The 114,181-nt window shown below is 69.1% G+C and carries 110 protein-coding genes and 2 pseudogenes (1 of these 112 cut by a window edge); 52 read left to right on the forward strand and 60 right to left on the reverse strand.

Annotated features, from left to right (window positions below; translation table 11 throughout):
* Positions 1-80 precede the first annotated feature (80 nt).
* The 6 genes and pseudogenes from ABFT43_RS15585 to ABFT43_RS15610 form a co-directional block, all read right to left on the reverse strand.
* A pseudogene (locus ABFT43_RS15585) lies at positions 81-749 on the reverse strand (ABC transporter permease); the annotation flags it as partial.
* The gene (locus ABFT43_RS15590) at positions 746-1,921 is read right to left on the reverse strand and encodes an ABC transporter ATP-binding protein (protein WP_347961259.1); all 1,176 of its coding nucleotides are present in this window, start codon (positions 1,919-1,921) and stop codon (positions 746-748) included. The pseudogene ABFT43_RS15585 and the gene ABFT43_RS15590, both read right to left, overlap by 4 nt.
* A gap of 1 nt (position 1,922) precedes the next feature.
* The gene (locus ABFT43_RS15595) at positions 1,923-2,729 is read right to left on the reverse strand and encodes an SDR family NAD(P)-dependent oxidoreductase (protein ID WP_006901064.1); all 807 of its coding nucleotides are present in this window, start codon (positions 2,727-2,729) and stop codon (positions 1,923-1,925) included.
* Complete coding sequence (locus tag ABFT43_RS15600) at positions 2,726-3,757, reverse strand: ABC transporter substrate-binding protein (RefSeq protein ID WP_347961486.1); 1,032 nt, start codon at positions 3,755-3,757, stop codon at positions 2,726-2,728. The genes ABFT43_RS15595 and ABFT43_RS15600 overlap by 4 nt, the downstream gene beginning before the upstream one ends.
* Before the next feature lie 319 nt (positions 3,758-4,076).
* Complete coding sequence (locus tag ABFT43_RS15605) at positions 4,077-4,448, reverse strand: hypothetical protein (protein ID WP_006901062.1); 372 nt, start codon at positions 4,446-4,448, stop codon at positions 4,077-4,079.
* A complete protein-coding gene (locus ABFT43_RS15610; RefSeq protein WP_131734659.1) occupies positions 4,445-4,810 on the reverse strand; it encodes a nuclear transport factor 2 family protein in 366 nt (121 codons plus the stop codon). The genes ABFT43_RS15605 and ABFT43_RS15610 overlap by 4 nt, the downstream gene beginning before the upstream one ends.
* A 112-nt stretch (positions 4,811-4,922) precedes the next feature.
* Between ABFT43_RS15610 and ABFT43_RS15615 the strand changes: the two genes are divergently transcribed.
* The 14 genes and pseudogenes from ABFT43_RS15615 (at position 4,923) to ABFT43_RS15680 (ending at position 17,090) form a co-directional block, all read left to right on the forward strand.
* Entirely contained in the window at positions 4,923-5,711 is a 789-nt protein-coding gene (locus ABFT43_RS15615) for an enoyl-CoA hydratase/isomerase family protein (RefSeq protein WP_006901060.1), read from the forward strand.
* 56 nt (positions 5,712-5,767) lie between these two features.
* Positions 5,768-6,178 carry a Zn-ribbon domain-containing OB-fold protein gene (locus ABFT43_RS15620; RefSeq protein ID WP_006901059.1) on the forward strand — a complete coding sequence of 137 codons (411 nt, stop codon included), beginning with the start codon at positions 5,768-5,770 and terminating at the stop codon, positions 6,176-6,178.
* Positions 6,175-7,326, forward strand: a complete 1,152-nt coding sequence (locus tag ABFT43_RS15625; protein WP_131734658.1) for a thiolase family protein — start codon at positions 6,175-6,177, stop codon at positions 7,324-7,326. The genes ABFT43_RS15620 and ABFT43_RS15625 overlap by 4 nt, the downstream gene beginning before the upstream one ends.
* Before the next feature lie 28 nt (positions 7,327-7,354).
* Positions 7,355-8,560 carry an acyl-CoA dehydrogenase family protein gene (locus ABFT43_RS15630; RefSeq protein WP_006901057.1) on the forward strand — a complete coding sequence of 402 codons (1,206 nt, stop codon included), beginning with the start codon at positions 7,355-7,357 and terminating at the stop codon, positions 8,558-8,560.
* Entirely contained in the window at positions 8,557-9,546 is a 990-nt protein-coding gene (locus ABFT43_RS15635; protein WP_347961260.1) for a phosphotransferase family protein, read from the forward strand. The genes ABFT43_RS15630 and ABFT43_RS15635 overlap by 4 nt, the downstream gene beginning before the upstream one ends.
* Positions 9,547-9,587: 41 nt before the next feature.
* Positions 9,588-10,790: an acyl-CoA dehydrogenase family protein gene (locus ABFT43_RS15640; RefSeq protein ID WP_131734657.1), complete on the forward strand. Its 1,203-nt coding sequence runs from the start codon at positions 9,588-9,590 to the stop codon at positions 10,788-10,790.
* Positions 10,787-11,542, forward strand: coding sequence for an SDR family NAD(P)-dependent oxidoreductase (locus ABFT43_RS15645; protein ID WP_131734656.1), 756 nt, complete (start codon positions 10,787-10,789; stop codon positions 11,540-11,542). The genes ABFT43_RS15640 and ABFT43_RS15645 overlap by 4 nt, the downstream gene beginning before the upstream one ends.
* An 11-nt stretch (positions 11,543-11,553) precedes the next feature.
* Entirely contained in the window at positions 11,554-12,363 is an 810-nt protein-coding gene (locus ABFT43_RS15650; protein WP_347961261.1) for an SDR family NAD(P)-dependent oxidoreductase, read from the forward strand.
* A 49-nt stretch (positions 12,364-12,412) separates the two neighbouring features.
* Positions 12,413-13,912 carry a class I adenylate-forming enzyme family protein gene (locus ABFT43_RS15655; protein ID WP_006901052.1) on the forward strand — a complete coding sequence of 500 codons (1,500 nt, stop codon included), beginning with the start codon at positions 12,413-12,415 and terminating at the stop codon, positions 13,910-13,912.
* Positions 13,913-13,936: 24 nt separating this feature from the next.
* Entirely contained in the window at positions 13,937-14,272 is a 336-nt protein-coding gene (locus ABFT43_RS15660) for an EthD domain-containing protein (RefSeq protein WP_006901051.1), read from the forward strand.
* A gap of 11 nt (positions 14,273-14,283) precedes the next feature.
* Positions 14,284-15,336 (forward strand): MBL fold metallo-hydrolase, encoded by a 1,053-nt coding sequence (locus ABFT43_RS15665; protein ID WP_347961262.1) that lies wholly within the window; start codon positions 14,284-14,286, stop codon positions 15,334-15,336.
* Positions 15,333-15,590 (forward strand): annotated as a pseudogene (locus ABFT43_RS15670) (NADP-dependent oxidoreductase); the annotation flags it as partial. The gene ABFT43_RS15665 and the pseudogene ABFT43_RS15670, both read left to right, overlap by 4 nt.
* 268 nt (positions 15,591-15,858) lie before the next feature.
* Positions 15,859-16,038, forward strand: a complete 180-nt coding sequence (locus ABFT43_RS15675) for a hypothetical protein (RefSeq protein ID WP_347961507.1) — start codon at positions 15,859-15,861, stop codon at positions 16,036-16,038.
* Between the two features lie 2 nt (positions 16,039-16,040).
* Entirely contained in the window at positions 16,041-17,090 is a 1,050-nt protein-coding gene (locus tag ABFT43_RS15680) for an NAD(P)-dependent alcohol dehydrogenase (RefSeq protein WP_347961487.1), read from the forward strand.
* Between the two features lie 135 nt (positions 17,091-17,225).
* On the opposite strand, the gene ABFT43_RS15685 is transcribed toward ABFT43_RS15680, so the two are convergent.
* A complete protein-coding gene (locus ABFT43_RS15685) occupies positions 17,226-18,572 on the reverse strand; it encodes an FAD-dependent oxidoreductase (RefSeq protein ID WP_347961263.1) in 1,347 nt (448 codons plus the stop codon).
* Positions 18,573-18,757: 185 nt separating this feature from the next.
* On the opposite strand from ABFT43_RS15685, the gene ABFT43_RS15690 reads away from it, so the two are divergent.
* Positions 18,758-19,714, forward strand: coding sequence for an adenylate/guanylate cyclase domain-containing protein (locus ABFT43_RS15690; protein WP_347961264.1), 957 nt, complete (start codon positions 18,758-18,760; stop codon positions 19,712-19,714).
* Between the two features lie 64 nt (positions 19,715-19,778).
* On the opposite strand, the gene ABFT43_RS15695 is transcribed toward ABFT43_RS15690, so the two are convergent.
* From ABFT43_RS15695 to ABFT43_RS15710, 4 genes are read right to left on the reverse strand one after another with little or no spacing between them, the layout of a single operon-like run.
* Positions 19,779-20,873 carry a sulfate/molybdate ABC transporter ATP-binding protein gene (locus tag ABFT43_RS15695; RefSeq protein WP_347961265.1) on the reverse strand — a complete coding sequence of 365 codons (1,095 nt, stop codon included), beginning with the start codon at positions 20,871-20,873 and terminating at the stop codon, positions 19,779-19,781.
* Complete coding sequence (locus ABFT43_RS15700; protein WP_347961266.1) at positions 20,870-21,688, reverse strand: ABC transporter permease; 819 nt, start codon at positions 21,686-21,688, stop codon at positions 20,870-20,872. Before ABFT43_RS15700 ends, ABFT43_RS15695 begins: the two co-directional genes overlap by 4 nt.
* The gene (modA, locus tag ABFT43_RS15705; protein ID WP_347961267.1) at positions 21,685-22,425 is read right to left on the reverse strand and encodes a molybdate ABC transporter substrate-binding protein; all 741 of its coding nucleotides are present in this window, start codon (positions 22,423-22,425) and stop codon (positions 21,685-21,687) included. The genes ABFT43_RS15700 and modA overlap by 4 nt, the downstream gene beginning before the upstream one ends.
* Positions 22,422-22,823, reverse strand: a complete 402-nt coding sequence (locus tag ABFT43_RS15710; RefSeq protein WP_347961268.1) for a TOBE domain-containing protein — start codon at positions 22,821-22,823, stop codon at positions 22,422-22,424. Before ABFT43_RS15710 ends, modA begins: the two co-directional genes overlap by 4 nt.
* Before the next feature lie 382 nt (positions 22,824-23,205).
* On the opposite strand from ABFT43_RS15710, the gene ABFT43_RS15715 reads away from it, so the two are divergent.
* Together ABFT43_RS15715 and ABFT43_RS15720 are read left to right on the forward strand one after the other, a co-directional pair.
* Complete coding sequence (locus tag ABFT43_RS15715) at positions 23,206-24,234, forward strand: ATP-binding cassette domain-containing protein (RefSeq protein ID WP_347961269.1); 1,029 nt, start codon at positions 23,206-23,208, stop codon at positions 24,232-24,234.
* Positions 24,231-25,076: an ABC transporter permease gene (locus tag ABFT43_RS15720; protein ID WP_347961270.1), complete on the forward strand. Its 846-nt coding sequence runs from the start codon at positions 24,231-24,233 to the stop codon at positions 25,074-25,076. Before ABFT43_RS15715 ends, ABFT43_RS15720 begins: the two co-directional genes overlap by 4 nt.
* Before the next feature lie 48 nt (positions 25,077-25,124).
* Here ABFT43_RS15720 and ABFT43_RS15725 read toward each other — a convergent pair whose 3' ends face one another.
* On the reverse strand, positions 25,125-26,288 hold the full coding sequence (locus tag ABFT43_RS15725) for an ROK family transcriptional regulator (protein WP_347961488.1): 1,164 nt from the start codon (positions 26,286-26,288) through the stop codon (positions 25,125-25,127).
* A 672-nt stretch (positions 26,289-26,960) separates the two neighbouring features.
* Between ABFT43_RS15725 and ABFT43_RS15730 the strand changes: the two genes are divergently transcribed.
* Positions 26,961-28,022: a sigma-70 family RNA polymerase sigma factor gene (locus ABFT43_RS15730; protein ID WP_347961271.1), complete on the forward strand. Its 1,062-nt coding sequence runs from the start codon at positions 26,961-26,963 to the stop codon at positions 28,020-28,022.
* A 67-nt stretch (positions 28,023-28,089) separates the two neighbouring features.
* Here the strand turns inward: ABFT43_RS15730 and ABFT43_RS15735 are convergent, their stop codons facing one another.
* Positions 28,090-28,506 carry a VOC family protein gene (locus tag ABFT43_RS15735; RefSeq protein WP_347961489.1) on the reverse strand — a complete coding sequence of 139 codons (417 nt, stop codon included), beginning with the start codon at positions 28,504-28,506 and terminating at the stop codon, positions 28,090-28,092.
* A gap of 134 nt (positions 28,507-28,640) precedes the next feature.
* On the opposite strand from ABFT43_RS15735, the gene ABFT43_RS15740 reads away from it, so the two are divergent.
* Positions 28,641-29,348, forward strand: a complete 708-nt coding sequence (locus tag ABFT43_RS15740; protein WP_347961272.1) for a histidine phosphatase family protein — start codon at positions 28,641-28,643, stop codon at positions 29,346-29,348.
* A 144-nt stretch (positions 29,349-29,492) separates the two neighbouring features.
* Here the strand turns inward: ABFT43_RS15740 and ABFT43_RS15745 are convergent, their stop codons facing one another.
* The 5 genes from ABFT43_RS15745 to ABFT43_RS15765 all read right to left on the reverse strand — a co-directional run bounded on the left by ABFT43_RS15745 (position 29,493) and on the right by ABFT43_RS15765 (position 34,135).
* Positions 29,493-30,236: an SDR family NAD(P)-dependent oxidoreductase gene (locus ABFT43_RS15745; RefSeq protein WP_347961273.1), complete on the reverse strand. Its 744-nt coding sequence runs from the start codon at positions 30,234-30,236 to the stop codon at positions 29,493-29,495.
* Between the two features lie 59 nt (positions 30,237-30,295).
* A complete protein-coding gene (locus ABFT43_RS15750; RefSeq protein WP_347961274.1) occupies positions 30,296-31,312 on the reverse strand; it encodes a phosphotransferase family protein in 1,017 nt (338 codons plus the stop codon).
* Positions 31,309-32,523 (reverse strand): acyl-CoA dehydrogenase family protein, encoded by a 1,215-nt coding sequence (locus tag ABFT43_RS15755; protein ID WP_347961275.1) that lies wholly within the window; start codon positions 32,521-32,523, stop codon positions 31,309-31,311. Before ABFT43_RS15755 ends, ABFT43_RS15750 begins: the two co-directional genes overlap by 4 nt.
* Positions 32,524-32,756: 233 nt before the next feature.
* Positions 32,757-33,404, reverse strand: a complete 648-nt coding sequence (locus ABFT43_RS15760; protein WP_347961276.1) for a TetR/AcrR family transcriptional regulator — start codon at positions 33,402-33,404, stop codon at positions 32,757-32,759.
* A 29-nt stretch (positions 33,405-33,433) separates the two neighbouring features.
* The gene (locus tag ABFT43_RS15765) at positions 33,434-34,135 is read right to left on the reverse strand and encodes a TetR family transcriptional regulator (RefSeq protein ID WP_347961277.1); all 702 of its coding nucleotides are present in this window, start codon (positions 34,133-34,135) and stop codon (positions 33,434-33,436) included.
* Positions 34,136-34,221: 86 nt separating this feature from the next.
* Between ABFT43_RS15765 and ABFT43_RS15770 the strand changes: the two genes are divergently transcribed.
* Positions 34,222-35,175, forward strand: a complete 954-nt coding sequence (locus tag ABFT43_RS15770) for an oxygenase MpaB family protein (RefSeq protein ID WP_347961278.1) — start codon at positions 34,222-34,224, stop codon at positions 35,173-35,175.
* A 216-nt stretch (positions 35,176-35,391) separates the two neighbouring features.
* Here the strand turns inward: ABFT43_RS15770 and ABFT43_RS15775 are convergent, their stop codons facing one another.
* On the reverse strand, positions 35,392-36,684 hold the full coding sequence (locus ABFT43_RS15775; protein ID WP_347961279.1) for an alpha-hydroxy-acid oxidizing protein: 1,293 nt from the start codon (positions 36,682-36,684) through the stop codon (positions 35,392-35,394).
* A 52-nt stretch (positions 36,685-36,736) separates the two neighbouring features.
* A complete protein-coding gene (locus ABFT43_RS15780) occupies positions 36,737-37,030 on the reverse strand; it encodes a hypothetical protein (protein ID WP_347961280.1) in 294 nt (97 codons plus the stop codon).
* Between the two features lie 131 nt (positions 37,031-37,161).
* On the opposite strand from ABFT43_RS15780, the gene ABFT43_RS15785 reads away from it, so the two are divergent.
* Genes ABFT43_RS15785 through ABFT43_RS15805 form a run of 5 tightly spaced genes read left to right on the forward strand, consistent with a single transcriptional unit; the run spans position 37,162 to position 42,547 of the window.
* Positions 37,162-38,307: a polyprenyl synthetase family protein gene (locus ABFT43_RS15785; RefSeq protein WP_347961281.1), complete on the forward strand. Its 1,146-nt coding sequence runs from the start codon at positions 37,162-37,164 to the stop codon at positions 38,305-38,307.
* Entirely contained in the window at positions 38,304-39,002 is a 699-nt protein-coding gene (locus tag ABFT43_RS15790; protein ID WP_347961282.1) for a monooxygenase, read from the forward strand. The genes ABFT43_RS15785 and ABFT43_RS15790 overlap by 4 nt, the downstream gene beginning before the upstream one ends.
* Positions 38,999-39,943, forward strand: a complete 945-nt coding sequence (locus tag ABFT43_RS15795) for a carotenoid biosynthesis protein (RefSeq protein ID WP_347961283.1) — start codon at positions 38,999-39,001, stop codon at positions 39,941-39,943. Before ABFT43_RS15790 ends, ABFT43_RS15795 begins: the two co-directional genes overlap by 4 nt.
* Positions 39,930-41,063 carry a glycosyltransferase gene (locus ABFT43_RS15800; RefSeq protein ID WP_457590164.1) on the forward strand — a complete coding sequence of 378 codons (1,134 nt, stop codon included), beginning with the start codon at positions 39,930-39,932 and terminating at the stop codon, positions 41,061-41,063. Before ABFT43_RS15795 ends, ABFT43_RS15800 begins: the two co-directional genes overlap by 14 nt.
* Positions 41,060-42,547, forward strand: coding sequence for a phytoene desaturase family protein (locus tag ABFT43_RS15805; protein WP_347961284.1), 1,488 nt, complete (start codon positions 41,060-41,062; stop codon positions 42,545-42,547). Before ABFT43_RS15800 ends, ABFT43_RS15805 begins: the two co-directional genes overlap by 4 nt.
* A gap of 16 nt (positions 42,548-42,563) precedes the next feature.
* On the opposite strand, the gene crtI is transcribed toward ABFT43_RS15805, so the two are convergent.
* From crtI to ABFT43_RS15825, 4 genes are all read right to left on the reverse strand, one after another.
* Positions 42,564-44,159, reverse strand: a complete 1,596-nt coding sequence (gene crtI, locus ABFT43_RS15810) for a phytoene desaturase family protein (RefSeq protein WP_347961285.1) — start codon at positions 44,157-44,159, stop codon at positions 42,564-42,566.
* Entirely contained in the window at positions 44,156-45,067 is a 912-nt protein-coding gene (locus ABFT43_RS15815; protein ID WP_347961286.1) for a phytoene/squalene synthase family protein, read from the reverse strand. The genes crtI and ABFT43_RS15815 overlap by 4 nt, the downstream gene beginning before the upstream one ends.
* A gap of 76 nt (positions 45,068-45,143) precedes the next feature.
* Positions 45,144-45,719: an isopentenyl-diphosphate Delta-isomerase gene (gene idi, locus ABFT43_RS15820; protein WP_347961287.1), complete on the reverse strand. Its 576-nt coding sequence runs from the start codon at positions 45,717-45,719 to the stop codon at positions 45,144-45,146.
* Positions 45,720-45,877: 158 nt separating this feature from the next.
* Positions 45,878-46,492, reverse strand: coding sequence for a TetR/AcrR family transcriptional regulator (locus ABFT43_RS15825; protein ID WP_347961288.1), 615 nt, complete (start codon positions 46,490-46,492; stop codon positions 45,878-45,880).
* Between the two features lie 94 nt (positions 46,493-46,586).
* Between ABFT43_RS15825 and ABFT43_RS15830 the strand changes: the two genes are divergently transcribed.
* A complete protein-coding gene (locus ABFT43_RS15830; RefSeq protein ID WP_347961289.1) occupies positions 46,587-47,615 on the forward strand; it encodes an ABC transporter permease in 1,029 nt (342 codons plus the stop codon).
* Position 47,616: 1 nt separating this feature from the next.
* Here the strand turns inward: ABFT43_RS15830 and ABFT43_RS15835 are convergent, their stop codons facing one another.
* From ABFT43_RS15835 to ABFT43_RS15845, 3 genes are read right to left on the reverse strand one after another with little or no spacing between them, the layout of a single operon-like run.
* Positions 47,617-48,297, reverse strand: coding sequence for a CDP-alcohol phosphatidyltransferase family protein (locus ABFT43_RS15835; protein ID WP_347961290.1), 681 nt, complete (start codon positions 48,295-48,297; stop codon positions 47,617-47,619).
* The gene (locus ABFT43_RS15840; protein WP_347961291.1) at positions 48,287-49,168 is read right to left on the reverse strand and encodes a YhjD/YihY/BrkB family envelope integrity protein; all 882 of its coding nucleotides are present in this window, start codon (positions 49,166-49,168) and stop codon (positions 48,287-48,289) included. Before ABFT43_RS15840 ends, ABFT43_RS15835 begins: the two co-directional genes overlap by 11 nt.
* A 57-nt stretch (positions 49,169-49,225) precedes the next feature.
* On the reverse strand, positions 49,226-49,846 hold the full coding sequence (locus ABFT43_RS15845) for a LysE/ArgO family amino acid transporter (RefSeq protein ID WP_347961292.1): 621 nt from the start codon (positions 49,844-49,846) through the stop codon (positions 49,226-49,228).
* Between the two features lie 85 nt (positions 49,847-49,931).
* Between ABFT43_RS15845 and ABFT43_RS15850 the strand changes: the two genes are divergently transcribed.
* On the forward strand, positions 49,932-50,840 hold the full coding sequence (locus ABFT43_RS15850) for a LysR family transcriptional regulator ArgP (RefSeq protein WP_347961293.1): 909 nt from the start codon (positions 49,932-49,934) through the stop codon (positions 50,838-50,840).
* A gap of 91 nt (positions 50,841-50,931) precedes the next feature.
* Here the strand turns inward: ABFT43_RS15850 and ABFT43_RS15855 are convergent, their stop codons facing one another.
* Positions 50,932-52,266: an MFS transporter gene (locus tag ABFT43_RS15855; RefSeq protein ID WP_347961294.1), complete on the reverse strand. Its 1,335-nt coding sequence runs from the start codon at positions 52,264-52,266 to the stop codon at positions 50,932-50,934.
* A gap of 70 nt (positions 52,267-52,336) precedes the next feature.
* The gene (gene ku / locus ABFT43_RS15860; RefSeq protein WP_457590165.1) at positions 52,337-53,329 is read right to left on the reverse strand and encodes a non-homologous end joining protein Ku; all 993 of its coding nucleotides are present in this window, start codon (positions 53,327-53,329) and stop codon (positions 52,337-52,339) included.
* Positions 53,330-53,426: 97 nt separating this feature from the next.
* On the opposite strand from ku, the gene ABFT43_RS15865 reads away from it, so the two are divergent.
* The 4 genes from ABFT43_RS15865 to ABFT43_RS15880 all read left to right on the forward strand — a co-directional run bounded on the left by ABFT43_RS15865 (position 53,427) and on the right by ABFT43_RS15880 (position 59,485).
* Positions 53,427-55,886, forward strand: a complete 2,460-nt coding sequence (locus ABFT43_RS15865) for an ATP-dependent DNA ligase (RefSeq protein WP_347961296.1) — start codon at positions 53,427-53,429, stop codon at positions 55,884-55,886.
* Positions 55,887-56,029: 143 nt separating this feature from the next.
* The gene (locus ABFT43_RS15870; RefSeq protein WP_347961297.1) at positions 56,030-57,550 is read left to right on the forward strand and encodes a DHA2 family efflux MFS transporter permease subunit; all 1,521 of its coding nucleotides are present in this window, start codon (positions 56,030-56,032) and stop codon (positions 57,548-57,550) included.
* 251 nt (positions 57,551-57,801) lie between these two features.
* On the forward strand, positions 57,802-58,581 hold the full coding sequence (locus ABFT43_RS15875) for a dienelactone hydrolase family protein (protein ID WP_347961298.1): 780 nt from the start codon (positions 57,802-57,804) through the stop codon (positions 58,579-58,581).
* Between the two features lie 166 nt (positions 58,582-58,747).
* Complete coding sequence (locus tag ABFT43_RS15880) at positions 58,748-59,485, forward strand: metallophosphoesterase (protein WP_347961299.1); 738 nt, start codon at positions 58,748-58,750, stop codon at positions 59,483-59,485.
* Between the two features lie 14 nt (positions 59,486-59,499).
* On the opposite strand, the gene ABFT43_RS15885 is transcribed toward ABFT43_RS15880, so the two are convergent.
* From ABFT43_RS15885 to ABFT43_RS15915, 7 genes are all read right to left on the reverse strand, one after another.
* Positions 59,500-60,555 carry a YdcF family protein gene (locus ABFT43_RS15885; protein ID WP_347961300.1) on the reverse strand — a complete coding sequence of 352 codons (1,056 nt, stop codon included), beginning with the start codon at positions 60,553-60,555 and terminating at the stop codon, positions 59,500-59,502.
* A 76-nt stretch (positions 60,556-60,631) separates the two neighbouring features.
* A complete protein-coding gene (locus ABFT43_RS15890) occupies positions 60,632-61,096 on the reverse strand; it encodes a DoxX family protein (RefSeq protein ID WP_347961301.1) in 465 nt (154 codons plus the stop codon).
* Between the two features lie 115 nt (positions 61,097-61,211).
* A complete protein-coding gene (locus tag ABFT43_RS15895; RefSeq protein ID WP_347961302.1) occupies positions 61,212-61,628 on the reverse strand; it encodes a nitroreductase family deazaflavin-dependent oxidoreductase in 417 nt (138 codons plus the stop codon).
* Positions 61,629-61,793: 165 nt separating this feature from the next.
* The gene (locus ABFT43_RS15900; RefSeq protein ID WP_347961303.1) at positions 61,794-63,326 is read right to left on the reverse strand and encodes an NAD(P)(+) transhydrogenase (Re/Si-specific) subunit beta; all 1,533 of its coding nucleotides are present in this window, start codon (positions 63,324-63,326) and stop codon (positions 61,794-61,796) included.
* Positions 63,323-63,628, reverse strand: a complete 306-nt coding sequence (locus ABFT43_RS15905) for an NAD(P) transhydrogenase subunit alpha (protein WP_006358004.1) — start codon at positions 63,626-63,628, stop codon at positions 63,323-63,325. The genes ABFT43_RS15900 and ABFT43_RS15905 overlap by 4 nt, the downstream gene beginning before the upstream one ends.
* Entirely contained in the window at positions 63,628-64,707 is a 1,080-nt protein-coding gene (locus tag ABFT43_RS15910) for a Re/Si-specific NAD(P)(+) transhydrogenase subunit alpha (protein ID WP_347961304.1), read from the reverse strand. Before ABFT43_RS15910 ends, ABFT43_RS15905 begins: the two co-directional genes overlap by 1 nt.
* 349 nt (positions 64,708-65,056) lie before the next feature.
* Positions 65,057-66,610, reverse strand: a complete 1,554-nt coding sequence (locus ABFT43_RS15915; RefSeq protein WP_347961305.1) for a molybdopterin-dependent oxidoreductase — start codon at positions 66,608-66,610, stop codon at positions 65,057-65,059.
* A gap of 170 nt (positions 66,611-66,780) precedes the next feature.
* On the opposite strand from ABFT43_RS15915, the gene ABFT43_RS15920 reads away from it, so the two are divergent.
* Positions 66,781-68,253, forward strand: a complete 1,473-nt coding sequence (locus ABFT43_RS15920; RefSeq protein WP_347961306.1) for an FAD-binding protein — start codon at positions 66,781-66,783, stop codon at positions 68,251-68,253.
* 123 nt (positions 68,254-68,376) lie between these two features.
* Here ABFT43_RS15920 and ABFT43_RS15925 read toward each other — a convergent pair whose 3' ends face one another.
* The 7 genes from ABFT43_RS15925 to nadB form a co-directional block, all read right to left on the reverse strand.
* Positions 68,377-70,698, reverse strand: coding sequence for a heavy metal translocating P-type ATPase (locus ABFT43_RS15925; RefSeq protein WP_347961307.1), 2,322 nt, complete (start codon positions 70,696-70,698; stop codon positions 68,377-68,379).
* Positions 70,698-70,937, reverse strand: a complete 240-nt coding sequence (locus ABFT43_RS15930) for a hypothetical protein (protein ID WP_347961308.1) — start codon at positions 70,935-70,937, stop codon at positions 70,698-70,700. The genes ABFT43_RS15925 and ABFT43_RS15930 overlap by 1 nt, the downstream gene beginning before the upstream one ends.
* A 1-nt stretch (position 70,938) precedes the next feature.
* Positions 70,939-71,145, reverse strand: coding sequence for a heavy-metal-associated domain-containing protein (locus tag ABFT43_RS15935; RefSeq protein ID WP_347961309.1), 207 nt, complete (start codon positions 71,143-71,145; stop codon positions 70,939-70,941).
* Positions 71,146-71,257: 112 nt separating this feature from the next.
* Positions 71,258-71,551 carry a metal-sensitive transcriptional regulator gene (locus ABFT43_RS15940; protein WP_347961310.1) on the reverse strand — a complete coding sequence of 98 codons (294 nt, stop codon included), beginning with the start codon at positions 71,549-71,551 and terminating at the stop codon, positions 71,258-71,260.
* A gap of 141 nt (positions 71,552-71,692) precedes the next feature.
* Positions 71,693-72,736, reverse strand: a complete 1,044-nt coding sequence (locus ABFT43_RS15945) for a hypothetical protein (RefSeq protein ID WP_347961311.1) — start codon at positions 72,734-72,736, stop codon at positions 71,693-71,695.
* A gap of 164 nt (positions 72,737-72,900) precedes the next feature.
* Positions 72,901-73,902 carry an alpha/beta fold hydrolase gene (locus ABFT43_RS15950; RefSeq protein ID WP_347961312.1) on the reverse strand — a complete coding sequence of 334 codons (1,002 nt, stop codon included), beginning with the start codon at positions 73,900-73,902 and terminating at the stop codon, positions 72,901-72,903.
* Positions 73,886-75,652, reverse strand: coding sequence for an L-aspartate oxidase (gene nadB, locus ABFT43_RS15955; RefSeq protein ID WP_347961491.1), 1,767 nt, complete (start codon positions 75,650-75,652; stop codon positions 73,886-73,888). Before nadB ends, ABFT43_RS15950 begins: the two co-directional genes overlap by 17 nt.
* 170 nt (positions 75,653-75,822) lie before the next feature.
* Here nadB and ABFT43_RS15960 point away from each other — a divergent pair, with 170 nt between their 5' ends.
* Positions 75,823-77,340: an FAD-dependent oxidoreductase gene (locus ABFT43_RS15960; RefSeq protein ID WP_347961313.1), complete on the forward strand. Its 1,518-nt coding sequence runs from the start codon at positions 75,823-75,825 to the stop codon at positions 77,338-77,340.
* An 8-nt stretch (positions 77,341-77,348) separates the two neighbouring features.
* On the opposite strand, the gene ABFT43_RS15965 is transcribed toward ABFT43_RS15960, so the two are convergent.
* Entirely contained in the window at positions 77,349-78,242 is an 894-nt protein-coding gene (locus tag ABFT43_RS15965) for an SDR family NAD(P)-dependent oxidoreductase (protein ID WP_347961492.1), read from the reverse strand.
* A 146-nt stretch (positions 78,243-78,388) separates the two neighbouring features.
* Here ABFT43_RS15965 and ABFT43_RS15970 point away from each other — a divergent pair, with 146 nt between their 5' ends.
* Positions 78,389-79,981: a phytoene desaturase family protein gene (locus ABFT43_RS15970; RefSeq protein WP_347961314.1), complete on the forward strand. Its 1,593-nt coding sequence runs from the start codon at positions 78,389-78,391 to the stop codon at positions 79,979-79,981.
* 13 nt (positions 79,982-79,994) lie between these two features.
* On the forward strand, positions 79,995-80,429 hold the full coding sequence (locus tag ABFT43_RS15975; protein WP_347961315.1) for an SRPBCC family protein: 435 nt from the start codon (positions 79,995-79,997) through the stop codon (positions 80,427-80,429).
* Positions 80,430-80,513: 84 nt separating this feature from the next.
* Here ABFT43_RS15975 and ABFT43_RS15980 read toward each other — a convergent pair whose 3' ends face one another.
* Entirely contained in the window at positions 80,514-81,671 is a 1,158-nt protein-coding gene (locus ABFT43_RS15980; RefSeq protein WP_347961316.1) for a hypothetical protein, read from the reverse strand.
* Positions 81,671-81,907, reverse strand: coding sequence for a hypothetical protein (locus ABFT43_RS15985; protein ID WP_347961317.1), 237 nt, complete (start codon positions 81,905-81,907; stop codon positions 81,671-81,673). Before ABFT43_RS15985 ends, ABFT43_RS15980 begins: the two co-directional genes overlap by 1 nt.
* 154 nt (positions 81,908-82,061) lie before the next feature.
* On the opposite strand from ABFT43_RS15985, the gene ABFT43_RS15990 reads away from it, so the two are divergent.
* Entirely contained in the window at positions 82,062-82,307 is a 246-nt protein-coding gene (locus ABFT43_RS15990; protein WP_347961318.1) for a DUF6480 family protein, read from the forward strand.
* A 120-nt stretch (positions 82,308-82,427) separates the two neighbouring features.
* On the opposite strand, the gene ABFT43_RS15995 is transcribed toward ABFT43_RS15990, so the two are convergent.
* A complete protein-coding gene (locus ABFT43_RS15995; protein WP_347961319.1) occupies positions 82,428-83,471 on the reverse strand; it encodes an NAD(P)-dependent alcohol dehydrogenase in 1,044 nt (347 codons plus the stop codon).
* A gap of 176 nt (positions 83,472-83,647) precedes the next feature.
* Between ABFT43_RS15995 and ABFT43_RS16000 the strand changes: the two genes are divergently transcribed.
* Together ABFT43_RS16000 and ABFT43_RS16005 are read left to right on the forward strand one after the other, a co-directional pair.
* Positions 83,648-85,024, forward strand: coding sequence for an ABC1 kinase family protein (locus ABFT43_RS16000; protein WP_347961320.1), 1,377 nt, complete (start codon positions 83,648-83,650; stop codon positions 85,022-85,024).
* Between the two features lie 103 nt (positions 85,025-85,127).
* Positions 85,128-86,504 carry a DUF3068 domain-containing protein gene (locus ABFT43_RS16005; RefSeq protein ID WP_347961321.1) on the forward strand — a complete coding sequence of 459 codons (1,377 nt, stop codon included), beginning with the start codon at positions 85,128-85,130 and terminating at the stop codon, positions 86,502-86,504.
* A gap of 403 nt (positions 86,505-86,907) precedes the next feature.
* On the opposite strand, the gene ABFT43_RS16010 is transcribed toward ABFT43_RS16005, so the two are convergent.
* Positions 86,908-87,873, reverse strand: coding sequence for an alpha/beta hydrolase (locus ABFT43_RS16010; RefSeq protein ID WP_347961322.1), 966 nt, complete (start codon positions 87,871-87,873; stop codon positions 86,908-86,910).
* A gap of 448 nt (positions 87,874-88,321) precedes the next feature.
* Here ABFT43_RS16010 and ABFT43_RS16015 point away from each other — a divergent pair, with 448 nt between their 5' ends.
* The 6 genes from ABFT43_RS16015 (at position 88,322) to ABFT43_RS16040 (ending at position 97,240) form a co-directional block, all read left to right on the forward strand.
* Positions 88,322-89,800 (forward strand): amidase, encoded by a 1,479-nt coding sequence (locus ABFT43_RS16015; protein ID WP_347961493.1) that lies wholly within the window; start codon positions 88,322-88,324, stop codon positions 89,798-89,800.
* Between the two features lie 76 nt (positions 89,801-89,876).
* A complete protein-coding gene (locus tag ABFT43_RS16020) occupies positions 89,877-91,538 on the forward strand; it encodes an FAD-binding dehydrogenase (protein ID WP_347961323.1) in 1,662 nt (553 codons plus the stop codon).
* Between the two features lie 121 nt (positions 91,539-91,659).
* The gene (locus ABFT43_RS16025; protein WP_347961324.1) at positions 91,660-92,718 is read left to right on the forward strand and encodes a Dyp-type peroxidase; all 1,059 of its coding nucleotides are present in this window, start codon (positions 91,660-91,662) and stop codon (positions 92,716-92,718) included.
* On the forward strand, positions 92,715-93,515 hold the full coding sequence (locus tag ABFT43_RS16030) for a family 1 encapsulin nanocompartment shell protein (protein ID WP_347961325.1): 801 nt from the start codon (positions 92,715-92,717) through the stop codon (positions 93,513-93,515). Before ABFT43_RS16025 ends, ABFT43_RS16030 begins: the two co-directional genes overlap by 4 nt.
* Positions 93,516-93,596: 81 nt before the next feature.
* Positions 93,597-95,330 carry an ABC transporter ATP-binding protein gene (locus tag ABFT43_RS16035; RefSeq protein WP_347961326.1) on the forward strand — a complete coding sequence of 578 codons (1,734 nt, stop codon included), beginning with the start codon at positions 93,597-93,599 and terminating at the stop codon, positions 95,328-95,330.
* Positions 95,327-97,240 (forward strand): ABC transporter ATP-binding protein, encoded by a 1,914-nt coding sequence (locus ABFT43_RS16040; protein WP_347961327.1) that lies wholly within the window; start codon positions 95,327-95,329, stop codon positions 97,238-97,240. Before ABFT43_RS16035 ends, ABFT43_RS16040 begins: the two co-directional genes overlap by 4 nt.
* Positions 97,241-97,425: 185 nt before the next feature.
* Here the strand turns inward: ABFT43_RS16040 and ABFT43_RS16045 are convergent, their stop codons facing one another.
* Positions 97,426-98,121 (reverse strand): hypothetical protein, encoded by a 696-nt coding sequence (locus ABFT43_RS16045; RefSeq protein WP_347961328.1) that lies wholly within the window; start codon positions 98,119-98,121, stop codon positions 97,426-97,428.
* Positions 98,122-98,215: 94 nt separating this feature from the next.
* Between ABFT43_RS16045 and ABFT43_RS16050 the strand changes: the two genes are divergently transcribed.
* The gene (locus ABFT43_RS16050) at positions 98,216-98,350 is read left to right on the forward strand and encodes a hypothetical protein (RefSeq protein WP_347961329.1); all 135 of its coding nucleotides are present in this window, start codon (positions 98,216-98,218) and stop codon (positions 98,348-98,350) included.
* Positions 98,351-98,359: 9 nt separating this feature from the next.
* Here the strand turns inward: ABFT43_RS16050 and ABFT43_RS16055 are convergent, their stop codons facing one another.
* The 3 genes from ABFT43_RS16055 to rnhA are packed head-to-tail and all read right to left on the reverse strand — an operon-like array spanning position 98,360 to position 100,601.
* Positions 98,360-99,151, reverse strand: a complete 792-nt coding sequence (locus ABFT43_RS16055) for an SDR family oxidoreductase (protein ID WP_347961330.1) — start codon at positions 99,149-99,151, stop codon at positions 98,360-98,362.
* Positions 99,152-99,210: 59 nt separating this feature from the next.
* Positions 99,211-100,122, reverse strand: coding sequence for a D-isomer specific 2-hydroxyacid dehydrogenase family protein (locus ABFT43_RS16060; protein WP_347961331.1), 912 nt, complete (start codon positions 100,120-100,122; stop codon positions 99,211-99,213).
* The gene (rnhA, locus tag ABFT43_RS16065) at positions 100,119-100,601 is read right to left on the reverse strand and encodes a ribonuclease HI (protein WP_347961332.1); all 483 of its coding nucleotides are present in this window, start codon (positions 100,599-100,601) and stop codon (positions 100,119-100,121) included. The genes ABFT43_RS16060 and rnhA overlap by 4 nt, the downstream gene beginning before the upstream one ends.
* A 132-nt stretch (positions 100,602-100,733) precedes the next feature.
* Here rnhA and ABFT43_RS16070 point away from each other — a divergent pair, with 132 nt between their 5' ends.
* The 4 genes from ABFT43_RS16070 to ABFT43_RS16085 all read left to right on the forward strand — a co-directional run bounded on the left by ABFT43_RS16070 (position 100,734) and on the right by ABFT43_RS16085 (position 103,882).
* Complete coding sequence (locus tag ABFT43_RS16070) at positions 100,734-101,501, forward strand: methyltransferase domain-containing protein (protein ID WP_347961333.1); 768 nt, start codon at positions 100,734-100,736, stop codon at positions 101,499-101,501.
* A gap of 165 nt (positions 101,502-101,666) precedes the next feature.
* Positions 101,667-102,971 (forward strand): DUF4185 domain-containing protein, encoded by a 1,305-nt coding sequence (locus ABFT43_RS16075; protein WP_347961334.1) that lies wholly within the window; start codon positions 101,667-101,669, stop codon positions 102,969-102,971.
* Between the two features lie 30 nt (positions 102,972-103,001).
* Positions 103,002-103,589, forward strand: a complete 588-nt coding sequence (locus ABFT43_RS16080) for a DUF1697 domain-containing protein (protein ID WP_347961335.1) — start codon at positions 103,002-103,004, stop codon at positions 103,587-103,589.
* A 104-nt stretch (positions 103,590-103,693) separates the two neighbouring features.
* Positions 103,694-103,882, forward strand: coding sequence for a hypothetical protein (locus ABFT43_RS16085; protein ID WP_347961336.1), 189 nt, complete (start codon positions 103,694-103,696; stop codon positions 103,880-103,882).
* Positions 103,883-103,884: 2 nt separating this feature from the next.
* On the opposite strand, the gene ABFT43_RS16090 is transcribed toward ABFT43_RS16085, so the two are convergent.
* From ABFT43_RS16090 to ABFT43_RS16105, 4 genes are all read right to left on the reverse strand, one after another.
* Entirely contained in the window at positions 103,885-104,361 is a 477-nt protein-coding gene (locus tag ABFT43_RS16090) for a hypothetical protein (RefSeq protein WP_347961337.1), read from the reverse strand.
* Positions 104,362-104,419: 58 nt separating this feature from the next.
* Positions 104,420-105,691, reverse strand: coding sequence for an acyl-CoA dehydrogenase family protein (locus ABFT43_RS16095; protein WP_347961338.1), 1,272 nt, complete (start codon positions 105,689-105,691; stop codon positions 104,420-104,422).
* Between the two features lie 100 nt (positions 105,692-105,791).
* Complete coding sequence (locus ABFT43_RS16100; protein WP_347961339.1) at positions 105,792-107,249, reverse strand: phosphotransferase family protein; 1,458 nt, start codon at positions 107,247-107,249, stop codon at positions 105,792-105,794.
* Between the two features lie 122 nt (positions 107,250-107,371).
* The gene (locus tag ABFT43_RS16105) at positions 107,372-107,740 is read right to left on the reverse strand and encodes a YybH family protein (RefSeq protein ID WP_347961340.1); all 369 of its coding nucleotides are present in this window, start codon (positions 107,738-107,740) and stop codon (positions 107,372-107,374) included.
* A 100-nt stretch (positions 107,741-107,840) separates the two neighbouring features.
* Here ABFT43_RS16105 and ABFT43_RS16110 point away from each other — a divergent pair, with 100 nt between their 5' ends.
* A complete protein-coding gene (locus ABFT43_RS16110; protein ID WP_347961341.1) occupies positions 107,841-108,758 on the forward strand; it encodes a LysR substrate-binding domain-containing protein in 918 nt (305 codons plus the stop codon).
* A gap of 5 nt (positions 108,759-108,763) precedes the next feature.
* Here the strand turns inward: ABFT43_RS16110 and ABFT43_RS16115 are convergent, their stop codons facing one another.
* The 3 genes from ABFT43_RS16115 to ABFT43_RS16125 are packed head-to-tail and all read right to left on the reverse strand — an operon-like array spanning position 108,764 to position 110,605.
* The gene (locus tag ABFT43_RS16115; RefSeq protein WP_347961342.1) at positions 108,764-109,537 is read right to left on the reverse strand and encodes a hypothetical protein; all 774 of its coding nucleotides are present in this window, start codon (positions 109,535-109,537) and stop codon (positions 108,764-108,766) included.
* Positions 109,538-109,553: 16 nt separating this feature from the next.
* Complete coding sequence (locus ABFT43_RS16120) at positions 109,554-109,985, reverse strand: CoA-binding protein (protein ID WP_347961343.1); 432 nt, start codon at positions 109,983-109,985, stop codon at positions 109,554-109,556.
* 53 nt (positions 109,986-110,038) lie between these two features.
* Positions 110,039-110,605, reverse strand: a complete 567-nt coding sequence (locus ABFT43_RS16125) for a TetR/AcrR family transcriptional regulator (protein ID WP_347961494.1) — start codon at positions 110,603-110,605, stop codon at positions 110,039-110,041.
* 282 nt (positions 110,606-110,887) lie between these two features.
* Between ABFT43_RS16125 and ABFT43_RS16130 the strand changes: the two genes are divergently transcribed.
* Both ABFT43_RS16130 and ABFT43_RS16135 read left to right on the forward strand, forming a co-directional pair.
* Positions 110,888-112,021, forward strand: a complete 1,134-nt coding sequence (locus ABFT43_RS16130; protein ID WP_347961344.1) for a phosphotransferase family protein — start codon at positions 110,888-110,890, stop codon at positions 112,019-112,021.
* A 1-nt stretch (position 112,022) separates the two neighbouring features.
* Positions 112,023-113,165 carry a hypothetical protein gene (locus ABFT43_RS16135; protein WP_347961345.1) on the forward strand — a complete coding sequence of 381 codons (1,143 nt, stop codon included), beginning with the start codon at positions 112,023-112,025 and terminating at the stop codon, positions 113,163-113,165.
* A gap of 174 nt (positions 113,166-113,339) precedes the next feature.
* Here ABFT43_RS16135 and ABFT43_RS16140 read toward each other — a convergent pair whose 3' ends face one another.
* Positions 113,340-114,181: the 3' portion of an alpha/beta hydrolase gene (locus ABFT43_RS16140; RefSeq protein ID WP_347961346.1), read on the reverse strand. 226 nt of this gene lie beyond the right edge of the window; 842 of the gene's 1,068 nt are visible here — the last part of the coding sequence; its start codon lies off the right edge, out of view; the stop codon is at positions 113,340-113,342.

The raw sequence follows: 114,181 nt of genomic DNA on the forward strand, positions 1-114,181 counted from the left end.
AACAGGCCGCCGCTGAACCCGTGGCCAAACAACATCAAATCGCCTAGCATTCACCATGACTCGTTGATCACCACGCGTGAACCCACGCCGACCCAAAGTCCACCACCCCACGGGACACTGTCCAGCACGATCCGGAAGAAGACGCCGACGGTCGAGGAGCCGCTGGTCTGCGCCGCCTCGAGGTGCTCGGAGCTGATGTTCTCCATGCCCGCACTCACGAACAGGTAGACGAAGGACGTCAGGCCGAACCCGGTCAGGATGATGATCCACGGCACGGTGTAGACGTCGATCGGGCCGCTGTCGCTGCCACTCCACCACGGGAGCTTGCGGAGCAGCACATTGAGGTATCCGGGCCCCGGGGAGAGCAGGAACGCCCAGCCCACGATGTTGGCGACGGCCGGCATCACGATCGGCAGGATCGGGATCATCCGCAGGAAGCCCATGCCCGCGGGGAGCCGGCTGGCGGCGAACGCCAGGAGCGTGCCCAGCACCATGGCGATGACCAGTGAACCGACGGCGAGAGCGACCGTGGTCCAGATCGTCTCCGCGATGTCGAAGCGCCCGTACTCGCTTCGGTAGCCCTGGGCACCGTCCTCGAAGGCCAGTGCCTGGAGTCGCACCATCGGCAGCACGACCAGGTAGGCCAGGATCGCGAGGAGCGCGGTGTAACCGATTCGGGTACGCCATTGGGCAGGGATCGACAGCGACCTGGGGGCGGCGATCCCGGTGGCGGGAACCGTGGCCGTCATGATGCCAGCTGCGCCGGGGCGGGCGCGGTCTTGGCGACCTGCGAAACGGTGTCGATCGCCGCGTCGGGACGGTCGGGGTACACGCGAAGCGCCGACGGGTCGAAGCTCACCGTTACCTGGTCGCCGGGCGTGCTCTTCTTCAGCGTGTGCGCGTGCTCGGAGGCCGGGGCTCGGAGCAGGAGGGTGTCCTCACCGGTGCGCACGGTCACGTCGTAGTAGCGTCCGCCGTACTCGTAGTCGACCAGCTCGGCGTGGAGCACGACGTTGCCGGCCGGCGCATCTGCGGGAGAGGCGTGCAGCAGCAGGTCGTCGGGGCGCAGGCGGGCCGCCGCCTCGGTCCCGTCGTCGGGGACGCCGCGGACCACCGCGCGCGACAGATCGACCGCATCCCCCTTGGTGGTCTCCCAACCGCCGAACACGCGACGCAGTTCGATCCGGTTCGACATGCCGATGAACGCGGCGACGTACTCCGAGACCGGGTTCTCGAAGACATGTTCCGGCTCGTCGTACTGCTCGATCTTGCCGGCCTTCATGATGGCGATCCGGTCGCCGAGGGCGAACGCCTCCGACTGATCGTGCGTGACGAAGACGGCCGTGAACCCGAGCTGCTGATGCAGCTGGTGGATCTGGGAGCGAACCTGATCACGCAGGCGCGCATCGAGATTCGACAACGGCTCGTCGAAGAGAACCAGATCCGGACGTGACACGAGGCCGCGCGCGACCGCGACGCGCTGCTGCTGGCCGCCGGACAACTGGGACGGGTAGCGATCCAGCAGTCCCTCGCAGTCGACCATCCGTGCGGCCTCCTCGATGGACCCGTCCTTGAGTGCGGCCTTCATCTTGCGGACCTTGAGCGGGTACGCGATGTTCTTGCGGACGGTCATGTGCGGCCACAGCGCGTAGGACTGGAACACCATGCCGATGTTGCGCCGGTGCGAGGGCACATTGACGCCGGTGTCGGCATCGAAGACCAACTCGTCCTTGAACGAGATCGACCCTCCCTGAGGGGTTTCCAGGCCGGCCAGACAACGCAGGGTGGTCGTCTTGCCGCAACCGCTGGGGCCGAGCAGGACGAGGAATTCGCCCTCTTCGATGGGCAGGTCCAGATCGTCGACGACGACATTGTCACCGTACTTCTTGACCAATCCGGACACTGAGAATCGAGATGTCACGTCAGTTCTCCGTGTTCTCTTCGGGGTTGTTCTTGGTGGGGGTGGTCACGCCCGCCCCGGTGCCGCCGTCGACCAGGAGGTCGACGCCGGTGATGTAGCTGCTGCGCGGTTCCGCGAGGAACACGATCACTTCGGCAACTTCTTCCGGGGCGCCCCGGCGCTGCATCGGGATGGTGCGGACGTACTTGGCGACATCGACGTGGTCGAAGTCCGGGACGGCGGTGATCTCGGTGTCGATGCTTCCGGGACACACATCGTTGACCCGAATACCCCTGTGCGCCAACTCTATCGCGGCCACTCTCGTCAGTGCGCGCACCCCGAACTTGGACGCTCCGTAGGCGCCGAGCTCGGCTGTCGCCACGACTCCGCGCAGCGACGAGATGTTGACCACCGCACCGCCGTCGACCATGCGCCGCGCGGCCGTGCGGACACCGAGGAAGGTTCCCACGAGGTTGAGGTCGACCATCCGCCGGAACCCCTCGAGCGAGGTGTCGGCGAGCGGGGCGCGGATGGCTGCGCCGGCCGAGTTGACCATCACCTGCAGCGGGTGGCCCTCGGCCTCCATCTCGTCGACGACCTTCTCCCAGGCCTGTTCGTCCCGGACGTCGAGGACCTTGAATCGTTCGGCGGCACCGTATTCCGCAGCGGCGGCCCGACCCCGCTCGACGTCGACATCGGTGGGGTACACGACGGCGCCCCGTGCGGCGAACGCGGCAGCGGTGGCGGCGCCGATGCCCTTGGCCGCGCCGGTGATCAGAACCGCGGCGCCCTCGAGATCGAGAATCCGGTTGTCCTGCGTCCCGCTCACTGGAAGTCCTCCGCCCAGCTCTGGGAGAACTCCCGCACCTTGTCCGGCGTGAGATCCGTGGTGTCCGGCGTCGCAACCTCCTGCGCACGGGCCACCGCGCCCGGGATGTCGGGGAGCACTGCGGCGTATCCGGGGTTGAGTGCGGTCTGGCCCGCGCGGGTGACCATGAAGTTCACCAGCACCTGTGCCGCATTCGGGTTCGGAGCGGCCGAGAGGGCACTGGTGTACCAGGGCGTGCCCCACGGCGACCTCGGCAGGGCCCATCCCACGGGAGCACCGGCGGCCTCCTCGGTCACAAGGGGCTGGACCGTGGGCGTCACCCAGATCTCCCCGGAGGTCAACGCCTGCGCCACACCGAGGGAGCTCGGGTACACACGCGGCGACAACGCCGCGATCTTCTTCCAGTAGTCCTCGCCGTAGGTCTTCGCGTAGTACCGGTACATGTCCACATACGACGCGATGCCGGTGGGATTGACGATGCCGATCTTGCCGCGATACGCGGGGTCGACGACGTCCTCCGGAGTCGAGAGTCCGGCCGGCACGGCATCGGTGTTCCATCCGAGGCTGTAGACCGCGGCGCTGGTGAGCGCGAACTCGTCGTCGATGACGCTCTTCTGGGGCTCGTACTCCGGGGCGTCGAGCGCGGGGCCCATGAGCGCGGTCGTGTAGGCGCCGGATTCCTCGGCCGCCTTCATCCACGCGGCGTCGGTCTGCATGAGGACGTCGGCGACACCCTTGCCGGTCCGGCTCTCGGCCTCGACCTTCGGGTTGATGTCGGCGTCGGTCCCACGGACGAATTCGAGTGTGATCTCCGGGTATTCGAACTCGAAAGCCTTCTTGAGCGCCTCGAGATTCGCCGGCTTCTGGCTGGAGTAGAGGGTCACCTTGCCCTCGCTCTTGGCAGCCGCGACCACGTCATCCCACGTACCTGCGACCGGGCCACCGGATGAGCCGGTGTCACCGCCGCACGCGGCGAGCATGGTCACGGAGGCAACCGCGGCCGAGATTGCGGCCAGCGCACGGGTCATACCTCTCATACGACATCTACCTTCCGTCTGGGGGTCCGGCGCGCCGATCGCGCGGGGTGTCCGCGGCCGCTCCGGAGAGCTCAGCGGTGGCCGGGGGAACGACCGAACTGAACTGATCTCAGTTCTGGAATTTAGCCGGGGTTCCTAGTGATGTCAATCACGAAATCGAGGCGACTTCGGTTTAGATTCCGGCGTCGATACCGGCAGGTACAGGGCCGGACGACCCGCTGAACGCGCATCGCCGTCACCCGCATATCCGCAGGTGACGGCGATGATTTCACAGATCAGGACCGTCGCGCGCCGACGACCGGGGAGACGATCAGTCGAAGGAGACCTCGGGCGTGCGGGCGATCAGCAAGCGACGCACGAGACCCTTCTCGTCGATCTGGGCGGTGGCGGTGAACGACGCCTCGAAGGCCCCGTCCCTCGTGGTGCGCCCGAGCACCATCTCGCAGCCGCCGGCGGTCACGCCGATGTCGATGTGGTGGACCAGGACGCTCTTCTCCCGCTGTTCGAGATAACCGACCAGCCCCGCGCGGTCACCGATGAACTCGGCCGACTGCCCGGCGCCCTTGGAGAACTGCACCGACATCACGAAGTCGTCGGAGATCATCCCGAGGACGCGATCCGGATCCTCGGAGTCCATGTACTCGAACCACTGGGCGAGGACGGGCGTGGCGGTGGTCGTCATCGATTGTCTCCTTCTACGAGTAGGGCGAAGTCCGGGCTGAAGCTGACCTGGTAGCGATCGACGAGGCCGTCGGCGCCGATGTGCATCGCCCCGACGAAGAAGCCCGTGGTGCGGACGTCCTCCTCGGTCACCGAGCCCTGCGCGAACTCGAGATCACGATCGGAAGCGAGTCGGGTGACGACGTGTTTCCGATTGACCGGCGGGCGATTTCGCAGATACTCGAGCATCTTGTCACGTCCGGATCCGCGGTTCTCCCCGGTCGGGAGGATCATCGCGAACTCGACGTCCGGCGCCAGCATCGCCACCGCCTCGTCGAGCTTCCCGGCGTCGATCGTCGCGTAGTACTTGTCGATCACAGTCATGATTTGAACCTAGTTCAGGATTCATGGCCCGTCGAGTATTGACTTCAGTTCAGGTGGCGGTTAGAACTGAAGTGAATCCAGTTCAACTCGAACACCTCGAAGGAGATTTCCCATGATCGACACCGACCACATCATCCTGGAGAAGGACGGCCCCGTCGCCCGCGTCTGGCTGAACCGCCCGCACAAGAAGAACGCGGTCACCCCGGAGCTGCTGCACCGTCTGGACGAGATCATCGTCGAGGTCGACAACGACCCCGATCTGCTCGTTCTGGTCCTGCGCGGCAAGGGAAATCAGTTCTGCTCGGGCTTCGACCTCGACATCCTGCTGAACGACTTCGTCGGCAGCACCACCGCCATGGACGTCGCCGTCCTGTCGGCCAAGGTCTGTGACCGCCTGTACTCGATGAACACCCCCTCGGTCGCCGTCCTCGAGGACTACGTCACCGCCGGCGGCTTCGAGCTGATGATCTCGTGCGACTTCGCGATCGCCGCCGACGACGCCAAGATCGGCGACTTCCACATCCGTCGCGCCCTCTTCGGCGGCGCCGGCCCGATCTACCGCCTGCCCCGCATGATCGGCATCCGCAAGACCAAGGAGCTCATGCTGACCGGCAAGCTGCTGTCCGGCAAGGAAGCCGCCGAGTGGGATCTGATCAACGCCTCGGCGCCGGCCGACCAGCTCGACCAGCTCGAGGCCGACTTCATCGCCCCGCTCATCGACAAGAGCCCGTTCACCATGAAGCTCACCAAGATGACGATCGACCGCGGCCTCGACGCCGACATCCAGTCGCTGATGGTCATGGAGCACCTGGCCGTGGGCAACGCCCTGCAGTCCGAGGACGCCAAGGAGGGTGTGAACGCCTTCCTGCAGAAGCGCGAGCCGAAGTGGGTCGGCCGCTGATCCACGGCCCACACATCCGCTGAGTGACCCTCGAGAAGAACTGAAAGGGGAGGAACATGACGGTCGACGACAGTCCCGTCCGTGACGACGTCGCGGAGGCCGCAGTGCTCCACGGATCGGAGTGCACGGTGTGTGGCACGATCGGCTTTCCCGCCGGCACGTACTGCACCCGCTGCGCAACTGCGACGGCCCGCCCGCGCGAGCTGAGCACGCACGGCGTCGTCTGGGCGTACACGGTGCAGCGCTTCGCACCCAAGTCGCCGCCGTATGTTCCTCCCCCCGAGGGTTTCTCACCATTCGCGATGGGTTACGTGGAGCTCCCCGAGGGCATCCGCATCGCAGGCATCCTCGAGGCCGACACCCTCGAGGGCCTGCAGGGTGCGCCGGCCACCCTCGTCGCGACGCAACCCGTCCCCCGATTCGTCGTGTTGCCCGAACCCACCTCCGATCAGGGAGACCGAGGATGAGCGAAGACGTATTCATCATCGGCGCCGGACTGTCGAAGTTCGGGCGCCAGAACGGGATCAGCGGACGGCAGATGGCGGTCACCGCCATCCACGCCGCGCTCGCCGACGCCGGAGTCACCTGGCCCGACGTCCAGGTGGCCTTCGGCGGCAGCGACGGCTCCGGACTCGCCGACACCCTCGTGGCCGAACTCGGTTTCACCGGAATCCCGTTCACCAACGTCAAGAACGGCTGCGCCACGGGCGGCAGCGCCCTCGTGTCCGCCGTCAACGCGGTCCGCGCGGGCGCTGCCGACATCGCGCTGGCCGTCGGCTTCGACAAGCACCCCCGCGGCGCCTTCGACCCGCTCCCCGCGGAATGGGGCCTGCCCGAGGGGTACGGCGAGGCCGGCCTCATGGTCACCACCCAGTTCTTCGGGTCCAAGATCTCGCGCTACATGAACATGTACGGGATCTCCCGCGACACGCTGGCCCAGGTCGCCGCCAAGGCCTACCGCAACGGGTCGCTCAACCCCAACGCCTGGCGGCGGGAGCCGATGCCGGCAGAGGTGATCCGCGACGCCGACATGGTCAACGACCCGCTGACCCGGTACATGTTCTGCTCTCCCGGCGAGGGCGGGGCCGCGATCGTGGTGGCGAGCGAGTCGGCCGTACGGCGACTCGGCGGCCGTCCGGTCTCCATCAAGGCGATCAGTCATCGCACCCGGCAGTTCGGCTCGTTCGAGGTCTTCGCCCCCGCGGTCCAGGGGACCGGGGAACCGGTGAGCGTCAGCACCGACGCCGCCCGCGCCGCCTTCGAGCAGGCCGGGATCGAACCGGCCGACGTCGACGTCGCACAGCTCCAGGACACCGAGAGCGGTGCGGAGATCATGCACATGGCCGAGTGCGGATTCTGCGAGCACGGCGAGCAGGAGCAGTGGATCGCCGAGGGGCGCACCGAGATCGACGGCACTCTCCCGGTCAACACCGACGGCGGATGCATCGCCAACGGCGAACCCATCGGCGCCTCCGGCCTGCGCCAGGTCCACGAGATCGTCACCCAGCTGCGCGGCGAGGCCGGCGATCGACAGGTCGACGGGTCGCCGAAGGTCGGATTCACCCATGTGTACGGTGCGCCCGGCATCAGCGCCTGCACCGTTCTCGCCGTCTGAACCCACCACTTCCACCGATCGGATCGAGATGACGACCACACTGCCGGATCTGGCGACCTTCACCGACGACGCGCACAACTGGCTCGCGAGCATGGCACCGCGGCGTACCGATGCCGTGTGGGGCGAGGGCAGCGACTCCGTCGCGGTCTTCGAGAACTGGACTCCCGAACAGGAGCGGGCCCACACCGACGCCATCTCCGCCTACGAGAAGACCAAGTTCGACGCGGGCTGGGGAGCACTCACCTGGCCGGAGGAATACGGCGGGCGCGATCTGCCGATGTCCTACGAACTCGCCTTCCGTGCCGCCGAGGAGTTCTACGAGGTCCCCAAGCGGACCGAGATGTTCTCGGTCACACAGCAACTCGTCGCCCCCACCATCGCCCAGTGGGGGACCCCGGAGCAGAAGGACCGCTTCGTCCGCGCGATGCTGCGCACCGACCTCATCGCCTGCCAGCTCTTCTCCGAGACCGAGGCCGGCTCCGACCTCGCCGCCGTGCGGACGCGGGCGGTGCGCACCGATGACGGCACCTGGCGCATCGACGGCCACAAGGTGTGGACCTCGGGCGCCCTCGTCGCCGACTTCGGCGTGGCCGTCTGCCGCACCGATCCCCAGGCCCCGAAACACAAGGGCCTCACCGTCTTCCTGGTCCCCATGGACGCCGAGGGGGTGACGGTCCGGCCGATCCGGCAGATGACCGGCGGCAGCTCCTTCAACGAGGTCTACCTCGAGGGCGTCGTCCTCGACGACTCGCTCCGGCTCGGGCCGGTCGGCCAGGGCTGGCCGGTGGCGCTGACCGTCCTGGCCGCGGAACGGCTCGACGGTGCCGGCCTGGGCCTGGCCAACGCCGACCAGGCACTGGAACTCGCACGTCACCTGGACCGTGAGCTGACCGATCTGGAGCGGGACAAGGTCGCCGACCTCGCCGCCCGCGCGGCGGTCCAGCGCATCGCGGGCATGCGGGTGGCCCAGGCCATGATCGGCGGGGTGGAACCGGGACCCGAGGCATCGATGGGCAAGCTGCTGGCCGTCGACACCATGGCGCGGACCAGCGAGCTCGTGCGCCTCCTGCTCGGTCGAGACCTCGTGGCGGACAACGGGAGCTGGGGAACCTACGCCTGGACCGAACACGTGCTGGGCGCCCCGGGCTACCGGATCGCCGGCGGCACCGACGAGATCCAGCACAACATCATCGCCGAGCGCGTCCTCGGCCTCCCAAAGGAGCCACGACTGTGACCCCCACCCTGCAGCAGCGCGTCACCGACCGTCTGCGGTCCTCACACGGCCTGACCGTCGACTCGTTCGACGTGCTTCCCGGCGGACACTCCGGCCTGACCTACCGGGTCGGCGCGCACGACGACTCCGGCTCCCGCAGCGAATGGGTCGTGAAAGCGGTTCCGGAGGGCCAGAAGTCGATCGGCCGGCACGACATGCTGCGTCAGGCGACGATCCTCACCGCACTGGCCGACACCGATGTCCCGGTCCCCCGGGTGCTCGAGGTCGACCGCGAGGAGCCCGGCTGGTTCGCCATGGAACTCGTCGCCGGCGAGTCCCTCGAACCGGTCCTCGACGACCCGGCGGTGGCCCCCGACCTCGCCGCCGCCCGTATGCTGCGGGCCGCCGAGATCCTCCCCCGCCTCCACGCGGTCGACCCGCACGCACTCCCCGGGGTCACCGGCGACGTCGCCGGACCGGTCCTGTCCCCCGCCGACGAACTCGCACGATGGGCCAGGACGCTGGGCGCGGTTCCGCCCGAACTCGTCGTCGGCGGGGCCGAACTCCTCGAGGCCCTCTCCGCCTCGTTGCCCGAGCCCATCGAGCCCTGTCTGGTCCACGGCGACTACCGACTGGGCAACATCATCTCCGACGGCGTCGAGCCGGTCGCCCTGATCGACTGGGAGATCTGGAGCATCGGCGACCCCCGCGTCGAACTCGGCTGGTTCCTGGTCTTCGCCGACGGCACCAACTTCCCGGGGGTCGGCCGCGAGGTCCCTTCCCTGCCGACCCCCGAACAGCTCGTCGACGCCTACACCGGCGGCGGTGTCGCCCTGCCTGATCTCACCTGGTTCGACGCGCTCGGCCGGCTGAAGATGGCCGCGATCATGGGCCACAACCTGCGGCGGCACCGCGAGGGACGGCATCACGATCCCGACCAGGAGAAGCTGCCCGCGACCATCGCCCGGCTGATCGAGACCGGCACCGACCTCATGGCGCGCATCTAGGCGCCGAGACACACCCACCATCCGACTCCAGGAGACACCCCGTGGACTTCGCATACTCCGACCGGACGCGCGAGCTCGCCGCCAAGCTCGAGGCGTTCATGGCCGATCACGTCCTTCCCGCCGAGAAGATCTACGACGAGCAGATCGCCGCCAACGAGAACCCTCACGAGCAGCCGCAGGTCATGCGCGACCTGCAGAAGAAGGCCCGCGAGCTCGGGCTGTGGAACCTCTTCATGACCCACGGCGACCTCGGCGCCGGACTCACCAACCTCGAGTACGCCCCGCTCGCCGAGATCGTCGGGCGCTCGATCATCGGCAACGAGGCCATCAACTGCTCGGCCCCCGACACCGGCAACATGGAGATCCTCGCCCTCTACGGCACCGAGAAGCAGAAGGAACAGTGGCTCAAGCCGCTGCTGGACTGCTCGATCCGCTCGGCGTTCGCCATGACCGAGCCCGCGGTCGCGTCGTCGGACGCCACCAACATCACCTCGACCATCCGCCGCGACGGTGACCACTATGTGCTCAACGGCCGCAAGTGGTACACCTCCGGCATCCTCGACCCGGACTGCAAGCTCATCATCTTCATGGGCAAGTCCGATCCGGATGGCCCGACCTACCGCCAGCAGAGCATGATCCTGGTGCCGCGCGACACCCCCGGCATCGAGGTCATCCGCGATCTGCCGATGTTCGGCTTCACCGACCGCCTCGGACACGGCGAGGTCCAGTTCACCGACGTCCGCGTCCCGGTGGAGAACATGCTCGGCGAGGAGGGCGACGGCTTCGCCATCGCGCAGGGCCGCCTCGGGCCGGGCCGCATGCACTACGCGATGCGCGCGGTGGGCATGGCCGAGCGAGCCCTGGACCTCATGTGCCGGCGCGCCCAGGAGCGCGTCGCCTTCGGCGGCCCGCTGGCGAGCCGCGGTGTGGTCCGGGAATGGATCGCACGCAGCCGGATCGAGATCGACCAGATCCGCCTGCTGGTCCTCTACGCGTCCTGGCTGATGGACACCCAGGGCAACGCGGCGGCGCGCTCCGAGGTCGCGGCGATCAAGGTCTCGGCCATGGAGGTCGCGCACAAGGTCGTCGACCGGGCGGTGCAGACCTTCGGCGCCGCCGGTGTCAGCAACGACACCGTCCTGGCCCGGCTCCACGCGTTGACCCGCGCCCTGCAGATCGCCGACGGACCGAACGAGGTCCACCTCCGCACCATCGCCCGACTGGAAGTGAAGAAGCACGCATGAGCACCGAACTGAACGGAAAGGTCGCCCTCGTCACCGGCGCGAGCCGAGGACTGGGCCTGGCCATCGCCCGCGGCCTCAAGGAGGCCGGTGCGACGGTGATCGTGGCCAGTCGCAAGCTCGACGCCTGCGAGAAGGCCGTCGCGTCGCTGGCCGATGTCCCGGCCGGCCAGGCCCATCCGCTGGCGCTGCACGTCGGCCGCTGGGACGATCTGGAACCGGCCGTCGACGGCATCATCGAGCGCCACGGAAGCCTCGACATCCTGGTGAACAACGCCGGGATCGCGCCTCTGGAGAAGAACCTGGTGTCGGTCTCGGAGGCGCTGTGGGACAAGACCATCGAGGTCAACGTCAAGGGGCCGTTCCGGCTCATGGCGGTCGCCGGCGACCGGATGCGCGCAGCCGGCGGCGGCTCGATCATCAACATCTCCAGCATCGGCGCGCTGCGTCCGAGTCCCGCCGAGGCCATGTACGCCGCGGCCAAGAGCGGACTCAACGCCCTCACCCAGGCCTTCGCCCAGGAGTACGCCCCGACCGTTCGCGTCAACTGCGTGATGCCCGGCAGCTTCGCGACCGACATGGCGGAGAATTGGGACGAGGAGTTCATCGGGCTGGTCACCAACCGCCTGCCCGCCGGACGACTCGGCCGGCCCGAGGAGATCGCCGGGATCGTCACCCATCTGGCGAGCGACGCCGCCGGTTACACGACCGGTGCCCTGATCCCCGTCGACGGCGGCCGGACCGCGGTCTACTGAGGAGACACACCATGACAGTCGACACCTTCGAGCAGCCGGCCGGTTCCCCGGCCGCCCTCTTCGGACTCTCCGGCAAGACCGCGATCGTGACCGGCGCATCGTCCGGTCTCGGACTGGGCTTCGCGGCGACCCTCGCGAGTGCGGGGGCCACGGTGTACGCGGCCGCCCGCCGACTCGATCGCCTGCAGGAACTCGCGGACAAGTACCCCGGTGTGGTCCCGTTCCGCTGCGACGTGACCGACGACGCCGATCGTCGGGCTCTCGTCGACGACGCCTTCGAGAAGACGGGCCGCGTCGACGTCCTGGTGAACAACGCCGGGATGGCGGGCCCGCCGCACGCCGAGCAGGAGACCCACGAGGGTTTCACCCGCATCCTCGACCTGAACCTGCTGGCCGGATTCCACCTGTCCACCTACGTCGTCACCCGCCTGACCGAGAGCGCCGACGAGACCGACCCGGTCAACGCGTCGATCATCAACATCGCGTCGGTCATCGGCCTGGTCTCGACCGCCCCGATCGGCGGCGCCTCCTACGCCGCCTCGAAGGCCGGGACCCTCGGGATGACCCGCGAACTCGCCGGCCAGTGGGGCCGGCGCGGCATCCGCGTGAACGCCGTGGTCCCCGGTTGGTTCGACACCGAGATGACCGACGGACTCTTCACCAACGAGAAGTCGGCCGGATGGGTCCGGCGCAACACCATGCTCGGACGAGGCGGTCGCGAGGGCGAGGTCGACGGCGCCGTGCTGTTCCTCGCCTCCGACGCGTCGTCCTATGTCACCGGTCAGGCGCTCGTCGTCGACGGGGGCTGGACCGCGCGATGAGCGGAGCACGTCACCCCCACCAAGTCGTAACGTCCCGGAGTGATGCGAAATGAGAAAACTGGCAACCGAGTTGCTCGATCGCGCGGCGCGCACGCCCGACGCGATCGCCGTCGTCGATCAGTACGGTGAGCACGACCTCGACACCGTCGTGTCGACGGCCCGTCGTCTCGCCGACGCCATCGCCGCCCACAGCGATGCCGCGCCCACGGTGATCGTCCAGGCCGACAACACCTGGCTGACACTGGCCGGCGCGCTCGCCACCGGCCTGCGGGGCGGCGTCGTCGCGGTGCTGAGCCCGCATGCGACCGCATCCGAGTTCGACCTCGCCATCGAGGACATCGCACCCGACGTGGTCATCGCCTCCGACGAGGTCCTCGACCACTGGGGCGCCACCGACGGCCGGTTCGGCCACCGCCTGCTCGACGGGGAGCGCACCGTCCTCGCCGCGGACTCCTTCCGCCCGATCGACCGCTGGGCCGGCGGCGCGGCGATCGCCATGACCTCCGGCTCCACCGGTCGCCCCAAGTGCGTCGTGCAGTCCGAGGAGTCGATCCGCTACGCGGCCCAGTCGACCATCGACATCGTCGGACTCCGGCAGGGTGAGGCGGTGGGCGCGTTCGTCCCGCTGTCCTCGGTGGCCGCCTTCTGCTTCGGCCTCTACCTGCCCGCCTACCTCGGCGGCCGCATGGTCTGCATCGAACGGTGGTCGCCGCCGGCCGCCCTGGCGGCGATGCGCGACCACGAGGTCGCGTGGACCATGCTCGTCCCCACCATGGCGCTCCAGCTCTCCATCGCCGACGGCGCGGAGAAGAAGCTGCCGTCGCTGCGCGCCATGACGGTCGGCGGCGGTCCGATGAACGCCCGCGCCCTCGGCGAGGCCGAAGAGACCCTCGGCACCACGTTCCTGCGCGTCTTCGGGATGTCGGAGTGCCTCGGCCACACCAGCCCCGCGCTGACCGACCCGCCGGAACTGCGACTCGGCCGTGACGGAAAGCCGTTCCCCGGCACCGTCGTCCGCGCCGTCGACGCCGCCGGGGCCCCGCTCCCGCCCGGGGAGATCGGCGACGCCCAGGTGCGAGGCCCGTCGCTGTTCGTGGGCTATGCCCGCGGCGGCGTCCCCCAGCCCCCGGAGCTGACCGAGGACGGGTTCCTGCCGACCGGCGACCTCGTCGAGGTCGGCGAGGACGGATTCATCCAGGTCATGGGCCGCCAGAAGCAGATCATCATCCGCGGCGGACGCAACATCGACATCAACGAGGTCGAGAGCGCGATCGCCGGGCTGCCCGGAGTGGTCCAGGTGTGCGTCGTGCCCGTCCCCGACGACCTGCTCGGCGAGCGCGCCGCGGCCCTCGTCGTCGCGGGCGACGCAGAGGTCACGCTCGAGTCGATCACGTCCCAGCTCGACCAGGCGGGATTCCCCAAGTTCAAATGGCCGGAATACGTCTTCTCGGTCGAGGACCTGCCCCAGAACCGCGTCGGCAAGCTGTCCCGGCCGGATGCCATCTCGCTGGCCAGCCGCCTCGCCGGCCGTGTACGCGAAAACGCCTGAGAACCAACGACACGAGGAAACGACATGTTCAATCTGATGGTGCTCGCCTCCCGACCGAGCGACTGGACCCACGAGCAGTTCATCGAGTGGTGGCGTGGCCCGCACGCCGAGGTCACCTACCCGCTTCCCGGCCTCCTGCGCTGGCAGCACACCGAGATCGTGGACAGCTTCGACGAGAAGTCGGCAGGCTGGGACGGATTGTCCGTCCTGAGTTTCGAGTCGCGTGAGGCGCTCGAGGCCGCGCTGCGGAGCCCGGAGTGGCAGAAGGCGGTCGAACACGTCGGCTCGATGCGCGGGCGCCGGATGATCTGGTACGGCGACGAGAAGACGATGGTGCCGCTGACCGTGCCCACGCCGTGAAACCCCCTGCGGTGAACGACTCGACCGTGGACCCCGCGCCCGCGAACCGTTCGGCCTGGCTCGAGCCGGGATGCCACCCCGTCGCCGACGAGGTGTTCCGCATCCCGCTCGAGCTGCCCCAGGACGGTTTGCGGGCGGTGAACGTCTATGTCCTCGAAACGGATTCGGGCATCGCACTGATCGACGGCGGATGGCACCGTCCGGACACGCACGCGGCGATGGCCACCGCCCTCTCGTCGATCGGAAGGCGTCCGGAGGAGATCACCGACGTCTTCGTCACGCACATCCACCGCGATCACTACACCTTCGCCGTGGAGCTGCGGCGCCGGTACGGATGCGCGATCCACCTGGGTGCCGGCGAGGCCCACGGACTGTCCGAGATCCGCCGCATCAACTGCAACGTGCCGGAGGAGTCCCTCATCCAGGCCCGCCGCTCCGGCGCCCACGAACTCGCCGACGAGGTCTACCGCGCCACCGTCGACGAACCCTTCGACGCCAGCGACTGGGAGGACCCCGACACCTGGCTCCACGCCGGTCCGCTCCCCCTTGCCGGGCGGCATGTCGAGGCGGTGGACACTCCGGGGCACACCAAGGGCCACATCGTGTTCCATGATCACGACACCGGCCTGTCGTTCACCGGCGACCACATCCTGCCCACCATCACGCCGTCGATCGGCTTCGAGCTCGGCACCTGGGATCTGCCTCTCGCCAAGTTCCTGGCCTCGCTCGAGCTCGTGGCCGACGACCCCACCCCGCGCACGATCGCGCCGGCACACGGCAACGTCGGCGGTTCGGTCCGGGAGCGGGCGCGGGCGCTCCTGGACCACCACGACCGGAGGTTCGCGCAGGTCCTCACGGTGATCGCCGAGGCACGCGAGCCGCTGTCGGGGCACCAGGTCGCCGAGCGACTCCTCTGGACCCGCCACGACCGGCCGTTCGCCACTCTCGACACCTTCAATCAGCTGATCGCCGTCTGCGAGACGATGGCGCATCTCGATGTGCTCGTCGCCGACGGCCGCCTCGCCGCCCGCACCGTCGACGGGGTGGACCTCTTCTCCGGATGACCTCCACCACGCGCGTCCTGACACTCGCGCGCAGGCCCGAACGCGCACTGCGAGCGGATGATCTGACCATCACCGAGGTCGCGATCCCGTCGTTGCGCCCCGGGGAGGTCCTGGTGCGCAACACCTGGCTGGCGGTGGACCCCTCGGTCCGAATCCGGCTCGGCGAGACCACCCCGGCCGGCCATCTCCCGCCGTTCGCAGTCGGTGAACCCCTCGCCGGCCTGGTGCTCGGGGTGGTCGCCGGTTCTCGCGCACCGGGATTCGAGCCCGAACGGTGTGTCTCCCACATGCACGGCTTCCGCGAGCACGCCGTCGATGGCCCGCCCCTGGGCGGATACGGCGGTCTCGCGGTCGTGGACACCGACGGCCACCCACCGCAGTGGTTTCTCGGCCCGCTGGGCAGCTCCGGGTTGACCGCGTACGCGGGCGTCCGCGCGATCCTCGATGTCAACCCCTCCGACACGGATGGGTCTCGGCGGCCGCGGGGGCGGTCGGCGGGCTCGTACAACGACCGTCCCCGACATGTTGCGCGAGATCGGCGATCACCTCGCACATGGCCGAATCAGGCACGTGGAGACCGTGTTCGACGGACTCGACGCTGCCCCGGAGGCACTGGTCGCTGCCCCGGAGGCACTCGTCGCCACGCTCGGCGGATGGACGACGGGAAAGACACTGGTACGTCTCGAAGAGAACAGGAGTTGACCATGTTGGCCGTACAACTCGTCGAGTGGGGCCGCCCACCGGTGGTCCGCGAGATCCCCGACCCGGAACCGACCGGTGGTGAACTCGTCATCGACGTGGACGCCGCCGGGCTGTGCCTGTCCGACCTGCACGTCATGGACACCCCGTCCGGGGTGTTCGATTATCCGCTGCCGCTGACCCTCGGGCACGAGGTGGCCGGCACGGTGAGCGCGGCCGGCCCGGGCGCTGATGCCTCATGGATCGGGAAAACCGTGGTGGTGCACGGGATCTGGTCGTGCGGAACGTGCCGCAACTGTGCCCGCGGGCGGCAGAACCACTGCCTGGCGCTGGCGCGCGAGCCGGGCGGTCTGCACCCGCGGATCGGAAACGGACTCGGTCACCCCGGCGGTCTCGCCGAGCGCCTGCTGGTCCCGTCGGCGGACGTCCTGGTCGCGACCGACGGCCTCGACCCGACGGTCGCGGCGCCTCTTGCGGACGCGGGATTGACCGCTTACCACGCGATCTCGTCGAACTCCGATCTGATCGACCCCGCGACGGTCGCGGTGGTCATCGGGGTCGGCGGCCTCGGACACATGGCCATCCAGATCCTGCGCGCGAAGGGCGTGGGGACCGTGTTCGCGGTCGACAACCGCGAACAGGCGCGCTCTTTGGCGATCTCCCTGTCCGCCGACGCCGCGTACGCATCGGTCGACGAGGCGGCGGCCGACATCCGCGCCCGCGGCGGCGCCGACATCGTCCTCGACTTCGCCGGCGCCCAGTCGACGGTCGAGCCCGCCTCGACCGTCCTCGGCCCGGGAGGCCGATTGGTGATCGTGGGCACGGCCGGCGGGCGCGTGACCGTTGGCAAGGATCTCGGGCTCGCGTCGGGGTGGCAGGTCAGCGCCCCGTTCTGGGGCACCCGTGCCGATCTCGCCGAGGTGGTGGCGCTGGCCGCCACCGGCGCACTCACCGCCGAGACCGTGGCATTCGACCTGAACGAGGCGCCCACCGCCTACGAACGGCTGCGGCGAGGCGAGCTGCCCGGCCGTGCGGTGGTCCTGCCCCGTCGCTGACCGGGCGCGAGCGCCGTTTCCCTCGCCCCGGACCGCAACGGGTCACCGCACCCGCCGACAACAGAACGTACGCGCCTGAGGGCCCCGACCGATCGGTCGGGGCCCTCTGGCGCGTCGGTCAGACCGTCGGGTTCGTCATCGCACCGACAGCGCCGCGGACGCGGTGTCGGCGGCGGTGAGCCCGAAGGTCAGCGCGGTGGCCAGGCCACCGCCGTAGGCGCGGTACCAGAGTCCGCCGGTGTCCGACCCCGCCGCGAGCAGGCCCGGAATCCGCCGGCCGGCCTCGTCCAGGACACGTGCCCGGTTGTCGATGAGGATGCCGTAGAACGGGAAGGTGACGGCCGGGACGGTCTCGATGATGTAGTAGGGCGGCTCGTCGAGCGGCAGCGGATCGAGGGTGTGCCCGGGCGTGGCCCTGTTCTCGCGGATCGCCTCGTTGTACTCGGCGATCCCGGCGGCGATGGCCTTGCCGTCGTAGCCCCATTCTTCCGGCAGGTACTCGAACTCCTCCAGGGACTCGGCCATGCCGACGCGCCCGCCGCGCTTGGCGGTGATCCCGAACTTGTCCGGTGCGATGGCCCCTTCGACATACGGCGCGGTCATCCAGTCGCGGTACACGCGGGCGTCGGCCACCAGCAGGCCGCGTGCCTCGGGCTGCTCGAGGAGCTCGATGGTGTTCAGGTGATCGCCGAGCGTCTCGTCGACGAAGCGCTTGTTCTCCAGGTTGAACAGCAGGCAGTGCTCGCTGTAGTACAGCGCCAGCTCGACGAAGTCGTCCTCGCCCAGCTTGATGCCGCTGGGGATGAGGTGCCCGTAGAAGCCCGCGTTCTCCTTGCCGAAGGCCGCGCCCACCTCGCGCGCGAGCCGATGACCGCCGCCCGCGCTGTGCGGATTGGAGCGCAGTTCGATGTCACGGGCCGCCGGATGCAGGTGACGGGCGCGCAGTTCCGGGTCGGCCTGGAAACCACCGGTTGCGATGACGGTGAAGGCGGCGCGGATCTCATGCGTGGCACCGTCCGCCGAGGCGACCACGGCACCGACGACCTCCCCGTCCTCGACGATGAGCCGCTGGGTCTCGGTGTTCAGGAGGAGCTCGTTCCCGTTCTCGGTCAGCTTCTTCCGGCACAGCTCGAGGTAGTGGTTGGTGTCGAAGCGGTACCCAGCGCCGTAGGGCAGGATCGGTTGGCGCTCACCCACGTCCGCACCGAATTCACGCAGCCATTCGACGGCCCCGGGGAAGTTGTCCACGAGGTGCCGGCGCAGCTCGTCGTCACCGCCGGGATTGTGCTCGTCCATGGCCTCGTGACTCGGCATCGACCACACGTATCCGGCGTGACGCGCCGAACCGCCGATGTCACCGGACAGCTCGACGGTGCAGACCCGGAGACCGGCCTGGGCCGCGCGAACACCGACCGTGCAACCTGCCATGCCGGCTCCGATGACGAGCAGGTCGTATCGATTGTCGGGCACGCCAACCTCCATCCAATTTCCTGAACTGATCTCAGTTTATGTTTAGGCCGTCCCGCTTGTGATGTCAACAACAGCAGACGCGCGGACGTGACCAGCCATCGTGGTCGGCCCGCCGGTCACCGCGTGTCGCCCCGCAGGAGCAGGCACCCCACCCCGAACCCGCACACCCGCCACCAAGGTGCGGGACACTGGACCACATGTCGGAAGACCCAGCGTCGCGTACCGAGGACCGTCCACGGACGGTCGGGGACGCGAACCAACCCCGCTACACCCGCGACGAACTGATCGCACAACTCGGAATCGACCCGAAGTTCGCCGAGAAGGCCTGGAACGCCTTCGGATTCGTGCGCCGATCGACGGACGACAAAGTCGCCTCCGAGAACGACCTCAACGCACTCCGGATGTTCGCCGCCTCGTCGGAGTCGATGCCCGAGTCCACGCAGATCGCGATGGCACACGCGATCGGCCAGACCATGTCCCGGCTCGCGGACTGGGAGGCCGATCAACTCCGCGACATCGCCGACGATCCGGACGTCCCATGGACGGCCGAGCAGATGAGCGCCGCACTCGGCCAGGTCCAGCAGTTGATCTGGCGTCGTCACATGGCGATGGCCCTCGAACGCCACCGGGAGCACGCGACCGACGAGGAGGTCGACCTGGTGGTCGGGTTCGCCGACATCGTCGGTTACACGAGCCTGTCGCGGCGCATCGACCTGCACGACCTCGAAGAATTGCTCGGATCGTTCGAGGACGACACCTTCGACGTCGTCGTGGACCATGGCGGTCGGGTGATCAAGACCCTCGGCGACGCGGTGATGTTCACCTTCGAGAATGCGCACGACGCCGCAGAGGCCGCGATCCGCATCCACGAGCTGTCCGAAAACGACCATCTGCCCCCGCTACGGGTCGGCCTCGCCCGCGGCCCGGTCCTGCAGCGCCTCGGCGACGTCTTCGGCGAGCCGGTCAACATCGCGTCGCGACTCGCCGGCTCCGCGCGACCGGGGACCACCCTCGTCGACGACACGATCGCCGACGAGATCGGCGCGGACGACCGCTTCTACCTGAAATCGATGCCGACGCTGCGGGTTCGGGGCTACAAGTACCTCAAGGCGCGCGTCCTGGAGCCGCACAGGAGGGGGCCGTTGGCCGACTGACCGGCAGAGGTCGCGTTCCGGGCAGGCGTGCAGGCCGGCATCCAGAGCAGGGGCGGTGAACACGTCACCGCTGCACCACCCGACTCACCCGCACCTCGCTCGCCTTGACCACGAGCACCACTTCGAGCCCGGCGACCAGTCCCAGATCCGCGACCGCCGCCCAGGTCACCTCGGCGGCAACGGTTTGTCCGCCGACCTCGGTGTGCACCAGCGCATGATCGCCGCGCAGGACCACGTCACGCACCGTCGCCCGCAGGACGGTGCGCGGACTTCCATGTGGCGCTTGGAGATACACCGCAACCGCCCGCGGAGAGAACGTGGCCGCGGCCGGCGCCCCGCGCGCCGGACCGCCTGCGGGTTCGCCCTCCCCCGCCGTCCCGACAACCTGATTCCCCGCATCGTCGACGACGGTGTTCGGCTCCCCGATCGTCCCCACGAACAGGTTGAGCCCCGACAACGACGCCGTGAACCTCGACCCCGGATTGGTCAACACCGCTTGTGTGGGACCGGATTCGACGATCCGCCCCTGATCCAGGACGACGATGTCCTCGGCGAGCCCGAGCGCGTCCACCGGGTCGTGGGTGACCATGATCGTCGTTCGGACGTGGTCTGCGAGCAGTCCCCGCAGCAAAGCCCGCAGCCTGCTGGCCACGTCGACATCCAGCGCGCGGAACGGCTCGTCCAGCAACAGGATTCGCGGTTCGGCGGCCAGGGCCCGTGCGATCGCCACCCGCTGTGCCTGGCCGCCGGACAATTGATCGGGCTTCCGGTCCGCCAGATCCGCGACCTCGGTCGCCTCCAGCCACCTCGACACCCGCGCACGGACCTGCGACCTCGAGAGGCCCTGTGCCGCCGGCGCGAACGCCACGTTGTCCGCGACGCTCAGATGCGGGAACAGTCGCGCGTCCTGAAGCAACAGTGCGACGCCGCGGCGATGCGGCGGCACGAAGACACCATGATCACGGAGCACCTCGGCCCCGAGCAGGATGCGGCTCGGATCGTCGCCTCTGATCAGGCCCGCGATCACCCGCAACAGCGTCGACTTGCCGGCACCGTTCGGCCCGACGACCGCAGTGGTCCGCCCCGCTTCGAACCGATGCTCGACCTGCAGCGACGGCACCGCCTGCTCGATGAGGACATCCAGGGCCGCGCTGCTCACAGCGCTCCCGGGCCGCTGCGGCGCCGACGGCTGTGCACGCCCACCACGACGACGAGCGAGATGACGACGAGTATGAGCGACAACGGAACCGCGGCCTGCGGATCGTCGATCGCCGCCACATAGATCGCCAGGGGCGCGGTCTGGGTGACCCCGGGCGCGTTGCCCGCGAAGGTGATCGTCGCACCGAACTCCCCGAGCGCGCGGGCGAAGGCAAGCACCAGCCCGGCGAGCAGCGACGGAAAGACAAGGGGCAGCGTCACCTTCCACAGCGTCCGACTCGGCCCCGCGCCGAGCGTGGCCGCGACCTCCTCGTAGCGGGTGCCGATCACGCGCACCGCACCCTCGACGCTGATGACCAGGAACGGCAACGCCACGAAGGTCTGTGCGAGGACGACGGCCGTCGTGGTGAAGGCGATGTCGACACCCGCGTCGTGCAGGCGCTCACCGATGATGCCGAGCCGGCCGAAGGTGTAGAGCAGTGCGAGGCCGCCGACGACCGGCGGCAACACCAACGGAAGCAACACGAGCGCCCGCAACACCCTGACGAGCGGCCCGTCGTGCCGGGCGAAGATCACCGCCATCGGGACACCGAGCACCAGGCACAACGCCGTGCTCGAGGCCGCGGTCAGCAGCGAGAGCCGCAATGCATCAAGCGACGACGGGGACGTGACCTGCTCGACGAAGGTCTCCCACGGTGTCCGGACGACGAGCGCCAGCGGTGGGAGCACGATCAATCCGACACCGAAAACCGCGATGGCGTACGTCCAGGCAGGCAATGCCGCCGAATCGCGACGCCCGATCCCCAGGGAGGTCACGGCGCCCCGAATCCGGCTTCGCGCAGGATCTTCTGGCCGTCCAGGCCGAGGACCATCGCGACGAACTCCTCGCCGAGCGCCGCCTCGGCGGAGGCTTCCAGTGTCGCGATGGGGTAGGAGTTGACCACCGCGGCGAAAGCGGGATCGGTCACCGTCGAGACCTCGTCCCCGGCGGCCTTCGCGTCGGTGACGTACACGACCCCGGCATCGGCCTGTCCGGTGGCGACCTTGGTCAACACGGCGCTCACCGACTGCTCCTCCGACGCCGCGTCGATCGTGATCCCGGTGTTCTGCTCGACGACCTCCGTCGCCGCGCCGCACGGTTGCGCGGACTGGCAGAAGACGGTCGTGACATCCGGCTTGTTCAGATCGGCGAAAGAGTTGACGTTCTTCGGGTTTCCGGGGGCCGTCACGATCACGAGCGTGTTGGTGGCGAAGGTCTTCGGATCGATGGCCAGCTCACCGAGTTTCGTCATGCTCTGCTCGTCGGCGCCGGCGAAGACGTCGGCGGGAGCACCCTGCAGGATCCGGTTGGCCAGGGTCGACGATCCGTCGAACGAGAGCCGCACCGTGACCCCCTCGTGCTGTCTGGCGAACTCGTCGGCGATGGCGGTGAAGCCCTTCTTCAGCGACGCCGCGGCCGACACATCCAGCGTCACGGAGTCGGGTGCTCCCGGAGATGCACATCCCGCGGTGAGCAACACCCCGGCGACCGCGAGCGCCGCGAGCCCCCTCATCGCCTCTCCGTGTTCGTCTCGACGATCACGTTCGTCGACTTCACGATCGCCGTCGCCACCGAGCCCGGTTCGAGCTGCAGCTCCCGCGCCGACCGCGCGCTCATCAGCGACGTGACCTCGAACGGCCCGCACTGCAGCGTCACCTGGGCCATCACGCCGTCGACCAGCACCTCGGTGACCAGTCCGGTGAATCGATTGCGCGCCGACCTCGCGACAGGCGCGCCGTCATCCGGGGCGGCCGCCCGTTCCCGAGCCAGTTCGGCGAGCCGTGCGCCGTCGACCGTCGCCACCGGGCCGTCGTCGGACTGTTCGAGGATTCCCGAGGCGACCCATCGCCGGATGGTGTCGTCACTGACGCCGAGAAGCGTCGCGGCGTCCTTGATGCGTATCGCGGTCATTCACCGATCTTATCCGCGTCTGCGGACTCTGGGCTGCCCTGCACCCGCATCTGCGTGATTCTGCACCCTTGACCTCGACTCGGGTTTGAATTGTGGCGTGGGTCGGCACCCCGACCGTCGCAGTTCGGGGCGTCGCAGTCGGGGCGTCGCAGTTCGGGGCGTCGCAGTTCGGGGCGTCGCAGTTCGGGGCGTCGGAGTTCGGGGCGTCGGAGTTCGGGGCGTCGGAACGATGAATTCCCGGGACGGGCACGGTCTGCCCTCTCGCGATCGGTACGACCGCGACCACCACGCGCGGGTCGGCCCGAGACATCTCGCGGGACCATCCGCCGATCGCCGCAAAATCGTTCGACCCTGTCAGAACCCGCCGATACCGTGGAGAGTTATGAGCTCAGTCACAGCCCCCGCCACCGCACCCGGTGATGTCGCGACGCAGGACGTCGCGATCGAGGCCATCGACCTGGTGAAGCGCTTCGGCGACTTCACCGCGGTCGACGGAGTCAGCTTCACGGTGCCGAGGGGCACCGTGCTGGGCCTCCTCGGCCCGAACGGCGCCGGCAAGACCACCACCGTCCGCATGATGACCACGCTGTCACCGCCCACCAGCGGTACCGCGCGGATCGCCGGATACGACGTGCGGGAACAGCCCGGGATGGTCCGCCAGAACATGGGCCTGACCGGCCAGGCCGCCACGGTCGACGAGATCCTCACCGGTCGTGAGAATCTGCGGATGATCGGCGGTCTGTACGGCATCGGCCGCAAGACGCTCACCAAGCGTTCGGAACAACTGCTCGAACAGTTCTCGCTGAGCGAGGCCGGCGACAAACAGGTCAAGTCCTACTCGGGTGGCATGCGGCGTCGTCTCGACCTCGCGGTCAGCCTGATCGCGGCACCACCCGTGCTGTTCCTCGACGAGCCGACCACCGGGCTCGACCCGCGCAGCCGCACCGAGCTGTGGGATGTGTTGCGCGATCTGGTCGCGGGCGGCACCACGCTGCTGCTGACGACTCAGTACCTGGAGGAGGCCGACCAGCTCGCAGACGACATCGTCGTCATCGACAAGGGGAAGATCATCGCCCATGGCACGCCGCTGCAGCTCAAGGAACAGGCCGGCGCGGCCAGCCTGGTGCTGACCGTCTCGCGTGCCGAGGACCTGCCCGCCGCGGAGGCGCTGTTGCGCAAGAACGGCACCGAGGTGTTCGTCGACGCCCCCGCCCGGCGCCTGACCGCGGCGACCGGCGGCCTGGGCGATCTCCCCCGTGTCGCCGCATGGTTCGAGGAGAGCGGGATCGACGTGGACGACTTCGGACTGGCCCGGCCCAGCCTCGACGACGTGTTCCTCTCGCTCACCGGGCACCGCGCCACCGACGAAGACACCGCCACCGACACCACCGACGAGGAGATCTCCCGATGACCGCCACTGCCCACACCGATGCGGTGGTCGCCCAGGCCCCGCTCACCCATCCGACGACGCTATGGCAGCAGTCGTGGATCATGGTGAAGCGCAACATGATCCACACCAAGCGGATGCCGGAGATGCTCTCCGACGTCACGATCCAGCCGATCATGTTCGTGGTGTTGTTCGCGTACGTCTTCGGTGCGTCGATCCAGACCGACAGCGCGTCCTACAAAGAGTTCCTGCTACCCGGCATCATGGGCCAGACCATCGTCTTCACCGCGTTCATCGTCGCGTCGGGTATCACCGCCGATCTGGAGAAGGGCATCATCGACCGGTTCCGGTCCCTGCCCATCCAGCGGTCGTCGGTGCTCATCGGCCGCAGCATCGCGAGCCTTCTGCACAGCTCGATCGGCATCGTGGTGATGGCCGTCACCGGTTTGGCAATCGGTTGGCGCATCCGCGGATCGTTCCTCGAGGCGGTACTGGCCTTTGCGCTGTTGCTGCTCTTCGGATTCGCGATGATCTGGTTCGGCATCCTGATCGGATCGTGGCTGCGCACGGTCGAGGCCGTCAACGGGTTCATGTTCTCGACGCTGTTCCCGATCACGTTCCTGTCGAACGCCTTCGTGCCGACCGAGCCGATGCCCGCATGGCTGCGCACGATCGCCGAGTGGAACCCGATGTCATCGCTCGTCCAGTCACTGCGTGTGCTGTGGGGAAACGGCCCGGCGTTCGGCCCGGATGCCGCACTGCCGCTTCAGCATCCGGTGATCTCGACCCTCATCTGGGCGATCGCGCTGACCCTGGCCTTCGCCCCGTTCGCCCTCCGTGCCTACAACAAGCGCACGGCGGACTGAACGTCTCCCGGTCCCCCGGCGCGGAACACTCGGAGGGGTGCGACCCGCTCAGGCGGTCAGCGTGATCGCCTGCAGCGGGTCGCTGTAGATCGCGTCGAGCGACACCGCACCGGCGGCCTGCTGCTGGACGGTCGCACCCGAATGAGACACGCGCACATCGCGCTTCGGCGCGATCGAGGTCTCGCGGACCGCACGCGCCACGGTCGGCAGGGTCGCAGGGTAGTCGGTGAAGGCCTGCCCGCCCAGGATGATGTGATCCGGGTTAAAGATGTCGGCGATCAGTCCGACCGTGCGGCCGAGGACCCGGGCGCGCTCCTCGAGCAGCGCCCGTGCGGTCGCGTCACCGGACCGGGCGAGGGCGTGGATGCCCTCCACATCGGTGACCGAGAGCCCCAGTGCGCGAGCGGCTTCCACCACTCCGGTATCGCTCACCGCGGGCTCCAGCCGGCCGGTGCCGTGGGGATCCAGCAGCGTGGTCTGACCGGTCGGGAAGTGCCCGATGACCGGCGGACCGGCAGTCGGGGTGTGCACGGTGCCGCCGACGCTGAAGGCGATGCCCAGCATCTCGCGCGCATAGAAGTAGAGGAAACTCGACTGCTCGTCGTCGGGGTTGAGCACGAGTTCGGCGGCGGCCATCGCCTCCACATGCGACGCCACCGACACCGGCAGTCCCACGGACTCGGCGATGACGCGCCCGACCGGCGCGTTCTCCCAACCCAGACGCGGATGGTCGACGAAGCCCCCCTCGGCGACGCGGCCACCGAGGGCAACACCGGCCCAGAGCACGCGCTTGCCCGTCCACCGCTCGGCGAAGCGCCGGGCGCTCACGCCGATGGCGGTCAGGGTCTGCTCGGGCGACTCGGCAACCGGCGTCGGGATCTGGATCGCGCCGACGACGCGGTGCAGCAGGTCATGGGTGGTGATCGAGGTGACCTTGTAACCGATGTGGATACCCAGCGTCAGGAAGTCGGCGAGGTTGACCTCGAACGGCAGACGCGGACGGCCGATCGCGCCCGACGGGGCGAGGTCGGCGCGCTCACGGATGAGGCCGGCCTTCAGCAGCGCGCTGACCTGACGGTTCACGGTCGAGATCGACAGGCCGGTGCGCTCGGCGGCGTCATCGCGGAACAGCGGACCGGCCAGGCGCGCGGCCCGGAGGACCAGCGCGGCCGGCTTGGTCGACAGCTCCAGGTGCGGCGTCGCGACGTGCACCCTCGCGTCCCCCTTTCCGAGTCCGCGCCGGCCGACGGCCGCGCCGGGGGTCCGGCTCGGCGCCACCGGTGCGGGTACGGCTGACAACGGTAGGTTCTGGCGGTTCACCTGCGGTCCACGACGCACCGGGCGGGTCGTCGGCCGACGTGTGAGCGGGGTCGGAGCGGTACGCGGGCTACGGGCAGAGATGTCGGAAAGCGTTGCGGTCATGATCGTCCTCGTCGAGATGCCCCGCACTCAGATGGCGGGAAGGGGGTGGAATTGCTCGGAATCCGAAGATGAGCGACACCCCGTTCAGACGAGGCGTCGACTCAGCGCATTCGACGACAACAACAGAGAACGCGTGCGAGCGGCAGACGGCAACCCAGCGCGGTGGTCACGTAGGTGACCTCCGGCAGCTTGCGGTCGGCGCTCGTCATGCGGATCAAGTTAGCAACGGCGACCGCTCACGGCAAGCCCGTTCCCCCAGGTCACTGCGGTTCGGCCGCTGAGGGGTAGACGCGTGCACCGACGAAATTACCCCCATGTGGCCCGATGAGCACGGGTTGGACTCAGGCTGATTTCAACAGCCCGTACTGGGCGGACGCGACCTGCGGCGAAGCGAAATGCGGACCAAGGGCGCATTGTTCGTCGAGGGTCGAGTGTGTCACCGGTCGCCGGTAAATTGTGAGCATGACCACAACAGCGGGTGACGCTATTTCCGACGCCGAGTTCCTCCGGGCGGCCGAACCGTACCGGCGCGAGATCGTGGCGCACTGCTACCGGATGATGGGCTCACACCACGACGCCGAGGACCTGGCCCAGGAGACGTTCCTGCGCGCGTGGAAGGCCTACGACAAGTTCGACCACCGCTCCTCGGTCCGCACCTGGTTGCACAAGATCGCAACCAACACCTGCCTGACCGCGCTCCAGAGTTCCCAGCGCAGGCCGCTCCCGTCCGGCCTCGGCGGGGACGCCTTCGATCCCACCGACGACCTGCTGCAGAACCACGAGGTCCCCTGGCTCGAGCCGTATGCCGGGACGGTCGACGAGATCGCCCCGGGGGACGACGCCGATCCCGCCTACGTGGTCGGGGCGCGCGAGTCGATCCGCCTGGCGTTCATCGCCGCGCTGCAGCACCTGCCCGAGCGCCAGCGCGCGGTCCTGATCTTGCGCGACGTGCTGCAATGGCGTGCGGCCGAGGTCGCCGAGACCATCGGCGTCACCACCGCGACCGTCAACAGCCTTCTCCAACGGGCGCGCGAACAGCTCAAGAACGCGCGGCCCAGGGAAGAGGACGCCCGCGCGGACGCCTCCGTCCTCGACGACGCCGCCAAGCGCGAACTCCTGGCCCGGTATGTGTCCGCGTTCGAGCGTTACGACGTCGACGAGATCGCCGCCATGTTCACCGACAAGGCGATCTGGGAGATGCCGCCGTTCACCGGTTGGTACCAGGGACCCGAGGCCATCCGCACCCTCATCTCCCTCAACTGTCCGGCCGAGAAGGCCGGCGACCAGATCCTGCTGCCGACCGTCGCGAACGGCCAGCCCGCCTTCGGGCTCTACATGCGCGAGCCGGACGGCGTCCACCGACCGTTCCAGCTCCAGGTCCTCGACATCGATCCGGTCGCCGGCAAGGTCCGGCACACGGTCGCATTCTTCAGTCAGACCATGGAGGAGGACTTCGCACGGTTCGGACTGCCACCGACGCCCTACGACGCCCCGCAGCGCACCGCCCCGAGTCCCTGGCACTGAGTATCCCCGGCACCGAATATCCCGGCACCGGGTTTCCCCGGCACCGAGAGGTCCGGCAGTCGGGAATTCAGCCGTCCGGGGTCCGTGGGATCTGCGTCGGGTCCATCCACACCGCCTCCCAGGCGTGGCCGTCCGGGTCGCAGAAGCTGCGGCAGTACATGAAGCCGAGGTCTTCGGCCCGGCGCAGCGGCGCCCCGCCCGAGTCGAGCGCCGCGTCGACGAGCCGGTCGACGTGTGACCTGCTGTCCGCCGCAACCGACACGACCGCCTCCCGCGACACCGTCGACGCCGGAACCTCCGACGCCGCGAACCCGGCGAAACGGTGCCGTTCCATCAGGATCACCATCGCGCCGTCGTTGATCACCATGCAGACGGTCGCGTCGTCGCAGAACATGTCGTCGAAGTCGAAGCCGAGCCGCCCGAAGAAGCGGCGCGATCGCCGTACATCGGCCACCGGGAGATTGACGAACAGCATCGGCGCCACGGACGGCCTCCATCCGGTCGAGAACTCACCCCGGCCCGTGGTGGGGTCGCCGACGGTGCATCGGCGGCAGGGGGTCTTGCTCATACTGACCATCCCGTGTGGGCGAACTCATCGCCGTCGAATACTGTTCACGTATGGGCGTCATCTATCTGGTGCGGCACGGTCAGGCAAATGCGTTGGCGTACGGCGTTTCCGACGCCACCGACGACCTCCGGAACGGGCCCGGCGGACTCACCGCGACGGGTGACACGCAGGCCGCTCTGTCCGGGGCTTTCCTGGCCGGCCAGATCGAGGGTTTCACCGACGCCGTGAGTGGCGACCTGGCCCGTCAGAGCCAGACCCTCCACGGTGTTCTCGGCGCCTTCGACGCAAAGCCCGCGCCCCGCATCGATCCGGGCTGGAACGAATACTCGCTGCCGGCCCTGGTCGGCCATGCGTCTCCCGAGATGTTCCGCGACGGCCGCAACTACCAGCAGCAACTCGACAAGGGCCTGGCCGCCTGGATCGCGGCCGGAGACCACGAACCGGAGCCCGGGCCCGACGGCGGTCCCGCGGAGTCCTACCCGCAGTTCCAGGCGCGCGTGCACGACGCCGCGAAACGCGCGGTCGAGCGCGCCGGATCGGGCCAGACCGTGCTGATCGTCTCGTCGGCGGGCACCATCACCCAGTGGGTCGCCCAGCTGTGGGGCATTCCCGACGAGCAGTGGCCGGCCATGGCCCGCACGATGGTCAACGCGTCGATCACCAAGCTCATCGTCGGCCGGCAGGGCGTGTCGGTGGTGTCGTTCAACGAGCACGGACACCTCTCGGACCGATCCGGGGGCGTCGCGACGTTCCGCTGAGCCGGTTCCGAACGCGGGCCCGTCCGTCCTGAGGGCGACGTCGACCGGGCGAAGCGGGCACGCGTCGCAAATCGGGCCCCTCGACGCAGAAAGCGCCGGACCGCGACCCGTGATGGTTCTCGGCCCGGCGCTCTCGGGGATCGGTTACGCCCGATGCAGATTCGTCCCCGGACGGGTCAGCACCACGTTGGGCAGCACCGCGTACCGCGACAGCTGTGTGACCGAGTGCGCCACGACGGCGACGTCGGCCGCGGTGATCATCTCGTTCTTGGGGATCCGGTCCTTGAGCCAGTCCGTCATGTCGGTGGCCACGTAGCCGGGCGCGATGGTCGTCGCGCTGACGCCGTTCTCCGACTCCTCGAGGTTGAACGTCTCGCAGAGGGAGATCAGTGCGGCCTTGGTGGCACCGTAGGCAGACAGTTCCGGCTCCGGATAGACACCCGTGATCGACGCGACCGCAATGACTTTCGCGGTGCCATGCTGGTCGGCTGTCGCGCGCAGCGTCGGCAGCACCGACTGCAGCAGGATGTACGGCGCCCGCACGTTGACCTGGTAGAGCCGATCGAACCGTTTGACCGGCATCTCGGCGACGGTGCCCTTGGAGCCCATGCCCGCGTTGATGATCAGCGCATCGCATCGACCGAAGGCCTCGGTGTGCGCGGTACCGAGGGCCGTGACCGCATCGGTGTCGGTCATGTCCGCCGGCACCACCTCGACCCGGCCCGCGCCGCGCTCGCGCAGCTCTGCGGCCTTCTTCTCCAACGCTTCCCGACCGCGCGCACTGATGGTCAGGTCCCAGCCGTCGGCGGCGAAGCGTTCGGCGATCGCGGCGCCGATGCCGCGGGACGCCCCGGTCACCAGCGCGGACCGGTTGTTCTGGTCGGTCATGAGCTCTCTTTCCCCGTGGTGGTTGACGAATCCGTGGAACTGTCGGCGCTTTCCGAGGTTCAGCCGACGAGCCGGAGGCCCTCGGCGATGAAGACCGCGGTCGCCTCGGCCGCCCGCTCGGCGCCGTCTCCCGACGACGCACCCGACAGCGCGCGGTAGGTGATGCCCTCGGCGATCACGCCCAGCTTCAGGTTCGCCAGCCCCAGGTAGAAGTCCCAGTCTCCCAGATCCGAACCCGTTGCCGTGGAGTACTTCTGGGCGATCTCGTCGACCGAGGGGTACCGGTCGCTGGTCCACGCCGCAGAGAACCCGAGAACCCGGTCGAAGGCGCCGGTCCGGTACACACACATCAGCGCGATGTCGGTGAGCGGATCACCGAGCGTCGACATCTCCCAGTCGACGACGGCGGCGATACGGCCCGGGTCGTTCGCGTCGACGATGGTGTTGTCGACCCGGAAGTCGCCGTGCACCACAGACTCCCGCGCCTGTTCGGGAACTCGTTCGGACAGTTTCTCGACGAGCCGCTCGACGTCGGGCAGCTCGCGGGTCTTCACGTGACCCCACTGGCGAGCCCAGAGCTTCACCTGCCGCGCCGCGAATCCGGCGGGACGGCCGAACTCACCCAGCCCCACGGCCCGGTAGTCGACGGCGTGCAGATCCGCGAGCGTCTGCACGAGCCCGTCGATATTGGCCGCCACGTCGGCGTCGGAATACGAGGCGAGGTCCTCGGCGGTCCGCACCACCCGGCCGTCGACGAATTCGACGACGGTGCAAGGTGCTCCGATGATCGAGCCATCGGAGTCGAAGGCGACGGTCTTGGCGACCGGCACCGACGTCGATTGCAGGGCACTGGTCACCGCCCACTCGCGACCCATGTCATGGGCGGAGGGGGTGAGGCCACCGGTCGGGGGCCGGCGCGCGACCCACTTGGTGACGCCGTCGGTGACGGTGTAGGTGAGATTGGACTTGCCGCCGCTGATGAGTTCGATGGACAGCTCACCGGCCGGTTCGACGCCGTTGGCACGCAGCAGTTCGATGAGACGCCCGGTATCGAGGGCGGATTCGATGGAGGTCACTTCGCCTCCGCCGCAGCTCGGGCCTTCTTGGCGCGACCGACGGCACGGCGTGCGATCGCCCAGCGGTGGACCTCGGACGGACCGTCGTAGACGCGGAACGGACGCAACTCCTGGGCCAGACGCGCGATCGGCAGGTCAGCGGACATGCCGAGGCCGCCGCACATCTGCATGCTGCGGTCGGCGATCCGCGAGTACGCCTCGGCCGCAAAGGTCTTCGCAATGGAGGTCTCGTTGGAGGCGTGGTTGCCGAGGTCGAGTTCGTGACATGCCTTCAGCAGCAGCTGCCGCGAGGCGGCGAGATCGATCTCGTTGTCGGCGATCATCTGCTGGATCATGCCCAGGTCACCGAGCTTGCCGCCGAATCCCTCACGGCGCGAGACATAGTCGACCGCGACGTCGTGACAGCGCCTGGCCGCGCCGAGCCACCGCATGACATGGGTCATGCGGGCCGGGCCGAGGCGGACCTGTGCGTATCGGTAACCCTGGTCGACCTCGCCGAGGATGTCCTCGTCGGGAACGAAGACGTCTTCGAAGGTCACCTCGCAGTGACCGCCGATCATCGCCTTGTCGATGGTGTTGATGTGGCGGCCGACGGTGATACCCGGGGTGTCGGCGTTCGCCAGGAACATCGTGGCGCCGCCACGGTCACCGGGCGATCCGGAGGTGCGGGCCATGATGATGAAGAAGGCGGCGCCCTCCGCACCGGTGATGAAGTGCTTCTTGCCATTGATCTTCCAGCCGCCGTCGACGCGGACCGCCTGGGTGTTGAGCGCATCGGGGTCCGCGCCCGCGCCGGGGGCGGGCTCGGTCATCGCGAACGCCGAGCGCACCTCGCCGGAGGCGAGCGGGGCGAGGAACTTCTGCCGCTGCTCCTCGCTCGCGATGTGGTCGAGCATGTGCACGTTGCCCTCGTCCGGGGCACCGATGTGCAACGCGACCGGCCCGAAGGTCGAGTAGCCCGCGGCCTCGAAAACCGCTGCGCGGTCGGTCATGTTGAGCCCGAGTCCGCCGAACTCGACCGGAGCGTGCGGTGCGAAGATGCCCTCCGCCTTGGCCTTTGCGTTCATCTCCCGACGGATCTCGTCGCCGCCGGCCGCGGTGATGTCACCGTTGTGCGCCTCTTCGATGGGCAGCACGTGGTCGCGGATGAAGCGTTCGGTCTTCTCGACCAGCTCGACCACCTCGGGGTCGTGGCGCAGGTCTATGGGCATCGTGACTCCTTTGGCTGAACCGACGGGGATCCCCCCGACGCCGACCGAGCGATCGTTCGGCCGTCCATACATTGCCAGGCGAGACCATCCCCGGTCAAGGCCGGTCAGGTGAAAAACGTGCCCACCGCTCCTCCGGGGTCGGTACCCGACCAGTGCCAACGGGGTCGGTACCCGACCAGTGCCAACGGGGTCGGTACCCGACCAGTGCCAACGGGGTCGGTACCCGACCAGTGCTAACGGGGTCGGTACCCGACCAGCGCCCGGGCGAGCTGGAGATTCCGGTGGATCAGCTCGTCGGGGCCGAGCAGGCCGTCGAGCTTGAACCAGGTCGACACCCCGACGCACATCGTGGCGACGGCCCGCGCCGCATCCTTCGGGTACGGCGTGGTGAAGTCCCCGGCCTCGACGCCGGCGAAGACGATCTCGTCGACCATCCGCTGCTGCCGGTCGCGGTGACCGATGTACTTCGGCCGGTAGTCGTCGTCGAGGCTGCGGATCTCGGTCGACCCGACGAACGCCTGCTCGCGCCGGTACATGTGGAACCGCAGAAGGGATTCCACGACGGCGTCGAACTGCTTGACCGGTTCGGGACCGGCCTCGCGGATCGCCGCCTCCGATCGCGCCAGCAGATCGGTCATCGTGCGCTCCAGCAACCCCTGGAGCAGGGACTGCTTGGAGGGGTAGTGGTGATAGAGACCGGGGACCGAGAGGTTGGCACGCGCGGCGATCTCTCGAACGGACGTGCCGTGATAACCCTGTTCGGCGAAGGCCTCGAGGGCCGCGGCGAGCGGGACCGGGAGCTCGGGCTCGCCGTAGTCACGCCAGGATCCAAGAGGCTGCTTCGCCGGTCGGACGTCTGTTTCGCCGGTTCCGCTGCTCATGGGATCAAACATATCCTCTCGCCGCAGACCTACCCGGCATCGGCGCTGCCATCGGCCGGCGCCGCCTCCAGAATGTCCGCCGGCGACACGAGAAGCGCGACACTGAGATCGACCACCTCGGACCTGCCGAGTGGGACGTCGCCCTCGAGCCACGCCGCGAGCAGCCGGCTCAGACCACCCACCTGGTAGTGCGCCACGGCGGTCGCCTGACCGGCACCGACGTGCACGTCCACCAGGGTCGACGCGGACTGCAGCGTGAGGCCGGCGAACAACGCCGTCGACTCCATGCGCTTGGCCGCGATGACCGGGCTGAGCAATGCCTGGGAGAAGAGGAGCCGCCCCTTGCGCCGGTCCGCGTCGATGAGGTCGACGATCGCGGCGACCGCACCGGCGACCTTGGCGCGCATGCTCACGCCCTCCGCGAAGGCGGCCAGACCCGACGCCGCGATCTCCTCGATCACCTGGTCGTAGACGGTTTCGACCAACTGGTCGACGGACTCGAAGCTCTCGTAGAAGTAGCGGGCCGTCAGACCGGCGCGCCTGCAGACACCGCGCACGGTGACCGCCTCGGCCTCGTCGGCTCCGAGCAGGTCGAGCGCAGCATCGAGCAAGGCCGCACGCCGCCGTGCGACCCGGGTGTCCCCGCCCTCGCCCCCGTACGCACGGAGTGAGGCCGACGCATCGGGCGCGGCGGCGGGTTCGCCCTGTGGGGTCGACGATCCTCGTCCCATGGTTCCTATCTTGACACCCCGGTAAGTTGGGTGTCTCATAAAACGGGAAACAGACGTTTCCCGAATTCGAGCAGGAGGGGTGTTCGATGGCAACGGAGCCTATCACCAGCGGAAGTTCGGCCCTGTCACCACAAGAGCCCGACGTGACACCGGAGGTCGAGGAGTTTCTCGCAGCAGAGAAGCCCGACACCGAGTTCCTGCCGTCGACGGCCCGGATGTCCCGTGCCGAACTCGACGCGCTCCCCTCCGCCGAGGACCTGGATCCGCTCGGCATCGGCGTCCTCGCCGGCGCCGCGAACGTGATCATGCAACTCAGCCATCCGGCCGTCGGCTACGGCGTCTACGAGAGCAAGGTCGACTCCGGCAACCTGTTCAAGCACCCGCTCAAGCGCACCCGCACCACCCTCAGCTACCTCGCCGTCGCCGGGCTCGGCAGTGCCAAGGACCGCAAGGCCTACCGCAAGGCCGTCGGCAAGGCCCACGCCCGGGTCCGGTCGACCGCCGACAGCCCGGTCCGATACAACGCCTTCGACCCGAAGCTGCAGCTGTGGGTCGCCGCCTGCCTGTACAAGGGCACCGAGGACGTCCACCGCATCTTCGGCGGCATGACCGAGGTGACCGACGAGTTCTACCAGGCCGGTGCGGTGCTCGGCACCACCCTGCAGGTGCCGCGCGAGGCCTGGCCCGCGAACCGCGAGGCATTCGAGGAGTACTGGAACTCGACGGTCGAGACCCTCGAGATCGACCCGACCATCCGCGGGTACCTGATGAAGATCGCACGGGCGGAGTTCCTCGGCCCGGTCGTGACCGCCCTGTTCGGCTGGTACTTCTACATCCTGTCCGTCGGCTTCTTGCCGGAGGAGTTCCGCCGCAAGATGGATGTCCGGCTGTCGCCGTGGCAGGAGCTGTTCTTCGCCAAGCACAACGCCATCCTGGGCGCGATCATCCGGCGCGCGCCGCGATGGATTCAGCAGTTCCCGTTCAACGTGCTGCTCGCCGATGTCCGGTGGCGGATGAGGACGGGACGCCCGCTGGTCTGAACCGGCGCCGGAGTTCTTCCACGGCCCGCCCGCACCAGATTTCGCGGCCCGCCGCCGCACCAGATTTCGCGGCCCGCCGCCGCACCAGATTTCGCGGCCCGCCGCCGCACCAGATTTCGCGGCCCGCCGCAGAGCACTCACCTATTCGGGGTCTGGGGGACCCCGCGGGGGCAGGTGATGTGCCGCGGCGGGCCGCGATTCCATCCCCGCGCCCCGTCAGACCCGGCGCAGCGCGTCCCGGTCGAGGTCCGCGACGTCGCTGTGCCCGGCGAGGCCGAGGGTGAGGTCGAGCTCGGCGATGATGTCGGCGACCACGTCCCGGGCGCCGTCGGCGCCGGCGATGGCCAGGCCGTACATGTGCGGACGCCCGATGCAGGCGGCATCGGCGCCGAGCGCGAGCGCCTTGAAGACGTCCGACCCGGTGTAGATGCCGGAGTCGATCAGGACCTTGATTCGGCCGTCGACCACCGGGGCGATGTCGGCGAGCGCGTCGATCGTGCTGATCGCGCCGTCGACCTGGCGGCCCCCGTGATTGGACACCACGATGCCGTCGACACCGGCGTCCACGGCCCGACGCGCATCGTCGGGATGGAGCACGCCCTTCAGCACGATCGGCAGCTTCGTCCGATCACGAAGTCCCGCAAGGTCTTCCCAGCTCAGCGACGGCCGGGAATAGATGTCGAGGAAGGTCTGCACCGCGGCTCGCGGCTGCGGTGACAGCAGGTTCTTCAGGAACTTCCCGGGCGCATTCCTGGTGATGGACACGAGGGTGGCGATGGCGCCGAGAGAGATCTCCGGCCGTTCCTCGGCGGCGGCGCGGAGGCGTTCGGCCACGATGTCGACGAACCTGCCGTCGGAGGTGTACTGCGCGATGCCCTCGCCGCGCGCGAACGGCAGCGATCCGAGGTTGAGGTCCTGCGGCCGCCAACCGAGCATCGTCGTGTCGAGGGTGACGACCACGGCGTCGGCACCGACCCCCTCGGCGCGGGCGAGAAGGCTGTCGACGAGCTCGTCGTCGGTGGACCAGTAGAGCTGGAACCAGCGCGGCGCACCCGGGCGGACCTCGTCCATCGCGGCCGCCACGGTCTCCATCGGGACGCTGGCCTGATTCGAGAAGATGTACGGCACACCGAGTTCCGCCGCAGCATGCCCGATCAGCCGATCGGCGTCGGGCGCGGCGAGCGAGCCCGCTCCGACCGGCGCGAAGAGCACCGGTGCCGGGATGCGACGACCGAACAGCTCGATCTCGAGGTTGCGCTGCGAGACGTCCCGCAGGACGCGGGGCACGATCGCCCACCGGTCGAGGGCCGCACGGTTCGCGGCCATGGTGCGTCCCTCACCCGCGCCGCCCGCGATGTACGCCCAGGCCCGGTCGGACATCGTCTTTCGCGCGCGATGCTCGAGCTCCGCGAAATCGGTTGGCACACGTGGCTTCCGGCGATGCACACCGGCGGTGTAGATGTCGTTCTGCCGTGCGCGCCCGTATCCTCCGGTCCCCTGTTCCGTCATGGGTGCCGATCGTACGTGGCAACGATGCCCGACCGAACCGATTGCCGGACGGCTAGCGGGTCGCGATCGCGGTGACGCCCACCGACACCGCCGTCACCGCGGCCACCGACGGCCACGCGCCGATCTTCTTGGCCAGCGGGTGCGACCCGCCGAACGCCGCGAGATAGGTCGCGAGGAGCCCACCGGCGACGGCCGGGCCCTTCTTCCTGACCCACTGCCGGGCGCTCCAGGCACCTGCCGCCGCGAGCACCGCACCACCGAGTTCACGCCGTCCGCTGTATCGCGCCGCGGCGAATCCTCCCACCAGACCGATGGCCACCACGGGCACCGTTGCATCCACTGCCATGCCGTCCAACCTACCGCCGTGTCGGCGGCCACCGCGCTCACCGGCACCCATCCGGCACGTGTCAGGACTCCGAACACCGGGTACCCGCTTCCAGGCCACAACTCGGCCGCCCCCGCACGAAGGGCCTCGACATGACCCAGATCGCCGCGATCACCGACTCGTCCGTGCCGCACCGACCCGTCTCCGACGTCGGACTGCGCGCCGTCACCGACACCGCCGATCCGATCGCCGAGCTGCGCCGCGTCGACGACGTCCTCTCGGCACACCTCCGCCGGCATGCGGCCACGCTGCTCGAGGTCGGATCCGAACTGGTGCCCGCCGCCGAGGCCGTCGCCGAACGCATCACCGGTGGCAAACGGCTGCGTGCGGCGTTCTGTCTATGGGGCGCGCACGGTGCAGCTCACGGACGCCGGGTACCCGGCGCCGTCGAGTTGGCGTCGGCGATCGAACTCTTCCATCTCGCGGCCCTGGTCCACGACGACGTCATGGACGACTCCGACACACGGCGCGGCCTGCCCACCGTGCACCGGCTCTTCGCGCGCACGCATCTGGACGCGGCACGACGCGGCGACCCCGACACCTGGGGGACCGCGGTCGCGATCCTCGTCGGCGACATGTGCCTGTCCTGGTCGGACGATCTCGTCGCGGCCGCGGTCGACGACGCGGGGCGAGACGTCCGTCGCGCGGTACGCGACACCTGGACCGAGATGCGCGACGAGGCGTACGCCGGTCAGTACCTCGACATGCTGAGCCAGACCGAGGACCGCACCGATGCCGACCGGACCGAACGCATCCTCCGGTACAAGAGCGCGCGCTACAGCATCGGGCAGCCGCTCCGCCTGGGCGGGACCCTCGCCGGCGCGGACCCCACCCTGCTCGCCGACTACGACCGGATCGGACTCAGTGCCGGCGAGGCGTTCCAGCTGCGCGACGACGTCCTCGGGGTCTTCGGCGACGAGGCGGTGACCGGCAAGCCCGCGATCGACGACATCCGCGAGGGTAAGCGCACCATGCTCGTCGCGCTGGCCCAGGAGTCCGCGACGCACCGGGAGCAGAGGGTGATCGACGAATGCCTCGGCAATCCCGACCTCGATCCCGCCGGACTGTCGCGGATGCGCGACGTCCTGGAATCGACGGGAGCGCTCGAGCGGGTCGAGCAGCGCATCGTCGACCTCGCCGAGGACGCCTTCGGGCTCATCGCCACCGCGGCCGTCGACGAGCAGACCCGGCAGGCACTCTCGCGGTTGGTCGAACGCTGCGTGTGGCGGCGTTCATGACCATGCGTACGGCCCCGGTCGTCGAGCTCCGGGTCTGGGGCGTCGACCGGGCCCTGCCGGCGTTGCGTCGGATGGCGTCCGGCCGCCGGTCACTGCGCTCGACGCCGGGCCTGCGGTTCGCGAAGCTGCTCGGCACCGGAACGGCGCGGACATTCACCCTGTCCAGCGCCGATCTGCACCACTGGGCTGCGCTGACGGTCTGGGATGACGACGAATCCGCCTGTGCCGGAGCCCATTCACCCGTCGTGCGCCGATGGCGGGACGCGGCGACCGAGGAACTCCGTGTCATCCTCCGGCCGATGCGGGCGAGGGGTTCGTGGTCGAGGGCGGAGCCGTTCGGGCCGCCGCGTGAACCCGCGGCAGCGTGGTCCGGCCCGGTGGCCGCGCTGACCCGGGCACGGCTGCGTCCGGCCACGATGGCGTCGTTCTGGCGCGCGGTGCCCGCCGTCGCCACGGAACTCGCCGGCGCGCAGGGGAATCGGCTCGCACTCGGTGTGGGAGAGCTCCCGATCGGGGTGCAGGGCACGTTCTCGGTCTGGGATTCCACAAAGGACCTGACCGATTTCGCCTACCGCTCACCCGCGCACCTGTCGGCGGTGCAGCGCACCGAGCCCGCCCGCTGGTACGCCGAGGAACTGTTCGCCCGGTTCGCGGTCACCGACATCGGCGGAACGTATCAGGGGAGGACCGTATGAGTACTCACCATCTCCTGCCCGGGAGGACCGGAGCGCACGCGACGCTCGCCCCGACGTCCGAGGGGCGAAAGGTGACGGCTCACGGCGGCCCGGCGACCCCGGGCTCCCACCGCAACCCCCTCCGGCTCCTCCCCTGGCTGCTCGTGTCCGCCACCATCGCCGTGCAGATCGCCTTCCCCTTCACCGACGGTGGAACGCTCGCGCTCACCGTCGTCAGCGTCACCCTGCTCGCGTCGGCGTCGATCATCCACCTCGCCACGACCCACGGAGCCGGTTCCGCGGCATCTCTCGTCGTCATCGCAGGCGGCGGCGGACTCGTCGCCGAGGCGATCGGCGTGCGTACCGGATTCCCGTTCGGCACCTACCTCTACACCGATTCGCTGGGATGGAAGTTGCTCGACGTCCCGGTCCTCGTCCCGCTGGCCTGGATCATGATGGCGTGGCCCGCGCTCGCCGTGACCCGGCGTCTCATCCGCGCCGCGGGCCTCACCGGCGCCCGTGCACGCGCCGCCACACCGTTGGTCGGCGCGTACGCCCTCACCGCGTGGGACGTCTTCCTCGACCCACAGATGGTCGACCAGGGTCACTGGGCGTGGCGATACCCCACACCGTCCCTGCCCGGCGTCGCCGACATCCCGCTCACGAACTTCGCCGGCTGGCTCCTGGTCTCGTTCCTGATGCTCGCCGTCCTCGACCGCCTCGTCGCGCCGGCTTCGGCCCCCGACCAGACGCGACCGCTGGACGACGGAGTCCCGGTCACCGCCTACCTCTGGACGTATTTCTCCTCGGTGATGGCGCAGGCCGTGTTCTTCGGCCGCCCGACGGTCGCGGTCGTGGGCGGCCTCCTCATGGGCGCCATCGCCCTCCCCCTGCTCATGACGATCGTGCGCGCGCCGGCGTCCGTGATCGCCGAAACGGGGAGACACCGTGCGATTCCGTGACATCCGACGCCATGCGACCGTCGCGGCGACCACCATGTCGCTCGCCTCGCTCGCACTCACCGTCGACAACGCCCTCCGCGTCCGGCGCCCCGACCGTGGCGTTGTGGCAACACCCGAACCGCTGTCGGTGCTGATCCCGATGCGCAACGAGGCGGCCACCGCGACCCGGTGCCTCTCCGCCGTCCTCGAGGCCGCCGACCGCTGGCCCGGGCCGGTGCGCATCCTGGTTCTCGACGACGAGTCCGACGACGGCACAGGGGCTCTGGTGGCGGGGATGTCGGCGCTCGATCCGCGGATAGAACTGGTCGCGGGGGCACCCACGCCTCCCGGCTGGCTGGGCAAGACGTGGGCCTGTCAGCAGCTTGCCGACCGGGCGTCTCCCTACGGCGTCCTCGTCTTCGTCGACGCGGACGTCGTCGTCGAGCCGCACGCGTTCACCGCGTCGGTGGCGCTCCTGCGCGGCGCCGGTCTCGATCTGGTCAGCCCCTATCCCCGCCAGGTCGCACAGGGGTGGGCCGAACGCCTGGTCCAGCCACTGCTGCAGTGGTCGTGGTTGAGCACTCTCCCACTCGGACTCGCCGAGACCTCGCCGCGCAAGTCCCTGTCCGCCGCGAACGGCCAGTTCCTACTCGTCGATGCAGTGACCTACCAGCAGGCCGGTGGACACGGGGCGGTCCGCGACGTCGTCCTGGAGGACCTGGCGCTGTTGCGTGCGATCAAGGCGGCCGGCGGACGCGGAGTCGTCGCCGAGGGCAGCGCGGTGGCGACGTGCCGCATGTACGAGGGTTGGCGCGAAGTGCGTGCGGGATACCGGAAATCGCTGTGGTCGGCGTTCGGATCGCCCGCCGGGACCGCCGCGGTCACCGCCCTGCTGTGCCTGATGTACGTGGTACCCGCACTCGCAGCGCTCACCGGCTCTCGGGTGGGGACCGCCGGATACCTCGCCGGAGTGGCCTCGCGCGCGATGGCGGCCCGCTGCACCGGCGGCCGGACCTGGCCGGACGCCTTTGCACAGCCGCTCTCGATCCTGCTCTTCGCCGGTCTCGCAGCCGATTCCACGCTCGCCCATCGCAGCGGCGACCTCCGGTGGAAGGGACGCGTCCTGGAGGGCGTCCGGTGAGTGTCATCGTCGTCATCGGCGCCGGGGTGGGCGGACTCGCCGCCGCGATGCGGCTACAGCACGACGGACACCAGGTCACCGTGCTCGAGCAATCCGATCACGTCGGAGGCAAACTCGGCGTCATCGAGCGCGACGGTTTCGTCTTCGACACCGGGCCGTCGCTGGTCACGATGCCACAGGTCCTCATCGACCTGTTCGACGACACCGGGGCGACGATCCACGACCGGCTGCACCTCGAACGCCTGCCGGTCGCCGCCCGCTACCGGTTTCCCGACGGCACGGTCCTCGACCTGCCCGACACCATCGAGCAGATCCCGGACGCCCTCGACGTCACACTCGGTTCCGGCACCGGGCGGCAGTGGTCGTCCTTCCTGCAGCGCGCGGAGTCGATCTGGGACATCACCCACGGACCGTTCCTCGAATCCCCGATGAGTCTGCGGACGATGCTCGGCGGGATCGCGACCGCACGACAGGTGCGGACCGTCGCACCCTGGCGCTCGCTGCGGGGCCTGGGCTCCGACCACCTCCACGACTCGCGTCTGGCGATGCTGCTCGACCGATACGCCACCTACACCGGATCCGACCCGCGCCGGGCTCCGGCGGCCCTCGCGTCGGTGCCGTGGGCCGAGCAGAAGTGGGGATCTTGGTACGTCCGAGGGGGTCTCGGCCGGATCGCCTCCGCGATGCGTGACCGGTTCCGCGAGCTGGGCGGAACTCTCGAGCTCGGTGTCGAGGTCGCACAGGTGTCGACCGACCGCCACGGCCGGGTCGACGGCGTCGTGCTCGGCGACGGCAGCATCCGCACCGCCGATCTGGTCGTCGCGAATGCCGATGCGCGACAGGTGTACGTCCGGCTGCTCCCGCGCGCGCCACGTCTCCCCCGTGCCCTGCTGAGACGTTCGACGCCGTCGCTGTCGGGGTTCGTCCTCCTGCTCGCGCTCGACGACCCGCCCGCCGGCCGGCCCCACCACAACGTCTTGTTCGCCGAGGACTACGACGAGGAGTTCGATGCGGTCTTCGGGCTCAACGGCCCGCCGCGGCCGGTGGCACGTCCGACCGTGTACATCTCCGCGCCGGACGATCCCGAGATCGTGCCACGCCCGGGGACCGGCGCCTGGTTCGTGCTGGTGAACGCTCCGCGCCACGATCCGGGCCGCGGCGTGGACTGGGATGCAGAGGGCTTGGCGGAGCGGTACGCCGACCAGATCATGGCCGTGATGTCCGATCGCGGGCTCGACGTCCGCGACCGGGTGCGTCATCGGATCGTGGTCAGCCCCGCGGACCTCGAACGTCGCACGATGACACCGGGCGGGTCGATCTACGGGTCGTCGTCCAACGGTCCGCGCGCCGCGTTCCTGCGGCCGAGGAACACCTCACCGGTGCCGGGGCTGTACCTGGTCGGCGGGTCGTCGCATCCGGGTGGCGGGCTACCGCTGGTGATGCTGTCGGCGAAGATCGTGGCGGGGTTGATCGCGGCGCGGTGAGGACGCTCCCGACCACTCAGCCGGCAGTCGTCGGGGTCGGCCCCACCGAACGGTCGCCCCTGAGCCGCTTGCGGATCAACTCGGCGCTGATCAGGCACATCGGCAGGCCGATTCCGGGCCTGGTGCTCGAACCCGCGTAGTAGAGTCCCTCGACCTTCCGCGACCGGTTGGTCGCACGGAAGAAGGCGCTCTGCCGCAAGGTGTGTGCGGGTCCCAGTGCGCCGCCGCACCATGAGTTGACGGTGTCGACGAAGTCCGCGGGACCGACGGTGCGCCGTACGACGATCCGTTCGGCGAGGTCGGGAACGCCCGCCCACCGGGAGATCATCGCGATCGCGCGGTCGGCGATCTTCTCGACGTCGGGGTCGCCGGAACCGCCGATGCCGCCGTGGCCGAGGCCCGGATCGGCCGGCACGGGCACCAGCACGAAGACGTTCTCGTGTCCGTCGGGCGCCACCGAGTCGTCGGTGGCCGACGGTCTGCACACGTACAACGAGGCGGGATCGGGTACGCGCGTGGGGCTTTCGAAGATGGCGTCGAAGTTGGTCTTCCAGTCCTCGGTGAAGAACAGCGAGTGATGCGCGAGTTCCGGCAGCTCACCGCGCACACCGAGGTAGGCCAGCACCGCGCCGGGCCCCGAGGTCGCACGGTCCCAATACCGTTGCGGGAAGGTCTGCAAACCGTCGGGCAGCAGTTCGGTCTCGAGGTGATGCAGGTCGGCGGCGCCGACGACGATGTCGGCAGACAGGTCGCGGGTCACGCCATCGGTGTTCTGCACGCGCACCCCGATCACCTCGGCGCGGCGTCGGCGCAGCCTGCCGACCACCGGACGGGTGAGCACCGCCGTCGCGGCCGTCGACGTGTGGATGCGCACACCGCGCCGACGGGCGACACGTTCGAGGGCGTCGACCAGGGTCGTGAAGCCGCCGTTGGGGTATCGAACGCCGTCGGCCAGGTCCATCCAGCTCATCAGGTGATACATCGCGGGGGTGCGTTCCGGTGACGATCCCAGGAACACGGCCGGGTACCCGAGGACCTGACGGAGGCGGCGATCGGCGAACCGCTCGTCGATGAACGACTTCAGCGTTCGCAACAGCAGCGACACCAGGGTTCCCGCGTTGCGCAGGACCGTCGGACTGAGAAACGCGCGCGGCGTCTCGAAGCTGGTGTACAAGAACCGTTGCACCGCAAGGTCATACGCATGCTTACCGGTCGCCAGGTACTCGTCGAGCGCGGCCCCGGCACCTGGTTCGATGCTCTCGAACAGCTCCCGGTTGCGCTGCGGATCACTGTGGATGTCGATGGGCGCCTCGTCGGTCCCCTGCTCCCCGAAGAACACCCGGTAACCGGGGTCGAGGCGGACCAGGTCGAGTTGCTCGTCGGTCGATGTGCCGAGCATCTCGAAATAGTGGTCGAACACCTCGGGCATCAACCACCATGACGGACCGGTGTCGAAGCGGAAGCCGCCGTCGGTCCACAGGCCGGCACGACCGCCGAGTTGATCGTTCTTCTCGACGATCTCGACGTCGTGGCCGTCCTCGGCCAGCAGTGCGGCGGTGGCGAGTCCGGCGACGCCACCCCCGATGACGACGACGTGTTTGCCGGCGGTCATGCGTTCGCTCCTCGCGGCGCTCGGGGAATGCCTCGTCGGGCGACGGCGGCCGCGGCGATTCTCGCCTTCTGCGCATGGGGGACCCGCACCCTGCGACGCCGTGCCTCGGCGGCCGACGACCGGCGCAGGCGCGCGGTCAGCTCGGCGAACAGGTCGTGCGCGGTGCACACCCCGACGCGGCAGCCCATCGGCAGCTCGGGAATGACGTATGCGGCGGCGGTCAGGTCCAGGTCGATGTCGTCGAGCCACAGCGACCAGGCGGCCTCATCCGGGTCGTCTGGGTCGAGGCCGACGAGGTAACGCCTACCCAGTCCGTCGCTGTCGTCGCCGAAGTCCCGCAGGAAGTTGATCTTCTGGAATGCCGCGCCGAGGCGTCGGGCACCGGGTGCGAGATGCTCATACCGGGCGTCGGCCTTCGGTTCCCCGGCGAGGAAGGCACGCAGGCACATCAGCCCGACGACCTCCGCGGAGCCGTAGATGTAGGTGGCCAGCGACTCGAAGTCGTGGTGGACCCCGGTGAGGTCCGAGCGCATCGACGCGAAGAACGGGGTCACCAGGTCGAGGTCGATGCCGACACGGCCCGCGGTGCGGGCGAAGGCGTGCACCACGAGGTTGCTGCTCGATCCGGTGACCAGCGCAGCCGAGGTCTGCTCCTCGAGCTGGTCGAGTTCCCTGTGCCGGGCATCGAGGCCCTGGTCGGGACGCGGGGCGTCGACGATCTCGTCGGCGACGCGGACCAGCGCGTAGATGTTGCGAACATGGGGCCGGATCGACGGCGCGAGCAACCGTGAGGCGAGACCGAAGGAGCTCGAGTAGGAGCGGATGACCAGGGCCGCACTCGCCTCGGCGACCTCGTCATAGCGGCGGTGCGGCGGGACCACTTCGGCATGACCGGGCAGATGCATCATCCGAACGCTCCTGAACTGGGTGACGGTGGGGATGTCGGCGTCGGGTCCTCGTCGGTGACCGGCGACCGCCGCGACATCATGTGTTCGACGCCCGGGCCGCCTCCGGATGGGTCCCCCCGGCTGCGAGTCCGTGCGGGTCGGGTCCGGGCAGCTGCCGGACCTGGTCGGCGAACCACGGGCTGACCGCCCACGGTGTGCGCTCGACGAGAGTCCACACATCGGAGACCGGCGCCCAGGCGTACTCGGCGACCTCGTCCGGGTTCGGCTCTAGTTCCCCCACGGGACGGGCGACGAAGACCGGGCAGATCTCGTTCTCGACGATCCCGCTCGCATCGACCGCGCGGTATCGGAAGTCGGGCAGCACGCACCGCACGTCGTCGACGTCGATGCCCAGTTCACGCCGTGCGTATCGGTGCACGGCGTCGACGACCGACTCGCCGGGACGAGGGTGCCCGCAGAACGAGTTGGTCCACACCCCGGGCCAGCTGCGCTTGGACAGCGCGCGTCGCGTCATCAGGATTCGGTCGTCGGCGACCAGATGGCAGGAGAACGCGAAGTGCAACGGGGTGTCGACGCCGTGCACGCCCTCGCGGTCGGCGGTGCCACAGGGCCGGCCGTCGGCGTCGGCGAGAACCACCGAGTCGTTGGTCATGCGTTCCTCATCAAGGTCGGGATTCGAGGTCGGGCAGGTGCCTCCGCTGCCCGCCACCCGTTGTTCGGCACCGGGGCGCGGTCGGATGGTCCGGGCGGACGGGGTCGGAGATCCTGATTCGACAGGTCTCGCCTCGATGGTAGGCGGGATGGGGCGGATCAGTCCTCGTCGCCCATTCCGGCGGCCCGCAGCATCGCGCACCAGGAGTCCACGTAGGCGTCGACGTCGACGTCGCCGACCAGGGATTGCTGCACCACGATGCCCTGCATCACCGACACCATGACCGGGGCGAGCGCCCCCGGTTCGTCGGGCAGTTCGTGCCCGGCGTCGCGCCAGCGGACCAGGACGCCCTCGAACACGCCGCGCAGGCCCCGGATGATCTCGCCGGAGATCGCTTTCAGGTCCGGGTTGTTCGCGGCCTCGCCCCAGATGGTGAGCACCATGCGGAAGTCGTCGGTGAGCGGCGCGATCTCCGCCACCGCACGCTGGGCCAGGAACCGAATCGCCTGCTCCGGGGAAGCAGGCCCGCTTCGCCCGTCGGCAAGCGAGGCGAAGCCCTCTTGATACGTCAGGAACACCGACTTCGCCACCTCGGCGACGAGCTCCTCTTTGGAGGCGTAGTAGGAGTACACCGCTCCAGCGCTCAACCCGGACTCCCGGATGACGTCGGACATCGACGCCCGGTGGAAACCCTTCTCGGTGAAACAGCGGCGCGCGGCATCGAGGATCTGCCTACTCCGCTCGAGCCTGCGTTCCTCGCTGATCTTGGGCACCCGCCGAGTATAAAACGAAGATTCGTTCTTGATTTCTGCATCCACCGCGCGCACACTCAGGAAAACGAGAGTTCGTTCTTTTTGAGAGGTCGTCATGAGCCCCCACACCGAACCGGCCGAACTCCGGGCCGGCCCCGGGCGTCCCACCGGGCAACCCACCGACACCCACCGTCCGCCGTCGTGGCGCAACGCCATCACGATGATCGTGGCGGTCCCGCTCGTGGTGACCGCGATCGCCGCGATGTTCGTCTCCCTCGCGGTGGACCCACAGCCGCACGCGGTGCCGCTCGGTCTCGTCGCGCCGCCCACGGCCGCGCAGGACGTCGAGTCCGCCCTCGCCGAGCGGGCCGGGGACGACGCCTTCGACATCCGCACCCAGCCCGACGCCGCGGCCGCACGTTCGGCGATCGAGCAGCGGGAGGTGCTCGGCGCACTCGAGATCGGCCCGGCCGGGGTCAGGGTGCTGACCGCAGAGGCCGGTTCACCCGCGTTGGCGCAGGTCATCGCGGCCATCGGCGACGGGATCGGTACGGCCCAGAACGTGCCGGTGACCACCGAGTCCGTCGTCGTACCACCGTCGACCGACGCGCGCGGAACGGGATTCGCGGCGGGACTGTTGCCGCTGCTCATCGCCGGCATGGCGCTGGGTGCGGCGGCCGCGCTCTCCCTGGCCGGCCGGATCGGCATGCAGGCGGCCGTCGTGTTGCTGGGCCCGATCGTCGCGGGCCTCGGTTTCGCCTGGGTGTGGTCGGGCCTCGGCGTGATCGACGGGCGCGTCGTCCCCGTGGCCCTCGCCCTGTCGCTGATGATCGGGGCGATCGCCTGGTTCGTCGCCGGTGCGGGAGCGTTGCTCGGGGCCCAGGGAGTGGGGCTCGGCGCGATCATCATGGTCCTGGTCTCCAACCCGCTGTCGGGCCTGGCATCGTCGCCGTACCTGCTGCCGCCGCCATGGGGTGCGATCGGCCAGTGGCTGCCGCCGGGCGCGGGCGGCACCCTCACCAGGACCGTCGCCTTCTTCCCCGAGGCGTCGATCGCCGGACCGGTGTGGATTCTCCTCGCCTGGGTCGCCCTCGGAGCGACCATGCTCGGACTCGCCGGCCTCCGGCAACGCCGGACCGCGTGAGTCAGACCGGCCGGCCGTACGTCCGACGGCCAACCGCGACCAGCAACTGGATCAGCCCGATCATCGCCAGGACCACCCCGATCCCGGCGATGATCGACGTCAGGGAGCCGGCCGACGCACCCGCCCACCACGAGACCGCAGCGCCGATGGTCGCGATCACCGCGAGGATGACCCGAGACGGCCGCTCCCACACGGTCACCGTTCCGGGACCGGCCATCCCCGCGGCCTGCGCGGTGGAGCGGGTGCCCTCGAGGAGCAGTGTGAGCACGGCCAGGCAGACGCCGAGCCAGGTGGGCGCGCCGGCCATCACGACGATCCCGGCGAGAAAGAGATCCGAGCAGCGGTCGGCGAGGGTGTCGAGTACGCGGCCCCACTGGGTGGCCGACCCCGTCTGGGCGGCGACCGCGCCGTCGACGCCGTCGAGCAGCGCCGCGAGCAGGACGATCAGGGCCGCGACCAAGAACCATCCGCGTCCGGCAAACGTCACCGCGAACGCCAGGGCCGTGACGACGGCCCCGCATACGGTGATCGTGTTGGGCCCCACCCCGAGCCGGACGAGGGGTCGCGCACAGGCGTTGCTGGCGAGGATCCAGTTGCGGATCCAGATCGAGCCTCGGGGATCGATCCCGCCGTGGAGTTCCGACCAGCCGTCGAGGACGGCGTCGCGGCGCTCAGCCGACATCGTCACCTCCGACCGTCGGCCGAAGTGCCTGTCCCACGGCCCACCCCACGATCACCAACACGTGCATCACGTACAACCACAGCCCGACCGCGACCACCCCACCGACGACGCGGAGTCCGCCGTACGGGATGCCGACGTCGATCGGCAACGACAGGAACAGCAGGAACCCCTGCGCGAAACCGGCGATGAACGACGCGGTGCCGAGCGCGGTCATCGCGGCGATCGGCAGCGACGGACCGGCGGGGGTCACCTTCCAGTAGACCCAGGTCAGTGCGACCGTGCCGGCGAGCCAGACCGTGACGAACCCGATCACCACACGGGCGACGTGATCGCCGAGGCCGCCGGAGCCGCCGCCGTCGGGCGCGAGTGTGGTCACCCACGAGGCGACCGTGAGCACGATCGCGGCCAGCGGCGGCACGAGCACGAGCAGCGCCAGGATCGATAGCCGGGACCGCCAGCCGGTGAAGCGGTCCTTCTCCGGGTGCATGGGCAGACAGGCCCGACGGAGTCCCTCCCCGTAGAACGACGCCGGGAAGAGCAGGACCAGCGCACTGACGACGGTCAGGCCCGCTCCGACGGTCACCGCCTCGTCGAAGACATCGCGGCCACCCATGTCCGGTGGGATGAGGACTGCGTGATCGCGCCACATGGATTCGGCCGCGGACCGGCCGTGCAGCCACGTCGTCGACCAGATCGCGAGGAGCACCCACGGCACGACGGCGATTGCCGCGTAGTAGGTCAGGGTCGCCGCGGCCGCGGCGAGGTCACCTCGCGCAAGGATCGTCCGGGTATCGGACACGACGCGGCGCAGGGCCGACAGCGCCGTTCCGGGCGCGGACTGCGCCGGCGGGGCGGCGGATCCGATGCTCACGCGAGCCGGTGTACCCGAAACGGCGCCGGATCAGTCATCTTTCACCGGACAGGCCCCTCACACCGAGGCGAACAGCGCGATCGCCATCCCGATCATGATCGCCGCGACCGCCGCGTCGAGCACCTTCCACGCGCGCGGGCTGGCGAAGAACGGCGACAGCTTCCGCGCCCCGCCGCCGAGGGCTCCGAACCAGAGAATGCTGGCCGTGCACGCCCCGATCGCGAACGCCCACTTGCCGTTTCCGTGTCCGTTGGCGATCGCGCCCAGCGTGAGGACGGTGTCGAGGTAGACGTGCGGGTTCAGCCAGGTCAGCGCCAGCGCGGTGCCGACGGCGACCCAGCGCCCAACGGACGACGCCTCGCCGGCGTTGGCGGCGATGGCCTCGTTGCTGCGCAGGCAACGCCTGGCGGCCATCAGCCCGAGGGTCAGGACATAGAGGCCGCCGACGATCTTGGCGACGGTGATCACCTGCGGGTGCGCGGAGACGACCGCACCGAGGCCGGCCACGCCCGCGACGATCAGGACGACATCGGAGATGGCGCACACGGCCACGATCGTCCCGGTGTGCCGACGCGCCACACCCTGCCTGAGGACGAACACGTTCTGGGGGCCGATGGCGACGATGAGGCCGGCACCGGTGAGAAGCCCGGCGATCGCGGGGGCGAGGAAGCTGGTCACCTGAGCGAGGCTAGGGAGCGTCCGAGCGTCAGTACAGCGAATGTTTCTGATGAATCATCAGCTGAACTTCATCTAGCCTGGTCGGGTGGACATCACCCAGGAAGGTTTGCGCACCCTCGCGGCCGTGGTCCGAGAGGGGACGTTCGATGCCGCGGCCGCGTCGCTGCACATCACGCCGTCGGCGGTGAGCCAGCGGATCAAGGCGCTCGAGGCCGCAGTGGGGCGGGTGGTGCTGCGGCGGACGAAGCCGGTGACCGCGACTCCGGACGGCGAGATCCTGGTCCGACTGGCCCGACAGTGGGAGCTTCTGCTCGCCGAGACGCGGGTGGCGTTCGTCGGCGAACCCGCAGCCGACGACGTCCCGGTGACCGCGCAGCCGCGGATGCACCTGCCGATCGCGACGAATGCGGATTCGCTGGCGACCTGGCTGCTGCCGGCGTTGGCACGGTTCCACCGGGAACATCCGGTCGCGGTCGAGGTGTTCCGCGACGACGAGACGCGCAGCAGCGCGCTGCTCCGCTCGGGTGACGCACTCGCCGCCGTCACGTCCGAACCCCTCGCCGTGCGCGGGTGCGCGCTGCACTCCCTCGGCAGCATGCGCTACCTGCCGGTCGCGACGCCGGAGTTCATCGACACCTGGTTGCCCGACGGCCTCGATGCCGAGTCCCTGGCGCGGGCGCCGATGGTCCAGTTCGACCGCAACGACCACATCCAGCGGAACATCGCCGCCGCTCTGGCCGGCCGCCCGATCGACCCGCCCGCCACCTACATCCCCGCGTCGACGGAGTACCACCGGGCGGTGGAACTCGGAATCGGTTGGGGCGCAGTGCCGGACGTGCAGATCGAGGATGCACTCGACGACGGCCGGGTACGGCCCATCGCCGACCACCACATGGACGTTCCCCTCTACTGGCAGTACTGGAAGCTGAGTTCCCCACTGCTGCACCACCTCACCGACCTCGTCATCGACGGAGCCCGCGCGGTCCTGCGGTGACCCGAGCCCCGGCAAGATCGCGGATACGTCGAAAAATAATCGCATGTCAGAGAGTGCGATTCCGGGCCGGAACCGCGATTCTGCGCGGGGCTCAGTCGCCCACGGAGACGAGCGTCGGCGGGGTCTCGTCCACGAGCGGATGCTCGATCTCGTCCCGCCACATGCGGGCGGCGAAGTAGAACGCCCACGCGATCGGCACCGGCAGGAGGCCGGCCAGGACGAAGGTCGCGGTCAGTCCGATCGCCGACGAGATCGGTGCGGCGATCGCCATCGACACCGGCATCAGCGCGATCGAGACGAAGAAGTCGAGGCTCGCGATCCGGCCCAGCAGCGCCGGCGGCACCCGCCGCTGCAGGAGCGTCCCCCACAGGACCATCGGGCCGTCGAACAGCACGCCCATGCCGAACCCCGCCGCGACGAACATCCACGTCGAGTCGGCGACGCCCATCAGCACCAGCGGCACGCTGGAGAACGCCCACACCCCGAACATGACCGTGAGGTATCGGCGCGGCATCGGCAACGAGGCGAAGACCAGCGACGCGGTGGCCGCGCCGGCACCGAAGCCGGCGAGCACCCACGCATGCTGGGAGGCGCCGCCGTCGACGCGTTCCCGCAGGGCGAACGGCACGAGGACCTCGATGGGCCCCATCGTCGCCAGGACCAGGACACACGCGAAGAACAGCGTTCCCCACAACCACGGCGTGCGCATCATGTAGACGAAGCCCTCGACGAGGTCGACGATCACCCCGCCGATGCCCGCGCCACCGGCGCGCACCTCCGCGGACTCCGGGTCGTCGGGCTCCCCCAGTCGACGCGACGTGACCGGGGCCATCACCATGTAACAGAAACCGGATGCGATGGATGCGAGCGCGGCCAGCACGACCGCCTGCCCCGGTGCCGTGGCGCCGATGACCGCACCCGCGACCATCGGCCCGACCGCCTGGAACACCACCGGCCGGAAGAATCCCTCGATCCCGTTCGCGGCCTGCAGTTCCGACGCCGAGACGACGCCCGGCAGCAACGCGGAGTACGCCGGGTAGTACATGCCCATGGTGACGCCGGCGAGCAACGAGGCGACCACGACCATCCACAGGTCGACGACGCCGAACACCGAGGCGACTCCCACCGCCCCGAAGGCCGCCATCTTGGTGGCCTCGAGCCCGATCATGATGTGGCGTTGCGAGATCCGGTCGGCCAGTACCCCGCCGGCGAGGGTCGACACGAGCATCCCGACCGCGGCCATGCCGGTTGCCAGCGACACCTGTCCGGGACCGCCACCGAGTGCGATGACCTGCCATATCACCGCGACGGTCCACACGCCATCGCCGAACATCGCCAGGATCAGACCCGACGCCAACAGGCGATACTGCCGTCGCGCCAAGGGCATCAGGGCGCGCGGCAGACGGCTGTCGACGCGGGTACTCACCCTTCGAGCTTGCCGGAACCGGCCGCCGGCAGGCCAGCGAATTTCCGGCCGGCGCGACAGGAGGGCACGATCAGCTGGCCTTGCGCGAGGCCTTCTTGGCGGGGGCCTTCTTCGCGCCCGTCTTCGTTGCCGCCGTCTTCGTTGCCGCCGTCTTGGTTGCCGCCGTCTTCTTCGCGGGGGACTTCTTCGCCGCCTTCTCGGCCGGAGCCTTTTCCCCCGAGTCCTCGTCAGACCCCTTGTCGTCGGGGCCCTTCTCCGGGCCCTTCTCGTCGGAATCATCCGACGACCCGCCGCGCCCCTTCACCGAAGCCCGCAGCGCCGCAAGAAGATCGGCGACCTCGGAGTCCTCTTCCTCGGATTCCTCGTCGGATTCGGGGAACGCCTCGCCACCCTCGGCCTTCGCCTCGATGAGCTTGGCGAGCTCGTTCTGGTAGGTGTCCTCGAACTCGGACGGGTCGAAGTCGGCGGCCATCGACTCGATGAGCGACGACGCCATCTTGAGCTCCTGGTCCCGGATCTCCACGTCCTCGTCGAGGAACCCGAAGTCCGGTTTGCGGATTTCGTCCGGCCACAACAGGGTTTGCAGGGTCATCACCCCGTCGATGACGCGCAGCGCCGCGATGCGGGTGCGGTTGCGGAGGGTGAACGACGCGATGGCGAGCCGGTCGGTCTCCTCCAGCGCCCTCGCGAGAAGGACATACGCCTTGGGCGACTTCGACGCGGGCTCCAGATAGTAGGGCTTGTCGAAATAGATCGGGTCGACCTGCTCCACCGGGACGAACTCGAGAATCGAGATCTCCGGGCTCTTCTGCGACGGCAGCGTCGCCAGGTCGTCCTTGGTGAGGATGACCGTCTCGCCGGACTCCGTCTCGTATGCATTGGCGATGTCGGAGTAGTCGACTTCTTTGTCGGTTCCCTCACGCACGCGCCGATAACGGATGCGGGTCCCGTCGGAGGAGTCCACCTGATACGACTTGCGGTCGTGGCTCTCCGTCGCGGAATAGACCTTGACCGGCACGTTCACCAGGCCAAAGCTGAGGTCGCCCTTCCATATCGAGCGCATGTGCGCCATTGTGCCAGGTGTCACCGCGCGCCGTCGCCAACCGAGCACGATCGCGCATGACAACCCGGCGCCGCCGGCCGATGTGGACAATGGAGGAATGGCGGGCGGAGAGAACCTGGAGGTCGACGGCCGCCGGATCTCGATCACCAATCTCTCCAAGGTGCTCTATCCGGCGACCGGGACCCGGAAGTTCGAGGTCATCGACTACTACTCGCGCATCGCCGACGTCATGCTCCCGCACCTGCGCGACCGGATCATCACCCGGAAACGCTGGCCCAACGGCGTCGAATCCACACCGTTCTTCGAGAAGGACCTGCCCGACAGCGCACCCGAGTGGGTGAAGCGCCACGGCATCCAGCACAGCGAGCGCGTCATCGAGTACGCCCTCGCCGAAGACCGGGCGACGCTGGTATGGCTCGCCCAGATGGCGGCGCTGGAGATCCACGTGCCGCAATGGCGTCTCCCGATCGGCCCCAACGGCGAACGACTCGCCAACCGCATCGTCTTCGACCTCGACCCCGGTCCCCGCGTCCCGCTCCACGAAACCGCGCAGGTGGCACTTCGGATCCGAGACTGGCTCCCCGGCACCACCACCTACCCGGTCACCAGCGGCGGCAAGGGCATCCACATCTACGCGCGGCTGCCCAAGCCGGTGAGCTCCGACGCCGCGCGGAGGGTCGCGCGCGAGGTCGCCAACGAATTCGCCCGCCAGCACAGCGATTTCATCACCGCCAACATGTCGAAGAAGATCCGTGACGACAAGGTCTTCATCGACTGGAGCCAGAACAACGCCGCCAAGACGACGCTGTGCCCGTACTCGCTGCGCGGACGCGAGAAACCGTGGGTCGCCGCGCCCCGCACGTGGGACGAGATCGCCGATCCGGAGCTCTCCCAACTGCTGTTCACCGAGGTGCTCGAGCGGGTCGACGAACTCGGCGACCTCCTCGAGGGTCTCGACGACCCGTACGAGGAGGACCAGATCGCCGCGGCCCTGTCCCAGGAGGACTCGTCGTCCGACGACGAGGCGACCGCCGAGACGGCGGAGGCGCTGCGGGAGAACATGGCCCACGCCGAATCGGACGGCTCCGCGAAGGACGGGAACGAGGACACCGGTCAGGTCATCAACCTCCGCGAGTACATCCGCAAGCGAAACCGGGCCAAAACCCCCGAACCGTTCGGCGACGAGAACCACCGGGCCCGCCTCGAGGCCGCGGACGCCGACGGCGACGAGGTCCCCGACGCCCCGATCTTCGTGATCCAGGAGCACCACGCACGACGCCTGCACTACGACTTCCGGCTCGAACACGACGGCGTCCTGGTGTCGTGGGCGGTTCCCAAGAACCTGCCCACCGACCCGGATCAGAACCGCCTGGCCGTCCAGACCGAGGACCACCCGATGGACTACGCCGACTTCGAGGGTGACATCCCCGCGGGCGAGTACGGCGGCGGCCACGTATCCATCTGGGACAGGGGCACTTACGAGCTCGAGAAGTGGCGCGACAAGGAGGTCATCGTCCGACTGCACGGTGAGCGCGTCCAGGGCCGCTATGCACTCATCCGCACGGGTGACAAGAACTGGCTGGCCCATCTGATGACCGACGAGCCGCGCCCGATCCTGCCCGACAGTCTCACCGACCCGCGGCCGATGCTCGCCACCGACGAACCCATCGCCGCCCTCGACGAGAAGGACTGGGCGTTCGAGGGCAAGTGGGACGGCTACCGCCTGCTGATCCGCAAGGTCGGTGAGGAATTCCGGCTCACCTCCCGATCGGGCATCGACATGACCGCCGATTTCCCCGAATTCGCAGAGATCGTCGATGATCTCGGGCTGATGGACGTGGTGCTCGACGGCGAGGCGGTGGCCATCGACTCGTCGGGCCGAACCAACTTCACGCTCTTCACCGCCCGCAAGCACACCGAGGAGCCGTACACGCTCAAGCTGCACCTGTTCGACATCCTCTACCTCAACGGGACGTCGTTGCTGCGCAAGCCGTGGTCGGTGCGGCGCAAGCTGCTCGAGGAGCTCGCCCCGGCGTTCCGCGGGTCCACCTACATCGACGTCCCGCCACTGCTGCCGACCCCCGCGAGCTCAGCGATCGAGTACAGCCGGGAACACAACCTGGAAGGCGTCGTCGCCAAACGCCGCGACTCGATCTACCAGCAGGGCCGCCGGTCCACCAAGTGGCTGAAGCACAAGAACTGGAGCGACATCGAGGTCGTGGTCGGAGGATATCGTCCGGGCCGCGGCAACCGCTCGAACACCATCGGGTCGCTGCTGTTGGGCCTGCCCGAGGAGACCGGACTGCGCTATGTCGGCCGCGTCGGGACCGGTTTCACCGATGCCCAGTTGCGCTCGCTCGCCGAAGAACTCGAGCCGCTGAAGATCTCGCGGTCACCGTTCCTGGACAAGCTCGACCGTCCGATCGCGTCGAACGCGGTGTGGGTGCTGCCGAAGATCGTCGGCGAGGTGCGTTTCATGGACTGGACGATGGACGGACACCTCCGGCACCCGAGCTGGCGCGGAATCCGTCGTGACAAGCTGCCCGGAGACCTCTGAACCGGGCAACCGCACGACAACCGCCCCCCTTACGGCCCGCGCTCCGCGCACAATGGTTCCGCCGCGCACAATGGGTCCGCACAGAATGGGAGGGGTGTGCGTGCAGACGCACGCACACGCCGTGGACGTCGAACGGGGTCGCCATGACGGGTTCCACCGGAGAGAGATCGGACAAGCTCGACCGCAGCGTCATCGTGACCGGCCTCGTGATCGTCTCGGGCATGGTCATGGTCGTCCTCGACACCACCATCGTCAACGTCGCGCTCGACTCGCTGAGCTCGGAACTCTCGTCGTCACTGTCCACCACACAGTGGGTGGTCACCGGGTATCTCCTGGCGGTCGCCCTCGTCATCCCGCTCACCGGATGGGCGATGGACCGCTTCGGGCCGAAACCGACCTGGCTGACCGCGGTGACACTGTTCGTCGCCGGCTCGGCCCTCTGCGCCGCGGCGTGGTCGATCGAGAGTCTCATCGGCTTCCGCATCCTGCAGGGACTCGGCGGCGGCATGCTCCTGCCCGCCGGGCAGGCCATCATCACCCGTGCTGCGGGTCCCGAACGTCTCGGCCGGGCGATGGCCATCCTCGGGGTCCCGATGCTCCTCGGGCCGGTGCTCGGCCCGGTGATCGGCGGCCTGCTCGTCGAGTACACGAGTTGGCACTGGATCTTCCTCGTCAACGTCCCCGTCGGCATCGTCGCCGTCGTGCTTGCAGCGTGGAAGCTCCCGCACGGCGACGCCGAACCCGAGCGCGACCGCCTCGACATGCTCGGGCTCGCACTCCTGTCGGGGAGTCTGGTGTGTCTGCTGTACGGCCTGTCCCGGGCGAGTTCGCACGGCGGGTTCGGCGAATGGGATGTGCTCGGCTGGCTCGTCGGCGGTGGGCTCGGCCTCGTCGTCTACACATGGCACAGCCTGCGCAGAGGTGCGGACTCGATCATCGACGTCCGACTGCTCACCGACAAGGTGTTCGCGGCCGGCACCGTCGCGGTGTTCCTGGTCGCGATCGGGTTGTTCGGCGGCATGCTGCTGCTTCCGCTGTACTACCAGACCGTCCGCGGCGAAGGCGCCCTCGCCGCCGGCCTTCTCCTCGCGCCCCAGGGACTCGGCGCGGTCGTCGCGATGGTGATCGCCGGACGGCTCACCGACCGCGTGGGCGCCGGATACGTCGTCCCCGTCGGCGTGGGCCTGGCGATGATCGGCACCTTTCCGTTCACCCACGTGGGGGTCGACAGCTCGTACCTCTGGCTCAGCGTCGCCCTGTTCGTCCGCGGCATGGGGCTTGGATCGGTGATGATGCCGACGATCTCCGCCGCGTACACCCATCTGGGCAGGGATGCCGTCACCCGCGCGGCACCCACGCTGTCGGCGATCCAGCAGGTCGGCGCATCCCTGGGCAGTGCCCTGATGGTGACGGCGTTGACCCAGCGTCTCTCCCACGAACTCGCGGCTCGGGATCTGCCCGCACCGGCCGGGGGCACCGACCGGATCGCGTCCGTCCCACCGCAGTCCATGCCCGTCATCGGACCATTGCTCGCCGACTCGTTCGGCCACGCCTTCTGGGTCGCGTTCGGGCTCACCGCGCTGATCTCCCTGCCCGCGTTCCTGCTCCCGCGCCGGCGGGCACACGACGCCGACGCCGCGCCGGCCCCGGCTGCCGGGATCTGAACGGCCACAACCCGGTACGGCCGGGCGCCGGCGTCGGGAGGCTCCTGGTATCAGGGGGCTTTCGGTATCAGGGGCTTTCGGTAACAGGGGGCTTTCGGTAACAGGGGGCTTTCGGTAACAGGGGGCTTTCGGTAACAGGGGGCTTTCGGTATCAATGGGGCGGGCCGTGCATGTCACCGATGACCAGTCGTGGGCGGGCCGCACAGCCGAGACCCGAACCGTGATCCAGACAGAGAACCGAGGAAGCCGACATGCAACCACCCGCGGTCCACGGCGAGACGATCACCATCCCGGCGGCCGACGGCGACACCGAGTGCTACGTCGCCCGTCCCGACCCCGCGACGGACGCGCCGCTGCCGGGGGTCCTGCTCATCTCCGACCTGATCGGCCTGCGGCCACGCATCCGGACGATGGCCGATCGCATCGCGTCGTGGGGCCACGTCGTCGCGGCGCCGCACCTGTTCTACCGTCACGGCCCGGCCGCGGACTGGGCCCCGCCGGAGGAGGACCTGGCCGACCCGGAGAAACTGCCGAGGTTCTTCGCCTCGGCGCTGCCGAAGGTCACGTCGTTGTCGCGCGACCGCGTCCGGGCCGACCTCGAGGCGTACGTCGACACTCTGAAGGGGCTTCCCGGGGTAGCCGACGGCCCGATCGGGGTGACCGGTTACTGCATGGGCGGCCGTTACGCGCTGGAGATCGCCGCCGCCCGCCCCGACGACGTCGCGGCCGTGGGTATGTTCCACACCGGTGGGCTCGTCACCGACTCGCCGGAGAGCCCACATCTGCACCTCGTCGGCATCCGCGCATTCGTGCTGGCCATCCACGCCGACAACGACCGATCACTCCCTCCCGAGGCGATCGCACGGTTCGAGCACGCGCTCACCTCGAGCGGGGTCGCCCACTCGACGACCGTCTACCCGGGCGCCGCGCACGGCTACGCGATGTCGGACGTCCCCGCCTATCACCACGAGGCGTGCGAGCACCACTTCGCCGAACTCGAGGCACTGTTCGCGCGAACACTACACGCCTGACCTGCGACGACCCCTCGGCGTCGCGGTGGGCGCGACACGACGCAGCGGGCTGAAACACAATGCCGGGATCGACGTGTGTTACGACTCCCCGGGACCCCGCAATGCACGATCCGGCGACCGCGAGGACTAGCCTCGTGGAAGTCAGTGACCTTGACAGGAGCCTTTCGTGTTCGTCGTCGCCCACATCAGCGACCTGCATTTCAACGGGACGCGGTTCAACCGGAGCCGCATCCAGTCGACGTTGAGCTACATCAACGCGCGTGCGGCGGGCATCGACGTCCTCCTGGTCACCGGTGACCTGGCCGACGAGGGCACGCCGAGCGAGTACCAGGAGGCCTACGGGGTCCTGGAGTCTCCGTTGCCGATGCTGATCACCGCCGGCAACCACGACGTCCGCGAACCGTTCAGCGCGACCCTGCTGGGCGCGGAGTCCTCGGGTCCGATCAATCAGGCCCGCAAGATCGGTGACGTGCTGTTCCTGGTGGTCGACAGCTCCATTCCGGGACGCAACGACGGCCACCTCGACGACGAGACGCTCTCTTGGATGTCCGAACAGATCGCCGGCGAGACACCGCAGACACCGGTCTTCGTCGCCTTCCACCACCCGCCGGTGGACCTGCACATGCCGTTCATGGACTCGATCCGGCAGACCGGCGAGGAACGCCTGGTCCGGCTGGTCGAGAAACACCCGAACATCGTCGCGTTCCTCTGCGGGCACGCGCACACCCCGGCGGTCACCCGGTTCGCCGACCGACCGCTGTGCGTCGCACCGGGTGTGGCGTCGACGCTGAACCTGCCGTTCGAAGGACGTGACGTCGTCAACCGGGGGCAACCGCCGGGCATCGCGTTCCACGTCTACGACCAGGGCCGCCTGGTCACGCATTACCGCTCGGTGATGTTCTAGTCCGTTTCCCGGACCTATTCGCCGCCCGTGCCGATCGCCGACGACCCGGCGTCCAGCAGTTGTTTGAGGACCTCCCCGCCGATGTCGGTGAGCAGTCCGGGCCCGGGATCGGGGAGGTTCTGCGGCAGCACGCCCGGCTGATGGGTCGCGGGGATGCGGGCCGCCCGCGTCGCCTCGAGCCGGATGCCGGCCTGCCGGCTCTTGCTCAGCGGGGTGCGGTACTTGTCGAGGTCCGTGGCGGTGGTGACCGTGCCGACGACCCGCAGTCCGGTGGCGCCGAAGTCGGCGGCGCCGCGTCGGATGTGATTGGGCGAGGTCACCAGCACGATGTCGCGAATACCTTTCGCGCGCAGTATCTCCGAGGTGTTCTGGGCGTTGGCGACGGTCGACCCGGACTTGTCCTCGGTGAGGATCCGGGAGGCATCGACGCCGTTGCCCACCAGCCAGTTCCGCATCGCGGCGGCCTCGGTGACGCCGTTCTTCGGCACACCGCCGGTGACCACGATCGGGACACCCGGCGTGATGTCGGCCTGCGCCTTGCCCGCCGACACCCGATTCACCAACTCGGGTGCCATCTTTCCGTCGGCGTTGAGGCCGAAGCCGAGGACGACGATCGCGACGCGGCCGGCAACGGGTTTCGGATCGGTGTCCGGGACGATCTGCGCGGCGGTCGCGACGCCGTCGATCACGTTGCGCGCCGTGGTCGCGAGGAACGAGTTCAAGACGCCGAGCCTCCTGAGCGCGGTCCGGCTCAACGACGCGTCATCGGCCTGGTCGGCCCAGATCGCCTGCAGGGCAAGTGCGTCGGTGTCCGCGGGCGCGAGCGTGAGGGCCTGCTGCAGGGCCGCGAGCCCTCCGGCGACGTCGCCGCTCGCGAATTTCGACTGGGCTTCGTTGTACAACCCCGCGGGATCGACGGCGTTCGCCGTCGTCACCACACTCGCACCGTCGGCGGGGAGTGACCCGATGGCCACACCACCGAGAGCCGCCACCGCGATGGTCGCGATGGCGGCAAGCTTCCTGCGCTTCACTCTGGTAACACCAGTCACTCGCGTAACGGTACGAGACATGCGCAACGACCCCGCACCTGTCCGATTCCAAGTCGATAACAGGGGCGGGGTCGCTCGACGGCCGGGTTCGCCCTGCTCAGCGCCGCAGGCCGGCCACCCGGAGCAGTTCCGGCCGGCGGAGCACCAACCCGACCCACATCAGCACACCGAGGTAGACGGCGAAGAGGATGCTGCCGAACAGCGGCGCCTCGATGCGCATGTTCGCGGTGACCGCGCCGCCGAGGTAGGCGGTGATGCCGAGTGCCCCTAGGACCGCGGTGCGCGGGATCGCGTACACGACCAGGCACGTCAGCAGCACCACGCCCATCACGACGGCCTGGTACTCGGGGAAACCGAGTTCGGCGGTGCCGTCGACGACCGCCTGCGGCCGCGTCAGCTTCCCGATGACGTCGAAGACGAGGAAGGCGCCGACGAGGACGCTGATGACGATCCCCGTTGTGCGGCGCAGGTTCCGACGAGGTGCCGAGGCGGCGCCCGTAGGTTCGGCGGCAGTCGTGGTGCTGCCTGCGGTGCTGTCTGCGGTGCTGTTCTCGAGTGCCATGATCGATCTCCTGTGACGAGTGGTCGGGGTGTCGTGCAGGGGTAGACACCGTCCGCGCGCAGAACTCATCGCCGGAGCGAGCCCGGTCCGCGGCACTCGTCCCGGGGCCGCGGACTCAAGCCGCCTGCAGCTTCACCACCGGGTACTCACGGGAGGCCTTCTTCTGGTACTTGGCGTAGCGGGGTTGCGCCGTCACGACCTTCTCCCACGCGGCCCGGCGTTCCTCGCCGGTCAGCACCGCAGGCTTCACCGGAACCGGTTGTTGCCCATGCCGTTCGATCTCCACCGACTCGGGATGAGCGGTCAGGTTCGCGTACCAGTCCGGGGTGCCCTTGCCGCCGCCGGAGGCGACGACCAGCCACCCGCCGTCGTGTGGGAACCAGCAGAGCGGGGTCTCCCGCGGCCTTCCCGACTTCCGCCCCTTGGTGCGCAGGATGACCATGTCCATCCCCCACATCGTCCCGCTCTTGGTGCGGATGCGTTCGACGGTGCGCTCGTTCACCTTTCGCTGGTACCACTTCCAGAACGACATGCTCACTCCTTCATCCGGTCCATCACCTTGCGTCGAGATCGACGCTAGCCGCGATCGCGCCCGCGGTGCTTCTCGATTCCTGATCGGTGTCGTCTCGCGAACACGAAAAAGCCTCCGGGGGCCCGCAGGTCGGGCACCACCGGAGGCTCTTCGGCTCGTCGTGTCCTAGAGCGCCTTGAGCTCTTCGATGACGGCGTCGACGCTCTGCTTGGCGTCGCCGAACAGCATCGAGGTTCCCTCGGCGTAGAACAGCGGGTTCTCGATACCGGCGTACCCGGAGCTCATCGACCGCTTGAGCACGATCACCGAGCGCGCCTCGTCGACGTTGAGGATCGGCATGCCGTGGATCGGGCTGGACGGATCGTTGCGGGCGGCGGGGTTGGTGACGTCGTTGGCGCCGATCACGATGGCGACATCGGTGCGGGCGAACTCGCCGTTGATGTCGTCCATCTCCTTCATGGCGTCGTATGCGACGTCGGCCTCGGCGAGCAGCACGTTCATGTGGCCGGGCATGCGACCGGCCACCGGGTGGATCGCGTACTTGACCTCGACGCCCTTGGCCTCGAGCAGGCTCGCCATCTCCTTGACGGCGTGCTGGGCCTGCGCGACGGCGAGACCGTAGCCGGGCACCACGATGACCTGGTTGGCGTACGCCATCTGGATCGCCGCATCGGCGGCCGAGGTCGCCTTGACCGTGCCGCCGGCACCGCCCGGACCACCCGCGGCAGCGGCGTCGCCGCCACCGAAGGAACCGAACACGATCGCCGGGATCGACCGGTTCATCGCCTTGGCCATCAGGTTGGTCAGGATCGACCCCGACGCACCCACGATCATGCCCGCCACGATCAACGCCGTGTTGTCCAACGCGATACCCGCGGCCGCCGCCGACAGGCCGGTCATCGCGTTGAGCAACGAGATCACCACCGGCATATCGGCGCCGCCGATCGGGAACACCACAAACAACCCCATCACCCCGGCGGCCACCAGCACACCGACCATCCACCACACGCTCGCACCGCCACCATCGGCAGCCTGCACACCCAAGAAGATCGCCAACCCCAACGCCACCGCCAGCAACACGATGTTGGCCACCTGGAACAGCTTCGCATTCGCGGTGAACGCCTTCTCCAAACCCTTCGGCATGATCTCCTGCAACTTGGCGAACGCCACCAGCGAACCCCAGAACGAGATCGAGCCGATGATCGCGGCGATCAGCGAGCCGATCACCAGCGGCGACGCGGGCTCGGTGTTGTGGAAGACCGAGTAGCCGGAGGTCTCGATGAACTCCGCCCACGCGATCAACGCGACCGTGCCACCACCCACACCGTTGAACAACGCCACCAACTGCGGCATCGCCGTCATCTTCGTCTTCAACGCCGGCGGGATGCCCAGCACGACGCCGAGCACGAGACCGATGACGATCAGGATCCAGTTGATCGCCGGGACGCCGACGGTCGAGTGACCGTCCTCGCCGACCGCACCGGAGTTCCAGATGTAGAGCAGCGTCGCCGCCACCGCCAGGCCCATGCCGGTCGCGGCGATCCAGTTGCCGCGCACCGCGGTCTTCGGGCCGGTCAGGCCCATCAGGCCGTAGATGAACAGCGAGAACGAAACGATGTAGAGCGCGGTGACCACATACCCGACGCCTTCGCTCGGGGTGTGCGCGTCCGCCGCCAGCAGCAGTTGCGAGCCGATCACTTGGCGGCCTCCTTCTTACCCTTGAACATGCCCAGCATGCGGTCGGTGACCGCGAAGCCACCGATCACGTTGAGCGTGCCGAACACCAGCGCGACGAACGCGATGATGCGCACGCCCCAGCCGGCGTCGGCGGGCAGCTTGCCCAGGACCACCAGCGCGCCGAGCACGACGATGCCGTGGATGGCGTTGGTGCCCGACATCAGCGGGGTGTGCAGGGTGTTGGGGACCTTCGAGATGACGGCGAAGCCGACGAACCCGGCGAGCACCAGGATCGCGAGATTCGCGAGCAGTCCGGAGTACATCAGGCCGCCTCCTCACGGGTGACACACGCGGCCGCGAGGACCTCGTCGTCGAAGTTCGGCGTCAGCGCGCCGTTCTCGTCGAGCATCAGCTCGAGCAGGGCCTGCAGGTTCTTCGAGTACAGCTCGCTGGCGTGCTCCGGCATGGTCGCCGGGAGGTTCAGCGGTGCCGTGATCGTCACGTCGTGACGGACGATCGTCTCGCCCGGCTCGGTCAGCTCGCAGTTGCCACCGGTCTCGCCGGCGAGGTCGACCACGACGCTGCCCGGCTTCATCCCCTCGACCGCTGCGGCGGTCACCAGACGCGGGGCGGGGCGACCCGGCACCAGCGCGGTCGTGATGACCACGTCAAAGCCCTTGATCGCATCCTCGAGCGCCTGCTGCTGCTTGGCGCGCTCCTCGTCGGTCAGCTCGCGGGCGTACCCGCCCTCGCCTGCGGCGTCGATCCCGAGATCGAGCCACTGCGCACCAACCGAACGAACCTGCTCGGCGACCTCCGGCCGCACGTCGTAACCGGTGGTCCGTCCGCCGAGACGCTTGGCCGTGGCCAGCGCCTGCAACCCGGCCACACCCACGCCCAGCACCAGGACCGTGGCCGGCTTCACCGTGCCGGCCGCCGTGGTCAGCATCGGGAAGAAACGCGTCGACAGATCTGCGGCGACGATCACCGCCTTGTATCCGGCGACATTGGCCTGCGAACTCAACGCGTCCATCACCTGGGCGCGCGAGATACGCGGGATCGCCTCGACCGCGTAGGCCTCGACCCCCGCCTTCTTCAGCGCATCGATCTTGTTGTCCGCATTGCGCGGGGCGAGGAAGCCGATGAGCTTCTGCCCGCTGCGCAGCTTGGCGATCTCCGCATCCGAGGGCGGCGACACGCGCAACACCACATCCGCGGAGTACGGATCCCCGATCGTCGCCCCGACCTCGGTGTATGCCTCGTCGGGGATCAGGGCGCCGAGTCCGGCCCCCGACTCCACCACGACGGGCACACCCTTGCCCACGAGCGAGGCGGCCACCTTCGGGACGAGCGCCACGCGGCGCTCCCCCGGGGCCGTCTCACGCACGACTCCCACTGTCATCTATCTCACCTTGTCCGGTGCGACGCTGCGCACAGCGTCGCGTTGTTTCGGCGCCGGTGTCGACGCTCGCGTTGTACAACGGCGTGACCTGCGTGCAAATCGTGCAGCTCCGCCATGTATCGGCGGTGCGGACGACCTGACGCAGGTCACGAATGCTCGGTTCCGACAGCGATGGCTGTCACCCGGCTCACATATAGGGTTGGAAGAACATAACACGTGGTGGAGGCCCGAACTGAACCGGAGTCAGAAACCTCACTCCGACCTTGACAAGCCATTGGTCATGAGATTTGCCGATACTCGGCGGTAATCGCGAAAACTACTGGCCGGTAACCGAATCCGTTGGAACAGATCACGTGATCGTGTACCTACGGCTGTCGAGCCCCGTCGCCCCGTCGGGAGCCGGGGACCGGTACCGCTCGATCTGCGGCCGGCCGTTCCGGTCGATCGCGCGACATTCGACCGTATGGTCGCCTTTGTCGGCCTTCCAGACGAACCACCACTGCCGCCAGGTGTCGGTGCCGTACTCCGTGGCGAGTTCGGCGGGCTGCCACGGGCCGCCGTCGATGCGCACCTCGACGCGCGCGATCCCGACGTGCTGTGCCCACGCGGTTCCTGCGATGACGACGTCGCCGGCGGGGTGCCTGCCGCGGGCCGGACGGTCGATCCGCGAGGACGACTTGATCGGGCCGAGCGCCGACCACCCGCGGCTCGTCCAGTACGCCTGTGCGTCGGCGAACCGGGCGATCTCCCAGTCGACGACCCACTTGGTCGCCGACACGTAGCCGTACAGTCCAGGGATCACCTGCCGGACCGGATAGCCGTGTTCGACGGGCAACGGGCTTCCGTTCATCCCGACCGCGAGCAGGGCGTCGCGGCCATCGGTGACCGCGGAAATCGGTGTGCCACAGTTCCATCCATCGATGCTGGTGGACAGCAGCATGTCCGCCCCGGGCCGTACGCCGGCGAGGTCGAGGACGTCGCGCATGGGCACGCCGAGCCAGCGGGCGTTGCCGATCAGGTTCCCGCCCACGTCGTTGGAGACACATGCGAGCGTCACGTAGTGCTCGACCATCGGCATGGCCAGGAGGTCGTCCCACGTGAGCGTGACCTCGCGGTCGACGTCGCCGTGTATCCGCAGGCGCCATTCGACGGTGGTCAACGTGGGCACCTGGAGGGCGGTATCGATGCGGTAAAAGGTGTCGTTGTCGGTGACGAAAGGCGTTGCGCCGTCGATGTTCACATCGGTCCCCGCAGGGATCGGCGGCGCGGGTCGCGCCGGCGGGGGCAGGATCAGGCGGGCCCGGTCGGCGAGCGTCTCGGCGGCGTCGGCGAGCATGCGGCGCCCGACGACACCGACGCCGACCGCGACGGCCGCGACGCCACCGGCGACGAGGAGGAACCGGCGCGACAACCGCGCAGCACTCGGGTCCGGCTCGTCCCCGGCCGCATCTTGAGTTCCGGTTCCCAACTGCGCGATCAGGATTCGGAGCACGGTGACGGCGACGACAGCAGCGACGACCGACGGCAGCGCATACGTCCACACCGCGCCGGGACGGTTCACGGCGGCGAGCACACCGACTCCGCCGAAGGTCGCGACGATCGCGGAACCGGCGGGCGGCCACCGTCGCTCCAGCGCGCCCGCCAGGGCGGCCAGGACAGCGACGACGATGCCCATCCCGACGAACAGCGCGACCTTGTCGACCACGCCGAAGGTCGCGATCGCCCACTCGCGGACGGCCTCGGGCGAATGGTCGACCACCGACGAACCGACCGCGAGGTACGGCGAGGCGTCCGGCGAGACCGGGACCGCCGCGATCTCCCCGGCCGCGAGCCCGCCGCCCACGGCGACGATCCCGGCGATCCAGGGGCCGGTCGGGTTCGGATGCGGGTTCGAGGAGGTCACACTTCTTGATACGCCGATCACGGGCGGGCGGGTGTGATCGCGGGTGAACGGCGTCCGATCGTCCGACGGCCGTTTGCCCGACGCAGCGTCGACGAACTCGGCAAAGCGGACCTCCCGGCTATCGGGAGAACACTAGAACAGGTTCTATTTCTTCCGCTAACCTGAGCGACATGGCTACCAGTACCGAGATCCCGGAGACCGTCGCCCTCGATTCGGTGACCGAGTTCTCCGACGAGGTCGACGTCGTCGTGATCGGGTTCGGCATCGCGGGCGGATGCGCGGCGGCGGAGGCCGCGGCTCACGGCGCACGGGTCCTGCTGCTCGAACGCGCGGCGGCGGCCGGCGGCACCACATCGTTGTCCGGCGGGTTCTTCTACCTCGGTGGCGGCACGCCGGTGCAGGAGGCGACGGGTCAGCACGACACCCCCGAGGAGATGGAGAAATACCTCACGGCGGTGTCGATCGATCCCGAGGTCGACAAGATCCACGCGTACTGCGTCGACAGCGTCGACCACTTCCACTGGCTCGAGGGTCTCGGTTTCGAGTTCGAGCGCAGCTTCTACCCGGAGAAGGCCGTCATCCAGCCCGGCACCGAGGGCCTGATGTACACCGGCAACGAGAAGGTGTGGCCGTTCAACACCATGGCGAAGCCGGCCCCGCGCGGCCACAAGGTGCCGGTGCCCGGCGAGACGGGCGGCGCGTCGCTGGTCATCGACCTGCTCGTGAAGCGACTCGACGAGCTCGGCGTGGAGGTCCGCTACGAGACGGGCGCGCGGCAGCTCGTCGTCGACTCCGACGGCGCGGTCGCCGGTGTCGCGTGGAAGTCCTCCGACGGCCAGGGCGTCATCCGCGCCAACTCGGTCATCATCGCCGCGGGCGGTTTCGTGATGAACCCGGACATGGTCGCCGAGTACACGCCGTACCTCGCCGAGAAGCCGTTCGTCCTGGGCAACACCTACGACGACGGTCTGGGCCTGCGGTTGGGTCGCTCGGTGGGCGCCGAACTGAAGTACATGGACAAGGCGTTCATCACCGCCCCGATCTACCCGCCGGCCAGCATGGTCATGGGTGTCATCGTCAACAAGTTCGGCGAGCGCTTCGTCACCGAGGACTCCTACCACGCCCGGACCTCCGGATTCATTCTCGAACAACCGGATTCGGTCGCCTACCTCATCGTCGACGAGGCACACATGAATCCCAACCAGAACTACCTCATCCCGCTGATCGACGGCTGGGAGACCATCGAGGAGATGGAGAAGGATCTGGGCATCCCGGAGGGCAACCTGCAGCGGACGATGGCCCGCTACAACGAGAACGCCGCCAAGAAGGAGGACCCTGACTTCCACAAGGCGGCCGAGTTCCTGGAACCCCAGGACACCGGCCCCTGGGCCGCCTACAACCTGTCACTCGGCAAGGCCATGTACGCGGGTTTCACCATGGGCGGCATGGCCACCTCGGTCGACGGCGAGGTGATCGACGAGTCCGGCAAGGTCATCAAGGGCCTCTACGCGGCCGGCGCCAGCGCGTCGAACATCGCGCAGGACTGCAAGGGATATTGCAGCGGAACGCAATTGGGTGAGGGATCATACTTCGGCCGACGCGCCGGACGCCACGCGGCCGCGCGCGTCAAGGCCGACGCCTGAACGACGCACTCGACGAGAACCGCCCCGAGTTCCGCCCTCCCGGCGGCACCGGCGACGTACTGTCGCGGGCACCCGGATGGAGGGTGGTTCTCCGGGGCGGTTTCGTGTCAGCGGTTCACGGCCTCACCGTTGCGGCCGGAATCGGCGCAGCCGCAGGCTGTTCCCGACGACGAACACCGACGACAGCGCCATCGCGGCGCCGGCGATCATCGGGTTCAGCATGCCGGCCGCCGCGAGCGGGATCGCCGCGACGTTGTACCCGAAGGCCCAGAACAGGTTTCCCTTGATGGTGCCGAGCGTGCGGCGGGCCAGGCGGATCGCGTCCGCGACGACCCGGAGGTCACCGCTCACGACGGTCAGGTCGCCGGCGGCCATCGCCACGTCGGTGCCGGTGCCCATCGCCAGACCGAGGTCGGCCTGTGCCAGCGCAGCGGCGTCGTTGATGCCGTCGCCGACCATGGCGACGACGTGGCCGCGGGACTGCAGCTCGGAGATCACCTCGAGCTTGCGCTGCGGGCTCACCCCGGCGATGACGTCGGAGATCCCGACCTCCTGCGCGACCGCCCGCGCCGCGCCCTCGTTGTCACCGGTGAGGAGCATCGGGGCGAGGCCGAGCCTCCGGAAATCTTCTATGGCCCGCGCCGAGGTCTCCTTGATCCGGTCCGCCACCGCGATGACCCCCACCGGGGCCGCGCCGACCGGAGCGTCCGTTCCGGCGAGAACGTCGACCTTGCCGACGAGGACGACGACCGCGGTGGCCCCACCCGACTCCGCCGTGGCGACCGCATCGGCGAGCACCTCGGGCAGGTCGGTCGCGACCTTCGACGGGGACAACACCGACACACGGAGATCGCCGACCGTTCCCGAGATCCCTGCGCCCTGGGTCGCGACGATGTCACGGCCCTTCTCCGGCAACGGGTTCGGTGCGGCGGCGACGATCGCGGCACCGATCGGGTGCTCCGATCCCGCCTCGACCGCGGCAGCCCAGGCCAAGACCTGCGCCTGGTCGTATCCGGGTGCAGCCGTCACCGAGGACAGGGACATCGCACCGGTCGTGACCGTTCCGGTCTTGTCGAGCACGATCGTGTCGACGCGCCGGGTCGATTCCAGGACCTCGGGCCCCTTCAGCAGGATGCCCAGCTGGGCGCCCCGTCCGGTGCCGACCATCAGCGCGGTCGGCGTCGCGAGACCCAGGGCGCACGGGCAGGCGATGATCAGGACGGCGACCGCAGCGGTGAACGCAAAGGTGACATCACCACCGGTGACCCCGCCCGCGGATCCCGAACCGAGCCAGAAGCCCAGTGTCGCAACGGCGATGGCGATCACCGTGGGCACGAAGACCGCGGAGATCCGGTCCGCGAGTCGCTGTGCGTCGGCCTTGCCCTCCTGCGCGGCGGCCACCATGCGCGCCATCTGGGCGAGCGCCGTGTCCGACCCGACGGCGGTCGCCCGGACGACGAGCAGTCCGCTGGTGTTGACCGTCGCACCGATGACGGAGTCGCCCACGGCCACCTCGACCGGGACCGATTCCCCGGACACCATCGACGCGTCGACCGCGGACGCCCCCTCGATCACCACACCGTCGGTGGCGATCTTCTCGCCGGGACGGACGACGAACTCGTCGCCGACGGCCAACCGGCCGATGGGTATTCGTGTCTCGACACCATTCCTCCGGACCGCCACATCCTTGGCCCCGAGGTCCATGAGCGCTCGCAGCGCATCTCCCGCACGCCGCTTGGCGCGCTTTTCGAAGAAGCGACCGGCGAGCAGGAAGGTCGTCACGCCGGCCGCGGCCTCGAGATAGATGTGGGACGCCCCGTCGGTGCGCTGCGGCAGCAGATCGAATCCGTGTGTGAGGCCCGGTGTTCCGGCGGTGCCGAGGAACAGCGCGTACAACGACCAGCCGAACGCGGCGAGCGTGCCGACCGACACGAGCGTGTCCATCGTGGTGGCGCCATGGCGGAGGTTGATCCACGCGGCCCGGTGGAAGGGATAGGCGCCCCAGACGACAACCGGCGCGGCGAGCGTCAGCGAGAGCCACTGCCAGTAGGTGAACTGCCACGCCGGGACCATCGCGAGGACGATGACCGGAACGCTGAGCACCGCCGACACGATGAGCCGCTGACGCAGGGCGTCGAGTTCGGGGTCGGAGGATTCGGCAGGGCCCTCCGCGTTCCCGTCACCTTGCTCATCGGGCTCGGTGCGGACCGGCGTCGCGTCGTAGCCCGCCGCCCTGATGACCTCGACGAGGTCGTCGGCGCCCACCTCTGCGGGTGCCTCGACGTGGGCGCGCTCGGTCGCGTAGTTGACCGTGGCGGTCACGCCGTCGAGCTTGTTCAGCTTGCGTTCGATGCGGTTGGCGCACGACGCGCAGGTCATGCCGGAGATGTCGAGGTCGACGAACTGCAGGCCGGCACCCGAGGACACCTCGGGGCTCGCGGACATCAGTGTTCACCTCCGTGCTGGTCGTGGGGGACGCTCGTGGCCTCGGTGCTCGTCTCCGGGGTGCTCGTCTCCGGGGTGCTCACCTCTGGAGCGCTCGTATCGATGACGCCGTGCGACGGCGCATCGTGGGTCACCGGGTCGGATTCGGGCCCCCAGGCGCGGCCCACGCCGAAGGCGATCACGAAGATCGCCACCAGCGCGAGCACGTACAACAACGGCGCCCTGGCCGGACCGGTCATGTCACGCCAGCGCATATCCCGCTTCGGTGACCGCCTTCTCGATCTCCGCCCGCGGGATCTCGCGGTCGGAGACGACCCGGACGGCACCGCTCTCGACGGTCACGTCGACACCGGTCACGCCGGCGATCTCGGAGATCTCCTCGCGGACCGACGCGGCGCAGTGACCGCAGGTCATGCCGGTGACGGTGTAGGTGCTGGTGGTGCTCATGGGTACTCCTCTGTTCTCGTCCGTCTCGGTTCGGATCTCGGCGCCGTCGTGTCGGCCGTAGTCGTGTCGGCCGCAGTGGTGTCGGCCGCAGTGGTGTCGACCGCCGGGTGCGTCAGGACTTCACGAGGCGGCTGATCGCGGCCATCGCCTCGTCGACCTTCTCCTGGCCGGCGGCGTCGCTCTCCTGCGCGGCATGCACGACGCAGTGCGCCAGGTGCTCTTCGAGCAGGCCGAGGCCGACCGCCTGCAGCGCCTTGGTCATCGCCGACACCTGGGTGAGGATGTCGATGCAGTACGAGTCCTCTTCGACCATCCGTTGCAGCCCGCGCGCCTGGCCTTCGATCCGGCGCAGCCGCTTCAGGTAATCGTCCTTGCGGCCTATGTAACCGTGCTGATGGTGCTCCATGTCCCTCCCGCCGTCCATATACCCCAGCGGGGTATGCGGCACCAGGTATACCACCACCTGGCCGCGCACACAACAGTACGGGTACCCCCTTACCGTATCTGGCAAGGAGGTGAGCACCCCGCCGGCGTCGGGATGGGGGGACTACGCGCGCAGCGCCGCGGCCAGCTTGGCCAGTGCTGCGGCGACCTCACCGAGCGCCTCGCTGATCGCCGCACGTCGAGCGGTATCCGGGAGTCCGGAATCGGTGCCCGGTTCCGCGGTGCCGATGGTTGGCCGGGAGACCGCCCCGGTCCCGCTCCCGGCGGACGGCACCTCCGGTGCCGAGTGGTGCCCGGGCGCATCCTGCGCCGTGTGCTGGCTTGGCGCCTCCGGCGCCGTGTGCTGGCTTGGCGCCTCCGGCGCCGTGTGCTGGCTTGGCGCCTCTGGCGCCGTGTGCTGTCCGGGAACATCGGACACCGCGTGCTGCGCCGCGCTCGCGGCGTCCGGGAGATCCGGCGGTTCCGGTGCGGCATGTCCGCCGCCGTGCCGGCCGGACGTCTCGCCGTCTGCGGTCTGCTCGACCCCGGCCACCTCGGGACGATGACGACGCCCCTGGTAGCCCTCGGTCGTCGGCGAACCGTCCGGCGCCGGCGCCTCGGCGTTGGAGGCACGACGACCACCCCGATAGACCGGCTCTGCCGCCTCCCGGGTCTCCGGGGCCGGAGGCACGGCCGGCGGGGCGGGCTGGTGGGAATCGGGAAGGCGATGCGACCCTGCGCGCTGCGGCGGGCCGGCGGGGCGGGTCGCAGGGGGTGTGGGGGGTACCTGCGTCGACGCGGCCGGAGCGGGCCGGTGCTGGTTGCCGGTCCCGGCGCCGGTCATGACCGACGGCGCATGGCCGTTCGACGGGGCGAAGAAGTGGGCGCCACCGTGACCGGCGAAGTACACGCACCGGTTGCCGTCCGGCGACGGCACCGCGCAGGGATTGCGTTCGATGAGGGACTGGGCCCGGTTGTCGAAGTCGTTCCATTCGAGCCAGAGGCGCCGGTCGTGCCGCGGTCGCGTGCTGGCGTCCGTGGCGTGATTGCCCCGGTGGCCGATCGGCAGGCGGCATTGCAGCAACCACTCGGAGTCCTCCGACAGTCCCAGCGCCGCGCGTTCGGTCGGCCGGCACACCACCGTCGACCAGCAGCCTTCGCCGTGCATTCGGACTCCCCTTCGTACTGCAGTGCTCCCACTGACTTCGCGCGCCGTTCAGCCACGCCAGGGCTTCTCTGTGTCTGAAGCATTCGTGCCGATCTCGGCGCGTCCCCCGGCACATACCGTGTCGGTCCCCCTCCGAACGCCGGCACTCTCGAAGATCCCGGGCGTCAGTCTACGAAGGAGTAGGGTCCGGTGCCACCCTCCTCGTCTCCGCGAGTCCGGGCGAGAAACGTCACGATGGTCTTGTTCACTTCCTCCGGACGGTCCAGGTGGAGGAAGTGCCCGGCGCGCGCGACCACGGCGGCCGCGCTGCCGGCCGGAAGCAGGTCGTGGACGTGGTCGGTGAGCCGCGACTGCATGCACCCGTCGTCGGCGCCGTGCAGATACAGGGTGCGGCAACGGGGTTCGCCCAGCCAGTCGTTACGGAAGGACCGGTAGCGGGGCGCGACGCGGGGCCGCAGCAGCGCCCGGTAGTAGCCGAGCGTCGCGCTGCGGTGGGCGGGCGTGGACATCGACGCGAGTGCGTGGTCGATGTCGAGTCGGTAGTCGGGGCGCGGGTCCCCGAGATGTCTCAATCTCCACCGCCGCCACAGCAGGGGGACCAGCCACGCCAGGACCCGTTCGGGTAGCCACGGCAGCTGGTTGAACCCGATGTACCAACTCATCACGGCCTGCCGCGCGACGAGTCGCACCGAACCCAGGCCGTCCAGGGCGGCACGACGGATCGCGGGGATCGGCGGCACCGCCATCGAGACGACCGCCGAGTACGGGTTGTCCTCTCGGTGCGCCAACGCGTTGGCGGTGAGCGCGCCCCAGTCGTGCCCGATCAGCACCGCGTCGGGACCGCCACCGAGGACACGGTGGATCTCCTTGGCGTCGTACGCGAGTGCCGCGACGTGAAAGTCCTTGTCGGCGGGGATGTCCGACGGGGCATAGCCCCGCGTGAACGGTGCGACGACGCGGTAGCCGGTGGCGGCGAGCTCCGGACCGAGGAACCGCCAGGTCCAGGCGGAGTCGGGAAAGCCGTGCAGGCACACCGCCAGGGGACCGTCGGCGGGTCCCCAGGTCAGCGCGTGCAGGGTGGTGTACCCGAGGTCGATGACCTCACGTCCCGGCACGGTGTCGAGGGGCGGGACGTCGGGGGTTTCTGGTTCAGGATGTAGGGACATTTGCGCCAAATGTAGCGTCCCCGCGCGAATGCGCGCACCGGCTTTCTCCGGCGAGCCGGTGACACGCGGACCGCACGGGTCGGACGAGCACGGGTTCCGCGGCGTGCACCAGGCCGTCGACGAGCCGGAATGCCTGCGACCGGCCGGTCTCTGCGGTCGCCGGGAAGTCGATGCGCACGTGGGAGCCCCGCGACTCGGTCCGGAGCCCGGCCGCGGCGATCACCGCCGACGCGGTCAGCGTCAGCGCTGCGTCCTCGACCTCGCGCACCGTCGACGGAACACGCCGCGGAGCCGACGCGAGGGCCTCTGCCGCAGCGGCGAGCCCCTCGGCGCAGCGTCGGAGGGCGACGTGTCGTGACATGGTGTCCTGCAACAGGTCTCGATCGAGGATCGGCACGGCGTCGGCGATGCCGGGTTCGGCGCCCGCCGTGGGTGTCGGCAGTTCGCGTCGCGCCACCGCGACCCGGGCGGCACGACGCCCCATCACGAGCCCCTCGAGCAGGCTGTTCGACGCGAGGCGGTTGGCGCCGTGTAGGCCGGTGCGCGCCACCTCGCCGGCGGCCAGCAGTCCGTCGACGGCCGTGCGGCCCTCGTCGTCGGTGACGACGCCGCCGCACAGGTAGTGGGCGCCGGGGACGACCGGGATGCGCTGGTCGGCGGGGTCCAGGCCGGCTGCGCGGACCCCGGCGCTGACGGTCGGGAAGCGCCGTTCGAAGTCGGCAACGGTCGAGGTGTCGAGGTAGACGCACGGATGTCCGCTCGCCTCGATCGCCGCCTCCACCGCGTCCGCGACGACGTCTCGCGGTGCGAGATCGCCCATCGGGTGCACACCTGCGGTGACACTGCGGTCGTGGACGTCGACGAGTCGACCGCCCTCCCCCCGGACCGCCTCGCTGATGAGGGTCCGACGACCACGCACGCCGGGCGTGTACAGCATGGTCGGGTGGAACTGGATGAACTCCAGGTCGGCGACGAGCGCGCCGGCGCGCAGCGCGAGCGCGATGCCGTCGCCGGTGGCCCCGGCCGGGTTCGTCGTCGCGGGGTAGAGGTGCCCTGCCCCACCGGTCGCGAGAAGGACGGTGGGGGCGGCCAGCATGCGCGTCCGGCCGTCACGCAGGTAGTCGACGCCGACCGCGCGACCGCCGGTGAGCCGGACCCGCGTGACGATCGTGTCGTCGAGGAACCGGATCGATCCGTCGTGCGGACCCGAGGCGAACCGCGTCACGGCGTCGTACAACGCACGCTGGATCGCCGCGCCGGTGGCATCGCCGCCGGCGTGGATGATGCGACGCACCGAGTGCCCGCCCTCGCGGGTGCGGAGCAGTTCGCCGGCGGCGTCTCGGTCGAAGTCCGCACCCCAGGCGATGAGCGCAGAGACCGCGGCCCAACCGTCGGCGAGGATCGGCCGTGACGCGAGTGCGTCGGTGAGCCCGGCGCCGGCGGCGAGGGTGTCGCCGAGGTGCAGGTCCACCGAGTCGGCGTCGTCGGCGCGCGCCACCCGACGCTCGGGCGTCACCACCGCGACACCGCCCTGGGCGTAGAACGTGCTGGTCGGCTGCTCACCGCGCTCGGGGACCCAGCGCGGCCCCTTGTTGATCACGACGACCGACAAACCGCTTTCGGCTGCGCTGAGTGCGGCCGTGAGTCCGGCGACCCCGGCCCCGACCACGATCAGGTCGGCACGGGAGGTCTCGGCACTCGCGAGCACGCCGGACTGCGGCGCGGACTCGGAGCGTCCGGGCAGGGCCATGGTCATCCGCCTCTCGTCGGTCACACCGTCGTCAACCACCGGCGAGGTGTTTTCGATTCTCAGTCGAAAACCTTACCCGGCAGCTCGGCCGCGTCGACAGTGCGCTCCACATCGAAGGCGCCGGATCGCGACATGTTTGGGCAGGTCGCATCGGGGCAACCCCGTGGTGCATGAAGACCCTATGGTTCGACCCTGCCTCCGATTCCGACCCCGGCGGTCTTCCCGACGTCCGTCCGGAGACGACCCCGTTCGGCACCGTCGAGGCCTATGACCAGGTCGTCGTCGGTGGCGGCATCACCGGGCTGACGACGGGGCTCCTGCTCGCCCGGGCCGGCCAGAAGGTCGCCGTCCTCGAGGCGCGCCACATCGGCGCGGCCGCCACCGGGCACACCACCGGCAAGTTGTCGCTGCTGCAGGGGACCCGGTTGTCGTCGATAGCGAGCCGTCACGGGAAGGGCGCGGTCGAGGACTACGTCATGGCCAATCGGGAGGGACAGGCCTGGTTGCGCCATTACCTCACCCATCGCGGACTGCAGGTCGACGAGCGCGCGGCCCTCACCTTCGCGGCCACCGCGCAGGGCGCGAAGAAGGTCGAGGAGGAGTTCGCGGCGAGCCGTCGGTTCGGCATCCCGGTGGAACACGTCGACTGTCCGGAGCTCCCCTTCGACGTCAAGACCGCCATCCGCCTCGACGGCCAGGCCCAGATCGATCCGATGGTGGTGCTGCGTGCACTCGCAGACGATCTGCGTGCTCATGGCGGACACCTCTACGAAGGCACCCGGGTGCAGGGCCTCCGTCACGGAACACCTCACACGCTGACGACCGATTCGGGTGAGGTACAGGCGAATTCGGTTGTACTCGCCACCGGTGTGCCATTCCTCGACCGCGCCGCCTTCTTCGCCCGTGTGCATCCGCAGCGGTCCTATGCGGCCGCGTTCACCGTCGACGAGGAGATCCCACGCGAGATGTACCTCGGCGCCGACACCCCGTCGGTGTCGTTGCGCACCGCGACCCACCCCGGCCACGACGGCGAGCTGCTGATGGTCGGCGGCTTCGGGCACGAGGTCGGACGGACCAGGTCCGAACGGCAGCACGCCCTCGACATGATCGAGTGGACGCAGAAGCACTTCCCCACCGCCCGTATGGTCGCGCGATGGTCCGCCCAGGACTACACCACCATCGACGAGCTGCCCTACGTCGGCGAGTTGTTGCCCTCGATGGAAAGCGTCCAGGTGGCAACGGGATTCGCCAAATGGGGGCTCACCAACGGTGTCGCCGCGGCGTTGTCGATGACCGGCCGCATCCTCGGCAAGGAACCGCCGTGGTCGAAGAGCCTGCGACCATGGCGCGCGTCCGAGGTGACCAGGGCGGGCTCGCTGATGTCGGCCGCCTCGGCCAATGCGCAGGTCGCCGCCTACATGGCGGGCGGCTATCTCGGCCTCCTCAAGCCCACAGACTCCTCTCCCGCCGAGGGTGACGGGAGCGTCGGGCATTCGGGCATCGCCCCGAAGGGCGTGTGCACGGTTGCCGGACAGACGCGCTCCGTCGCACCCCTGTGCACTCACCTGTACGGGGTGTTGCGTTGGAACGACGCCGAGCAGTCGTGGGATTGCCCGCTCCACGGTTCCCGGTTCAGCCACACCGGTGAGGTGCTGGAGGGACCCGCCACGCGAAACCTGCCGTCGTAGAGCGGCGGTCACGTACCGATCATCCGCCGGAACACCGGCCGGGTGATCGTCGCGAGCGGACGTTGAAGCGCATCCGCGAACACCCGTACCCCGACATCGAGGGCGCGCGCGTCCACCCCGACCAGGATGCGGTCACGGTCGGCGAGCACGCCCGAGAGGATCGCTGCCGCAGCAGCTCTCGGACGCGTACCGGGAAGGCGACGATCGAAGCCGTGGGTCACGAAGTCGCGCACCGCCGGGTTCACGTACCGGGCGCGGCGGGCGATCGCGGTGTGCACCGCCCCGGGACAGACGATGTGCACGCGGACCGGCGACCCCTCGCCCCGCAGCGATCTCTGGACGGACCCGGAGAAGCCGAGGGCGGCGGATTTCGACGCCGAATAGGCCGACTGCGCGGGAGCACCCAGCAACCCGAACGCGCTGGTGGTGTTGACGATGTGCCCGCCGCCCACGTTCTCGAGGTGCGGAAGGAATGTGTTCGTGCCGTTCACCACGCCGCCGAGGTTCACCGCCATGATCCGGCGCGCGAAGTCGTCGTCCTCTTCGAGAACCCCCGCGACCATGGTGATCCCGGCGTTGTTGACGACGACCGAAGGCGGCCCGTGACGTCGGATCACCTCGTCGCCGTAGGCGGACATCGCGTCGGCGTCGGCGACGTCGAGGTCGTCGGCGACGAGCGGAGCGCCCGTCGCGGGTGCGGCTCCCACCGTCTCGGCCAGCGCCCCGTCGTCGACATCGCTCACCAGCACCCGCACCCCGGCCGCCGACAGACGATGGGCCAACGCGCGTCCCATCCCCGACCCCGCGCCGGTGACGACGGCGGGCCGGCCGTCACACAGACGTCGAATGCGATCATCGGTCAGTCGCGGGTGCCAGGGCACGCTGGGATCGAACGGGAGCATCACGCATGTCGGACTACCCGGACCCGGCTCACCTACACCTTCGCATCCGGCGTTTATGCACGGCCGTCACGGGTAGACCTTATTACCGTGAGCCGAACGGGCCCGTACCCGAAACCCGGGCCGTCCATCACGGAACAGGGGGTCTCGTGGCTGATGCAGTCGTCGTCGGCGCCGGACACAACGGCCTGATCGCCGCCATCCGGCTCGCCGACGCAGGCTGGGACGTCACCGTGCTCGAAGCCGCGCCGCAGGTCGGCGGCGCGATAAGGAGCGCGGAGCTCATCCCCGGCTACGTCACCGACCTGTTCAGCGCGTTCTACCCGCTGTCGGTCGCGTCCCCGGTCTTCGACGATCTCGACCTCGCCGCCCACGGACTGCGATGGAGCCGCGCTCCATACGCGTTCGGGCACCCCGCCGGCCCCTCCGACGACGACGCCCCGGTGGTGCATCCCGACCCGGCGGACACCGCCGCACAGTTGGCCCGCTTCGATCCCCGCGACGGCAGGGCCTGGCTCGATCTCGTCGAGCAGTGGCAGACCCTGCGCCCGATCCTGCTGAACTCGTTGTTCGGACCGTTTCCCCCGGTCCGCGCGCTCGCGGGTGCGCTGCGGTCGGTCGGGACCGCCGACGCGCTGCGCCTCGCGCGGTTCCTCCTGCTGCCGGCCGACCGGATGGTGCGGGAGCTGTTCCGCCATGAGAAGTCCCGGCTGCTGATCCTGGGCAACGCGCTGCACGCCGACATCCCGCTCGACGCCCCCGGCAGCGGTGTGATGGGCTACCTGCTGACGATGCTCGGCCAGGACACCGGCTACCCGGTTCCCGTCGGCGGCGCCGGCGAACTGGCACGGGCACTCCGGCGCCGCGCCGAGCACGCGGGCGTGCAGGTGCACTGCGACACCCCGGTCGAACGCATCACGACCAACGGCGGCCGCGCCGTCGGCGTCGTCGATTCCGGTGGACGCATGTGGCCCGCACGCCGGGCCGTTCTCGCCGACGTGTCGGCGCCCGCGCTCTACCGGCGGCTCCTCGCCGCCGACGACGTGCCCGCCCGCGTCCTCGAGGACCTGGATGCCTTCACCTGGGACACCCCGGTGGTGAAGATCAACTACGCGATCGACGGTAAGATCCCCTGGCGCAGTGAGAATCTGGGTGGAGCCGGCACGGTTCACCTCGGTGCGGACACGCACACCATCGCCTACTCGACGGCGGACATCGAGACCGGCAACATCCCCGATCACCCGTTCCTGCTGTTCGGGCAGATGACGGTCGCCGACCCGAGTCGGTCGCCGTCCGGCACCGAGAGCGCGTGGTCCTACAGCCACCTGCCACGCGGCGTCACCGACGACGAGGCCGCCCGATACCTGGCGTCGAGGATGGACGCGGTGCTCGAAGCCCACGCGCCGGGCGTCTCCGACATGATCGTCGGCCGCCATGTGCAGACGCCTCGCGACCTCGAGGAGGCCGACGCGAACCTCGTGAGCGGGGCGGTCAACGGCGGTACGGCACAGCTGTTCCAACAGCTGGTGTTTCGGCCGACCCCCGGTCTCGGTGGGGCGATCACCCCGGTGGACCGGCTCTATCTGGCCGGCGCGAGCGCCCATCCCGGAGGCGGCGTCCACGGGGCCTGCGGCAACAATGCCGCCCGCGCCGCGCTCGGCCACGACGGTGTTCGTGGCGTCCCCCGAAGAGCCCTGCGCCGCAGGGTTGTTCATCTGCTCACCAAGTCCCCTCACCAATGAACGGAGAACGTCGATGAACCGCGTCGAACGTCACACATCCGCAACCCCCGCCCAGGTCTGGTCGGTGTTGTCGAACGGCTGGCTCTACGCCTCCTGGGTGGTCGGCGCCTCGCGCATCCGCGACGTCGACCCCGAATGGCCCCAGGCGGGCTCGAAGATCCACCACTCCGTGGGTCTGTGGCCTGCGCTGTTGAACGACGAGACCGAGTCGGTCGAGTCGAAGGCCGGTCTGCTCGAACTGTCGGCCGCGGCGTGGCCGTTCGGACGCGCACGCATCCGGATGACCATCGAGAAGGACGGCGACGGGTCGCTCATCGGCATGGAGGAGTTCGTCGAGACCGCCCCGCTGAAGTGGATCCCGCCGGTCATCCAGCAGGCCGCGATGTCGCCGCGGCTCGACGAATGCCTGCGACGCCTCGCGATGCTGGCGGAGCGGCAGGCGGGCTGAGGACGGAGGCCTGCCCACTCCGCCGGCGCCCACGGGACGCAGGCGGCGGGAGTGCGGGACACGCGGCAGGCCCGCACACCGCCGTCAGCCCGAATCCTCGGACGCTTCGGATGCCTGGCGCCGCAGTCGTTCCCGGTAACCATAGGTGGCACGCAGGACGTCGTCGTGGCTGTCCACGCTGGACCCGAGTGCGCCCGCGAAGATACCCATCGACGTGGCCAGCCACGACAGGTGGACATAGCTGCGGAACTCGGCGGGGAATCCCAACTGGGAACTGAGGAACGACTCGTCGATGACGATCATCGCGGCGAGCAGGGTCGCCAGGACCAGCAGTGCATAGAGCACGATCCAACTGAACGCGACCGTGCAGACCGTCGCCGTGTTGTAGAGCCGCGCACGCGTCCTCGGAGTCGTCGTATGGCGTTCCCACAGTCGGTTGTTCACGATCAGCCAGAGCGATGCCAGCACGATCGACAGCACCGTGATGGCCGCGAGGCGCCAACTGCTCAACGCATTGGCCATCGACCAGATGGTGGAGAAGAAGACGCCGAACGACGCCGCGGCCGCCGCCGCCGCGGTCATCCCCGTCAGTGTCGGGATCAGGCGCCAGGGGCGGTTGCCGCGCACCATTCCGCCGGTGAGCCGTAGTCGGCTCCGAAGTCCCGACGCGAGAACGTGATCGGTTCCGTCCTCGTCCACCACGGTGAGGCCACGACGGCCCTCCGAGGGCACCGCAGAACCTTCGCGCAGTGCGTCGACCACCGTCGACAGCGCGGACAGGAAGCGGCGTCTCGGCACGGGGCCGAACGCGGGCAGCGACAGCACCGCGGCACCGCCCTCGCGGTCGAGCTCCGCCACCACCACACTGTGGCGGGCTCGCCGGGGCGCCACCCCGGTTCTCCGGGAATCGGCACCCGCGTCCGACGAGGACGCGTACAGGCGTGGCATCTCGGTGACGAACACGACGATCTCATCACCCGGGTCCGGTGCGCCCCAGACGGTTTCGAGGTCACCCCGCGGCGTCGACTGGAGGGTCACCTCGCGGGTCACGGTGATGCCGCGGAACTCGAGATCGGAGCGCTCCGCCATTCGTCGAATACGGTTCTCCACGCGGGCGACGAGCCGTTCGGGCAGGCCGTGTTCGGCGACGACGCGCAAACCCGCGATCGCCGCACCGTCGCCCCGGGCGAGAAGGTCTTCTCGCGCGGGTGAGGCCGACGCCGCGCGGTCGGTCGGGTGCATCAGTCCGGCGGCTCGGGGTCCCCGGTCGCCGGCGTCCGCAGATCGCTCTCGTCGTCCTCGGTGTGCGACGGTTCCGCGGCGGGTTCGCGCTCGGCCGGTTCGTCGACGATCTTCTCCTCCAATTCGTCGACCTTGCGCCGCGCGTCATCTGGCATCGGGTCTGGCGAGCCGGTCTCGGCCGGCTCGATCGGCAACTCTCCTGCGTCGGGTTCGCTGGCTGCGGGCTCTTCGGGCATCTACGGAATGCACCACCAATCTGTTCGGGGTCCGATTCGGACGGTTTCCCGTACGCCGACGCACCCAAACACGGCGCACCCGAACACCGAGACGAGGCCGCAACAGACCACTCCGCGCCGTGTAGTGCCCGGCACCTGTGGGTACCCGTCGCCCATGTCACACGAACAACCGCGGTCGGTGGACCCGACCCCCGCACAGACCCCCGACCTCGAACCCGGTGGCGGTGTCGCGCCGGGTGACACCCCACCGGACTCCCCGCAGACCTCCGGCCTCTCCCACGACCAGCCCGAACGGACCAAACGCTTTCCCGCCGGCGGCGTCGGCGCGCTGGCCGGCGTGGGCCTGCTCATCATCGCGATGGTGGTGATCATCGTCGGACTCATCATCATGATCGTCTGAGGACCCACCGGCGCCATCCGGAGCTCGGCGGCGAGCACACCGAAGGCGCGGCAACCCGCCACGGGCTGCCGCGCGGCTCACGTCCCGCCTGCGCGGATCGACGATCCGCGCAGTCCGCCGTCAGAGCGTTGACGTGTCGATCACGAAGCGGTACCGCACATCCGAGGCGACCACGCGGTCGTAGGCCTCGTTGATCCGGTCGGCGGAGATCACCTCGATCTCGGCGCCGATGCCGTGCTCACCACAGAAGTCGAGCATCTCCTGGGTCTGTGCGATGCCACCGATCAGCGAACCGGCGAAACTGCGGCGCTTGAAGACCAGCGGACCGCCCGGGACCTCGATCGGATGCTCCGGCAGACCGAGCTCGACCAGCGTCCCGTCGACCTTCAGCAGGTTGAGATACTTGCCCATGTCGAGGTTCGCCGACACCGTGTTCAGGATCAGGTCGAAGTGTTCGCGCAGGTCGCGGAAGGTCTGCGGGTCGCTCGTCGCGTAGTAGTGGTCGGCGCCGAGGCGCAGGCCGTCCTCCATCTTCTTCAGCGACTGCGACAGCACGGTGACCTCGGCACCGAGCGCGTGCGCGATCTTCACCCCGACGTGGCCGAGACCGCCGAGCCCGATGATGGCGACCTTCTTGCCGGGGCCCGCGTCCCAGTTCCGCAGCGGCGAGTAGAGGGTGATGCCGGCGCACAGCAGCGGGGCCGCGACGTCCAGCGGCAGGTTGTCCGGGATTCGGCAGACATAGTTCTCGTCGACGACGATCGCCTTCGAATAACCACCGTGAGTGGGCTTCCCGTCGCGGCCGATCGCGTTGTAGGTCCCGATGTTCCCGCGGGCGCAGTACTGCTCCTCGCCGAGTCGGCACTGTTCGCATTCGCGGCAGGAGTCGACGAAGCAGCCGACACCGACCCGGTCTCCGACCCGGTACTTCGTGACCTCGTCGCCGACGGCGGAGACGGTTCCGGCGATCTCGTGACCGGGGACCACCGGGTAGCGCGTGCCACCCCACTCGTTGCGGACCGTGTGGATGTCGGAGTGGCAGATCCCGGCGTAGGCGATGTCGATGACGACGTCGTGTGGTCCCGGGTCCCGCCGTTCGATGGTCGTCGGTTCGAGGGGCCGATCAGCTGCCGTGGCGATGTAGGCATTGACCGTGGTGGGCATTGAGGCTCCTTCGGGGGCTGGTCGTCCGGGGGCGGATCCACGCGGACGTATGCGTGTCCGCGCATTGTTCAAGTCTGCCGGTGCCCACCGGCCCGCCGCCATCGGACGAACCCGATGTCACACCACGTCGCTCGGGACGCCGGAACGGATTGCGCCGATCGTTACAATGGCCGACGGTGACTATCCACAGCTCCGTCGACGACGGTCGACGCGCGCAGCTGCATCCGGTGTCGCCCCTCGCCGAACTCGCGCGATTCGGGGCGACGACGGCTCACGCGGCCGCGGGCCTCGGCCGGTTCGTCCTCCACACAGCAGGCGACGCCCTCCGCGGACGCGCGCCCAGTGCGTCGCGCGCCGCACACGAACTGCGCGACACCTTCGAGCACCTCGGTCCCACCTACGTCAAGCTGGGACAGCTCATCGCGTCGAGTCCCGGCGTCTTCTCCGAGGCGCTGTCGTCGGAGTTCGAGACCCTCCTCGACCGGGTGAAGCCCGCGGATCCCGCCCGGATCCGACAGCAGTTCACCGACGAATTGGGCCGCACCCCCGAAGATGTGTTCGCCGAGTTCGACCCCGTGCCGATCGCCTCGGCGTCGATCGCCCAGGTCCACACCGCGACCCTGCGCACCGGCGAGGAGGTCGTGGTCAAGATCCAGCGGCCCGGGATCGCCGATCGGCTCGCGCCCGATGTCGCGATACTCGAGCGGCTCGCCGGACTCGTCGAGCTGAGCGAGTACGGCCGGATGCTCAGCGCCCGGCACGTCGTCGAGGATTTCGCCAGCGGTCTCGACGCCGAACTCGACTTCCGCAACGAGGCCGACACCATGCGCGAGTGGTTCGAGTGCCTACAGCCCGGCCCCTTCGGCGATCGCGTGCGCGTCCCGCACGTCTACGACGAGCTCACGACGCCCCGGGTGCTCACCATGGAGCGCATCCATGCGATCCGCATCGACGATGTGAAGGCGGTCCGCAAGGCCGGCCACGACGGCGTCGCCCTGTGCCGCAATCTCCTGCTGTCGCTGCTCGACTCCGCCTTCCACGGTGGCCTCTTCCACGGCGACCTGCACGCGGGCAACGTCCTCGTCGACGACGAGGGCAAGCTGGTCCTGCTCGACTTCGGCATCGTCGGACGGTTCACCCCGCGCACCCGGCGCATCCTGCGCCAGCTCGTCGTCGACCTCATCGTCCGCGGCGACTACGAGTCCGCGGGCCGGGCGATCTTCCTGCTCGGCGCCGTCCACAAGCCGGGCTCGACGGCCAAGGGCGCCGAGGACATCAAGAAGGTCACCACCCCGCTGTCCACCACTGATCTGGGATCGATGTCCTACACCGATCTCGGCCGGCAGCTCGCCGCGGTCGCCAAGGCCCACGACGCCCGACTGCCACGCGAGCTCGTTCTCGTGGGCAAACAGCTCCTCTACGTCGAGAAATACATGAAGCTCCTCGCTCCGCGATGGAAAGCCATGTCGGACAGGGAGATCTACGCCTACATGGCGGGCATCCTCAAGGAGGCCGAACGCGACCGTCGCGCCGATCGGGCCCAGCTCAGCTGAGTGCGTGCGACGTGTCTCGGCATGTCGCACGTACTGGCCAGTACTCGACACCTGATGCCAGCTAGGGTGGGAGCGATTAGCTGCTGATTCACAGGAGTCACACATGAGACGTTTCGTGCCGGCGCTGCTGGCATTCTTCGGCGCGGCGTTCGTCGCGGCCGCCATCGCCATACCCCTTTATCTGGTGCCGCAACTGAAGGTGGTGCCACTGGACCTGGACATCACCTCCGATGCCGAGACCGTGTCGCCGGAAGGGGCGGCGGGTGACCGGTTCCCGGCGGTGATCTTCGACCGCTGCTCGGTGTCGGAGGACCGTGCCCGCACGCTCGAGGCGCACCTGACCCAGCAGCGACGCTCGGTCATCGTCGAGCCGTCGGACAGCCGCCAGGCGACCGTGCAGTCGGCGCAGACCGTCCGCATCGACCGCATCCGCGACGCCGACGGCCAGGAGACCGAGCCGAGCTTCGCAGCGGCCGGCGAGACCCGCACCTGTTCGGACGGTCTGCTCACCGCGACCATCGACCGCGTCTCCGTGAATCGCAAGACCTCGGTCCCCAACGGGGCCGTCAGCTCGCTGCAGCTCGAGGCGGTGCCCGAGGGCGGCAACGTCAACGACGTGTCGGTTCCGATCGACAACCGCACCGGCTTCCAGTACAAGTTCGGCTTCGACGTCCAGAAGCGCGACTACGCGTACTACGACCTGAACACCCGCCAGGACTGCGCGGCGAAGTTCCAGGGCGAGGAGACGATCGACGGTGTGAAGACCTACCACTTCGCCTGCGACGTCCCGGAGACCGATCTGTCGAACCTGCCGAACGCGCAGGGCGAGGCCGCACTCGGCACCATGCTGACCATGCCCGCCAAGTGGTGGGGCATCACCGGCCGTGGCATCCGCCCGGACGATCCGATCACGATGCACCGCTACGCCTCGGCCACCCGGCACGTGTGGGTCGAGCCGGTCACCGGCACCATCGTCGACGGCCGTGAGGACCAGCACCAGTACTTCAAGTCGCCCGACCAGAGCGATGCGACCCCCGAACCGGTACGCGAGTTCCGTATGGACGCGCTGAAGGGCACCTTCCAGTGGACCGACGAGACGGTGGCCAACCAGTCCGACAAGGCCAAGCACTACCTGAACCTGCTGAAGGTCGGTGGCTTCTGGACGCCGCTGATCCTCGGCATCGTCGGTGCGATCCTGCTGATCCTGGCAGCGTTGCTGTTCTTCCGCGGTCGTCGTGACGACACCGCGATGGCCGAGGGACCCGGTACCGATGTCCCGCCTGCGGACACCGCCGCCCCGGCCGGGTACCGGTCCGCGTTCGAGCCCCGGACGACCAGCCTGACCAAGGAGGACGTCCCGCCGGCCGCACCCAGCGCCAACCCGTGGGAGCGTCCGACCGAGCAGATCCCGAGGGTCGAGGACCAGCCGCCCGCCGACGACTCGGCGACGCGCACCTTCCGCAAGCCGCCGACCGAGTAGTCCGGGCGACAGGCGACCGCCGCGGGCGCATCCGGTTTCCGACCGGGTGCGCCCGCGGTGTTTTCCGAGCCTGCGGGTCCCCATGCCCGTGTGTGGCCCCGGGCGGCCGTCCCACGCTCCCCTTTCTGGGTCCGCCGACCGGCAGCCGCACGAGGCGGGCGCCCCGGCCACGCGCCAGGGGAGTACCCGGCCCCGAACATCTCGCCTGCACTCCCGCCCCGGGACGACGAAACCACCGCGATCCCGTGTGCAGTGGCTACCGTGCCGGTGCGGTGCCTGCCGGGAGCCCACACCGGCCTGCGGGCACGCAGGCCAGATCACCACACACGGCAAGGGCCGGTGACCCGAAGGTCACCGGCCCTTGCCGTGTGTGTTCAGAGAGCGTCGAGACCGCTCACCCGGTTCACCAGAAGGCCGGGCGGAAGGTCTTGTTCCACGACTCCTTGAAGGTGTTCTGCCAGTAGTCCCACCAGTGCGCACCGTCCGGGGTGATCCGGGTGGTGAGCTTGACGCCCGGGACGAGCGCGAGGCGGCCGATGTACAGCTGCGAGCTGGTCGAGGCGGCGACCTCGAGCGGGATCATCTGCGCGAACTTGACCGGGTCGAAGTTGGCGCTGGTCGGGTTGACCGACGAGTCGTACTTGGAGCCGACACCGCTACCCGAGGAGACGTACACGTAGTGGTTCGCCAGGTTGTTGGCGCTCAGGAACGGGTCGTTCTGGAACCAGGCACCGGCGGGGTAGATGCCCCACATGTTGAACGGGTTGCCGCCCATCTCGGCGACCGACGCCATGATGCCCTGCGTGAAGCCCGGCATGGTGACCGTCGGGTAGCCGCTGTACGAGGCGACCGCCTGGTAGAAGCCCGGGTGGCGCGAAGCGAGGTTCAGCGCCGAGGTGCCCGACATCGACAGGCCGGCGATGCCGTTGCGGCGGTTGTCGCTGCCGTGGCGAGCAGCCATGTAGCGCGGCAGCTCGCGGGTCAGGAAGGTCTCCCACTTGTTGACGCCCAGCTTGGGGTCCGGGGCGACCCAGTCGGTGTAGAAGCTGCCGCCGCCACCGAACGGGATCGCGACGTTCGCGCCCTTGCCGTTCATCCAGCGGGCGACGTCGGTGTTGATCAGCCAGCCGCTGTTGTTGTTCGGCGCGCGAAGACCGTCGAGGAGGTACAGCGTCGGCTTCGGTCCGCTGCCACCGCCGTTCACGATGCACACCGGCACCGAGCGGTTCATGGCGTTCGAGCGGACATACTCGACATTGCAACCGTTGGCGGCAGAGGCCTCCGGCGGAGCGGCGACCAACGTGGCGCCTGACACGGCCACGAGAGCGGCGAGTCCGGCGACGAGGCGCTTACGGGCGCGAGTCAGCATTCGTCAGTTTTCCTTTGTGGATCCGCACGGCCTGTTCACGGCCGCTGTTCGGGTCTTGCCTGAAATCGGGTACTTCGTCCTGCGTACAGAGCGCGATCAGCTCTACCGCGGCAACTGCACGGGAGTCGGTACGAAGGGGAATTGTATTGATCCCCCACGCGGGCGGTACCCGTCGTCGAGAAGTGTAACGGCACGATAACGCCCCGGCAAAGGCCGGACCGGTGACCGTGATCCGACTTTCCGGTGGCGCGCATCACACCTGTGAAACCGTGAACAGCCCATATGAGTCAAACGGGACACCCGAACCTCCCATCCGCCTCATACGCCCCGGGAATCCCGCGATACCGCCGTTACGGGATTGGGTGCCCGCCGTGATACCCCACCCGGTCTCACCGGGCCCGAACCGTTCCGCACCGCGGTCCCACTCACTAGGGTTCGGTGCGTGGACATGGGCGAGTACCTGCACAGCGACGCGACGGCCCTGGCCGGGCTGGTCGCGTCCGGCGACGTGACGCCGGCCGAACTGCTCGACCTCGCGCGCACCCGCGCCGCCGCCGTCAACCCGAAGCTGAACGCGATCGTCATCCCGATGGACGCCGAGGCCGACCGTCGGGCGTCCGGCGAACTGCACGGGCCGTTCGCCGGGGTCCCGTTCCTCATCAAGGACCTGGCACAGGACTACCGCGGGTATCCGACGACCCGCGGCTGCCGCGCCTACCGGAGACTCGTCTCGCCCTCCCACGCGGCGGTGGTCGAGCGTTTCCTCGACGCGGGACTGGTGATCTTCGGCAAGACCGCGACCCCGGAGTTCGGGGCGAAGGCGATCACCGAGTCCGCACTGTGGGGACCTACCCGCAACCCGTGGAACCCCCGCGTGACCCCCGGCGGGTCGTCGGGCGGGAGCGCCGCCGCGGTCGCCGCCGGGATCGTGCCCGCCGCGGGCGCCAACGACGGCGGCGGTTCGATCCGCATCCCGGCCGCCTGCACCGGCCTGGTCGGGTTGAAGGCGTCCCGGGGACTGATGCCCTTCGGGCCGCAGGTCGGCGAGCCGCTCTTCGGGATGGGCGTCGAAGGCGTGGTGACCCGCACCGTGCGCGACGCCGCGGCTCTCTACGACGCGATCATCGGCCCGACCGCGGCGGCCACCTACCCCACCCCGCTGCACACCGAGACCTTCTCCACCCGCATCAAGACACCCCCGCGCCTGCTGCGGATCGGCTACACCACCAGGTCGGCCATCAACCCGGCGCCGCATCCCGAGGCGGTCGCCGCCGTCGAACACGCCGCGACCGTGCTCGCCGAGCTGGGCCACCACGTGGAAGAGGTGGAGCCGCCGCACGACGACGCCCGACTCGCCCGCGACTTCCTGGAGATCTGGTTCGCCAAGGCGGCCGCCCAGGTGGACGAGGCACGACGACGGACCGGCGCCGGCGACTCCGACCTCGAGGCCGACACCCTCGCGCTCGCCGAGATCGGCCGCGCGGCGGGCGTGGTCCCACTGTTCCGGGCGCTCGACGAGGTCAACGACCACGTCCTCGCCCTCGAGCGCTTCCACCGATCCCACGACCTGCTGATGACCCCCACGCTCGCGACCCCTCCACCGGCGATCGGGTCCATGACCACGCCGCCGCTGCTGCAGCAGGCGGCACGCCTCGCAGCCAAGGCGAGGGTGGGGCGGGTGATGTCGCGGATGGGGCTCGTCGAACAGCTGATCGAGGAGAACCTCGGCTGGGTCCCCTACACGCAGCTGGCGAACCTGACCGGCCGCCCGGCCATCAGCGTGCCGCTGCACTGGACCGCCGACGGCCTTCCACTGGGCGTGCAGTTCGTGGGACGGCTCGGCGCCGACGGGGATCTGCTGGCACTCGCGGCGTCTCTCGAAGAAGCGGTGCCGTGGTTCCACAGGTACGCCGACATCGTGCTGTGACGCAGGGCTAATGTCGTCTGGTGGTTCACGTGTCCGGCCTCACAGCCGGACCAGGTCGACGCGGTGAGGAGTTGTCGTGACGAAGCAGGTGGCCGATGCGGTGGTGGTCGGGGCGGGGCTGGCCGGTCTGGTCGCAACCCACGAGCTCGCCAAGGCCGGCCGACGCGTGGTCGTCGTCGACCAGGAGAATCGCAACAACCTTGGCGGACAGGCCTTCTGGTCGCTGGGCGGGCTGTTCATGGTCGACACCCCGGAGCAGCGCCGGCTGGGCATCCACGACTCCGCCGAGCTCGCGCTGCAGGACTGGATGGGTTCGGCCGGTTTCGACCGCGACGACGAGGACTACTGGCCGCGGCAGTGGGCCCGCGCCTACGTCGACTTCGCGGCGACCGAGAAGCGCCAGTACCTACACGACCTCGGCCTGCGCATCACACCGGTCGTCGGCTGGGCCGAGCGCGGCGGTGGTTTCGCCGACGGTCACGGCAATTCCGTGCCACGTTTCCACCTCACCTGGGGCACCGGCCCGGAGGTGGTGCGGGTGTTCGCCGAGCCGGTCCTCGAATACGAGAAGCAGGGACTGGTGGAGTTCCGGTTCCGGCATCGGGTCGACGAGCTGGTCGTCGAGAACGGTGCCGCCGTGGGCGTACGTGGCGCGACGCTCGCGCCCACCGATCTTCCGCGCGGCCAGGCGTCGATCCGAGATGTGGTCGGCGACTTCGAGATCCGTGCCGGCGCGGTGATCGTCACGTCGGGCGGGATCGGACACAACTTCGACCTGATCCGCAAGAACTGGCCGGTGGACCGGCTGGGTCCGGCCCCGAAGACGATGATCGCCGGCGTGCCCGCGCACGTCGACGGCCGCATGCTGGCGATCAGCGAGGAGGCCGGTGCGAGCATCGTCAACCGCGATCGCATGTGGCACTACACCGAGGGAATCCACAACTGGGATCCGATCTGGCCGGATCACGCGATCCGAATCATCCCCGGCCCGTCGTCGCTGTGGCTCGACGCCAACGGCAACCGGCTCGCGCCGCCGAACTTCCCCGGCTTCGACACGAACTCGACGATGAAGGCGATCCTGTCCACGGGATACGACTACTCGTGGTTCATCCTGACGCAGACCATCGTCGAGAAGGAGTTCATGCTATCGGGTTCGGAGCAGAACCCGGACATCACTTCCAAGGACGTGAGGTTCATGGCGAAGAGCCGCCTCGCCAAGGGCGCGCCCGGCCCGGTGGAGGCCTTCCTGCGCAACGGCATCGACTTCGTCGTGGCCGACAACCTCCCCGAGCTCGTCGCCGGGATGAACAAGCTCGCGCGCGGTCCGGAACTCGATCTCGCCGCCATCGAACGCGTCATCTCCGCCCGTGACGCCGAGGTGGACAACAAGTTCTCCAAGGACGCGCAGCTGATGGCGATCAACAACGCGCGACAGTTCGTCGGCGACAAGCTCATTCGCGTGGCCAAGCCGCACCGGATCCTCGATCCCGCGCACGGCCCGCTGATCGCGGTGCGGCTCAATGTCCTCACCCGCAAGACGCTCGGCGGACTGGAGACCAATCTCGACTCGCAGGTACTGCATCCCGACGGCACGGCCTTCGACGGCCTGTTCGCCGCCGGCGAGGTGGCCGGATTCGGCGGCGGTGGCGTACACGGTTACAACGCGCTCGAGGGTACGTTCCTGGGCGGGTGCATATTCTCCGGCCGTGCGGCGGGAAGGGCCGTCGCACGCAGCTGATCCCTGCGCGGGCGTCCCCCGGATGCCACTGCCGATCGGGTGATGAAAAGGATTGCCTCACCTACTTTTTGAGTCCCGATGTGTCACCCCACCGGTTGCACGCGTCGGATAAGGTGATGGCGTGCCCGTGCCCCAGACGATCCTGACCCGCAAGACGAAGTCGGCGATCTTTCTCGTCCTCACCATCAACGACGGTGGCGAGGACGCGGTTCGTGATGTGTTGGAGCAGATCCCGGGCCTGAACAACTCGGTGTCCTCGCGCGCCCCGGAGGCGGCGCTGGCGGGGATCGTGTCCATCGGCTCCGACGCCTGGGACCGGTTGTTCAGCGGCCCGCGCCCTCGGTCGCTGCGCCCGTTCGTGCCCTACGTGGGCGAGGTGCACACCGCCCCGGCGACGCCGGCGGATCTGCTCGTCCACATCAAGTCCGACCAGATGGACCTCTGCTTCGAACTCGGCCGCCTGATCACCGACGCGCTCGGCGACGCGGTGACCGTCGTCGACGAGGTACACGGGTTCCGCTACTTCGACCTGCGTGACCTCATCGGCTTCGTCGACGGCACCGAGAACCCGGTCGGGCAGGCCGCGGTCGACGCGATCACCGTCGGCGACGAGGACCCCGACTTCGCCGGCGGCAGTTACGTCGCGATCCAGCGCTACGTCCACGACCTGGCCGCGTGGAACGCGCTGAGCACCGCCGAGCAGGAGGCCGCGATCGGCCGCACCAAACTCGACAACGTCGAGATGGCCGACGACGTGAAGCCGTCGAACTCGCACATCGCCCTCAACAAGGTGGAGGACGAGAACGGCGAGGAGATCGACGTCGTCCGCGACAACATGCCCTACGGCGACGTCTCCGGCAGCGGCGAGGCGGGCACCTTCTACATCGCCTACTCGGCAGGACCCGAGGTCACCGAGGAGATGCTACGGAAGATGTTCATCGGCGACCCGCCCGGCAATCACGACCGCCTGCTCGACTTCACCACCGCCGTGACCGGCGCCCAGTTCTTCACCCCGACCATCGACTTCCTCGAAGACCTGCCGCCCGCACCCGGCGCGCAGGCGACCCCGACCGAGGAGGCCCGGCCGCGACCGTCCGACGGTTCCCTCGGTATCGGGTCCCTCCGCCAGACACCCATCGCCCGACCCACGCTCAGATCCACGCATCAGGAGGCACCATGAACAACCTGCACCGCGAGCTCGCTCCCATCTCCGATGCGGCGTGGGCCGAGATCGAGGAGGAGGCCAGCCGGTCCTTCAAGCGGAACATCGCGGGCCGCCGGCTCGTCGACGTCACCGGCCCGCTCGGTGTCGACGCCGCGTCCGTCACCCTCGGCCATCGCAGCAAGATCGACTCCCCTGCCCAGGGCATCCAGGCCTACATCCGCCGCACGCAGTCGCTCGTCGAGCTGAAGGTGCCGTTCACCGTCTCCCGGGAGGCGATCGACGACGTCGACCGCGGCGCCAAGGACGCCGACTGGGACCCGGTCGTCGAGGCCGCCCGCCAGCTCGCGCTCGCCGAGGACCGCGCGATCTTCGAGGGGTACGCCGCCGCATCGATCACCGGCATCCGCGCGGAGGCGTCGGCCGCGCCGATCCAGCTGCCCGCCGACGTCCGCGACTACCCCGAGGCCGTCAGCCAGGCCATCTCCACCCTGCGGCTGGCCTCGATCGACGGCCCGTACGCGGTGGCCATGTCGGCGGAGGTGTTCACGCAGGTCAACGAGACGTCCAATCACGGCTACCCGATCCGCGATCACATCCAGCGCCTGGTGACCGGCGACATCGTGTGGGCGCCCGCGATCCGCGGCGCGTTCGTGCTGAGCACCCGCGGCGGCGACTTCGAACTGACCATCGGCCAGGACGTGTCGATCGGCTACGACTCGCACGACGCCGACGTGGTGAACCTCTACTTCCAGGAGTCGTTCACCTTCCTCACACACACCGCCGAGGCCGCCGTCGCGCTCATCGGCAATTGACGGGCAGACTGCCACGACCGCGCGCTTCGCCGGGGCAACTAGTCTGTCTCGGGTGATCGCAGTGACAGTCGGCCCACGCGCATGCTGACCCAACTCATCCGCCGATACCTGCCGCGGTATCGCGTCAACGTCGTGCTGGTCGTGGTGTTGCAGTTCGTGGCGACCATGGCGATGCTCTACCTGCCGAGCCTCAACGCCGACATCATCGACAACGGCGTCGCCACCGGGGACACCGACTACATCATGCGGACCGGCGGCTGGATGCTGCTGGTGGCGCTGGTGCAGATCGCCGTCACGATCGTGGCGCAGTTCTTCGGCTCGCGCGCCGCGCTCGGCGTCGGGCGCGACATCCGTGGCGACCTCCTGCACCGGGTGAACTCGTTCTCCGCCCGCGAGGTCGGCACGTTCGGCGCACCGTCGCTGATCACCCGCACCACCAACGACGTCCAGCAGGTGCAGATGCTGATCGTGATGGGCACGGGAATCCTCGTGATGGCGCCCATCATGTGCATCGGCGGCACCGTCATGGGCATCCTCGAGGCGCCCGCGCTGTGGTGGGTGATCGCGATCGCGGTGCCGTTCCTCGGTGTGACGATGGCGATCCTCATCGCGCGGATGATCCCGGGTTTCCGCTCGATGCAGGAGCGTATCGACGCGGTGAACCGTGTTCTGCGCGAACAGATCACCGGCATCCGGGTGATCCGCGCCTTCGTCCGTGAGGAGCACGAGCGACGCCGGTTCGCGCATGCCAACGCCCAACTCGCCGACGCCTCGCTGCGGGTCGGCCGGATCATGGCCATCGTGTTCCCCGCGGTCATGCTGATCACCAACGTGACCATCGTCGGGGTGATCTGGTTCGGCGGCCACGCCGTGTCCGAGGGAACGGTCGAGATCGGCGCCCTCACCGCGCTGCTCACCTACGTCATGCAGATCCTGATCTCGGTCATGATGGCGTCCTTCTTGGCGATGATGGCGCCGCGTGCGGCGGTCTGCGCCGAACGCATCACGGAGGTCCTCGACACCGAGACGTCGGTGCATCCGCCTGCGGAGCCGATCGGGTTCGCCGAGCACCCGGGCACGGTGGAGTTCGACGACGCCGAGTTCCGCTACCCCGGCGCCGACGATCCCGTGCTCGCGGGCATCAGCTTCCGCGTCACGCCCGGGACCACCACGGCGGTCGTCGGGTCGACCGGTTCGGGCAAGACCACGCTCCTGGGTCTCGTCCCCCGCCTCGTCGACGCCACCGCCGGCGCGGTGAAGGTCGGCGGCACCGACGTGCGACGACTCGACCCCGACGAGTTGCGCGGCGTGATCGGTCTGGTCCCGCAGCGCCCGTACCTGTTCTCCGGCACCATCCGCTCGAACATCCTGCACGGCAAGTCCGACGCCACCGACGAGGAGATCTGGGCGGCCCTGCGGATCGCACAGGCCGAGGAGTTCGTCGCCGCGATGCCCGACGGCCTGGACACCAAGGTGGCGCAGGGCGGCACGACGGTGTCGGGCGGACAGCGGCAGCGCCTCGCGATCGCCCGTGCTCTCGTCCGCAGGCCCGCGATCTACCTGTTCGACGACTCGTTCTCCGCGCTCGACCTCACCACCGACGCCAAACTGCGTGCCGCGCTGCGTCCGGCCACCCGGGAGGCCGCCGTGATCGTGGTGGCGCAACGCATCTCGACCATCGTCGACGCCGATCAGATCGTCGTCCTCGACAAAGGCCGCATCGTCGGCGTCGGCCGGCACGACGAGCTGCTCGCGACCTGTCCGACCTACGCCGAGATCGCCGAGTCCCAGGCCGCCGTGGAGGAGACCGCATGACCCGCCCAGGTGCGCCCGGCGTCGGGCCGGAATCCAAACCGCGTTCGTTCTGGCCGTCGATCAAACGCCTTGTCGCCCAGCTCGGTTCCTATCGCTGGCAGATGACGGTCACCCTTGCCTCGCTCGTCGGGTCGGTCATCCTGCTGGCCATCGCACCACGCATCCTCGGCCACGCCACCGACCTCGTCTTCGACGGGGTGATCGGCAGGATGCTCCCGGCCGGGCAGACCAAGGACGAGGCGGTCGCCGCACTCCGCGAGCGCGGCGACGACACCTTCGCCGACATGGTCTCGTCGATGGACGTGATCCCCGGCGTCGGAGTGGATTTCGGCGATGTCGGACGCGTCCTGCTCATCACGTTGCTGATCTACGTCGTCGCGTCGGCCCTCGGTTGGCTCGCGGCCTACCTGCTCAACATCGTGGTGGTCGCGACCATCGCCGATCTGCGTGCCCGGGTCGAGGAGAAGGTCCACCGCCTGCCGCTGCGGTACTACGACACCATGCCGCGCGGTGAGCTGCTCAGCCGCGTCACCAACGACCTCGACAACCTGTCGCAGAGCATGCAGCAGACCATCTCCCAGTTCGTGAACTCGGTGCTGACCGTGATCTCGCTGCTGGTGATGATGCTGCTGATCTCCCCCCTGCTGGCCCTGATAGCGATCGCGACCGTCCCGCTCGCGATCCTCGCGACGACGGTCATCGCGAAGCGTTCCAAGCCGCACTTCGCTGCACAGTGGGCCTCGACGGGCGCGCTCAACGCCCAGGTGGAGGAGGCGTTCACGGGCCACGAACTGGTGACCGCGTTCGGCCGCCAGCGTGAGATCGAGACCACCTTCGACGAGCGCAACGAGAAGCTGTACCAGTCGAGTTGGCGGGCCCAGTTCATCTCGGGGACGATCATGCCCGCCATCCTGTTCCTCGGGAACCTGAACTATGTGGCGATCGCCGTGGTCGGCGGCCTGCGGGTCGCGTCCGGGTCGCTGAGCCTCGGCGAGGTGCAGGCGTTCATCCAGTACTCGCGTCAGTTCACCCAGCCGCTCACCCAGATCGGCTCGATGATCAACCTGATGCAGAGCGGTGTCGCGTCGGCCGAGCGCATCTTCGACATCCTCGACGCCGACGAGGAGACCCCCGACCCGGCCGACCCGAAGACGCCGGACGTCGACAACGGCCTCATCGAATTCGAGAACGTGTCGTTCCGATACGTCGAGGACAAGCCGCTCATCGAGGACCTCGACCTCATCGCGCGGCCTGGACACATGGTCGCGATCGTCGGTCCCACCGGCGCCGGCAAGACCACGCTGGTGAATCTCATCATGAGGTTCTACGACGTCGACTCCGGCGAGATCCGCCTCGACGGGGTGAACTCGAAGGAGATGACCCGCGACGACCTGCGCGAGCGCACCGGCATGGTGCTGCAGGATTCGTGGTTGTTCGGCGGGACCATCTACGACAACATCGCCTACGGCGACCCCACCGCCTCCCGCGAGGAGGTGATGGAAGCCGCCCGGATGAGCCACGTCGACCACTTCGTGCGGACGCTGCCGAACGGTTACGACACCGTCATCGACGAGGAGGGTGGCGGCGTGAGCGCCGGCGAACGCCAGCTCATCACCATCGCGCGCGCGTTCCTGGCCAAGCCGACGATCCTCATCCTCGACGAGGCCACGAGTTCGGTCGACACCCGCACCGAACTGCTCATCCAGAAGGCGATGGCCAACCTCCGCACCGACCGCACGAGCTTCGTGATCGCACACCGGCTTTCGACGGTGCGCGACGCCGACGTGATCGTCGTGATGGAGGACGGCCACATCGTCGAGCAGGGCAACCACGACGAACTCCTCGCCACCCGCGGCGCATACTACCGGCTGTACCAGAGCCAGTTCGTGGGCGCGATCGAGGCGGGCTGAGCCCCTCACCGCCCGAACCACTCGCCATCCCGGCACGAGAAGCGCACGCCGCCTCCCTGCCCGGTGTGCGAGCAGCGCAGGCGACCGGCAGGGCTCGCGAGGCCTACGCGACGTACCCCGGCAGCACTCGCGCTCTACCCCCCTGCTCAACACCGCATACCCCAACCGGACGGAGGGGCGTCGGATCACTCCCCGTGGCCCCGCTCCAGCGCCCCGGCGATCTGACCTTCCAGACGCTCGGCCGCGGCCGGCGGCACGTCGATGAGACCGTCGAGCTCGGCGCGCGCCTTCTTGTAGGCGGCCTGCCGCTCGGCCGGCGTGGCACCCGAGTCCGAGGCGACGCCGATCAGCTTGCGGGCCCGGTCCAGGGCCTCGCGTTCGACCGGCGAGAACGCCGCCTGCTTACGACGCCGCGCCTCACGCTCGGCCGCCTCGAACGCTGCGGCGTACTCCGCGACCGCTTCGCGGTACTCCTCGAATTCCGCGGGCGAGAGCGTCGTGTCCGTCGCATCGGGCGCCGGCGCCTCGGGCCGCAGGTCGTCCGCCCGGACCCGCGCACGGTGGAAAGCAAGCGTGAGCGGCTCACGCATGTCGGTCATCAGCGGATACTCGATGAGCGTCGCGAGATCGAGTTCGTAGGCGAACCACCGCCGGTTCAGATCGTCGTGCTGTTTCAAGGTCTTGCGCAGCTGCGCGACCGACGTGGTCGTCAGCTTCAGCTGTTCGGTCCGGGCCGCAGCCCGAATCCGCTCCAGCTCGATCTTGTCCTTGCGCCGCTTCTCGTTGTATCTGGCGACCGAACCCGCCCAGCCACCGACGACGCCACCGACGGGGAAGATCAACCACCAGTAATCGGCGGCGAAATCGAGGACGCTGTTCACTCACCCAACTCTACCGAGGTCGGGCACGCCTGCTCAGGGTGGAGAAGATGGCCGACCCGGATGCGCCGAAGCACGTCGTCGAGTCCATCGGCGAGTGGCGAGAGTGGTTGCGCGACAACCACGACACCTCGCCGGGCGGGTGGCCGGTGTTCCGGAGTGGACCATCCTCGACGACGCGGAGGCGGGCACCGACCCACCCGAGCTGACCGCCCGCAACGTCCGGCCGTAGCCGCCGGCCCTACAGATCCGGGATCGGCAGATCGAGGTTCGGCGCGATGATCCCGCCGTCGACCTCGAGAACCTTGCCCGTCACGTAGGCACCCGCCGGCGACGCCAGGTAGAGTGCGGCGGCCGCGATGTCCTGGGGTTCACCGAGCCGATGGATCGGGGTGGCCTTCTCGACCGCGCTCCGCATCTCGTCGTTGCCGGCGACGATCTCGAGCGACGACGTGTGGATGGCGCCGGGGGCGATCCCGTTCACGCGGATCTTGGGGTTGAGGTCCATCGCGGCGATCCGCGTGTAGTGCGCCAGTGCGGCTTTCGCGGTTCCATATGCCGCGTAGGCGCGCCCCGGGAGGCGCCCGACGGCGGAGGTGACGTTGATGACCGATCCCCCGCCCGTCGTCGCCAGCATCTGCTTCGCGCCGGCCACGGTCAGCGCATGCGCGTTGGCCACGTTGAAGGAGAACGCGTCGACCAGGTGCTGCGGCGTCGTGTCGAACAGCGCCCGGGGCATCGCCCCGCCGACGTTGTTCACGACGACGTCCAGGCGCCCGAACTGTTCGACCGCGGTCTGCGCGAGCGCGGCCGCGGCATCGGCGTTGCCGAGGTCCACGGGGACGACGTGGGCGCGTCGTCCGGCGTCGGAGATCTGTCCGGCCACCTGCTCGAGATCGAATTCGCTGCGCGCCGCGATCACCACATCGGCCCCGGCCTCGGCGAAGGCGACGGCGATCGCCGCGCCGAGCCCGCGACCGGCACCGGTGACGACGGCGACGTGGTCGTCGATACGGAATCTGTCGAGAATCACTCCCCGACTTTGCCACGAACCCGCCGAAAACGAGAACGTGTTCTAGAAATCGGTCCCGGTCAGTAGTTGCGGTCGGGAGCGACCCGGGCCAACAGTTCCTCACCCGCGGAGAAGCGACGCAGGTTCTCGGCGAGCCACGGCGCGAACTCCCGCGTGAGCCCCGACGCCGGGTTGGCGACGTGCGGGGTGATGATCACGTTCGGCAACGACCACAGCGGATTGTCCGCGGCCGGCGGTTCGGGATCGGTCACGTCGAGCGCCGCACCGGCGATCACGCCGTCGACCAGCGCCCGGTGCAGCGCCTCCTCGTCGACCAGCGGTCCACGCGCGACATTCACGATCCACGCGTGCTCCGGCAGCGCCGCAAGGGTTTCGGAATTGATCATGTGCCGGGTCTCCGCGGTGGCCGGGGCGGCCAGCACGACGTGGTCGAACGAACCCCACAGCGAGCCGAGCTCACTCGAGCGGCGCACGACGTCGGCGCCCGGCACCTCGCGTCCCGACCGGTTCACCGCGACGACCCGCGCCCCGCACGCCTTCAGCCGGGGGGCGAGCGATGCCCCGATGCCGCCGGCCCCGATGATCCCGACCGTCGCACCGCGGAGTGTCCGCACCGACGTGTCGATCCGTTCCTTGTCCCAGTGCCGCACCACCGCGGTGTTGATCTGCCGTAGACCGGCGAGCAGCAGTGCCAGGGCGTGCTCGGCGACGTTCTCGGCGTAGAAGCCCGACGCGTTGGTCCAGATCCGGCGGTCGTCGAGGACGCCCGCGGCGAAGAAGTCCTCGATGCCCGCGGACTTCAGCGCGACCCATTCGATGTGGTCACCGAGCTCGGGGAAGTCGGCGGGCACGCCGATCCACACCAGCACCCGCGCCTCGTCGAGCCCGACGACCTTGCCGCCGGCCCCTTCCACCGCCGCGACCAGGTGCTCGTCGAGCTCCGGCGCGATCGCGACGGGAACGGCGCTCATCGCGACGCGACCGATCTCGCCGCGGTGGTCGCCAGCTCGTCGGCGATCTCGTTGAAGTGGTCTCCCGCGTGGCCCTTGACCCAGCGCCACTCCACCTGGTGCCGCTTCTCCTCCTCGATGAGGCGGCGCCACAGGTCGGCGTTCTTCACCGGCTTCTTGTCCTTGGTCTTCCAACCGTTGGCCTGCCAGCCGGCCACCCACTTGGTGATGCCGTTGCGCACGTAGGTCGAGTCGGTGTAGATGATCACGCGCGACGGACGGGTCAGCGCTGCCAGCCCCTCGATCGCGGCCGTCAGCTCCATCTTGTTGTTCGTCGTGTCGGGATCGGAACCGGAGATCCGCTTCTCCTTGTCCTTGTAGCGCAGCACCGCGCCCCATCCACCCGGTCCGGGATTGCCGAGGCACGCGCCGTCGGTGGAGATCTCCACGACGGCGTCCCCATTCGAGTTCTCAACAGCAGGGTCAACCGGTTCGCTCACGCAGGGAAGCCTACGTCAGCGGCACGCCGACGCCCCAAGCCGACGAGCACGGTCGATTCCGCGTGCGCGGACCCCCGTGTGTCGCGGTTGCGACCGTGACACCGCACACGCCTGCACCCTAGGGTGGAGGCCATGGCTGTCTGGGACCCGGCACGCTACCTGCAATTCGCCGACGACCGTGCGAGACCGTTCCTGGACCTCATCGCGCAGATCCCCATCAACCCGTCGACCATCGTCGACCTGGGCTGCGGGCCGGGCCACCTCACCAAACACCTGCGTGCGCAGTGGCCCGACGCCGAGATCCTCGGCATCGACGAATCCGCCGCGATGATCGCCCGGGCCATCGGCGACAACACCGACCCGCACGCGAACTTCGACGTCGCCGACGTCACCGAGTGGACGCCCCACCGCACGTTCGACCTGATGATCTCGAACGCGATGTTCCAGTGGGTACCCGACCAGTTCGACGTCATCGACCGGCTCCTCGGTCATCTCTCCGACGGCGGCGCGTTCGCCGTCCAGGTGCCCAACGGGTACGACGCCCCGTTCCGCACCGCGCTGTCCGAGCTCGCCGACACCGAGCCGTACAAGGAGTTCCTCGCCGACGTCCGGCCCCTGCCCCGGCTCGACGCACAGGTCTACCTCGAGTTCTTCTTCGACCGGGGCTTCCGCGTGAACGCGTGGGAGACGACCTACCTGCATGTGCTCGACGGTGACGACCCGGTCTTCGACTGGATCTCGGGTACCGGCGCGCGGCCCTACCTGCAGGCTCTGCCCACCAAGCAGCGCGAGCCGTTCGTGACCGAGCTCAAGAAGCGGCTGTCCGAGGCATATCCCCGCCGCGAGTGGGGCACCCTGCTCCCGTTCCGGCGGAGCTTCGCGGTGGCGACCCGGCACTGAGCCCGGTGATGCCCGGGTGGACGAATCGCCCGCGGAGGTGGGCGTATCGACCGGACCGACAACGCCACCGATAACGCCGCGGTATAGCTTCGGTCACCGACTCCCCACGCCGAGATGACTTCTGCAACACTGGCACCATCCGCAGGTAGCCCAGGGGGTACACGCATGTCCCGACGCAGACGTTCGCGCCTGACGTCTCGTGTCGGTCGCGCCCTCGTCGTCGCCGGCGCGACCTTCGCGCTGACCGCGTCGGCCACAGCCGTGGTGGCGACGCCCGCCGCGGCGTCGGTCTGCAACGCAGCCGGCATCACCGGCGGCGACGTCGGCAGCACCGGCAGTGAGAGCTCGAGCCGCCTGGGCTGGGGCAGTCTCGACTTCGGCAGCTACCGCGCCGGCGGCAAGAAGCCCCAGGGCCCGTTGCCGAAGCTGAAGGGCGCGACGACGGCGATCTCATGGGTGACCGGCCCGCGCAGCCCGGCTCGCACCGACCTGCGGTTCTCGATCACCTCCACCGACGTCGGCGTCCCGTGGGACAACGGTTCGGGCCAGGTGCTGATGGCATTCGGCGACACGTGGGGCAGATGTGCGGGTCAGATGGTGTGGCGGCACAACACCATGCTGCGCAGCAACGCGAACTCGAACCTGGACAAGGCGATCGAGTTCCCGGACGCGGTCCCCGGCGTCGTCCGGTCCGGAGCGTCGGTGACGTCGGCCCACCCGAGGTACGCGCAGCCGATGTTCAACGCGGTCGGCGTCCGCAACATCGAGGTCGGCCGCATCCCGACCGGCGGCATCTCGATCAACGGCACCCAATACCTGAGCTTCATGTCAATCCACGAGTGGGAGGGTCCGGGCCGCTGGCGCACGAACTTCTCGGCGATCGCGGTGTCGCACGACAACGGTCAGACGTGGACGATGGTCCCCGACACGATCCGCGCCAACCTGGACCTCGATCTGCCCGGCGTACCGCAGGTCACCAACGGGCACAGTCGATTCCAGATGGGTGCCTTCCTGCGCAGCGGAGACTGGATCTACCAGTACGGCACCCCCAACGGGCGACGCGGCTCGGCGTACGTGGCACGCTTCCGTCCTTCGGACATCCTGAATCTCGACCGCTATCGATACTTCCGGGGCGGTGACTTCCGTTCTCCGGGCGCGTGGTCGCCGAACCCCGCCGCAGCGGTGCCGATCGTCGGCCGCCCGGTCAGCGAGATGTCGGTGGCCTACAACGACCACCTGAAGAAGTTCGTGATGCTGACCGAGCAGACCGGGAACATCATGATGCGGACCGCGCCCACCCCGGTCGGCCCGTGGGGCGACCCGCGGGTCCTCATCTCGAACTCGCAGTCGAACGGTCTGTACACGCCCTATATCCACCCCCGGTCAACCGGAAAGAACCTGTACTTCGTCGTGTCCCGGTGGGACGACTACAACGTCATGCTGGTGCGTACGGATCTGTCGAAACCCTGACCCCGCCACCCGGCACGGCACCATGGACACATGAGCGGAACCGACAACCCCGGCGGGAAGCATCCGGAGGAGAAGAGCTCGGGCACCGGACCCGGTCGGCGGATCATCCTCATCCGCGCGGTCAACGTCGGAGGCGCGAAACTCCCGATGGCCGAACTACGGGAGATGGCCACCGAACTCGGCGCGACCGACGTCTCCACCTACATCGCGTCGGGCAATCTCGTCTGCGCCCCGCCGGGCGACCCGGATCATTTCGACCGCGCCCTCGAAACCGCCATCACCACCCGCTACGGGTACTTCCGCGAGGTGATCAGCCGGTCACCCGACGAGGTCCGCACCGCGCTCGAGGCGCATCCGTTCGAGGTCGTCGACGACAGGTTCTCCTACATCCATTTCCTCGTCGCCGAGCCCGATCCGTCCCGGGTCGCCGCGTTCGAACAGCAGGATTTCGGCGCCGACGTCCACCGCGTCATCGGCCGTGACCTGCACATCCGCTATCACTCGGGTGCGGGCCGCTCGAAGCTGACCGCCTCGGCCATCGCGCGCGGTCTCGGTGTGCAGGGCACGGCGCGCAACCTCCGCACCGTGCGGTCCCTGCTCGATCTCGCCGAGTCCTGAGCCAGGCGCCGGGCGGACGGTGGCCCGGCCCTGCCGACGGGCGTAGCGTCGACACCGGACGACGTCGGAGAAACCTGACGAACGCGCACGTCGAGAGGACCCGAATGGACCAACCGACGATGAACCAGCCGGTGCCCCAGCCACCTCCGCCTCCGGAGCCGGTCCCGGCGCCCGAGCCCATCCCGGAACCGCCGCCGGAGCCGCCCATCCCGGTGCCCACGCCGCCGCCGGCCCCCGATCCGCAGCCGGGGCCACCCGAACCCGATCCACCGCCGCGTCCGGTGGTGATCTGAGGTCAGAGGCCGTTGAGCACCCGTGCGACGCGATCCATGTCGGCGAGTTGCTCGGCGTTCGGCGCCTCCCACAGCTTCTTGGGCAGCTCCTCGAGGACCTTGATCGCCTCCTCGATGGCGTCGAGCGCCTCGGTGGCCGCGTCGCCGGTCAGCTGCGACGCCTCGATCAGCCGGTCGTCGATCGCGAACACCGCGTCGTCGAGCCGATCCCGCGCCGCGACGAGCTCCTCGTAGTGCGGGATCGCCGGATTGGCGTGCACATCGGCAATCGCATACCGAATCCTGCGGTGCAGCAATGCCTCTCGCGTGTTGTCGGTCGCCCAGCTCTCCGGCGCCCGACCGGGCTTGCCGGGGATGAGATCGGTCGACCGCGCAAAGGCTCGCACACGTTTGTCGGAGTCGTAGGCGAACCACGCCGCCCCGGCCAGGATGAACAGCGCGACCACCACGGTCACGACGATGACGATGACTGCGATCATGGCCGGCACACCTCGTCCGACGCGGTTCGCACATGATCTCGCATGCCGCCAAGCCTACTCAGGACGAGCGCACGCCCTTGGGCGCCTTGCCCGACATGAAACCGAACAGGTACCCGGCGACACGGCGCATCTGGATCTCGTCCGCGCCTTCGGTGATCCGGTAGCGGCGGTGGTGGCGATAGATGTGCTCGAACGGCTCGTGCCGTGAGTACCCGCGGCCGCCGAAGACCTGCATGGCCTGGTCGGCGGCATCACAGCACAGTCGGTTGGCCTGGTAGTTGCACATCGACACCTCCGCCGACGCGGAGAACGGCCCGTAGGTGTCCATCTTCCACGCGGTTTCCCGGATCAGCGCCCGCACCATCGCACAGCGGGTGTGCAGGTCGACGAGCGGGAACTGGATGGCCTGGTTGGTGGACAGCCTCTTGCCGAAGGGGGCGCGCTCATTGGCGTATTCGACGGCCCGGTTGACGCAGTACTGGGCGGCGCCGAGGCTCGACGCGGCCTGCCGGATGCGGTTCTCGTTGAAGAAGTGCTGCACCACCTGCAGTCCCGCGCCCTCCGCGCCGAACACGGCCGAGTTCGGCACCCGCACGTCACGAAGCATGATGTGGGCGTGGTCGGTGGGCATGTTGAACGTCCACAGGTATTCCTCGACCGTGAAGCCCGGCGACTTCGGGTCGACGAGGAAGGCCGTGATGCCCTTCGCATCACCGGGTTCACCGCTGGTGCGGGCGAAGATGATGTCGCGGTGCGCGGCGTGGATACCCGTGTTCCAGGTCTTCTCGCCGTTGATGATCCAGTCGTCGCCGTCCCGGACCGCGGTGGTCTCCATGTACGTGGCGTCCGAACCGTGGTCGGGTTCGGTGATACCGAAGGCGAAGAACCTGGTGCCGGCGGCCAGCCCCTCGACCCACTCCTCCTGCTGCTCGGACGACCCGTATTCGAGCATCAGCAGCAACCCGATGTTGTTGCCGACGATGGCATGTTCGTTCTGCAGATCGCAGTGCAGCCCGAGGCCTTTCGACGCGAGGTGCTCACGGATGACCGCCATCGCGAGATTCGACCCGTCGCGTCCCCCGTACTCCTTGGGGAACGGGTACCGGAAGTGCCCGGCGGCGTCGGCACGACGCCGTGCCTCGGCCAGCAGTGCCTCCCATTCGGCGTTCGGCAGGCCGCCCCGCTCCCAGTCGGTCCGTGAATCCTCACGACGATGGTCGAAGAACCGGATGTTGTCGTCGGCCTGCTCGAGCGGCTTGATCTCGGCCTCGATGAAGGCGTCGAGCTCGTCGAGGTATTCCTTGAGCGAGTCGGGCAGTGCGAAGTCCACGGTGAATCCTCTTGTCTCCGGACGGTTCTTCTCGGTGTCGGTCTGGCGGGCGGCGGTCTCGCGGGGTCTCGGCAACTCCGATGCCGGTGGGCGGCGTCGGTCAGGGATGCGGAACCGCGAAGTACTTCGGGTTGGCCACCAGGAGGCGGGCCCGCACGTCGGCGATGATCGCGTCGCGCACCTTCTGGTCGGTGCCGTCGAGTTCGCCGGACCACAGCGCCGCGCACAGCGCCTTCTGATCGGCGACGCCCAACGCGGCGAGGCGGGCGGCGCTCTCGGCCGCCTGCGCCGGACCGAGCAACACCTGACGGCGCACGATGTCGACGACATTGCCCGCGACCCGGGTGTGGAACCGGATCTGCGGCGACATCTCTGCGGTGACGGACTCCGAGCGCAAGAACTCGGCCAACGCCTCGAGGAGTTCCGCCGCACCGGGCGCACCGTGGGGCTCCTCGTCCGGTGCGGGAAGCCCCGCGGCCAGCGGGTCGTCGACCACCTCCGGCGACACCAGCCCGAGATCGAGCAGGGCGTCGAATTCCTGTTCGGCACTCCGCCTTCCGATTGCGGCGAGCTCGACCGAACGTTCCACGCCGTCGAGGTGTCGGTTGGCCTGCACCGCGCAGATCAACCCCCACTTCACCGTGGCGTACAGCTCCCACCAGCGCAGGGTCTCGATGGTCGGCCGCCACCCCGCGACCTCGGCGTACGCATCGAGGAGCGCGGCCCGTTCTCCCATCCCCGCGACGGGTGCGGCCGCGCCGAACCGCCATGCCTTGGCGCACAGCCAACCCAGGTCCTCGATCGGGTCGCCGATGTGCACGAGTTCCCAATCCAGCACGGCGGCAATGCCTTCGTTGTCGACGAGCAGGTTCCCGAGCCGGAAATCCCCGTGCACCACACATGGCGCGGGGGACGGTTCGGGCGGGTTGTCCCGCAGCCATTGCACCGCCAGGACGAGACCGGCGGGCATGGCGTCGAACTCACGGGTGAAGAGCCGCCGCAGGCCCTCGATCGGATCGGTGAGCTCGGTCAGGTCCGGCGTCTTCGCCGGGTCGATCTGGTGCACTCGTGCCAGAATCCGTCCGCACTGCCCTACGAATCGCGACCGTGCCACGGCGTGGCCGTCGTCGCGCAGAATACGACGGGGGATCGACTCGCCGGAGATGAAATTCATGGCGAGATAGGGGAATCCGAGTGCGCTGCCCCCCGTGTCGATCTCCGGTTCGCCGGACTCCGGTTCACCGAGGCCCGAGTCGCCGATTCCCGAGTTACCGAATCCCGCGTCGAGGATCTCGGGGACCGGGACGCCGGCATCGGCCGCGGCACGCAATACCTGCGCCTCGGCGGCGAGACCGCCGTCATCGGTGGCGGTCGGAACGGCTCGGATGACGATCGGCTCTGTCCGTCCGGACCCGTCGACGAGGGACGCCGCGTAGGTGGCGCGGCTGGCGCCCGCGGGAAGTCGCCGCGCGGAGTCGACCGACACCGGGGTGCCGCGCCGCGCCGCGAGTCGCTCCGCGATCCGTGCGGCCACTTCCTGGGCTTCCGGCACTGACACGCAGATCCCGTCCTCTCGCTCACGGTGACTTCGGTTCGCCCGCTGGACTCCCGCGGTGATCCCCGCCACAGCGAAGCTAGCACGAGATCTGAATCCGGTGTCAGAAATGCCGGGCAGATAGTTCACCGCGTGGGCGTCTGGAATTCCGGCTGGTCGATGATGCGGACCCACGACCCATCGGGGCGGCGCGCCACCACCTGGGCGCGGGCACCGGCACCGTCGCGGGGCGGCGTCGAGGTGAGGGCGAGATCGTCTCCGAACATCAGGGTCGGCAGCGGCGGTTCGGGCACGAAGGTCGGGCGCTGTTCGAGGACCTTTGCCCACATGTCGCGGATCGCCCGCCGTCCGCGGGTCACCTGCCCCGGCGGGAAGGCCATGACCGCGTCCTCGTGGTAGAGCGATGCCACCGCATCGGCATCACCGGCGTTGGAGTACTCGACGAACAACCTGGTCAGGTCCTCCGGGGTGCGTGCGGTCTCGTACTCGGGCATGTCCTTCTCCTCTCGGTCGGTGGGGTTTCCGATCCCACCGTCGCGCGCCCGAGTGAATAAGTCCAACTGATGTGTCAGATACTGACTATCATTGATGGTTATGGAGTTGCGCCAGCTCGAGTACTGCGCGGCGGTGGCCGACGAGGGCGGTTTCACCGCGGCCGCGAGCCGCGTGCACACCACCCAGCCGAACATCAGCGCCCAGGTCCGAAGCCTCGAGAAAGAGCTCGGCGCAGCACTGTTCGACCGATCGGGCCGCACCGTCCGGCTCACCGACGCCGGGCGGGCGGCGTTACCCGCGGCGCGCGCCGCGCTGGCGGCCGCCGAGGAGGTGTCGCGCGCCGTCGCCGACGTCCGCGGACTGGTCCGCGGGAACCTGTCGGTCGGGATGATCGAGGGATGCACGATCACGCCCCTGTTCGCCGCACTCGGTGAATTCGGCGCGGCGCACCCGAAGGTCGGACTGAGCCTGCGCGAGGCGCCGTCGGACGCGCTGCTCGCCTCGGTGCTCGCGGGCGACCTCGACGTCGCGCTTGCCGGCTACGGCGACGAACTGCCGCGCGGCATCGACTCACTCACGGTCGTCGACGAGCCTGTCGTGGCGGTGGTGCCGGCCGGAATCGGCGGTGCCGCATCGCAGGTGACCCTCGACGAGTTGCGGAAACGCTCGCTGATCTGCCTTCCGTCCGGCGCCGGTATCCGGGCCGTCTTCGACCGGGCGGCATCGGCCCAGGGCACACCGATCCGTCCCGCCATAGAGGCGTCGTCACCCGACGCGATCCTCGAATTGGTTTGTGGCGGGCTGGGAACCGGAATCCTCAGCGAGTCGATCGCGGCCGCCGACGAGCGGGTCGTCGGACTCCGGATCAGTGACGCCGACACGCATGCGCGGCTCGGATTCGTCTGGCGAAGAGGTCCGTCGCCGGCCACGCTGCGTTTCCTCGGGATCGTGCGGGAGCACTTCGATCTCGCCGGTCGGCCCGGGACCGTCGCGAACTCGACCGCGCCGGCCCCGTAGCCGGCTCAGCCGGTGAACGCCTCCCCGCTCCCGCCGCCTTTCTCCGTGGCCCCGGTGTCGGCGGGATCGTCCATCGGCTTGCCGGCGATCCAGTCCCCGATGCTCAGACCCCAGCGGCCCCAGCGCTTGTCGAACCGGGCTGCGCGGGCCGTGGCCTTGGCCAGTTTCTCCTCCGAGTAGCGGCGCCGCGCCCATGTCGATTTCGGCCGGGCGAGCCGGATCGCCCCGGCCCACGCGAAGATCGGGACGAAGACACCGACGATCGCCGTCGAGTACTTGCCCTTGACAACGCAGAAGATCGCCGCGGCGATGTTGATCGGCGCGGTGACCGCGAAGGCGACCGGCCCGAACTCGACGTCGGTCTCGGTGTTGAACGGATTGAAGCCGAGGATGACCATGCCGAGCGCCGCCACGGTCAGCGCGACCACCTGCACCGACAGCTGGCCCTCGCGCGACCAGTAGACGTCTTGCAGACGCAGGATCAGCGCGAACTCGTCGAGCACCAGGGACGCGCCGATGCCGATCATCACGGCACTGATCGACGCACCCGGTTGGATGCCGTTGACGCCGACCGAGATGAACGCGCCGACGATCGTGAGCACGAGCCCGGGCACCATGTGGTGCACGTGGATCCCGCCGGAGACGTTGTTGCGGAACGGCCCCTTGCCGGCGCGGATGAGCCGGGTGATCATGCGCGTCACGATGAACGTGACGACGAAGGACGCGAACAGCAGGAACAGCGGAAGTCGTTGATGGGTCAGTTCATCGAAGAATTCCACCGGTCACCCACTCTCGTCACGCGGGCACGATGCCGGTGCGTCGCTGCTCGATGATCAGACAGCGGTCCTCGACGTAGAGCAGTCCGGCATCCTCGGCGATCTTGCGCGCTTCCGGCGAGGTGATGCCGAGCTGCAGCCACAGCGCGGTCGCGCCCGCCTCGACTGCGGCACGCGCGACCTCGGCGCATTCGGGTCCGGGCCGGAACACGTCGACGAGGCCGACCTGTTCGGGGATCTCGTCCAGCGAGCGGTAGACCTTCTCCCCGACGATCTCGTCGGCGGTCGGGTTGACCGGGATGATGCGCCAACCGAGGTGCTTCATGTGCGCCGGAACCTCGTTGGCGGCCTTGGCCGGATTGGCGCTGGCGCCGACGACGGTGATCGTGTCGTAGGTGGAGAGGATCTGCTCGACGATCTCGTCGGTGGGGCGGGGTTCGTGGGTAGCCATTCTGCGAGTCTATGTGCGCGCTACGGCCCGGGAGTGACGACGGTCTCGCCGCCTCACCGCAACACGCCGTGCATCACGATCGCCGACAGCCGGTCCGCCCAGGTGTCGTCGAACTCGCCGTCGCGGAGCATGAGCGCGTGCAGCATCGCCGAACCGCCGATGACCTCGATGAGCCGGTCGGGATCGACGTCGGGGTGCACCTCGCCGCGCTCGACCGCCACGACGAGTCGTTCGCGCACGGCGTCGAAGACGTTCGCGAAACCCGCGTGCACACGCCCGGCGAGGTCGGGGTCGGCGGACATGTCGGCGATCAGACCCGGCAGCGCCGCGCGGGCGACCGGGCCGGCGAACAGATCGCCGGCCGATTCGATCATCGCCCGCAGGTCGTCGGCGACCTCGCCGCTCGACGGGGGCAGCCGCGTCATGTGGGCGAACACCAGATCGTGAACGAGTTCGGTCTTGCCCGACCACCGCCGGTACAGCGCGGTCTTGGTGGTGCCCGCGCGCTCGGCGATCGCGGCGAGTGACAGCTTGCGATATCCGACCTTCACGACGAGCTCGGCCGCCGCCGCCAGGACGGCCGCGTCGATGCGCGCGTCGCGAGGACGGCCCGCGCCGATCTCGACCGCACCAAGGGCGAACGCCTCCGATTCCCCGAGGGCGGAGCCCTCCGAATCGATACCGCCGGCGGAGCCCTCCGAATCGATACCGCCGGCGGAGCCCTCCGAATCGATACCGCCGGCGGAGCCCTCCAGATCTGCACCGACGGCGGAGCCGTCCGAACCTGCATCCATGAGACCCACCCTCACGATCCGTCGCGACTTTCCGGAAGTCGCTGCGCGAAGCGCACCACATCTGCTGTCATTACGCTACTCACCGTAGCGAAACTCTTGGGGGTTGTCGTGGCCACCGAACCCGCCGTCGAACACATCGACCATCTGCAGCGCTCCAGCCGGGACACCGCCTCGGTCCCGCAGACACTCGCCGGCTGGCTGGCCGGCCAACCGGACACGCCCGACGCCATACCCGTGGTGACGGTGGAGGCCGGTGTCGACTCCAACGGAATGTCGTCGGAGACGATCCCCGTCACCGCAACCTGGGCCGGCTCGCCCACCCGGGATTGGGTGATGCGCATGGCACCGGCCGCCGGCGACGTGCCGGTCTTCCGCACGTACCGCATGGATCACCAGTTCGAGGTGATGCGTCTGGTCGCCGAGCTCACCGATGTCCCCGTGCCGCAGGTGCACCACCTCGAGGAGACGGGATCGCTGCTCGGCGCGCCGTTCTTCCTCATGGACCGGCACGCCGGCGACGTGCCACCCGACGTCATGCCGTACACGTTCGGCGACAACTGGTTCGCCGATGCCTCCGCGGCGGAACGCCGCCGCATGCAGGACGCGCTGGTCCACGTGATCGCCGACCTGCACGCGATCCCCGACGCGCACGACCGCTTCGGTTTCCTCCTCGACGGTCTGCCACCCGGAAACACCGTTCTGGCAAGACTTCTCGCATGGTTGCGGGACTGGTACCAGCTCTCCGTGGAGGGCATCGGCCCCTCGCCCCTCGTCGAGCGCGCACTGACGTGGCTCACCGAGAACTTCCCCGACCACGCGGCGCGCGCCGAGTCGGTGCTGTCCTGGGGAGACGCGCGGCTGGGCAACATGATGTTCGTCGACGCCGCGCCGACCGCCGTACTCGATTGGGAGATGGCACGTCTCGGCCCGCGTGAACTCGACGTGGCGTGGGCGATCTTCGCCCACCAGGTGTTCCAGGAACTCGCCTCGATGGCGGGCCTGTCCGGACTTCCCGATCTCCTGCGCGAGGAGGACGTCCGCGCAACGTATCTCGACCGAACCGGGGTCGAGCTCGGCGACCTGCGGTGGTTCCACGTGTTCGCGGCGGTCCAGTGGTGCTGTGTGTTCATGCGCACCGGGGCGCGTCGAGTCCACTTCGGGGAGATGGAACGCCCCGACGACGTCGACGGCACCCTGTTCTATCACCGCCCCCTGCTCGAACGTCTGCTGGAGGAATCCTGACATGAGCCGCACCGGCCTCGGCCCCCTCGACGAGTACCCGATTCACCAACTGCCGCAACCGATCGCGTGGCCGGGCAATTCGGACCGCAACTTCTACGACCGCGCCTATCTGAACGCCCACGACCGCAGCGGGAACGTCTTCCTCATCACCGGTATCGGCTACTACCCCAACCTCGGCGTCAAGGATGCCTTCGTCCTCATCCGTCGCCGGGACTCCGGCGGAGCGGACACGCAGACGGCGGTCCACCTGAGCGACGCCATCGACGACGACCGTCTCGACCAGCACGTGGGCGGGTACCGACTCGCGGTCGACGAGCCCTTGCGCACACTACATCTCACGCTTGCCGAGACCGAGGGGATCGCGCTCGACCTGCACTGGGAGGGCCTGTTCGACCCGCTGCTCGAACAACCCCACCTCATGCGCCAGGGCATAAAGGTCACGCTCGACGCGCAGCGCTTCGCGCAGGTCGGGTCGTGGCGGGGCAGCATCACCGTCGACGGCGAGACCATCGACGTCGACCCGTCGACCTGGATGGGCACCCGCGATCGATCGTGGGGCATCCGTCCCGTGGGCGAACCCGAACCCGCCGGCCGCCCGGCGGATCCGCCGTTCGAGGGCATGTGGTGGCTGTACGTGCCGATGGCGTTCGACGACTTCCAGGTCGTGCTCATCGTGCAGGAGGACCCCGACGGTTACCGCACCCTCAACGACTGTTCGCGGGTCTGGAAGGACGGCCGCGTCGAGCAGCTCGGCTGGCCGCGCATCTCCGTCCACTACGCGTCGGGCACCCGGATCCCCACGGGTGCGACGATCTCCGCGACCGCGTCGGACGGATCGCCGGTGACGCTGGAGGTGGAGTCGCTGCTCGCCGTGCCCATCCACGTCGGCGGCGGCTACGGCGGCGATCCGGACTGGCAGCACGGCATGTGGCGCGGCGAGGACTTCACCGAACGCGTCACCTACGACATGACCAGCCCGGAGATCGTGGGGCGCACCCCGTTCGGCGTCATCGACCACGTCGGTAAGGCGGTGTGCCGGGAGGCCGACGGCACGACCCGCACCGGGTGGGGCCTGTTCGAGCACGGCGCGCTCGGCCGCCACGACCCGTCCGGTTTCGCCGACTGGCTCAGCGTCGCCCCCTGACCCGGGGGCCGGAACACCTGATCCCCCACCCGACCACCCGAGCACCCGAGCACCCGAGCACCCGAGCACCCGCGAAATCGCGGTTCACCTCGGAATCGCGAGCTCCAACTCGCGATTCTTTCGGTCAACCTGCGATCCTCCGGCTGCTCCTGCCCGGCGGGGTCTCGACGGCGCTCAGTCGAGACCCGACAGGAACTCGTCGATACGCGGCCACGTCTCCTCGACGGCCGCCGACCCCGCGATGAGCCCGAGGTGACTCGTCTCGACGGTGGTGAATTCGACGTGCGGAGACCCGGTGAACAGGTCGACGCCGTGGTGCGCTGCCTCCCAGCTCACGATCGCGTCCCGGTGGCTGCCGAAGAGCTGCACCGGCACGTCGACCTTCGAGAGCTCGACGGTCACGTCGTCGAAGTGCAGAACCCCACGCGCGAGCTCGCCGCGCATGATGAAGTTCTCCCACATCTGCTGCGATGCCTTGCCCGGATAGCCCGGCATCGTCTCCTGGAATCGGTCGATGGCCTTCATCCGCGTCAACGCCTCGGTGTCGTGGGCGTTGCGGATGATGTAGCCGGGTTTCTTGAGCTCCCGCTGCCAGGCGGTCCCGCGGTAGGCGACCTGCACGAGCGGCGCCGGGATGCCGCCGAGCGCCCGCAACGCCAGCGACACCGGCGCGGTGCCGATCGGCTTCATCAATGTCTTGACCAGCGGGTACGGCGGGATCCGGTCGTAGTCGAGGGGTGTCCCGACCGCGGTGACCGACCGGACCGGAAGGCCGGGATTCGCCGCGATCGTCAGGAAGGCGATGGTCCCGCCGAGACTCCACGAGATCAGGTCGACCTTGCCGGCCTGATCGCCGTCGCCGTAGAAGTCGGTGATGGTCCCGGCGATCGCGCCGGGCACGATGTCGCCGAAGAAGTCCTCGAACCCGAGGTCCCGGTCGTCACGGGTCATCTCCCCGAAGTCGACGACATACGGCACCCGGCCGGTGGCCAGCAGATGTTCGACGAGACTCAGGC

It is taken from the genome of Gordonia aurantiaca (genome assembly GCF_039939235.1).
GTDB lineage: Bacteria > Actinomycetota > Actinomycetes > Mycobacteriales > Mycobacteriaceae > Gordonia.

Coding starts and splice junctions, on each gene's coding strand:
- ABFT43_RS15600 (WP_347961486.1), bottom strand. CDS start 3,757: ATGACCCGTGCGCTGGCCGCAATCTCGGCCGCGGTTGCCTCCGTGACC.
- ABFT43_RS15605 (WP_006901062.1), bottom strand. CDS start 4,448: ATGACGACCACCGCCACGCCCGTCCTCGCCCAGTGGTTCGAGTACATG.
- ABFT43_RS15610 (WP_131734659.1), bottom strand. CDS start 4,810: ATGACTGTGATCGACAAGTACTACGCGACGATCGACGCCGGGAAGCTC.
- ABFT43_RS15615 (WP_006901060.1), top strand. CDS start 4,923: ATGATCGACACCGACCACATCATCCTGGAGAAGGACGGCCCCGTCGCC.
- ABFT43_RS15620 (WP_006901059.1), top strand. CDS start 5,768: ATGACGGTCGACGACAGTCCCGTCCGTGACGACGTCGCGGAGGCCGCA.
- ABFT43_RS15625 (WP_131734658.1), top strand. CDS start 6,175: ATGAGCGAAGACGTATTCATCATCGGCGCCGGACTGTCGAAGTTCGGG.
- ABFT43_RS15630 (WP_006901057.1), top strand. CDS start 7,355: ATGACGACCACACTGCCGGATCTGGCGACCTTCACCGACGACGCGCAC.
- ABFT43_RS15645 (WP_131734656.1), top strand. CDS start 10,787: ATGAGCACCGAACTGAACGGAAAGGTCGCCCTCGTCACCGGCGCGAGC.
- ABFT43_RS15650 (WP_347961261.1), top strand. CDS start 11,554: ATGACAGTCGACACCTTCGAGCAGCCGGCCGGTTCCCCGGCCGCCCTC.
- ABFT43_RS15655 (WP_006901052.1), top strand. CDS start 12,413: ATGAGAAAACTGGCAACCGAGTTGCTCGATCGCGCGGCGCGCACGCCC.
- ABFT43_RS15660 (WP_006901051.1), top strand. CDS start 13,937: ATGTTCAATCTGATGGTGCTCGCCTCCCGACCGAGCGACTGGACCCAC.
- ABFT43_RS15675 (WP_347961507.1), top strand. CDS start 15,859: ATGTTGCGCGAGATCGGCGATCACCTCGCACATGGCCGAATCAGGCAC.
- ABFT43_RS15680 (WP_347961487.1), top strand. CDS start 16,041: ATGTTGGCCGTACAACTCGTCGAGTGGGGCCGCCCACCGGTGGTCCGC.
- ABFT43_RS15685 (WP_347961263.1), bottom strand. CDS start 18,572: ATGGAGGTTGGCGTGCCCGACAATCGATACGACCTGCTCGTCATCGGA.
- ABFT43_RS15690 (WP_347961264.1), top strand. CDS start 18,758: ATGTCGGAAGACCCAGCGTCGCGTACCGAGGACCGTCCACGGACGGTC.
- modA (WP_347961267.1), bottom strand. CDS start 22,425: ATGAGGGGGCTCGCGGCGCTCGCGGTCGCCGGGGTGTTGCTCACCGCG.
- ABFT43_RS15710 (WP_347961268.1), bottom strand. CDS start 22,823: ATGACCGCGATACGCATCAAGGACGCCGCGACGCTTCTCGGCGTCAGT.
- ABFT43_RS15715 (WP_347961269.1), top strand. CDS start 23,206: ATGAGCTCAGTCACAGCCCCCGCCACCGCACCCGGTGATGTCGCGACG.
- ABFT43_RS15720 (WP_347961270.1), top strand. CDS start 24,231: ATGACCGCCACTGCCCACACCGATGCGGTGGTCGCCCAGGCCCCGCTC.
- ABFT43_RS15730 (WP_347961271.1), top strand. CDS start 26,961: ATGACCACAACAGCGGGTGACGCTATTTCCGACGCCGAGTTCCTCCGG.
- ABFT43_RS15740 (WP_347961272.1), top strand. CDS start 28,641: ATGGGCGTCATCTATCTGGTGCGGCACGGTCAGGCAAATGCGTTGGCG.
- ABFT43_RS15745 (WP_347961273.1), bottom strand. CDS start 30,236: ATGACCGACCAGAACAACCGGTCCGCGCTGGTGACCGGGGCGTCCCGC.
- ABFT43_RS15755 (WP_347961275.1), bottom strand. CDS start 32,523: ATGCCCATAGACCTGCGCCACGACCCCGAGGTGGTCGAGCTGGTCGAG.
- ABFT43_RS15760 (WP_347961276.1), bottom strand. CDS start 33,404: ATGAGCAGCGGAACCGGCGAAACAGACGTCCGACCGGCGAAGCAGCCT.
- ABFT43_RS15765 (WP_347961277.1), bottom strand. CDS start 34,135: ATGGGACGAGGATCGTCGACCCCACAGGGCGAACCCGCCGCCGCGCCC.
- ABFT43_RS15770 (WP_347961278.1), top strand. CDS start 34,222: ATGGCAACGGAGCCTATCACCAGCGGAAGTTCGGCCCTGTCACCACAA.
- ABFT43_RS15775 (WP_347961279.1), bottom strand. CDS start 36,684: ATGACGGAACAGGGGACCGGAGGATACGGGCGCGCACGGCAGAACGAC.
- ABFT43_RS15780 (WP_347961280.1), bottom strand. CDS start 37,030: ATGGCAGTGGATGCAACGGTGCCCGTGGTGGCCATCGGTCTGGTGGGA.
- ABFT43_RS15785 (WP_347961281.1), top strand. CDS start 37,162: ATGACCCAGATCGCCGCGATCACCGACTCGTCCGTGCCGCACCGACCC.
- ABFT43_RS15790 (WP_347961282.1), top strand. CDS start 38,304: ATGACCATGCGTACGGCCCCGGTCGTCGAGCTCCGGGTCTGGGGCGTC.
- ABFT43_RS15795 (WP_347961283.1), top strand. CDS start 38,999: ATGAGTACTCACCATCTCCTGCCCGGGAGGACCGGAGCGCACGCGACG.
- crtI (WP_347961285.1), bottom strand. CDS start 44,159: ATGACCGCCGGCAAACACGTCGTCGTCATCGGGGGTGGCGTCGCCGGA.
- ABFT43_RS15815 (WP_347961286.1), bottom strand. CDS start 45,067: ATGATGCATCTGCCCGGTCATGCCGAAGTGGTCCCGCCGCACCGCCGC.
- idi (WP_347961287.1), bottom strand. CDS start 45,719: ATGACCAACGACTCGGTGGTTCTCGCCGACGCCGACGGCCGGCCCTGT.
- ABFT43_RS15830 (WP_347961289.1), top strand. CDS start 46,587: ATGAGCCCCCACACCGAACCGGCCGAACTCCGGGCCGGCCCCGGGCGT.
- ABFT43_RS15835 (WP_347961290.1), bottom strand. CDS start 48,297: ATGTCGGCTGAGCGCCGCGACGCCGTCCTCGACGGCTGGTCGGAACTC.
- ku (WP_457590165.1), bottom strand. CDS start 53,329: ATGCGCTCGATATGGAAGGGCGACCTCAGCTTTGGCCTGGTGAACGTG.
- ABFT43_RS15865 (WP_347961296.1), top strand. CDS start 53,427: ATGGCGGGCGGAGAGAACCTGGAGGTCGACGGCCGCCGGATCTCGATC.
- ABFT43_RS15870 (WP_347961297.1), top strand. CDS start 56,030: ATGACGGGTTCCACCGGAGAGAGATCGGACAAGCTCGACCGCAGCGTC.
- ABFT43_RS15875 (WP_347961298.1), top strand. CDS start 57,802: ATGCAACCACCCGCGGTCCACGGCGAGACGATCACCATCCCGGCGGCC.
- ABFT43_RS15885 (WP_347961300.1), bottom strand. CDS start 60,555: ATGTCTCGTACCGTTACGCGAGTGACTGGTGTTACCAGAGTGAAGCGC.
- ABFT43_RS15890 (WP_347961301.1), bottom strand. CDS start 61,096: ATGGCACTCGAGAACAGCACCGCAGACAGCACCGCAGGCAGCACCACG.
- ABFT43_RS15895 (WP_347961302.1), bottom strand. CDS start 61,628: ATGTCGTTCTGGAAGTGGTACCAGCGAAAGGTGAACGAGCGCACCGTC.
- ABFT43_RS15905 (WP_006358004.1), bottom strand. CDS start 63,628: ATGTACTCCGGACTGCTCGCGAATCTCGCGATCCTGGTGCTCGCCGGG.
- ABFT43_RS15910 (WP_347961304.1), bottom strand. CDS start 64,707: ATGACAGTGGGAGTCGTGCGTGAGACGGCCCCGGGGGAGCGCCGCGTG.
- ABFT43_RS15920 (WP_347961306.1), top strand. CDS start 66,781: ATGGCTACCAGTACCGAGATCCCGGAGACCGTCGCCCTCGATTCGGTG.
- ABFT43_RS15925 (WP_347961307.1), bottom strand. CDS start 70,698: ATGTCCGCGAGCCCCGAGGTGTCCTCGGGTGCCGGCCTGCAGTTCGTC.
- ABFT43_RS15930 (WP_347961308.1), bottom strand. CDS start 70,937: ATGACCGGTCCGGCCAGGGCGCCGTTGTTGTACGTGCTCGCGCTGGTG.
- ABFT43_RS15935 (WP_347961309.1), bottom strand. CDS start 71,145: ATGAGCACCACCAGCACCTACACCGTCACCGGCATGACCTGCGGTCAC.
- ABFT43_RS15940 (WP_347961310.1), bottom strand. CDS start 71,551: ATGGAGCACCATCAGCACGGTTACATAGGCCGCAAGGACGATTACCTG.
- ABFT43_RS15945 (WP_347961311.1), bottom strand. CDS start 72,736: ATGCACGGCGAAGGCTGCTGGTCGACGGTGGTGTGCCGGCCGACCGAA.
- ABFT43_RS15950 (WP_347961312.1), bottom strand. CDS start 73,902: ATGTCCCTACATCCTGAACCAGAAACCCCCGACGTCCCGCCCCTCGAC.
- nadB (WP_347961491.1), bottom strand. CDS start 75,652: ATGGCCCTGCCCGGACGCTCCGAGTCCGCGCCGCAGTCCGGCGTGCTC.
- ABFT43_RS15960 (WP_347961313.1), top strand. CDS start 75,823: ATGAAGACCCTATGGTTCGACCCTGCCTCCGATTCCGACCCCGGCGGT.
- ABFT43_RS15965 (WP_347961492.1), bottom strand. CDS start 78,242: ATGCTCCCGTTCGATCCCAGCGTGCCCTGGCACCCGCGACTGACCGAT.
- ABFT43_RS15975 (WP_347961315.1), top strand. CDS start 79,995: ATGAACCGCGTCGAACGTCACACATCCGCAACCCCCGCCCAGGTCTGG.
- ABFT43_RS15980 (WP_347961316.1), bottom strand. CDS start 81,671: ATGCACCCGACCGACCGCGCGGCGTCGGCCTCACCCGCGCGAGAAGAC.
- ABFT43_RS15985 (WP_347961317.1), bottom strand. CDS start 81,907: ATGCCCGAAGAGCCCGCAGCCAGCGAACCCGACGCAGGAGAGTTGCCG.
- ABFT43_RS15990 (WP_347961318.1), top strand. CDS start 82,062: ATGTCACACGAACAACCGCGGTCGGTGGACCCGACCCCCGCACAGACC.
- ABFT43_RS15995 (WP_347961319.1), bottom strand. CDS start 83,471: ATGCCCACCACGGTCAATGCCTACATCGCCACGGCAGCTGATCGGCCC.
- ABFT43_RS16005 (WP_347961321.1), top strand. CDS start 85,128: ATGAGACGTTTCGTGCCGGCGCTGCTGGCATTCTTCGGCGCGGCGTTC.
- ABFT43_RS16010 (WP_347961322.1), bottom strand. CDS start 87,873: ATGCTGACTCGCGCCCGTAAGCGCCTCGTCGCCGGACTCGCCGCTCTC.
- ABFT43_RS16015 (WP_347961493.1), top strand. CDS start 88,322: ATGGGCGAGTACCTGCACAGCGACGCGACGGCCCTGGCCGGGCTGGTC.
- ABFT43_RS16030 (WP_347961325.1), top strand. CDS start 92,715: ATGAACAACCTGCACCGCGAGCTCGCTCCCATCTCCGATGCGGCGTGG.
- ABFT43_RS16035 (WP_347961326.1), top strand. CDS start 93,597: ATGCTGACCCAACTCATCCGCCGATACCTGCCGCGGTATCGCGTCAAC.
- ABFT43_RS16040 (WP_347961327.1), top strand. CDS start 95,327: ATGACCCGCCCAGGTGCGCCCGGCGTCGGGCCGGAATCCAAACCGCGT.
- ABFT43_RS16060 (WP_347961331.1), bottom strand. CDS start 100,122: ATGAGCGCCGTTCCCGTCGCGATCGCGCCGGAGCTCGACGAGCACCTG.
- ABFT43_RS16070 (WP_347961333.1), top strand. CDS start 100,734: ATGGCTGTCTGGGACCCGGCACGCTACCTGCAATTCGCCGACGACCGT.
- ABFT43_RS16075 (WP_347961334.1), top strand. CDS start 101,667: ATGTCCCGACGCAGACGTTCGCGCCTGACGTCTCGTGTCGGTCGCGCC.
- ABFT43_RS16080 (WP_347961335.1), top strand. CDS start 103,002: ATGAGCGGAACCGACAACCCCGGCGGGAAGCATCCGGAGGAGAAGAGC.
- ABFT43_RS16085 (WP_347961336.1), top strand. CDS start 103,694: ATGGACCAACCGACGATGAACCAGCCGGTGCCCCAGCCACCTCCGCCT.
- ABFT43_RS16090 (WP_347961337.1), bottom strand. CDS start 104,361: ATGATCGCAGTCATCGTCATCGTCGTGACCGTGGTGGTCGCGCTGTTC.
- ABFT43_RS16105 (WP_347961340.1), bottom strand. CDS start 107,740: ATGCCCGAGTACGAGACCGCACGCACCCCGGAGGACCTGACCAGGTTG.
- ABFT43_RS16110 (WP_347961341.1), top strand. CDS start 107,841: ATGGAGTTGCGCCAGCTCGAGTACTGCGCGGCGGTGGCCGACGAGGGC.
- ABFT43_RS16120 (WP_347961343.1), bottom strand. CDS start 109,985: ATGGCTACCCACGAACCCCGCCCCACCGACGAGATCGTCGAGCAGATC.
- ABFT43_RS16135 (WP_347961345.1), top strand. CDS start 112,023: ATGAGCCGCACCGGCCTCGGCCCCCTCGACGAGTACCCGATTCACCAA.